The 111,965-nt window shown below is 71.3% G+C and carries 106 protein-coding genes and 2 pseudogenes (1 of these 108 running past the window's edge); 62 read left to right on the plus strand and 46 right to left on the minus strand.

What is annotated here, in order from left to right; translation table 11 throughout:
* Nucleotides 1-330 precede the first annotated feature (330 nt).
* Nucleotides 331-1,131, plus strand: a complete 801-nt coding sequence (locus LHJ74_RS29090; RefSeq protein WP_260221212.1) for an eCIS core domain-containing protein — start codon at nt 331-333, stop codon at nt 1,129-1,131.
* A 26-nt stretch (nt 1,132-1,157) separates the two neighbouring features.
* On the opposite strand, the gene LHJ74_RS29095 is transcribed toward LHJ74_RS29090, so the two are convergent.
* Nucleotides 1,158-2,516 carry a COG1470 family protein gene (locus tag LHJ74_RS29095; protein WP_260221213.1) on the minus strand — a complete coding sequence of 453 codons (1,359 nt, stop codon included), beginning with the start codon at nt 2,514-2,516 and terminating at the stop codon, nt 1,158-1,160.
* A gap of 188 nt (nt 2,517-2,704) precedes the next feature.
* Here LHJ74_RS29095 and LHJ74_RS29100 point away from each other — a divergent pair, with 188 nt between their 5' ends.
* The 4 genes from LHJ74_RS29100 (at nt 2,705) to LHJ74_RS29115 (ending at nt 8,649) form a co-directional block, all read left to right on the plus strand.
* A complete protein-coding gene (locus LHJ74_RS29100; protein ID WP_260221214.1) occupies nt 2,705-3,343 on the plus strand; it encodes a helix-turn-helix transcriptional regulator in 639 nt (212 codons plus the stop codon).
* 219 nt (nt 3,344-3,562) lie between these two features.
* A complete protein-coding gene (locus LHJ74_RS29105; protein ID WP_260221215.1) occupies nt 3,563-5,701 on the plus strand; it encodes a VWA domain-containing protein in 2,139 nt (712 codons plus the stop codon).
* A 51-nt stretch (nt 5,702-5,752) separates the two neighbouring features.
* Entirely contained in the window at nt 5,753-6,559 is an 807-nt protein-coding gene (locus LHJ74_RS29110; RefSeq protein ID WP_260221216.1) for a Pvc16 family protein, read from the plus strand.
* On the plus strand, nt 6,556-8,649 hold the full coding sequence (locus LHJ74_RS29115) for an ATP-binding protein (RefSeq protein ID WP_260221217.1): 2,094 nt from the start codon (nt 6,556-6,558) through the stop codon (nt 8,647-8,649). The genes LHJ74_RS29110 and LHJ74_RS29115 overlap by 4 nt, the downstream gene beginning before the upstream one ends.
* Nucleotides 8,650-8,710: 61 nt before the next feature.
* On the opposite strand, the gene LHJ74_RS29120 is transcribed toward LHJ74_RS29115, so the two are convergent.
* The 4 genes from LHJ74_RS29120 to LHJ74_RS29135 all read right to left on the minus strand — a co-directional run bounded on the left by LHJ74_RS29120 (nt 8,711) and on the right by LHJ74_RS29135 (nt 13,219).
* The gene (locus LHJ74_RS29120) at nt 8,711-9,952 is read right to left on the minus strand and encodes a vWA domain-containing protein (protein ID WP_260221218.1); all 1,242 of its coding nucleotides are present in this window, start codon (nt 9,950-9,952) and stop codon (nt 8,711-8,713) included.
* Nucleotides 9,949-11,205: an AAA family ATPase gene (locus LHJ74_RS29125; RefSeq protein ID WP_260221219.1), complete on the minus strand. Its 1,257-nt coding sequence runs from the start codon at nt 11,203-11,205 to the stop codon at nt 9,949-9,951. Before LHJ74_RS29125 ends, LHJ74_RS29120 begins: the two co-directional genes overlap by 4 nt.
* Nucleotides 11,206-11,287: 82 nt before the next feature.
* A complete protein-coding gene (locus LHJ74_RS29130) occupies nt 11,288-12,727 on the minus strand; it encodes a hypothetical protein (RefSeq protein ID WP_260221220.1) in 1,440 nt (479 codons plus the stop codon).
* Between the two features lie 150 nt (nt 12,728-12,877).
* Nucleotides 12,878-13,219: a DUF5713 family protein gene (locus LHJ74_RS29135; protein WP_260221221.1), complete on the minus strand. Its 342-nt coding sequence runs from the start codon at nt 13,217-13,219 to the stop codon at nt 12,878-12,880.
* A 175-nt stretch (nt 13,220-13,394) separates the two neighbouring features.
* On the opposite strand from LHJ74_RS29135, the gene LHJ74_RS29140 reads away from it, so the two are divergent.
* Entirely contained in the window at nt 13,395-13,922 is a 528-nt protein-coding gene (locus tag LHJ74_RS29140; protein ID WP_260221222.1) for a GNAT family N-acetyltransferase, read from the plus strand.
* 33 nt (nt 13,923-13,955) lie between these two features.
* Here the strand turns inward: LHJ74_RS29140 and LHJ74_RS29145 are convergent, their stop codons facing one another.
* The 4 genes from LHJ74_RS29145 to LHJ74_RS29160 all read right to left on the minus strand — a co-directional run bounded on the left by LHJ74_RS29145 (nt 13,956) and on the right by LHJ74_RS29160 (nt 15,453).
* Entirely contained in the window at nt 13,956-14,369 is a 414-nt protein-coding gene (locus LHJ74_RS29145) for a cytidine/deoxycytidylate deaminase family protein (protein ID WP_260221223.1), read from the minus strand.
* Between the two features lie 190 nt (nt 14,370-14,559).
* Complete coding sequence (locus LHJ74_RS29150) at nt 14,560-14,751, minus strand: DUF397 domain-containing protein (RefSeq protein WP_260221224.1); 192 nt, start codon at nt 14,749-14,751, stop codon at nt 14,560-14,562.
* 73 nt (nt 14,752-14,824) lie between these two features.
* On the minus strand, nt 14,825-15,217 hold the full coding sequence (locus tag LHJ74_RS29155) for a DUF5753 domain-containing protein (RefSeq protein WP_311203364.1): 393 nt from the start codon (nt 15,215-15,217) through the stop codon (nt 14,825-14,827).
* Nucleotides 15,118-15,453: a helix-turn-helix domain-containing protein gene (locus tag LHJ74_RS29160; protein ID WP_260221226.1), complete on the minus strand. Its 336-nt coding sequence runs from the start codon at nt 15,451-15,453 to the stop codon at nt 15,118-15,120. The genes LHJ74_RS29155 and LHJ74_RS29160 overlap by 100 nt, the downstream gene beginning before the upstream one ends.
* Before the next feature lie 233 nt (nt 15,454-15,686).
* Here LHJ74_RS29160 and LHJ74_RS34275 point away from each other — a divergent pair.
* Nucleotides 15,687-15,959: pseudogene (locus LHJ74_RS34275) on the plus strand (ATP-binding protein); the annotation flags it as partial.
* A 221-nt stretch (nt 15,960-16,180) separates the two neighbouring features.
* Here the strand turns inward: LHJ74_RS34275 and LHJ74_RS29170 are convergent.
* Nucleotides 16,181-16,672 (minus strand): hypothetical protein, encoded by a 492-nt coding sequence (locus LHJ74_RS29170; protein WP_260221227.1) that lies wholly within the window; start codon nt 16,670-16,672, stop codon nt 16,181-16,183.
* A gap of 149 nt (nt 16,673-16,821) precedes the next feature.
* The gene (locus LHJ74_RS29175) at nt 16,822-20,238 is read right to left on the minus strand and encodes a hypothetical protein (protein ID WP_260221228.1); all 3,417 of its coding nucleotides are present in this window, start codon (nt 20,236-20,238) and stop codon (nt 16,822-16,824) included.
* 273 nt (nt 20,239-20,511) lie between these two features.
* Between LHJ74_RS29175 and LHJ74_RS29180 the strand changes: the two genes are divergently transcribed.
* The 15 genes from LHJ74_RS29180 to LHJ74_RS29250 all read left to right on the plus strand — a co-directional run bounded on the left by LHJ74_RS29180 (nt 20,512) and on the right by LHJ74_RS29250 (nt 34,888).
* Complete coding sequence (locus LHJ74_RS29180; RefSeq protein WP_260221229.1) at nt 20,512-22,062, plus strand: phage tail sheath family protein; 1,551 nt, start codon at nt 20,512-20,514, stop codon at nt 22,060-22,062.
* A gap of 41 nt (nt 22,063-22,103) precedes the next feature.
* A complete protein-coding gene (locus LHJ74_RS29185; protein WP_260221230.1) occupies nt 22,104-22,547 on the plus strand; it encodes a contractile injection system inner tube protein in 444 nt (147 codons plus the stop codon).
* Nucleotides 22,547-23,014 (plus strand): hypothetical protein, encoded by a 468-nt coding sequence (locus tag LHJ74_RS29190; RefSeq protein WP_260221231.1) that lies wholly within the window; start codon nt 22,547-22,549, stop codon nt 23,012-23,014. The genes LHJ74_RS29185 and LHJ74_RS29190 overlap by 1 nt, the downstream gene beginning before the upstream one ends.
* Nucleotides 23,011-23,154 carry a DUF6760 family protein gene (locus LHJ74_RS29195; RefSeq protein WP_260221232.1) on the plus strand — a complete coding sequence of 48 codons (144 nt, stop codon included), beginning with the start codon at nt 23,011-23,013 and terminating at the stop codon, nt 23,152-23,154. Before LHJ74_RS29190 ends, LHJ74_RS29195 begins: the two co-directional genes overlap by 4 nt.
* Before the next feature lie 34 nt (nt 23,155-23,188).
* Nucleotides 23,189-25,030, plus strand: coding sequence for a hypothetical protein (locus LHJ74_RS29200; protein ID WP_260221233.1), 1,842 nt, complete (start codon nt 23,189-23,191; stop codon nt 25,028-25,030).
* Between the two features lie 46 nt (nt 25,031-25,076).
* Nucleotides 25,077-25,508, plus strand: a complete 432-nt coding sequence (locus LHJ74_RS29205; protein ID WP_260221234.1) for a phage tail protein — start codon at nt 25,077-25,079, stop codon at nt 25,506-25,508.
* Between the two features lie 3 nt (nt 25,509-25,511).
* Nucleotides 25,512-26,351: a CIS tube protein gene (locus tag LHJ74_RS29210; RefSeq protein WP_260221235.1), complete on the plus strand. Its 840-nt coding sequence runs from the start codon at nt 25,512-25,514 to the stop codon at nt 26,349-26,351.
* 8 nt (nt 26,352-26,359) lie between these two features.
* Nucleotides 26,360-28,318, plus strand: coding sequence for a VgrG-related protein (locus LHJ74_RS29215; RefSeq protein WP_260221236.1), 1,959 nt, complete (start codon nt 26,360-26,362; stop codon nt 28,316-28,318).
* Nucleotides 28,319-28,373: 55 nt separating this feature from the next.
* Nucleotides 28,374-28,649: a PAAR domain-containing contractile injection system baseplate protein gene (locus LHJ74_RS29220; protein WP_260221237.1), complete on the plus strand. Its 276-nt coding sequence runs from the start codon at nt 28,374-28,376 to the stop codon at nt 28,647-28,649.
* A 2-nt stretch (nt 28,650-28,651) separates the two neighbouring features.
* Nucleotides 28,652-29,059, plus strand: coding sequence for a gp25 family contractile injection system sheath assembly initiator (locus tag LHJ74_RS29225; RefSeq protein WP_260221238.1), 408 nt, complete (start codon nt 28,652-28,654; stop codon nt 29,057-29,059).
* A complete protein-coding gene (locus LHJ74_RS29230; protein WP_260221239.1) occupies nt 29,056-31,098 on the plus strand; it encodes a putative baseplate assembly protein in 2,043 nt (680 codons plus the stop codon). Before LHJ74_RS29225 ends, LHJ74_RS29230 begins: the two co-directional genes overlap by 4 nt.
* 1 nt (nt 31,099) lies before the next feature.
* Nucleotides 31,100-31,669, plus strand: coding sequence for a phage tail protein (locus LHJ74_RS29235; RefSeq protein ID WP_260221240.1), 570 nt, complete (start codon nt 31,100-31,102; stop codon nt 31,667-31,669).
* Nucleotides 31,670-31,896: 227 nt separating this feature from the next.
* Nucleotides 31,897-32,862 carry an NADase-type glycan-binding domain-containing protein gene (locus tag LHJ74_RS29240; RefSeq protein ID WP_260221241.1) on the plus strand — a complete coding sequence of 322 codons (966 nt, stop codon included), beginning with the start codon at nt 31,897-31,899 and terminating at the stop codon, nt 32,860-32,862.
* A 173-nt stretch (nt 32,863-33,035) separates the two neighbouring features.
* Nucleotides 33,036-33,725 (plus strand): leucine-rich repeat domain-containing protein, encoded by a 690-nt coding sequence (locus LHJ74_RS29245; RefSeq protein WP_260221242.1) that lies wholly within the window; start codon nt 33,036-33,038, stop codon nt 33,723-33,725.
* A 602-nt stretch (nt 33,726-34,327) separates the two neighbouring features.
* Nucleotides 34,328-34,888 carry a hypothetical protein gene (locus LHJ74_RS29250; protein ID WP_260221243.1) on the plus strand — a complete coding sequence of 187 codons (561 nt, stop codon included), beginning with the start codon at nt 34,328-34,330 and terminating at the stop codon, nt 34,886-34,888.
* A gap of 120 nt (nt 34,889-35,008) precedes the next feature.
* Here LHJ74_RS29250 and LHJ74_RS29255 read toward each other — a convergent pair whose 3' ends face one another.
* The 3 genes from LHJ74_RS29255 to LHJ74_RS29265 all read right to left on the minus strand — a co-directional run bounded on the left by LHJ74_RS29255 (nt 35,009) and on the right by LHJ74_RS29265 (nt 38,354).
* Nucleotides 35,009-35,956, minus strand: coding sequence for a Sco1979 family transcriptional regulator (locus tag LHJ74_RS29255; RefSeq protein ID WP_511262224.1), 948 nt, complete (start codon nt 35,954-35,956; stop codon nt 35,009-35,011).
* A gap of 341 nt (nt 35,957-36,297) precedes the next feature.
* A complete protein-coding gene (locus LHJ74_RS29260; RefSeq protein WP_260221245.1) occupies nt 36,298-37,047 on the minus strand; it encodes a hypothetical protein in 750 nt (249 codons plus the stop codon).
* A gap of 80 nt (nt 37,048-37,127) precedes the next feature.
* Nucleotides 37,128-38,354 carry an acyl-CoA dehydrogenase family protein gene (locus LHJ74_RS29265; protein ID WP_260221246.1) on the minus strand — a complete coding sequence of 409 codons (1,227 nt, stop codon included), beginning with the start codon at nt 38,352-38,354 and terminating at the stop codon, nt 37,128-37,130.
* A gap of 153 nt (nt 38,355-38,507) precedes the next feature.
* Here LHJ74_RS29265 and LHJ74_RS29270 point away from each other — a divergent pair, with 153 nt between their 5' ends.
* Complete coding sequence (locus LHJ74_RS29270; RefSeq protein ID WP_260221247.1) at nt 38,508-39,149, plus strand: TetR/AcrR family transcriptional regulator; 642 nt, start codon at nt 38,508-38,510, stop codon at nt 39,147-39,149.
* Between the two features lie 313 nt (nt 39,150-39,462).
* Here the strand turns inward: LHJ74_RS29270 and def are convergent, their stop codons facing one another.
* Nucleotides 39,463-39,999, minus strand: coding sequence for a peptide deformylase (def, locus tag LHJ74_RS29275; protein ID WP_260221248.1), 537 nt, complete (start codon nt 39,997-39,999; stop codon nt 39,463-39,465).
* Between the two features lie 109 nt (nt 40,000-40,108).
* Between def and LHJ74_RS29280 the strand changes: the two genes are divergently transcribed.
* The 8 genes from LHJ74_RS29280 (at nt 40,109) to LHJ74_RS29315 (ending at nt 47,975) form a co-directional block, all read left to right on the plus strand.
* Complete coding sequence (locus LHJ74_RS29280; protein WP_260221249.1) at nt 40,109-41,347, plus strand: MurT ligase domain-containing protein; 1,239 nt, start codon at nt 40,109-40,111, stop codon at nt 41,345-41,347.
* A gap of 32 nt (nt 41,348-41,379) precedes the next feature.
* Nucleotides 41,380-42,108, plus strand: a complete 729-nt coding sequence (locus tag LHJ74_RS29285) for a type 1 glutamine amidotransferase (protein WP_260221250.1) — start codon at nt 41,380-41,382, stop codon at nt 42,106-42,108.
* Between the two features lie 125 nt (nt 42,109-42,233).
* Nucleotides 42,234-43,184: a cytochrome c oxidase assembly protein gene (locus LHJ74_RS29290; RefSeq protein WP_260221251.1), complete on the plus strand. Its 951-nt coding sequence runs from the start codon at nt 42,234-42,236 to the stop codon at nt 43,182-43,184.
* Nucleotides 43,185-43,296: 112 nt separating this feature from the next.
* Nucleotides 43,297-43,452, plus strand: coding sequence for a hypothetical protein (locus LHJ74_RS29295; protein ID WP_260221252.1), 156 nt, complete (start codon nt 43,297-43,299; stop codon nt 43,450-43,452).
* A gap of 143 nt (nt 43,453-43,595) precedes the next feature.
* On the plus strand, nt 43,596-44,444 hold the full coding sequence (locus LHJ74_RS29300; protein ID WP_260221348.1) for a TIGR02452 family protein: 849 nt from the start codon (nt 43,596-43,598) through the stop codon (nt 44,442-44,444).
* 195 nt (nt 44,445-44,639) lie between these two features.
* The gene (locus LHJ74_RS29305; protein ID WP_260221253.1) at nt 44,640-45,590 is read left to right on the plus strand and encodes a M28 family metallopeptidase; all 951 of its coding nucleotides are present in this window, start codon (nt 44,640-44,642) and stop codon (nt 45,588-45,590) included.
* Nucleotides 45,591-45,760: 170 nt separating this feature from the next.
* A complete protein-coding gene (locus tag LHJ74_RS29310) occupies nt 45,761-46,276 on the plus strand; it encodes a DUF6328 family protein (RefSeq protein WP_260221254.1) in 516 nt (171 codons plus the stop codon).
* Between the two features lie 277 nt (nt 46,277-46,553).
* The gene (locus tag LHJ74_RS29315) at nt 46,554-47,975 is read left to right on the plus strand and encodes a family 43 glycosylhydrolase (RefSeq protein ID WP_260221350.1); all 1,422 of its coding nucleotides are present in this window, start codon (nt 46,554-46,556) and stop codon (nt 47,973-47,975) included.
* 47 nt (nt 47,976-48,022) lie between these two features.
* Here LHJ74_RS29315 and LHJ74_RS29320 read toward each other — a convergent pair whose 3' ends face one another.
* Nucleotides 48,023-49,189 (minus strand): 8-amino-7-oxononanoate synthase, encoded by a 1,167-nt coding sequence (locus LHJ74_RS29320; protein ID WP_260221255.1) that lies wholly within the window; start codon nt 49,187-49,189, stop codon nt 48,023-48,025.
* A gap of 200 nt (nt 49,190-49,389) precedes the next feature.
* On the opposite strand from LHJ74_RS29320, the gene bioB reads away from it, so the two are divergent.
* The 3 genes from bioB to bioD all read left to right on the plus strand — a co-directional run bounded on the left by bioB (nt 49,390) and on the right by bioD (nt 52,556).
* Nucleotides 49,390-50,454, plus strand: coding sequence for a biotin synthase BioB (gene bioB / locus LHJ74_RS29325; protein WP_260221256.1), 1,065 nt, complete (start codon nt 49,390-49,392; stop codon nt 50,452-50,454).
* Between the two features lies 1 nt (nt 50,455).
* Nucleotides 50,456-51,775 carry an adenosylmethionine--8-amino-7-oxononanoate transaminase gene (locus LHJ74_RS29330; protein ID WP_375546862.1) on the plus strand — a complete coding sequence of 440 codons (1,320 nt, stop codon included), beginning with the start codon at nt 50,456-50,458 and terminating at the stop codon, nt 51,773-51,775.
* 67 nt (nt 51,776-51,842) lie between these two features.
* Nucleotides 51,843-52,556 (plus strand): dethiobiotin synthase, encoded by a 714-nt coding sequence (gene bioD, locus LHJ74_RS29335; RefSeq protein ID WP_260221258.1) that lies wholly within the window; start codon nt 51,843-51,845, stop codon nt 52,554-52,556.
* A gap of 36 nt (nt 52,557-52,592) precedes the next feature.
* Here bioD and thrS read toward each other — a convergent pair whose 3' ends face one another.
* Nucleotides 52,593-53,918: a threonine--tRNA ligase gene (thrS, locus tag LHJ74_RS29340; RefSeq protein ID WP_260221259.1), complete on the minus strand. Its 1,326-nt coding sequence runs from the start codon at nt 53,916-53,918 to the stop codon at nt 52,593-52,595.
* Between the two features lie 142 nt (nt 53,919-54,060).
* On the opposite strand from thrS, the gene LHJ74_RS29345 reads away from it, so the two are divergent.
* The 7 genes from LHJ74_RS29345 to LHJ74_RS29375 all read left to right on the plus strand — a co-directional run bounded on the left by LHJ74_RS29345 (nt 54,061) and on the right by LHJ74_RS29375 (nt 60,658).
* A complete protein-coding gene (locus tag LHJ74_RS29345; RefSeq protein ID WP_260221260.1) occupies nt 54,061-54,483 on the plus strand; it encodes a GNAT family N-acetyltransferase in 423 nt (140 codons plus the stop codon).
* A 203-nt stretch (nt 54,484-54,686) separates the two neighbouring features.
* Nucleotides 54,687-56,033: a hemolysin family protein gene (locus tag LHJ74_RS29350; RefSeq protein WP_260221261.1), complete on the plus strand. Its 1,347-nt coding sequence runs from the start codon at nt 54,687-54,689 to the stop codon at nt 56,031-56,033.
* Entirely contained in the window at nt 56,030-57,049 is a 1,020-nt protein-coding gene (locus tag LHJ74_RS29355) for a hemolysin family protein (protein WP_260221262.1), read from the plus strand. The genes LHJ74_RS29350 and LHJ74_RS29355 overlap by 4 nt, the downstream gene beginning before the upstream one ends.
* 30 nt (nt 57,050-57,079) lie before the next feature.
* Nucleotides 57,080-57,853 carry an SGNH/GDSL hydrolase family protein gene (locus LHJ74_RS29360; RefSeq protein ID WP_260221263.1) on the plus strand — a complete coding sequence of 258 codons (774 nt, stop codon included), beginning with the start codon at nt 57,080-57,082 and terminating at the stop codon, nt 57,851-57,853.
* A gap of 79 nt (nt 57,854-57,932) precedes the next feature.
* Nucleotides 57,933-59,363: an adenylosuccinate lyase gene (gene purB / locus LHJ74_RS29365; RefSeq protein WP_260221264.1), complete on the plus strand. Its 1,431-nt coding sequence runs from the start codon at nt 57,933-57,935 to the stop codon at nt 59,361-59,363.
* 89 nt (nt 59,364-59,452) lie between these two features.
* Entirely contained in the window at nt 59,453-59,992 is a 540-nt protein-coding gene (gene mug / locus LHJ74_RS29370; protein WP_260221265.1) for a G/U mismatch-specific DNA glycosylase, read from the plus strand.
* A 222-nt stretch (nt 59,993-60,214) separates the two neighbouring features.
* Nucleotides 60,215-60,658, plus strand: coding sequence for a pyridoxamine 5'-phosphate oxidase family protein (locus tag LHJ74_RS29375; protein WP_260221266.1), 444 nt, complete (start codon nt 60,215-60,217; stop codon nt 60,656-60,658).
* On the opposite strand, the gene LHJ74_RS29380 is transcribed toward LHJ74_RS29375, so the two are convergent.
* The 3 genes and pseudogenes from LHJ74_RS29380 to LHJ74_RS29390 all read right to left on the minus strand — a co-directional run.
* Nucleotides 60,630-61,058: a hypothetical protein gene (locus tag LHJ74_RS29380; RefSeq protein ID WP_260221267.1), complete on the minus strand. Its 429-nt coding sequence runs from the start codon at nt 61,056-61,058 to the stop codon at nt 60,630-60,632. The genes LHJ74_RS29375 and LHJ74_RS29380 overlap by 29 nt on opposite strands.
* A 65-nt stretch (nt 61,059-61,123) precedes the next feature.
* Complete coding sequence (locus tag LHJ74_RS29385) at nt 61,124-61,861, minus strand: ABC transporter permease (RefSeq protein ID WP_260221268.1); 738 nt, start codon at nt 61,859-61,861, stop codon at nt 61,124-61,126.
* A gap of 36 nt (nt 61,862-61,897) precedes the next feature.
* A pseudogene (locus LHJ74_RS29390) lies at nt 61,898-62,632 on the minus strand (ABC transporter ATP-binding protein); the annotation flags it as partial.
* Nucleotides 62,633-62,749: 117 nt separating this feature from the next.
* On the opposite strand from LHJ74_RS29390, the gene LHJ74_RS29395 reads away from it, so the two are divergent.
* The 3 genes from LHJ74_RS29395 to LHJ74_RS29405 all read left to right on the plus strand — a co-directional run bounded on the left by LHJ74_RS29395 (nt 62,750) and on the right by LHJ74_RS29405 (nt 65,886).
* A complete protein-coding gene (locus tag LHJ74_RS29395) occupies nt 62,750-64,009 on the plus strand; it encodes a sensor histidine kinase (RefSeq protein WP_260221351.1) in 1,260 nt (419 codons plus the stop codon).
* Nucleotides 64,006-64,656 carry a response regulator gene (locus LHJ74_RS29400; protein WP_260221270.1) on the plus strand — a complete coding sequence of 217 codons (651 nt, stop codon included), beginning with the start codon at nt 64,006-64,008 and terminating at the stop codon, nt 64,654-64,656. The genes LHJ74_RS29395 and LHJ74_RS29400 overlap by 4 nt, the downstream gene beginning before the upstream one ends.
* Before the next feature lie 72 nt (nt 64,657-64,728).
* Nucleotides 64,729-65,886, plus strand: coding sequence for an ROK family protein (locus tag LHJ74_RS29405; RefSeq protein WP_260221271.1), 1,158 nt, complete (start codon nt 64,729-64,731; stop codon nt 65,884-65,886).
* 115 nt (nt 65,887-66,001) lie between these two features.
* Here the strand turns inward: LHJ74_RS29405 and LHJ74_RS29410 are convergent, their stop codons facing one another.
* Nucleotides 66,002-66,751, minus strand: a complete 750-nt coding sequence (locus tag LHJ74_RS29410; protein WP_260221272.1) for a GntR family transcriptional regulator — start codon at nt 66,749-66,751, stop codon at nt 66,002-66,004.
* 198 nt (nt 66,752-66,949) lie between these two features.
* On the opposite strand from LHJ74_RS29410, the gene LHJ74_RS29415 reads away from it, so the two are divergent.
* Together LHJ74_RS29415 and LHJ74_RS29420 are read left to right on the plus strand one after the other, a co-directional pair.
* On the plus strand, nt 66,950-67,720 hold the full coding sequence (locus tag LHJ74_RS29415) for an SDR family oxidoreductase (protein WP_260221273.1): 771 nt from the start codon (nt 66,950-66,952) through the stop codon (nt 67,718-67,720).
* A 129-nt stretch (nt 67,721-67,849) separates the two neighbouring features.
* A complete protein-coding gene (locus LHJ74_RS29420) occupies nt 67,850-68,731 on the plus strand; it encodes an alpha/beta fold hydrolase (protein ID WP_260221274.1) in 882 nt (293 codons plus the stop codon).
* A gap of 32 nt (nt 68,732-68,763) precedes the next feature.
* On the opposite strand, the gene LHJ74_RS29425 is transcribed toward LHJ74_RS29420, so the two are convergent.
* Both LHJ74_RS29425 and LHJ74_RS29430 read right to left on the minus strand, forming a co-directional pair.
* On the minus strand, nt 68,764-71,829 hold the full coding sequence (locus LHJ74_RS29425; RefSeq protein ID WP_260221275.1) for a tetratricopeptide repeat protein: 3,066 nt from the start codon (nt 71,827-71,829) through the stop codon (nt 68,764-68,766).
* Nucleotides 71,826-73,640, minus strand: coding sequence for an HSP90 family protein (locus tag LHJ74_RS29430; RefSeq protein ID WP_260221276.1), 1,815 nt, complete (start codon nt 73,638-73,640; stop codon nt 71,826-71,828). Before LHJ74_RS29430 ends, LHJ74_RS29425 begins: the two co-directional genes overlap by 4 nt.
* A 143-nt stretch (nt 73,641-73,783) precedes the next feature.
* Here LHJ74_RS29430 and LHJ74_RS29435 point away from each other — a divergent pair, with 143 nt between their 5' ends.
* Nucleotides 73,784-75,388, plus strand: a complete 1,605-nt coding sequence (locus LHJ74_RS29435) for an alkaline phosphatase D family protein (protein WP_260221277.1) — start codon at nt 73,784-73,786, stop codon at nt 75,386-75,388.
* 160 nt (nt 75,389-75,548) lie between these two features.
* Nucleotides 75,549-76,817 (plus strand): GNAT family N-acetyltransferase, encoded by a 1,269-nt coding sequence (locus LHJ74_RS29440; RefSeq protein WP_260221278.1) that lies wholly within the window; start codon nt 75,549-75,551, stop codon nt 76,815-76,817.
* Here LHJ74_RS29440 and LHJ74_RS29445 read toward each other — a convergent pair.
* Nucleotides 76,771-77,985 carry a trans-sulfuration enzyme family protein gene (locus tag LHJ74_RS29445; RefSeq protein ID WP_260221279.1) on the minus strand — a complete coding sequence of 405 codons (1,215 nt, stop codon included), beginning with the start codon at nt 77,983-77,985 and terminating at the stop codon, nt 76,771-76,773. The genes LHJ74_RS29440 and LHJ74_RS29445 overlap by 47 nt on opposite strands.
* A 59-nt stretch (nt 77,986-78,044) precedes the next feature.
* On the opposite strand from LHJ74_RS29445, the gene LHJ74_RS29450 reads away from it, so the two are divergent.
* Both LHJ74_RS29450 and LHJ74_RS29455 read left to right on the plus strand, forming a co-directional pair.
* Nucleotides 78,045-78,518 carry an Lrp/AsnC family transcriptional regulator gene (locus LHJ74_RS29450; protein WP_260221280.1) on the plus strand — a complete coding sequence of 158 codons (474 nt, stop codon included), beginning with the start codon at nt 78,045-78,047 and terminating at the stop codon, nt 78,516-78,518.
* 33 nt (nt 78,519-78,551) lie between these two features.
* Nucleotides 78,552-80,249, plus strand: coding sequence for a DUF885 domain-containing protein (locus tag LHJ74_RS29455; RefSeq protein ID WP_260221281.1), 1,698 nt, complete (start codon nt 78,552-78,554; stop codon nt 80,247-80,249).
* A gap of 341 nt (nt 80,250-80,590) precedes the next feature.
* Here LHJ74_RS29455 and LHJ74_RS29465 read toward each other — a convergent pair whose 3' ends face one another.
* Both LHJ74_RS29465 and LHJ74_RS29470 read right to left on the minus strand, forming a co-directional pair.
* Nucleotides 80,591-81,466 (minus strand): response regulator, encoded by an 876-nt coding sequence (locus tag LHJ74_RS29465; RefSeq protein ID WP_260221282.1) that lies wholly within the window; start codon nt 81,464-81,466, stop codon nt 80,591-80,593.
* A complete protein-coding gene (locus LHJ74_RS29470; RefSeq protein ID WP_260221352.1) occupies nt 81,463-83,133 on the minus strand; it encodes a sensor histidine kinase in 1,671 nt (556 codons plus the stop codon). The genes LHJ74_RS29465 and LHJ74_RS29470 overlap by 4 nt, the downstream gene beginning before the upstream one ends.
* A gap of 254 nt (nt 83,134-83,387) precedes the next feature.
* On the opposite strand from LHJ74_RS29470, the gene LHJ74_RS29475 reads away from it, so the two are divergent.
* Genes LHJ74_RS29475 through LHJ74_RS29485 form a run of 3 tightly spaced genes read left to right on the plus strand, consistent with a single transcriptional unit; the run spans nt 83,388 to nt 86,411 of the window.
* A complete protein-coding gene (locus tag LHJ74_RS29475; RefSeq protein WP_260221353.1) occupies nt 83,388-84,374 on the plus strand; it encodes a Bug family tripartite tricarboxylate transporter substrate binding protein in 987 nt (328 codons plus the stop codon).
* Nucleotides 84,371-84,910, plus strand: a complete 540-nt coding sequence (locus LHJ74_RS29480) for a tripartite tricarboxylate transporter TctB family protein (protein WP_260221283.1) — start codon at nt 84,371-84,373, stop codon at nt 84,908-84,910. The genes LHJ74_RS29475 and LHJ74_RS29480 overlap by 4 nt, the downstream gene beginning before the upstream one ends.
* A gap of 1 nt (nt 84,911) precedes the next feature.
* Nucleotides 84,912-86,411, plus strand: coding sequence for a tripartite tricarboxylate transporter permease (locus LHJ74_RS29485; RefSeq protein ID WP_260221284.1), 1,500 nt, complete (start codon nt 84,912-84,914; stop codon nt 86,409-86,411).
* Between the two features lie 351 nt (nt 86,412-86,762).
* Here the strand turns inward: LHJ74_RS29485 and LHJ74_RS29490 are convergent, their stop codons facing one another.
* The 3 genes from LHJ74_RS29490 to LHJ74_RS29500 all read right to left on the minus strand — a co-directional run bounded on the left by LHJ74_RS29490 (nt 86,763) and on the right by LHJ74_RS29500 (nt 91,915).
* Nucleotides 86,763-89,987, minus strand: coding sequence for an AAA family ATPase (locus tag LHJ74_RS29490; RefSeq protein ID WP_260221285.1), 3,225 nt, complete (start codon nt 89,985-89,987; stop codon nt 86,763-86,765).
* Nucleotides 89,984-91,141 carry an exonuclease SbcCD subunit D gene (locus LHJ74_RS29495; protein WP_260221286.1) on the minus strand — a complete coding sequence of 386 codons (1,158 nt, stop codon included), beginning with the start codon at nt 91,139-91,141 and terminating at the stop codon, nt 89,984-89,986. Before LHJ74_RS29495 ends, LHJ74_RS29490 begins: the two co-directional genes overlap by 4 nt.
* A gap of 138 nt (nt 91,142-91,279) precedes the next feature.
* Nucleotides 91,280-91,915 (minus strand): YigZ family protein, encoded by a 636-nt coding sequence (locus LHJ74_RS29500; RefSeq protein ID WP_260221287.1) that lies wholly within the window; start codon nt 91,913-91,915, stop codon nt 91,280-91,282.
* Between the two features lie 79 nt (nt 91,916-91,994).
* Here LHJ74_RS29500 and LHJ74_RS29505 point away from each other — a divergent pair, with 79 nt between their 5' ends.
* Together LHJ74_RS29505 and LHJ74_RS29510 are read left to right on the plus strand one after the other, a co-directional pair.
* Nucleotides 91,995-92,417, plus strand: a complete 423-nt coding sequence (locus LHJ74_RS29505; protein WP_260221288.1) for a CoA-binding protein — start codon at nt 91,995-91,997, stop codon at nt 92,415-92,417.
* Between the two features lie 9 nt (nt 92,418-92,426).
* On the plus strand, nt 92,427-92,909 hold the full coding sequence (locus LHJ74_RS29510; RefSeq protein ID WP_260221289.1) for a GNAT family N-acetyltransferase: 483 nt from the start codon (nt 92,427-92,429) through the stop codon (nt 92,907-92,909).
* Between the two features lie 30 nt (nt 92,910-92,939).
* Here LHJ74_RS29510 and LHJ74_RS29515 read toward each other — a convergent pair whose 3' ends face one another.
* Nucleotides 92,940-93,494 (minus strand): YbaK/EbsC family protein, encoded by a 555-nt coding sequence (locus tag LHJ74_RS29515; protein ID WP_260221290.1) that lies wholly within the window; start codon nt 93,492-93,494, stop codon nt 92,940-92,942.
* Nucleotides 93,495-93,526: 32 nt separating this feature from the next.
* Nucleotides 93,527-94,099, minus strand: a complete 573-nt coding sequence (locus tag LHJ74_RS29520) for a helix-turn-helix domain-containing protein (protein WP_260221291.1) — start codon at nt 94,097-94,099, stop codon at nt 93,527-93,529.
* Nucleotides 94,100-94,202: 103 nt separating this feature from the next.
* Between LHJ74_RS29520 and LHJ74_RS29525 the strand changes: the two genes are divergently transcribed.
* On the plus strand, nt 94,203-95,066 hold the full coding sequence (locus LHJ74_RS29525; RefSeq protein ID WP_260221292.1) for a DMT family transporter: 864 nt from the start codon (nt 94,203-94,205) through the stop codon (nt 95,064-95,066).
* A 184-nt stretch (nt 95,067-95,250) separates the two neighbouring features.
* Here the strand turns inward: LHJ74_RS29525 and LHJ74_RS34280 are convergent, their stop codons facing one another.
* Both LHJ74_RS34280 and LHJ74_RS29540 read right to left on the minus strand, forming a co-directional pair.
* Nucleotides 95,251-96,003, minus strand: coding sequence for an acyltransferase (locus LHJ74_RS34280; protein ID WP_311203365.1), 753 nt, complete (start codon nt 96,001-96,003; stop codon nt 95,251-95,253).
* Nucleotides 96,004-96,094: 91 nt separating this feature from the next.
* A complete protein-coding gene (locus LHJ74_RS29540; protein WP_260221293.1) occupies nt 96,095-96,631 on the minus strand; it encodes a gamma carbonic anhydrase family protein in 537 nt (178 codons plus the stop codon).
* A gap of 119 nt (nt 96,632-96,750) precedes the next feature.
* Between LHJ74_RS29540 and LHJ74_RS29545 the strand changes: the two genes are divergently transcribed.
* Nucleotides 96,751-97,593, plus strand: coding sequence for a spermidine synthase (locus tag LHJ74_RS29545; RefSeq protein WP_260221294.1), 843 nt, complete (start codon nt 96,751-96,753; stop codon nt 97,591-97,593).
* Between the two features lie 33 nt (nt 97,594-97,626).
* On the opposite strand, the gene LHJ74_RS29550 is transcribed toward LHJ74_RS29545, so the two are convergent.
* Nucleotides 97,627-98,700 carry a DUF8017 domain-containing protein gene (locus tag LHJ74_RS29550; RefSeq protein ID WP_260221295.1) on the minus strand — a complete coding sequence of 358 codons (1,074 nt, stop codon included), beginning with the start codon at nt 98,698-98,700 and terminating at the stop codon, nt 97,627-97,629.
* A 127-nt stretch (nt 98,701-98,827) separates the two neighbouring features.
* Here LHJ74_RS29550 and LHJ74_RS29555 point away from each other — a divergent pair, with 127 nt between their 5' ends.
* On the plus strand, nt 98,828-99,292 hold the full coding sequence (locus LHJ74_RS29555; RefSeq protein WP_260221296.1) for a DUF4442 domain-containing protein: 465 nt from the start codon (nt 98,828-98,830) through the stop codon (nt 99,290-99,292).
* Nucleotides 99,293-99,364: 72 nt separating this feature from the next.
* Nucleotides 99,365-100,078, plus strand: coding sequence for a TVP38/TMEM64 family protein (locus tag LHJ74_RS29560; RefSeq protein ID WP_260221297.1), 714 nt, complete (start codon nt 99,365-99,367; stop codon nt 100,076-100,078).
* A 24-nt stretch (nt 100,079-100,102) separates the two neighbouring features.
* Here the strand turns inward: LHJ74_RS29560 and LHJ74_RS29565 are convergent, their stop codons facing one another.
* The 3 genes from LHJ74_RS29565 to LHJ74_RS29575 all read right to left on the minus strand — a co-directional run bounded on the left by LHJ74_RS29565 (nt 100,103) and on the right by LHJ74_RS29575 (nt 101,822).
* Nucleotides 100,103-100,660, minus strand: coding sequence for a TIGR03086 family metal-binding protein (locus LHJ74_RS29565; protein ID WP_260221298.1), 558 nt, complete (start codon nt 100,658-100,660; stop codon nt 100,103-100,105).
* Between the two features lie 67 nt (nt 100,661-100,727).
* Complete coding sequence (locus tag LHJ74_RS29570) at nt 100,728-101,387, minus strand: class I SAM-dependent methyltransferase (RefSeq protein WP_260221299.1); 660 nt, start codon at nt 101,385-101,387, stop codon at nt 100,728-100,730.
* A gap of 63 nt (nt 101,388-101,450) precedes the next feature.
* Entirely contained in the window at nt 101,451-101,822 is a 372-nt protein-coding gene (locus LHJ74_RS29575) for a DUF4180 domain-containing protein (protein WP_260221300.1), read from the minus strand.
* Between the two features lie 358 nt (nt 101,823-102,180).
* Between LHJ74_RS29575 and LHJ74_RS29580 the strand changes: the two genes are divergently transcribed.
* Complete coding sequence (locus LHJ74_RS29580; protein ID WP_260221301.1) at nt 102,181-103,053, plus strand: undecaprenyl-diphosphate phosphatase; 873 nt, start codon at nt 102,181-102,183, stop codon at nt 103,051-103,053.
* A gap of 59 nt (nt 103,054-103,112) precedes the next feature.
* On the opposite strand, the gene LHJ74_RS29585 is transcribed toward LHJ74_RS29580, so the two are convergent.
* Nucleotides 103,113-104,291, minus strand: coding sequence for a CapA family protein (locus tag LHJ74_RS29585; RefSeq protein ID WP_260221302.1), 1,179 nt, complete (start codon nt 104,289-104,291; stop codon nt 103,113-103,115).
* A gap of 375 nt (nt 104,292-104,666) precedes the next feature.
* Between LHJ74_RS29585 and LHJ74_RS29590 the strand changes: the two genes are divergently transcribed.
* Nucleotides 104,667-105,749 (plus strand): DMT family transporter, encoded by a 1,083-nt coding sequence (locus tag LHJ74_RS29590; protein WP_260221303.1) that lies wholly within the window; start codon nt 104,667-104,669, stop codon nt 105,747-105,749.
* Between the two features lie 16 nt (nt 105,750-105,765).
* Here LHJ74_RS29590 and LHJ74_RS29595 read toward each other — a convergent pair whose 3' ends face one another.
* Nucleotides 105,766-106,671: a Gfo/Idh/MocA family protein gene (locus LHJ74_RS29595; RefSeq protein WP_260221304.1), complete on the minus strand. Its 906-nt coding sequence runs from the start codon at nt 106,669-106,671 to the stop codon at nt 105,766-105,768.
* 127 nt (nt 106,672-106,798) lie between these two features.
* On the opposite strand from LHJ74_RS29595, the gene LHJ74_RS29600 reads away from it, so the two are divergent.
* Complete coding sequence (locus LHJ74_RS29600) at nt 106,799-107,311, plus strand: hypothetical protein (RefSeq protein WP_260221360.1); 513 nt, start codon at nt 106,799-106,801, stop codon at nt 107,309-107,311.
* On the opposite strand, the gene LHJ74_RS29605 is transcribed toward LHJ74_RS29600, so the two are convergent.
* The 7 genes from LHJ74_RS29605 to LHJ74_RS29635 form a co-directional block, all read right to left on the minus strand.
* A complete protein-coding gene (locus tag LHJ74_RS29605) occupies nt 107,299-107,799 on the minus strand; it encodes a hypothetical protein (RefSeq protein ID WP_260221305.1) in 501 nt (166 codons plus the stop codon). The two genes, LHJ74_RS29600 and LHJ74_RS29605, sit on opposite strands and share 13 nt — an antisense overlap.
* A gap of 158 nt (nt 107,800-107,957) precedes the next feature.
* Entirely contained in the window at nt 107,958-108,629 is a 672-nt protein-coding gene (gene ung / locus LHJ74_RS29610; protein ID WP_260221355.1) for a uracil-DNA glycosylase, read from the minus strand.
* Nucleotides 108,630-108,737: 108 nt separating this feature from the next.
* Nucleotides 108,738-109,493, minus strand: a complete 756-nt coding sequence (locus LHJ74_RS29615) for an SDR family oxidoreductase (protein WP_260221306.1) — start codon at nt 109,491-109,493, stop codon at nt 108,738-108,740.
* A 13-nt stretch (nt 109,494-109,506) separates the two neighbouring features.
* On the minus strand, nt 109,507-110,268 hold the full coding sequence (fabG, locus tag LHJ74_RS29620) for a 3-oxoacyl-ACP reductase FabG (RefSeq protein WP_260221307.1): 762 nt from the start codon (nt 110,266-110,268) through the stop codon (nt 109,507-109,509).
* 108 nt (nt 110,269-110,376) lie between these two features.
* Nucleotides 110,377-110,769: a DUF3037 domain-containing protein gene (locus tag LHJ74_RS29625; protein WP_260221308.1), complete on the minus strand. Its 393-nt coding sequence runs from the start codon at nt 110,767-110,769 to the stop codon at nt 110,377-110,379.
* A complete protein-coding gene (locus LHJ74_RS29630) occupies nt 110,766-111,611 on the minus strand; it encodes a HipA family kinase (protein ID WP_260221309.1) in 846 nt (281 codons plus the stop codon). The genes LHJ74_RS29625 and LHJ74_RS29630 overlap by 4 nt, the downstream gene beginning before the upstream one ends.
* Nucleotides 111,612-111,828: 217 nt before the next feature.
* Nucleotides 111,829-111,965 carry the final stretch of a winged helix-turn-helix transcriptional regulator gene (locus tag LHJ74_RS29635; protein WP_260221310.1) on the minus strand. 298 nt of this gene lie beyond the right edge of the window, so only the last 137 of its 435 coding nucleotides appear in the window; its start codon lies beyond the right edge, outside the window — the gene reads right to left on this strand; the stop codon is at nt 111,829-111,831.

A 111,965-nucleotide genomic window follows, 5' to 3' on the forward strand; every position in this document is an offset into this window, starting at 1 on the left:
CACCGACATCCTCCCCATCACCTGCGGACTCACCGCTATCGCCCACCACCAGACCGGTGACTACCGGCAATACATCACCATCACCCTCGACGGCCTGAAACCCCAACAACCCACAACAAACTAAACACCTGGCACAAACCGGGAGGTGCGAGGCCCCAGCCTCAGCCCCAGCCCGCCGTGACAGCGCCGGTCCGCCGGTCTGCCCGAAGGGGAAGACTGTGCTGCCCCGCCCTGCGTGAACCGGACCTGGTGCCCACACCACCGTCCCGGAAGACTTGCTGCGGAGGAGGACCACCGGCGGGAGGGCACAGCGCCCGATGGGGAGCCAGGATGCAGGCACACGAGCACCAGCACGGCCAGGAGTACGAGCACGAGTTCGACGAGCGGGCCAGATCGCAGGAGTCGGCGGACGCCACCGCCCCCGCAGCGCTCCCCCATCTCTTCCATGCCGCGTCGACGGGCCGCACCGACGTAGTCGGCCCCACCGGTATGGGCACCTTGCAGCGCACCGTCGGCAACAGCGCCGTGCGTTCCATGCTTCAGCGGGAGCCGGAGGAGGAGCAGCCCCGGCAGCGGTCCTCGGTCCATGACGTGGTGTCGTCCGGCGGGGTTCCCCTGGACGCGGAGACGCGTACCGACATGGAGGGCAGGCTGGGCGCCGACTTCTCCGATGTGCACGTGCACACCGACTCGGCTGCGCACGATTCCGCCCGGGAAGTGGGCGCTCGGGCCTACACGGTGGGCAGCGACATCGTCTTTCAGCGCGACGCCTACGACCCCTCCTCGCACGACGGCCGCACCACGCTCGCGCATGAGCTCACCCATGTGGTGCAGCAGCGCAGCGGCCCTGTCGAGGGTACGGAGGCTCCGGGCGGGATCAGGGTGAGCGATCCGTCCGACCGCTTCGAGCAGGAGGCGTCCGCCCGCGCCGAGCAGGTGATGTCGCAGCCTTCCCCCGCCTCACCGGCTCAACCGGCCACCCCGACCGCCGTCTCCACCACCACCGCCGCCGTGCAGCGCCAGGCGGAGGAGGGCGAGGACGAGGAACCTGCCGACGTGCAGGGCGCGTTCGTGCAGCGAGCTGCCAAGGGCGGTGAAGAGGAAGAGGAGGAGCAGCCCCCGCCGGAGTAGCGGACGGAGTAGCGGGCGGGCTCGGCTCAGCCGTCTTCGGGCTCCTCCACCTGCATCGTCCCGCCGAGGAACACCGACTCGGCGCACTCCGAGGGGGTCGCCGCCTTGACCGGCTTCCCCACCTCCCGGCAGCTCACCGCGACGGTGATCTCGTCACCGGCGGCCACCTCGATCGGCGTGACGAAGTGGTAGTCGGAGTCGCGGAAGTTCTCCAGCGCAAGGCTGAGTATCTGCCCGCCCTCGCTGGAGATGACCAGCGTGCCCGCGTCGCCCTGGGGATTCTGGGTGACGATGTCGGTGAGCTGGAAGGTCGACCCGTCGGGAACCTCGATCGCGGAGGTCTGCTCGGGCCCGCCACCCACCGCGTCCTCGACCTTGACGCGGGCGCTCTTGGCCGCGGCCGGGCCTCCCGGTTCCCCTGCCTTGGGCCTGTCCTGCTCCTGTTGCTGCTGTTCGCGGTCGTTCTCGGTGCCGTCCGCGCCCGAGGGCCCGGAGGGTCCGGAGGTGCCTGCGTTGTCGCCGCCCGAGGATTCGCCCAGCCTGCCCTTCTTTCCGCCGTCCTCGTTCGCCTCCTTCGCGGCCTCCTCGACCGCTTCCGGTGTGACCGCCTCGCGCGCGGCAGAACGCACCGTGGGTCGTAGTACCGCGAACCACAGGCCGGTCAGTACGGCGGCGATCAGTACCAGCGCTACGAGTGCGCGGGGCAGCCAACTGGGCGAGATGGCCTGTTGCTCGTAGGAGCCGTCCAGCACCACCGGCTCGTGCGGGGCGCTGCCCTCCGGCGGTTTGGGCGTCACCACCGCCTGGAAGGGGTGGGTGACCGAGGCTCCTCGCCATACCCGTTGGGCGGGGCGCACCCGCAGTGCGACGAACTTCGCCTGCCCGGGCGGGATGGTCACCTCGGCTTCGGCGAAGACCAGCCGGGCCCGCTCCGTGCCGCTCTGCTCGGTCAGCTGCACGGTCACGGGTGTGTTGCCGCGGCTGTCCACCGCCACCTTGTGCCGTCCGCGCCAGGCGCCATGCGTGGTACGGGGGACCAGCTCCGCGGTCACCTCGGTGTACGGCAGCACGGTGACGTTGTTCTCGGGGACGACGGCGCTGTGCGGCTCGCTCGTCGGCACGACGCGCAGGCCCAGAGGTGTGCGGCCCGGCGCGATAGCGGAGCTGCGCGGGGGGCGGAGTTTGAGTGTCGCGGTATCCGAGGTGCCCGGGTAGAGCGAGAGGCTCGCTGGTTCCACGCTGGTCCAGTCGGCGCAGGGGCCGACGACTTCGAAGCGGCACTCTTCCACGGTGCTGCCCGAGTTGAGTACGCGTACGGAAAGGTTCGCCTCGCCTCCGGGCTCCAGCGTGACAGAGGACTCGTCGAGGCTCGCCGAAACACTCATGGGCGGCACCGTATGGTCCGGCCCTCCGGGCGGCAGGGGCCTCACAGCTCCACTTTCGGGCACCTTCGGTGCACGCTGAAGCAGTGTCAGGTGCCCTTGTGGGTGGTGAACTCACTGTGGAACCGTAGTAGCACGGAGGGTAATGATCTCAGGGAGCATCGACCGTCACTTGAGGGCGAGGATATGTCATGCACCAGACACACTCAGACCGCATCCTGGTGGATCTGAGAGCCCAGGATCCGATTTCCGAAGCCGGACTCGCGAGCCATCTGCGCCCCCGCCCCGAAGTGCGGCTGATCGACCGCACGGGTCCCGAGACCGCACACGTCGTGGTCGTCGTCGTGGACGTGGTCGATGACGTCGTCCTGCGCGTCCTGCGCCAGATCCAGCGCACGGGCGGCGCCCGCGGGGTCCTGATCACCACTCGCATAGACGAGCAGCAGCTGGTGAGCGCCGCCGAGTGCGGATTCGTCGGCGTGGTGCGGCGCGCCGAGGCCACCCCGGATCGGGTGGTGCAGGTCATAGACGCCGTGGCGAGAGGTGAAGGGCATGTTCCCGCCGACCTGTTAGGAAGCCTGCTGGAGCGGGTCGGGCGCTTGCAGGGGGAGGTGCTCGCGCCGCGCGGCCTCAATCTGACGGGCTTATCCACCCGCGAGATCGAGGTGCTGCAGCTCGTGGCCGAAGGTCACGACACCGCCGACATCGCACGGAAGCTCGCCTACTCCGAGCGGACCGTCAAGAACGTGATCCATGCGGTGATGACGCGGCTCAATCTGCGCAACCGCTCACACGCCGTGGCGTACGCGCTCCGCCGGGGACTGATCTGAAGCCCGCAGCGCCGAGCGGCCTGAGAGGCACACGAGGGGCCTGAGAGACCTGCCGGGCCTGAGGCGCCCGAGCGACCGCATGCTCGTCCGCGCCGGCCATGTCCCATCGGGCACCACCGGCTTCCCGATGGGTTGGCTCCCGCTCCGCTGCGGCAGCCGGACGGCTGGGCGACGGTAGGACCCTCGACACTGCGGCACCGATCTCGAATGGGGCGTTCTGTGCGGGGGGTTCTTCAGCACCTTCTCCAGCGGGCCGGCAGCTACGCGAAGGCCGTACGAGCCCCCGCGCTCACGCGCAGACGGGTCGCCGCGTTCCGTACCACGGCACTGACGGGTGCTCTGCTCCTGATGACCAGCGCGGTGCCCGGCGCCGCGGTCGACCGGAGTCTCGCCGTACCCGTGCCCGTGCCGACCGTCACGCCGGCCGAAGTCTCCGAAGCGCTCGACCCCGGCGGCTCGCTGACAGTGGACAAGACAGTCACCACCCCGTCGGTGCCGCCCAAGCCGGATGTGGTGCTGATGGTCGACGGCACCTTCAGCATGGACACCACGATCGTGCCGCTGAAGGAGAACCTCAAGACGATCACCGACGAGGTGCGGGAGGCACAGCCCGACTCCCGCTTCGGGGTCGTCTCGTACGGAGACCGCACCGACGGGGACCGGGCCTTCATCGTGCGGCAGGAACTGACGCACGATCTGGCCGCGGTGGACAGAGGCGTGCAGGCTCTGCGCTCCGATCTCGGCCTGAACAGCCCGGGTCCGGCCGAGGACTGGATCAACGCACTGTGGCAGACGGCCGACGGGGCCGGCGGCCGGACGGTCTTCCGGGAGGGCGCCAGCCCCATCATCGTTCTGGTCGGAGACGCCTCCAGCCACGACCCCAGCCTCGGTCACTCCCTCACCGACGCGATCAACGCGCTCCGGGGCGCGGGAGTCCGGGTGCTCGGCGTCGACATCGCGACCGTCCTGGGCGACGGGCTCAACGGCAACGGCGACAACGGCCCCGACCCCGGCGAGAACGACGAGCCGACACACGAGCCGAACCAGGCCACCAAGATCGTCGAAGCCACCGGCGGCAGCCTCCTCCAAGGCGTGGACCCGCCGGAAGTCGTCGAGAAGATCGTGGAGGGGCTCACGAACCTGCCCACCACCGTCACCCACCGGACCGGCGAATGCGACCCCTACCTCTCCGTCACCCTGGCGCCCCAGTCCCGGACGGTGACCAGCGGCAATCCCGCCCGGTTCACCGAGACGATCTCCGTGGCGAAGGACGCGCCGCAGGGGACCACACTGCAGTGCACCGTCCAGTTCCCCCTCAACGGCGACGTCCCCGAGGGAAATCCGGACGAACCGGTGCCGGATTACCACGAGCAGATCAGCATCGACGTCAATGACGTGGGCAAGCCGCAGGTCATCGTGGACGACCGCACCGTCGAAGCCACCGGCGAGGACGGCGCGGAGGTCGAGCTCACGGTGACCGCCACCGACGAGGTCGACGGCGAACTGCCCGTCACCTGCGATCCCGTCTCGGGGTCCCTCTTCCCCGTCGGCCGGACCACGGTCGTCTGCGCCGCGGCCGATTCGGCGGGCAACACGGGCAGTGACACGGCGGCCGTCACCGTGTCCCCGTATCCGGAGCCCGATCCCCCGGATCCGCCGGACGAACCGGAACCGCCTGACCCGCCCGATGAGCCGGATCAGCCGGAGCCCCCCGACGAGGCGAATCTCGCGGTCACGGCGAGTGCCGCCCCGGCCCGCAACTACACCGGCGAGAAGACCGAGGCCCGCTTCACCCTGTCCAACGCCGGCCCCGACGCGGCCCAGAATGTCGTGGTCACCACCCGGTGGCCGGGAGCGGAGAAGCGCAGCATCGCCGACCTCTCCTCGTGCACGCGCAGCAGGCCGTGCACGATTCCGGCGGGCGGCCGCCGGACGGTGACCCAGTCGGCCGTCTACCACGCGGCGCTGACGGGCGAAGTGAGTGTCTCCGTGGACAGCAGCCTGCCCGACCCTCAGCAGGCCAACAACACCGACACCGCCCGTATCCGCTTCCTGCAACCGAAGCTCACCGTGACACCCGAGGTCGGGAAGCCGGGCCAGGTGGTGCACGCGCGGGGCAAGGACTTCCCGCCACGCTCCACCGTCCGGCTCACCTGGAAGCCGGGCATCACCGCCGCACGCTCTCCCGTACGGGTCGGCGCCGACGGCACCTTCGAGGCGCAGGTGCTGGTGCTGCGTAAGGACCGGCTGGGCCCGCGCGAACTGCGGGCGAAGGTCGCGGGCCTGAAGCAGCTGAAAAAGAAGTTCCTGGTGGTCCAGCGCCACCTGTCACCGCCGGACTTCACCGGCCGCAGCTGACGGAACGGATGAGGCCGAGCGGGCGAGCGCGACGGAGCAGGGAGAACGCAAGTGATCCATGAAGTCGACGAGTCGCTGCGCGTGCTCTTCCGCGACGACGCGCTGGAGGGCTCCCAGATCGCCGTGGCCTTCGACGCGCCCAGCCGCGACTGGGCGGGGAAGGTCAACGCGCCCACGGTCAACGTCTATCTGTACGACATCCGGGAGGACATGCTCCGCAGAGAGCGCGGGCTGCACAACGAGTACGACGCACAGGGCATCGTCATCGCCCGGCATCGCCCTCCCCGCTACTTCAAGCTCTCGTATCTGATCACCGCCTGGACCAAGCGCCCCGAAGACGAACACCGTTTGCTGTCGTCTCTGTTGACCTGTCTCATGCGCCATGAAGCACTGCCGCCGCAGCAGTTGAGCGGCAGCCTCGCCGAGATCGGCGCGGGCGTCCTGCTGACGGTTGGTCTGCCGCCGCCGCAGGACCGGTCGTTCGCCGACGTGTGGAGCGCACTGGGCGGCGAGCTCAAGCCGTCGCTCGACCTGGTGGTCAGCGTGCCGGTGACCTCCTCGCCCACCTACGAGGCGGGGCCGCCGACCGGAGAGGACGCGCTGCGGTTGGGCTTCTCGGGGAAGGGCCCCTCCGGTACGGGTACCCGTACCGGCTCCGGCTCCGGCTCGGGTTCCGGGCAGTCCGACAGCCGCCAGAGGATGCCGGGCGGCGCCACTCTTCCGGTGTACGGCACGCGGCCCCACGCCGTGCGGCAGGCCCCGGCCGCCCCGGGCAGCGACACCACAGCCCGCCGCGGCGGGATCGCCTCCCGTGTCGCGGAAGAGCCCCCCAGCACGACGGCGGAAGAGGACGAATGACCGGCGGGACCAACCAAGCCGACGTCGGCCACGACCGGGCATACGAGGCGAGCCTGCGCCACCTCCTGGACCGCGCCGTCCTCATCGAACACCGCGTACGGCGGGCGGTCGAGGCCCGGCAGCGCACGGACCCCGACCCGGACGACGCGTTCCGCGGCCTGTATCTGAGCGACGAGACCGTACAGCGGCTGCTCGATGCGGGACGCTCCCTCGCCGCACCGGACGAGACCGACTCCGGGCGTCTCCACGAGGCCGAAGCCCGCGCGAGCGCGGCCGGACAACCGACCCGTCTCCACCGCCTCGCCGAGGAGTTCGGGCTCACCGCACTCGACGTCGAACTGCTGCTGATCGCCCTGATCCCCGATCTGGACGACCGTTTCGAATCCTTCTACGGCTACCTCAACGACGACGTCACCCGCCGTCGCCCCACCCTCGGGCTGGCACTCGGCCTGTGCGGCTCCTCCCCCGCCGACGCCGGCGCGCGAGCCCGGCTGGCGCCGCTCTCACCCCTGCGCGCCACGGGCCTGTTGCTGGTGGAGGAGCAAGAACGCCCCTTCCTGGGGCGGTCGTTGCGCGTCCCAGACCGGGTCGCCGCACATCTGCTGGGCGACGACACCCACGACCCCCGCCTGACCGACCTGCTCGCACCGTGGCATGACATACCGGGCGTCGGCGACCCGGCGCCGCTCGCCCGCTCCCTCGACGCCGGCGTCCACCTGGCGTACCTGCGGGAGGACCAGGGCGGCGCCGGCACCGCCCTCGCCGCCTCCGCGCTCGCCCAGGCAGGGCACGGTGTGCTGGGCCTGGACCTCGAACGCCTCGCCCGTGACCCGCAGCCGGGCGAGGCCCTGCGCATCCTGGCCCGCGAGGCCCGGCTGACCGGCTCCGGACTGGTGTGCGGGCCGGTCGACGCGCTCGTGCGGGAGAAGCAGCAGCTCATCCGCCTGATCGCGGACATCCCGCTCCCCGTGATCCTGGTCGGCCGCGCCCCCTGGGACGCCTCATGGTCGGCGCGTCCACCCCTTCTGCTGCACGCGCCACGCGTCGAACCGGACGCGCGCGGCACACTCTGGACAGCCGCCTGCACCACCCTTGTACCGCCCGGACTGGACATCACCGGAGTACTGTCCCCCTTCCTCCTGACCCCCGACCAGATCGTGCGCGCCGCGCGCGGTGCCGCCCAGTCCGCGCACCTGGACGACGACACGCTGAGCGCCGCACACGTACGGGCCGGTGCCCGCGCTCAGAACGCCGCCGGGCTCGACCGGCTGGCCCGCCGCATCGAACCGGCAGTCGGCTGGCCGGACTTGGTGCTCCCGCCCGACTCCCTGGCCCAACTCCGCGAACTCACCGCCCGCGCCCGCCACCGTGACCGGGTACTCGGCGAATGGGGAATGCGTCCGGGCGGCGGCCGGGGCCGGGGCGTGGCCGCCCTCTTCGCGGGCGACTCCGGGACGGGTAAGACGATGTCGGCGGAGGTCATCGCGGCCGATCTCGGCCTGGACGTCTACACCGTCGACCTGTCCACCGTCATCGACAAGTACATCGGCGAGACGGAGAAGAACCTGGAGCGCATCTTCTCCGAGGCCGCCGGGATCAACGGGGTCCTCCTCTTCGACGAAGCCGACGCGATCTTCGGCAAACGCTCGGAGGTCAAGGACGCCCACGACCGCTACGCCAACGTGGAGAGCGCCTACCTGCTCCAGCGCATGGAGTCCTTCGACGGCCTGGCCATCCTCGCCACCAATCTCCGCGCCAATCTCGACGACGCCTTCACCCGCCGCCTCGACCTCGTCATCGACTTCCCGCTGCCGGACGCGGAGCAGCGGCGCGTCCTGTGGGAACGCTGCCTCGGCCCGGTCCTGCCGCGCTCCACCGGGCTGGACCTGGACTTCTGCGCGCATTCCTTCGAACTGGCGGGCGGCAACATCCGCTCGGTCGCGGTGACGGCCGCCTACCTGGCCGCCGATTCCGGCGGCTCGGTCTCCATGGCTGATCTCATCCACGCGGTCCAGCGCGAATACCAGAAACTGGGCCGCCTCACCCTGGCCTCGGAGTTCGGCCCGTACGTGGATCTGCTGTCCACCTGAGCAGCACCCTTCTCCGTGGGCCGGCTCGATCCAGGTCGGGCCCCTCCGGTGCAGCGTCGGCCTACCCGATGTCCACCACGCGTGCCCAATCGGGCGGCCCGTCCGGAACGTACTCGGGATTGTCCTCGTCCCACGACCGCGCCGCATGCTGCCGGGGGAAGAGGCCCACCACCGTCCGGCACGGTGGCTGCGTGACCGGCCAGGACGTCTGCCCGTCGGTGAGGACCACGAGGACATCCGGCCGGGGCCGCGCGCGGAGCGCCTTGGCGAAGCCGGTGCGCAGATCCGTACCCCCACCGCCCACCAGCGGTATTCCCTCGGCACGGCACAGCGGGTGCGCGATCCGGGCCGCCGCGTCGCACGGCAGTACGGTCACCAGGTCGCGACGGCCGCCCACGGCACGGGAGATCGCGGCAACCTCGAGGAGGGCGCTGCCCAGTTCGGTGTCGCTGACCGAGCCGGAGGTGTCGATGACCACGGAGACCCGAGGCGGCCTGCGCCGCAGACTCGGCAGAACGGCGCCGGGCACACCGGCCGAGCGCCGCGACGGCCGGCCGTACGTGTAATCCTCGCCCGCGCCGGAGCCGGAAGCCGCCGAGCGGACCGCTGCTCGCAGCAACGCCCGCCACGGCTGCGGCGGATGGAACGCCTCCTCCGCCCACCGCTTCCACCCCTTCGGGGTGCTCCCCGGACGGGCCGTGATGCCCTGCGCCACGCGGAACCGGACCGCGTCCCGTTCCTGCTCGCTGAGTCCGTGCGCGCCGTCCGGCCCCAGGTCCCACTCCCGTTCCAGCCCGTCGGCGCCACTGCCGCAGTCCAGCCAGGCCGCGCTCTGCGTGAGCGGCCCGAGCCGGAACTGGCGCAGGTAGTCCTCCATCAGCTCCCCCTGCGGCAGCCCCAGGGACACCGGCTCGACAGCGCCTTCGGGCCGGACCAGTCCGTCGCCGAACGCGTCGTCGTTGATCTCGCAGTCTGCGGCGATGTTCATCCGCAGCCGTTCCCCCGGGCCGGTCAGCCCGCGCTCCCGCGCGACCAGGTCACCGCGGCCGTGGTGGTCGCGCAGCAGGTGCGACACCTCGTGCACCCATACGCCCGCCAGGTCCTCCACCGGCGTCCGGTCCACGAACCCCGGCGAGACGTAGCAGCGCCAGTGCCGGTCGACCGCCATCGTCGGTACCCGCCTCGACTCGACGGTGTGCAAGGCGAACAGGGCAGTCGCCAAGAAGGGCCGGGCACGAGCGGCGTGCAGCCGGGCCGCGAAGAGCTTGTCGAGGTCCAGTGCCCCCGGTGCGTCGGGCATCATCGTCCGGCCTTCACGGGGACCGCGCTCCGGGCCGCCGCGTCGTCTGCTCGCCGGGACAGCGAAACCGCCCTGGCGAGTCCCTCGATCGAGGCCGGAACGTCCCAGTCCTCACGGCGCAGCGCGGCGAGGGTGGAGGCGGGCACGACCACCAGGTCCGGGGCTCCCGTCTCCACCGCCTGGACCAGCAGCGCCCACGCCGCGTCCCAGCGCGACTTCTCCGGACGATTGCGGACCGCCTCCACCACACCGTCGAGCACGGCCTGGCGCAGATCCCCCCGCCCAGGAAGGACGGCACCCTCCGGATCGGCGAGAAGCATTTCGGGGTCCGGGAGGTCCATGCGGTCCAGGCTGGCCAGCAGCTCCAGCCCCGGACCGTCTCCCACGGTGCCCCTGACCAGCAGCGACAGTACGTCCCGGGAGGAGCCGGCCGCGGTCGCGAAGGCGATCAGGCACAGTGTCATCTCCCAGCTGCGGGGTGACGGCCAGGGGCCACCCCGGCGTGTCTCGTTGCCGGGCAGCTGGTGCACGAGCTTGGGGCGGGCGGAGAGGAGCCCGCATACGGCGCGGCGGGCGTAGTCCACGGCCTCTGGCAGCCTCGCAGGAGCGAGACGGGGCAGTGTGGCCCGGGGCCAGGTCCCGCCGAGGCCGCGTACGACGACCTCGTGGTCATGGGTCCACTGAAGGTGCACGAACCGGTTGGCCAGCGGCGGGCTCAGTTCCCAGCCGTCGGCAGCCGAGGACCGCGGATTGGCGGCAGCCACGATCCGTACTCCCGGAGGCAGTTGCAGGGCACCGATCCGCCGCTCGAGCACGAGGCGCAGGAGAGCCGCTTGAACGGCCGGCGGCGCGGTGGACAGCTCATCCAGGAACAGCAGCCCTCGTCCGGCCTTCACCAGACGCACCGCCCAGTCGGGCGGGGCCATCGGGACGCCCTTTTCCGCGGGATCGTCACCGACGATGGGCAGGCCCGAGAAGTCGGACGGCTCGTGGACGCTTGCGATGACCGTGGTCAGCGGAAGGTCCAGCGAGGCGGCGAGCTGTGTCAGGGCCGCGGTCTTGCCGATCCCCGGCTCACCCCACAGGAGCACGGGCAGGTCGGCGGCCACGGCCAGGGTCAGGGCCTCCAGTTGTGTGTCGGGGCGCGGTTCGGTGGTCGTGTCGCGCAGCAGGGTCAGCAGCTCGCCGGCGACGCTGATCTGGGAGGCGTCGGCTGGGTCGGTGTCGGTAGCGGCGAACGGGGTGCATGTGGGCATATGTGATCACCTATGGGTTCGTAGCGAACAGAGTGAGGCGCCGAGGTGGGCAGGGTGGCGCAACAGGGCGGGTGGGGCGGGGTCAGCGAGAAGAAACCGCGTGGCGGGGGTGCGAGCCGCGGCCACGGGTACCGCGACGATCCGGGCGGACGCGGTCAGGGCGGGTACGGTCCGGTCCGGCTCCGACCAGACCCGCCCTGTACAGCCCGTAGGTGAGCCGCCGCAGCGCGGCCGTCTCCAACTCGTCCCGCAGAGCGCCGGTACGCAGCACCGCTTCGGGGCCCAGCAGGCCCTCGACGACGGCCAGCGCACCGGCCGTATCACCATGGTCCAGGCGCTCGCGGACGCCGGTGAGGCAGTCCGGACGGCGGTGCGCCTCATCGATCGCCCGCAGGCAGGGAAGCGGAGCACCGGTCAGTGCGACCAGCAGTTCCTCCCGCCGGATCTCGGCCCGCTCGTGGTCCAGCGGGACCAGTACGCCGTTGACCAGGCCGATCCGGTGCTGAGCTCCCCTGCACTCCACGAGCCGCGGTTGTCCTGCCCGGTCCTCGATGCGGGGCGGACCGGGCGGCGAATGATCCGGCACCAGCGCCGAGGCGACGAGCGGGTGCAGCCGGTCGGCCTCGACCGAACCGGTGCGGATCAGCTCCAGGTCGGGCAGCACCCAGGTCGCAGCGTCGGGCAGAACGGGCAGCTCGGAGGCGGTCCTCTCGGTGGGCGCCGCCGCGACCCGCACTGTGGGCGGCGCTGTCCCCTCCCCGTCCCCGTCCCCGTCCACGTCCGCGACGAGGTCCAGGGCCAGCCGGTGCCGGGCCCCGCACCGCACGGTGAAGGTACCGGTGGACCGCTCTTCGGCGCGGAGCAGAATCCCCGCCTCGGCCGCCCATCGGTCAACGGCACAGCGGTGCCCCTCCGGCACCCTCTCCCGCACGTCGGGGTGCGTCACAGGTCGGCCGTCGGGGAGCGGTTGGTCGGCCCCGGACCTGATCCGCAGCTCGTCGGTCCTCCGTGCGTCCCACAGATGGCGGTGCAGATCGAGGCGGAACCGCCGGTTGGGATGGGGATGCGGATGGCGGCAGGCGCTGGCGTCGGGCGGCGATCCGTCCCAGAGCGCGAGACTGATCCGCTGACCGGCGTCCGCCCAGGCCGGTGGAGTCCGGACGACCAGATGCAACGGGCCCGGCCCGTCACGCTCGGCGGAGCCGTACCGGGCCAGGGCGATGGTCAGTCCTGGGCGCAGCAGTCCGTTGGGAGCGATCCTCGGCATATGCCAGCGCAACAGGTCAGGCGCCAGATGACGGAGATCGGCCCGGATGCGGGCTGCGAGTTCCCGGCCACGCGTACGCGCCAGGGAACGAAGGTTGAGATCGACGTCGATGCCTGCGGCGGCGCACGCCCCAGCCCAGTCCCCGGCACGACGGCGGGCGGTCGCAGTCTCGATCATGGACGGTGGCACGGCGAACTCGCGCACGCGCAACCAGAAGGAAAGGCGGGAATCCCTGTTCGCGATCTGAGTGAGCATCAGCACTCACCTTGCGCGGACGGGGCCCCCATTCTGATACCAGAGGAAGTCATCATCGCTGGGAAGCATAGCCCTCCTGATCTCGCTCCGCCAGGGGGCCCTGACAGGAGCACGGTCCGCTGCTTCCGGACGGGCTGGTGAGGACGCCACTCACCAATCCCGGGCGGCGATCAGCTCTTCCCCGTCCGCCTCCGTGAACCCGTACGCCGAGGCCACGAACCAGAAGTCCTCACCTATAGCCTCCCGCGCGATGGTCTCGATCTCGCTCCCGGCCTCGTCGAACTCCTCCTCCAGCGCGTTGAACTCCTCCGTCGCCACCCTCGTCAGGGCGTAGAGCGCCACCAGGTCCGAGGGCTGCTCGGCCTCGATCCGCTCGCAGAGCCGCAGCAGGATCTGCTTCCCCTTACCGACGACATGCGCGGGGTAGTACTCGTCCTCCGACATCTCTCGCAGAAACTCGTGCGCTGCCACCTGCTGGTTCGTGATCGACACGCTGATACCCATCCCTTCGACAAGCTGACGACCCGATCCTGCACCACGCCACTGACAAACGCCGCGCGGTCAGCCGCGCTCCGGATATGCGGTTGAGGACCCAGTTCCGGGCGTGCTACCACTGGCGGACCGACGCCTGCTGATCACGGCGCCCAGATCCGAAAGGCTGACCGACATGGTGCTCGGAGAACTGGTCAAGCTGCGATCGCTGGAACCGTCGGAGGCCGAGGCGCTGTGGCGGTGGAACCACGACCCGGACGTCATGCGCTGGATGCACGACGGCTACGGACAGTCGCTCGCTCAGGTCAAGAAGACCCTGGAGGAGCACCCCCGCAACACGTACAGCGATGTGCTCTACGGCATCGAGGTACTCGCCGATGGCCAGCTCATCGGCCTGGTCCGGCTGCGCGACACCGAGCCGGAACTCGGCATCGCCGAACTCGACGTCTACCTCGGCGAGAAGGAGTACTGGGGCCGTGGCTACGCCACGGACGCCATGCGCACCATCTGCCGCTACGGCTTCCAGAAGATGCGCCTCCACAAGATCACGCTGACCGTCGCCACGGAGAACCACGCCGCGCACCACATCTACCGCAAGGTCGGCTTCATCGAGGAGGGCCGCCTCCGCGAAACCCTCCGCCGCGACGGCAAGTGGCACGACATGTTCACCATGGGCCTCTTGGAGGGCGAACTTCGCGGGTAACCGGCAGTGCCCGCCTGTGCTGAGTGGCGTGGTTTACTCGGCGTCGAGCTGGTGGTCGGCCCAGACGTAGCTTTCGGGCAGCAAGTCGGTGATGAGGAGGGTCCGGACGCGGTCGCCCCCTCCGACGATGACCTTCAGCGCGGGAAAGTAGTCGAGCAGGACCTGACGGCACCGGCCGCACGGGGAGACGACTCCCCGGTCGCGGTCGCCCACGGCGACGATCGTGTCCAGCTCGTAGACGCCCTGCCCGGCTGCCGCGCCGATGAGCACCAGCTCGGCGCAGGGGCCTCCGGTGAAGTGGTAGGCGTTCACCGCCGTGACGATCCGCCCGTCCTGCGCGCGGGCCGCGGCTGCCATGGTGTGGTTGTCGCCCCGGCAGCGCGTACGCGCGACGTGGGCCGCGGCCTCGATGAGTTCGTGGTCGACGGGGTGGGTCTGCGTGGTCATCTGCATCTGCCTTCCTCAGGTCTCAGCCGAGGTTGACCCAAGTGACGCAGGTGTACAACCGAGTATCGGCGGCCTACGGGTTCCGCCAGAGGCGGCGAACCGGCAGCAATCTTGCTCGGTCGACGCTTTGGACACGATTCCAGCCTGGAGCCGTTCATTCCGTCGACCGAACAAGATCACGCCCGGATGCTCACGGGTGATCGCCAGCCGCGACAGCCGCGAGGAAGCCGCTCCATGCGTCGGCCGGTATGGAGAGTATCGGACCGTACGGTTCCTTCGAGTCACGCACGTCCAACCCGACTGCGGTGCGCCGGACTTCCAGGCATTCGCCGTTCTGTCCGCTGTGCGTGCTCTTGGACCACTCGGTATCGGTGCTAGGCATGTGCGAGTTCTCTTCTAGGAGTTGGGCAGCTTCATCGCGGTGTCCATGATCAGCGCCTCCGACTCCAGCGCACTCAGTGCCGTCGCACGCAGGTGATCGAAGGTTGCGCCGTAGTACGTGGTGTCTTCCGGGCCCTCAGATGCAGAAGCTGCTCGCGCAGTACCGCAGGGCCGCCGACTTGTTGCCGCAACGCCGCTTCTCCCAGCACCATCCAGACGGAGAGCGCCTCGCCACCGTCGCGAGTGACTGCCTTCTGCCGCTCAAGGCGCACGCGCACCTTGGTCTGCTCGTCGTCGGACAAGGGGCCGGTTGCTCCACCCTGGATCACGGCCGTGGCGTACGCCTCAGTCTGAAAGAGCCCGGGGATCAAACCTGGCTGGAAGCCGCGACACTCAGATACCTCATTCTCCAGTCCGACCAGATCCAGGAGTCTTGTGGGAGTTGGTCCTCCAGGACTCGACACCACTGCTGCTTGCGTGACTCGCGAGCGAGTACGAGCCAACCCTCACGCTCCGAGGCGTCCTTGATCTCGTAAAGGTCCAGCAACGCCTTGAGGTCCAGCGCCCGGATGCCACTTCTCCCCGTTTCGATCCGACTGACCTTGCCCGGATGGCAGCTGAGCTGCAGTGCCGCGTCCTCCAGCAACAGGTCCCGCTCTTCTCGCAGTCGACGAAGATTCGTACCCAGCACGCGTCGACGCACAGTCGGATGCTGCTCTACTCCCACGCTGAACCCCTCGCTCTCGGTGAGCTGCATCGCACTCAGCGCTCCAATAGTACCGGTGGGACACAGTGCGTGACTTGCACCGTGATTGCCATGCGAGGCAGCTACTGAGTGCGACGCCGGAAGCACCTTGTGCAACTCGACGTCGGGGGCCGTCATGGCCACGCCCGCATCCCACTGCGCTCGGAAGGGGGCGAGTTGTGTCTGGACAGGTGTCAACCAGAGCAGGAAAGCCAGCGGCGAGTTGGCGGTTCCCACGCCATCCGCGAAGCGTTGGACGTGCACGAGCGAGGCTGCGCGAGCAGTTCGCGGAGTATCAACTGACAGACGAAGTGGCAGAGACGGCCGAACTGCTGCTGTCAGAGCTCGTCACGAACGCGGTGCGGCACGCAAACGTTCCGCCGGGTCGTGAGATCGGCGTGCGCTGCGAGCTGTCAGACAGTCAGCTCCGCGTCGAGGTCGCCGACGCGTCCGACACGCTGCCGCAGTTGCGCGAAGCGGAGGACGATGACGAACGAGGACGCGGGCTCCTGCTCATGGAAACCTCGCGGACAAGTGGGGCGTCAGCCGACGCGACGGGGTCGGCAAGACCGTGTGGTTCTTCCTGTCCATGTGACCGCGGGCCGACTGGCACGCACTGTGTGCCATGCCGTGGGCGGGCCAGTCGAAGCCCGAGTCGGCCGCAGGTCGGCGTGGATGACCACGTTCACCAGTCCGGCTCCTTCCAGTTCGTGCGGAGGCCCTGCTCGCGGCATCGTGCGAGCACTCCGTCGATCAGCGGTACGTCGTCAGGGAATTCGAGCAACCCCAGGTCGAGGGCGACCATGCCCTCGAAGATGCTGGTATCCACCGAAAGGACGCCTTCAGCGAGCACCAGCGGCGCCAAGTCAACCCTTGGTCCATACGCCGTGCCCGCGATGACCAGCACCCGCTCGCGGATCCGCTCCCAGTCCTCGTCCTCGTCCTCGAAGGTGGCATCGTAGGCGTGACTGCCATGCGGGCCGGGGGCGTGTGTGCCAGCGTCCTCCGGGTCGGCGTCACTGTCGATTTCGATCTGGACGGCCCACGTCAGCGCCAGCCTGTCCTCCCACGTATCGCTCTCGGGAGAGTCGGAAAGGAACGTCGTCCGATAGCGTTCGCTCGACCAAGCGATGTTCCTCGCCTCTGGTTGGCCAAGTTCGGCGAGGAACTGGGTCATACACTCCGCCGTTCCTTCATTGATCTGGGTCAGGCCCGCTGTGGTCACCTGGAATCGGCAGCGTAGGAGGCCGTTGTGAAAGTTCCAACGAGGAAACCAGAGTTTGAAGTTGAGTGGCCCGGTGTCAGGGACGCTGTCCACATGGCCGGTCACGGCGGATCTCCCGGTCCCCGGAAATTGGGTCCCACGTCGAGCTCGAAGCCGGGACCACCCTTACTTCCATTGCAACTGGTGCACATCGTCACGTGGTTGGAGATGTTGTTGTACCACGTCTCTCGTGGCGGATGCGGAGTATTATGTCCTTCTGTATTCCAGTGACTGGAGACTTCCTGATTATGGTCAATAGCGGCTAGACCCGTGGAAGTCGACTTGTCGGCAAGGTGTGGGGATCGGGTGCCGTTGCCGGGACATATATACCAGTTCGATCCCGTATGCGTGCCGTTTGGGTCCCACGTGGCTCTCTCTGCGATCAGGCGGTTAGTGTGCTCCTTGAGCTGCCTGCGCTTCTCGTTCTGGGCGGCCGAGTTCCAGCCAGGATAGAAGGTCGCGCGGATTGCAGTGCCGTTGCGGTAATCATCCAACAGCTGTCCGTTGGCAGTGTACTTGCTCTTGGTAAAGTCGCGGAGGTCCTTCATCCCGAAGGCATGGCCGAGAAGATTCAGAGCTCGGGTTATCTCGATCAGCTGTCTTTCGATCCTGTCCTTCTTGGTTTGCGTCAACTGACCGGCCCCCGTCCTCTTCATCGCCTTCACCTGGGTATCCATTCCATTGAGGTACTCCAGTAGATCCGACCGCTTCTGCCCGGCCTCCTCATGCTCCAGCGCCGAGGTGATGAGGGACCCGATCCACTCCCGCCGCTGCGAGGCCATCTCGATATGGACCCTGCGCTGCTTGACCTCCACGTACACCGTGTGACCCTCGCCGGCCATGTCCGTGCTCTGACTGAGCGACAGGTCACCGACGACCGTGGCCTTCTCATCCTTGTCTTTGTTGTCCTTGTCTTTGTTGTCCTTGTCGTCGCCCTTCTTCTTGTCTTTGTCCTTCCCCTTGAGCTTGCGCCAGAGCTTCTTGCCCTTTTGGGCGATCTTGGTGATGATTTTGTCGATGGCGCGGCCGACGGGTTTGGAGACCTTCTGGATGACGGACTTGACCTTGCTGGCGAGGCCGCCGACGCCCAGGAGGGCCGCGAGGAAGCCGATGAGGAGGGGGATGCTGGCGGCGAGGGCCGTTTCGACCATAGGTGGGACGCCGGCTGTGCCGCCGTTGGCGATGGCGACCACCGCGTCGAGGACCGCGTTGACGAACGCGATGATCTGGGCGCCCTGTTGGACGATGAAGGTGACGATTTCGATGATGCCCTTGACCGCACGGACGAACGCGGAGGCGGGGTTGAGGAGAGAGACGATCCAGGTGATGCCCGCGATGATGACCGTGGGGATCAGATAGGACTTCAGCTCGTCGAGGATCGACTTCTTGACGTCGCCCGTCTCGGCGGAGATCTGCTCGGTGAGGCCGGACGGGCCTTCCTTCGCCAGGGCTTGGGCCGCGGGGACCGACTCCTCGACCTTCGACATGGCCTTTTCCGGGACGCCCTTGCGGATGATCTTTTCGCGGACGTTGTCCCAGGTGAGGCCGAGCATGGAGCCGATGAGCTGGATGACGCCCTTGAGGTCGAACTTGTCCGGTATCTCGATGCCCGACTTGACCGCCGTGCCGAGGAGCCAGGAGACGAGGCCCTTCTTCAGGTGTTCCTCGATGTTCTTGGTGAAGAGATCGAGGCCGCCGCCGACCGCCGTGACCAGGTTCTTCAGGAAGCCGATCGGGTCCTTGATGATCTTCGTGATGGCCCCGGCGGCTTTCGCCAGGATGCCCATCAGAAGGTCCTTGAGCTCCATGATCGTCTGGATCGCGCCGACGATCGCGTCCTTGGCCTTGGCGATCCAGCCCTTGTTCGCCTCCTGGAGCTTCTTGATCTCCTCATCGATCTTGTTGAGTGCCTGCGTGTACTTCGTGGCCAGGGTCTGGACAAGTTCCTGGGACTTGGCGTTGACGTCCGCTTCCAGGTCGTCGAACTTCCCAGCGAAGTCCTTCACCGCCTCCTGGCCGTACTTCTTCAAGTCGTCCGGGAGCTTTTCGACCTCTGCCTTCAGTTCTGTACGGCCCTTGGCGATACGGGTCTTGGCCTTGCCCAGTTCCCGGCCGATGGTGTCCGCGATGGACGAGATGACCTGCTGCATCTTGTTGACATAGAGCTTGCGGGAGATCTGGTAGAGCTCGTTGGCCTCCTCCGGCAGTCCCTTGAACTTGTCCTTGACCCAGCGCATCTTTCCCGTGAAGCCCGAGTAGCGCTTGTCCTTGTACTTGTCGATGCGCTTCTTCTGGTCGGCGGTGAAGGCATCATGGGCCGCCTTCTCGCCCTTGGTGAACTGGTCGTCGACCTTCTTGTCCAGGCCGTCCAGGGTGGATTCGACGTCCTTTTTCGTGGCGTCGAAGACCTTCTGGAGCTTGGCGGTGACCTTCTCTCGCTGCTTCTCGTCCTTGGTCTTCGCCTCGCCCTTCCCGCTGTCCACCTTCTTTCCCGCCGCATCGCGGGTGGTGGTCAGCGCCTCCATCGCCTGGGTGCCGGAGGCCGCCGCGTGGGACTTCGCGTCGGCGAGCTGGGCCGATTCGGCGGTCTTGCCCTGTGCCGGGGCCTTCTTGGAGTGGTCCTCGGCCTTCTTCTTCTCCGACAGCGCCTCGTCGAACTGCGGCTCGTTGCCCTTGGCCAACTGCTCCTCGGTGATCTCGGCGTCCGCCATCGCCTGGTCGTTCTGCTTCGGTCCCTCAGTGAAGTCCGTGACCTCGGGGGGCTGTTTGTCCGGGATCGCGTCATCGGCACTGGGCGCGCCCGGGTTCGCCGGCGGCTGGTCCGGCGTCATGGGGGTTACTTGTTTCTCCTTGGCCGCCGAGGTGTCCGGAGCGGCTTTGGTCTCGGTGTCGATGTCCTCGGCCGAGGTCTTCTTGCCGTCCGAGACCTTGCCGTCCACCGATTCCTTGACCTGCTCGGCCTTCCCCGACTCGGAGAACTTCTCCGCCTCTTCGAGGTTCTTCGGTGCCTGGTCGGCGATTGCCTTGTTCACCGCGTCGATGAAGCTCTGTTTGTCGAACTCCCCCGGTTTGGCGGCGTTCATCTTCTCCGCGTTGGCGACCTTGCCCTGCGCCTCCTTGTCGTCGGACGGGGCCAGCGCGGCGTCCTGGGCGGCCTTTGACTCCCCGGTCGCGGGCGGGTGGTGCGCCAGTTTGCTGCGCTTGGCCGAGACATCGGAGCGGACCGCTCGGAAGCCCGGTGCTTCGGCGGGTGAGGGTTTGACGGGCTCGGTGTAGCGCTGCGCGACGAGACGGACGACTGCCGCGTTCCCGGCCGCGCCCTGGAGGCGCTGCAGGCTGCGGAGGTCCGGGGGCCGCTTGCCTGACACCGGTGCCGGGGCGGAGGTGCGGGCCGCCGCGGGTCCGTCCGCGGAGGGGGTGCGCTGCGCGGGCGGTGCGCCGCGTTCCCCGGCGGGTGACTTCTCCGCGGCGGACTTCACCGCCGCGCTCCGGTGTCCCGACCGCGTCGCGTGCCGGGCCGAACCGCGTCGTGCCGCAACGCGCGTTGGGACACTGTGCCGTGGGTCGCCGACATGCCGTTCAGGGTGGGGGCGGCGCCCGCCCCGGAACAGCAGACGGACACGGAAGGCGGACAGCGCCGCGTGCACCTTCGGGCAGCCGGGTCTGTACGGCGGTGCGGCCGAAAGGCTTTCCGCTGGTCCGGGCGGCGGGCAAAGAATCACACTCGTTTCCCCCCGGCCAAGGAGAGTGGTATGCCGTCGTACCTGTCCCCGGGTGTCTATGTCGAAGAGGTGGAATCCGGGTCACGGCCGATCGAGGGGGTGGGTACCTCCGTCGCCGCCTTTGTGGGTTTCGCTCAGAAGGGGCCCTGCAACGAACCGACGCTCATCACCAACTGGACTCAGTTCGTTTCGCAGTTCGGTGAGTTCGTCGAAGGCACTTACCTGGCCAACTCCGTCTACGGCTTCTTCGCCAACGGTGGCGGCATCTGCTACGTGGTACGGATCGGAGCCCATCCCGCGGAGCGGGGTGCGGCGGGGAAGCGGGAGGTCACCGAGGGAGCCCAGGCCCCGCTCGGCGCGTACCTCGTGCGGACGCTGCCCGGCGTCACCGGGCAGATCACCGTCGAGGTGGCGGACCCGGAGGGCGAGGATCCGCCTCAGGGTGTCTTCGCCCTGGTGGTCAAGCGGAACGGCGAGGTCGTGGAGACCTTCCCGGCCGTCACCACCAAGCGCAGCAAGGAGAACGTGGCTACCCAGGTCAAGTCCCGCTCCCGGTTCATCGCCCTGGAGGAGCCCGGCAAAGGTGCCGCGCCCGCCCGTCCCGTCGCGCAGACCGTCACCTTGAGCGTGGGGGGTCCGGCCGGAGAGAGCGTGCCGTCGGCGCCGGAGTCGGTGACGGCGGAGTCGTATGTGGGCGACGCTGATCTGCGTACCGGGTTCGGCGGTCTGGAGGCGGTCGAGGACGTCACGATGGTGGCGGCGCCCGACCTGATGAGCGCCTACGAACGGGGCATCCTGGACCTGGAGTCGGTGGTCTCGGTGCAGCAGGGGCTGATCACCCACTGCGAGGCGATGGGCGACCGGATCGCCATTCTCGATCCGCCGCCGGGCCTGAGCCCGCAGCAGGCGAGGTCGTGGCGGATGGAGGGCACCGGCTTCGACTCGAAGTACGCCACCATGTACTACCCCTGGCTGAAGGTGTTCGATCCTGGCGCGGGCCGGAACGCGTTCGTGCCCCCCAGCGGTCATATCGCCGGGGTGTGGGCCCGCAACGACGATTCGCGCGGCGTGCACAAGGCACCCGCGAACGAGGTGGTGCGCGGCGCCGTCGCGCTCCAGACGCAGATCACCAAGGGTGAGCACGATCTGCTCAATCCGGTCGGGCTCAACTGCGTGCGCGCCTTCCCCGGTCGCGGTATCCGGGTGTGGGGTGCGCGTACGCTCGCCGCCGACCACGCCTGGCGCTATCTGAACGTGCGGCGGCTCTTCAACTATCTGGAGGAGTCGATTCTGGCGGGCACCCAGTGGGTGGTGTTCGAGCCCAATGACGACGCGCTGTGGGCCCGGGTGCGGCGCACCGTATCGGCGTTCCTTGTCAACGAGTGGCGGAAGGGCGCGCTGTTCGGGCTCACTCCGGACGAGGCGTTCTATGTGAAGTGTGACCGCGAGACGAATCCGCCGGAGGCCATCGAGGCGGGCCAGGTCATCTGCGAGGTCGGAGTGGCGCCCGTCAAACCGGCGGAGTTCGTGGTGTTCCGGCTCGCGCAGCTCTCCAGCGGGACCGGCGCGGTCGACGAGTGACCGCGATCCGTGCAGGACGGACTGACTTCTAGGAGGCCGGCGTGCCGCTCCCCGATCTCGACAGCTCGGTAGGGCATTCCTTCGGGCTGGAATTCGACAGTGTCCTCATCCGGCAGATCACCGAAGTCAGCGGTCTGAAAATGGAGCAGGACGTCATCGAGCTGAAGCAGAACACGACCGACGGCAAGTACGCGATCAAGAAACTCCCCGGGCGGCCCAAGGCCGGTGAGGTGACGGTGACCCGGGGGCTGACGGAGGACAGCAGTTTCGAACGGTGGATCAAGGATTCACGGTTCGGGAAGATGAACGACGCCCGCCGCAACGGCTCGATCATCGTCTACGACTACGAGGGCATTCCGATCAAGCGCTACAAGCTGATCAACGCCTGGCCCAAGTCCCTGGAGATCAGCGCCCTCAAGGCGGGTGACACCTCCGTGCTCACCGAGAAGCTGGCGATCACCTTCGAGAGCCTGGACGTCGAGTGATGCGCCGTGGCATCACGGCGACCGCGCGCGCACAGGAGGCGGAGGGAGCGGTCGGCGGTGACGGCGCGCGGGAGAGCGGTGCTGCTGCGGACCGGCTGCGGACGGAGTTCCCGTTCGAGCTGCCGCGCGGCTATGTGGACGGCGCGGGGACCGTGCACCGTACGGGGGTGATGCGGCTGGCCACAGCGCGGGACGAGTTGGTCCCGTTGCGGGACGACCGGGTGCGGGAGAACTCCGCGTATCTGTCGGTGGTGCTCATCTCGCGGGTACTCACCCGGCTCGGCACGGTCGAGGAGGTCCATCCGGGCATAGTGGAGGACCTGTTCGCCTCGGATCTGGCGTTCCTGCAGGACTTCTACCGCCGTATCAACGCCGAGGGCCACACCCGCGCCGCCGTCACCTGCCCTGCCTGCCAGGAGAGCTTCGCGGTGGACCTGGCCGGTGGTGGTCGCCTGGGGGAATCGTGACGTACGCGGCGGAGCGCATCCACGAAGAAGTCGCGTACGTCGCCTACCACTTCCACTGGTCGCTGGATCAGATCCTCGACCTCGAGCACGCGGACCGCCGACGGTACGTGAAGCAGATCGCCCGGCTCAACAGCCGGTGAGGCACCAGGCGCTGAAGGAGGGGAACGGGAACCGATGGGACTGCGCTCCTGGCTTCGGGGAGGCGGGGACCGGCATGCCTCCGCCGGACCGGCCGAGACCCCGGCGCGATCGGAGGCGAGCGAACCCGCTCCGGGGCCCGCATGGCGGGAACTTCCGCCGTTGCAGCGGACGGTGGGCGGAGCCGGGCTGGTTTCCGATCCGGACGGGTTCCGCGGCTCCTTGGGCACCTGGCACGACGTCTCCTTCCATGCGCCGCTCGGCCATCTGGTCAGCCCGGACGCGCCGTCGGGGCTGGGTCATGGACTCACCCGGGCCGAGGGTCCGGCCGTCAGCCGCGAGACGGTGGCCGAAGCACCCGCCGGAATTGGCGGCGGCGGTGCGGCGCGGACGGAGTTTGCGGTCGTACCGCTCCAGCGGGAGGCGGCGGACGGGCCGACGCTGCTCGCGGCAGCCCGGCCGCCAGGCAGTCCGGTACGGCCGCTGACGCCGTCGCAGATTCTCGCTTCGGAACCGGCAGCGACAGCAGCAGAGGTTGCACCGAAGGCAGCGGAGGCATCGGCGGCACTGACGGCGCCAGAAGTGGAAGCGGAAGCGGAAGCAGAACCGGAGGCAGCTCGCCGGGAAGACGCAGGGCCGACGACCGCCGAGGGGCCGCTCTCCCCGCCGGTCCAGCGGTCCCTGGCCGAGCCGCTGCTCCCGCCCTCGCCGCCGCCGCGCGGATTCGGACTGGGCGTGCCGCTGGAATCGCTGCCGCCCACCGCTCAGCGCTCGGGTGCCGCCAGTACGGGTCAGCGCCCCGAGTTTGCCGTCTCTCCTCCGGCGCAGGCGCCCGCACCGCAGCCGGAGCCGCAGCCGCCGACGTCACCGGTGGCGCCCTCCGCAGCATCGGGAGCGGAGTCTCCGCCGGAATCCGGTGGCAATCCGCCGCATCCGGCCTCCGAGATGCCGCACCCCGTCCAGCCGCTGCTGGGCGGCGACTCCCCGACGGTGGCCCGCACGGGCGCCTACGAGGAGGCCGCCACGCCTGTGCCGCTCTCCCACCCGGTGGCAGGCGGGCCGCACGTCCTCCACGCACCGGTTCCCCTGCAGCGTGCCGCCCCGGACGGCGCACCGGTTCGGGGTTCCGAGGCGCCACCGGATGCGGATCCGGCCCCGTATCCGGTGGCGCCGTTGCTCGCCCAGCGGTCCTTGCCGCTCTTCTCCGGTACGCCGCTGAACCGGTCGCCCGAGCCGCCCGGCGCTGACAGTGGCCCGGCCTCGCTCCCGTCTGCGGTACGGGAGGAGTCGGTGGTTCCGCTGCGATGGACCGAGGACTCCTCCTCTGCCGCCCCGCCGCATCCCACCTCGCGTCCTTCCCCTACGGCCCCGGCGGCGCCTCCCGTCCAGCGGTCCGTCACCAGCCGCGCCGTCCCCCGGCCGACGGCGGCCCGCCCCGTGGTCGCGGGGACCGGCAGTGCGGGCTCCAGGGGGCCGGTCTCCGTGGACGCCGGTGCGGTGGCGGTGGCGGCGGGAGTGGCGCAGCGTGCGGCGGACGGGTCCGTCGTCTTCCGGCGCCCCACCGTGCAGCGCGACGACGACGGCACAGGTGAGGTCCCCGACTCCGAGCCGCCCTACGATCCGCCACCGGAACCCGGAGAAGAACCGGGCCTGGAGGGAGAACCGGATGCGAATGCGGAGGTGCATCCGGAATCAGAATCTGACGCCGGCACTCCGTCCGGCACGGCCACCGGTGCGGGCGACAGCGAGGGCGGGGGCGCTCCGGCCGTCACCGACGAGCTGGTACGGGCGCTGTTCGCCCCGCTCAGCAGGCTGCTGCGGGCAGAACTGCGGCTGGAGCGCGAACGGTCCGGTTTCCTGATCGACACCAGGCACTGACCGGTGGCGGCTGCTGCTGAGCCAGGGAGAAGGAGAGGCAACTCGCGTGTCCATAACCGATGACCCGGCGGTCAGTGTCTGTTTCGTCGTCACCATCGACGGTATCGAGCTCGGTTCGTTCAACACCTGTGAGGGGCTGGGCTGCGAGGTGGTGCTGGAGCAGCGCGAGGAGGGCGGCAACAACGGCCACGTGTGGCAGCTGCCCACCCGGCTGAAGTACCGCAACGTGAAGCTGTCCCGGCCGCTGACGCGGGAGACGGAGAAGGTGGCGAAGTGGTTCGCGAGCATGACCACGGGCTTCCGCCGCCGCACCGCGCATATCGAGGCAAGGGCCGGGGACGGAAGCAGGGTCGCCCAGTGGGGGCTGCTGGAGGTGGTGCCGGTGCGCTGGACGGGGCCGACGCTCAATCCGGAGTCGCCCAAGGTGGCCGTCGAGACCATCGAGATCGCCCACCACGGCTACGTGATGGAGGGCTGAGGCATGGGCACCCCCGTGGCGTTCAGTGCCGCCGGTTCCGGCAGCGCCCCCTCCCCCGGTGGTGGCGGTGCGCGGCCCAAACTGGAGCACGCCTACCTGGAGTTACGTACGCCACCGCCCGGTGGCAGCCTCACGCCGGGCGGGCCGTGCGGGCGTATCGACTTCCAGTTCAACCCCAAGGAGCTGCAGCTCACCAAAGGGGCGGTGTGGAAGCGTACGCCCGCCAAGGGGGCGAAGAGCGCGGGGCCGCCCGAGTTTCAGGGTCCGCAGCCCAGCAAGCTGATCGCCGAGATGTTCTTCGACGCGAGCGACACCCAGGACAACAGCGTCGTGAAGGCCGTGGAGCAGTTGCTCGCCTGCTGTGTGCCGACCAGCGAGACGCGGCAGCAGCAGCGGTCGTCGCCGCCCTGGGTGGTGTTCCACTGGGGCGGGCTCACGGGCTTCCCCGGCTATGTGAGCAAGGTGAACGCCAAGTACACCCTGTTCACCACCGCGGGGGTGCCGATCCGCGCGGTGTGCAAGGTGACGATGGAGGAGATCAGCGGGGACACCCCGGGCCAGAACCCGACTTCGGGCGCGCTGCACGCTCGCCGGGTGCACCGGGTGCAGGCGGGAGACACGCTGGCGCAGCTGGCGTGGCGGGAGTACGGCGACCCGACGGTGTGGCGGGTGATCGCCGAGGCGAACCAGATCGACGATCCGATGCGGCTTTCCGACGGCCGGGAGCTGCTCCTTCCCGGGCTGGACGAGCTGGACCGGCTCCGGGGCCCGCGCGACGGCCGTCGGGAAGTGTCCGGGGGCGGGCCGCCGACCCCTCCCGCCCGCACGGTCCGTGAGGGGTGAGGCGCGGCATGGTGGAGCAGAGCGTCGCCAAGGCCCTGGTGGTGGAGTTCGCGGGCAGCCCGCTTCCGGCTGCCTTGGCGAACTCCATGGTCGAGGGCTATGTGGATGACAGCCGTACGCTGCCCGATCTGTTCGTGCTGCGCTTCCGCGACCCGAGCCGTGTGCTGCTGGAGAAGGCCGGGATCAAGATCGGGACGGAGGTGCGGCTCGGGGCGAAGGCAGGGGGAGACTCCTCTCCGCAGCCGTTGCTGACGGGCAGCGTCACCGCGTTGGAGATGGAGCTGGACGACACGGGCACCTTCACCGTGGTGCGCGGCATGGACGAATCCTACCGCCTCTTCCGGGGCCGCCGGGTGGCCAGCTACCAGAACATGACGCTCGCCGACATCTGTGCCCGGGTCGCCCAGCGGGCCGGGCTGCGCGCCGGGAAGGTCGATGTGTCCGGTCCGGTGCTGGAGCATGTGGCCCAGCCCAATGTCACCGACTGGGAGTTCCTGCGCTCGCTCGCGGAGGAGGCCGGGGCGCAGGTGTACGTGGCCGAGGGCGAGCTGTGTGTCACCAAGCCGACCGAGGCGGGAGGGGCGCCGGACGTTTCGGCGCGCGCCGGTCAGAATCCGCTGGTGCTGGAGGCGGGCGACAATCTGCTGCGCTGCCGGGCCGGGATCTCCGCCGCGGAGCAGGTCTCCGAAGTCGAGGTGCGCGGCTGGGATGTGCAGGCCAAGAAGCCGCTGGTGGGTCACGCTGAGGCGGGGCGTACGAAGACGCTGGATCTGGGGGTGACGGCCGCCGAGGTGACCGAGCCGTTCGGCGAGGCCGGTTTCGTGGTCACCGACGCGCCGTACGGCACGCAGGCGGAGGTGGATCAGGCGGCCGGGGCGCTGGCCGAGCGGATCGCCGGTTCGTTCGCCGAGCTGGACGCGGTGATCCGCGGTAACCCCGAGGTGCGGGCGGGGGGCGCGGTGACGCTGGCCGGGGTGGGGGCACCGTTCGAGGGCCGTTACACCGTCACCTCCTCGCGGCATGTCTTCGACTCGGCGCGCGGTTACGAGACATGGGTGACGGTCTCCGGGCAGCAGGAGCGTTCGCTGTTCGGGCTGAGCGGCGGAGGCCGGGGCGGCGGGCAGGGGCCGGGCGGCGGATCGCGTTGCGCCGGGCTGGTCAACGGCACGGTCACGGACACCAAGGACCCCGACGGGCTGGGCCGGGTCAAGGTGCGCTTCCCCTGGCTTTCGGACGAGTACGCGAGCGACTGGGCACGCACCGCGCAGGCGGGCGGCACTGGCGGCGGCGCGGCGTTCATCCCGGAGGTCGGGGACGAGGTGCTGGTCGGGTTCGAGCAGGGGCATCTGGACCGGCCCTATGTGCTCGCGGCGCTCTACAACGGGCAGGACAAGCCGGGCGGTGGCGCCGGCAGCGGGTCGGGCGGCGGCGCGGGCAGTACGGGCGGCGGCGCCGGTGCCTCTGGCCCAGCCGGTGGCGCCGGTGCCGCCGGCGACGACGAGGCGGAGGCCGTGGACCCCACCAGTGGCGCCGTCAACAAGCGGGCGCTCGGCTCCCGCGCGGGCGACAAGCTGGAGCTGCTGGACGCGGCGAACGGCCCGCAGGGCGTACGCCTGGCCACGGGCGACGGCAAGCTCAGGATCGCGCTGGACCGCAAGGGCACCACCATCCTGCTGCACAGCGACGGCACGGTGGAGATCGACGCCAAGGACAAGGTGACCGTCACGGCGGGCAGCGGCGTGTCGCTGGACGCGGGCAGCGGCGCACTCGAACTCGCGGGCGGCTCGGTGAAGATGACGGCACGCAGCGGCGTCGAGGTGGACGGTGGCAGCGGCCGGGTGAAGCTGGCCACCGGCGGCGCGGTGGAGGTGCGGGGCAACCAGGTGGCGGTCAACGGGACGTCGCGCACCGAGGTCAAGGGCGGCCAGACGGTGTCCGTCGAGGCGCCCATGGTCCGGATCAACTGAGCGGCCACCGACAGCGGCCACCAACAGCGGCCACCGACAGACGGGGAGAGAGCTCATGCCAGCAGCCGCACGTGTCGGCGATCCCACCGGTCACCCGGGCACGGTCGGGCCGCCGGGGGAAGCCACGGTGCTGATCGGCGGCCGCCCCGCGGCCACCGTGGGCACCGCGCACCAGTGCGGGTCCCCGGCCGCGCACGCGCCGTCCGCGATCGCCGCGCCGGGCAGTTCCAGCGTGCTCATCGGCGGGCGGCCCGCCGCCCGCGTCGGCGACAAGGCGGGCTGCGGCTCGCCGGTCACCGGCGGATGCCCGACCGTGCTGATCGGAGGGTGAGCGTGGCGCAGCAGTTCATCGGCGCGGGCTGGGCGTTCCCGCCCCGGACCGATGCCACCGGCAGTGTGGCGCTGGTGCGCGGGGAGGGGGAGATCGCGGAGGCGATCCGGCTGATCCTGAGTACCTCGCCCGGCGAGCGTCCGATGCGTCCGGAGTTCGGCTGTGCCCTGGCCGAGTACGTCTTCGCCCCCGCGGACGCGGGTACGGCGGGGCAGCTGGCGTACGAGGTGCGGCTCGCGCTGGAGAGGTGGGAGCCGCGCGTGGAGGTGGCCGATGTGACCGTGCGCTTCGACGACGCGGACGACGGAGTGCTCTACATCGACATCAGCTACGCGATACGCGGCACGAACGACCCGCGCAACCTCGTCTTCCCGTTCTATGTGATCCCGCAGCATGAGGAGGGCGCATGACGCTGCCCAGCCCCAACCTGGATGACCGGCACTTCCAGGCGCTGGTCGACGAGGCGAAGCGGCTGGTGCAGCAGCGCTGCCCGGAGTGGACCGACCACAACGTCTCCGATCCGGGTGTGACCCTCATCGAAGCCTTCGCCACCATGGTCGACCAGCTCGTCTACCGGCTCAACCGGGTGCCGGACAAGAACTATCTGGCGTTTCTCGACCTGATCGGGGTGCGCCTGTATCCGCCGACGGCGGCGCGTACCGAGGTGACGTTCTGGCTGTCGGCTCCGCAGCCGGAGCCGGTGCGCATCAGGGCCGGTACGGAGGTCGCCACCGTACGGACCGAGACGGAGGAGGCGGTGGTCTTCACCACCGGCCGGGACCTGTCGGTGGTGCCGTGCTCGCTCGCGCATCTGGCGGGGTGGCCCGCCGCCGGTCAGGCGACGGACCGGTCGGGGGAGTTGGCGCTCGGCCGTGATGTGCCCTGCTTCACGCCGGCGCCGGTGCCGGGTGACTGCCTCTATCTGGGACTGTCCAACCCCGTGCCCGGCTGTGTGCTGGTGCTGCGGCTGGACTGCCGGGTCGAGGGGGTGGGCGTCGATCCGCGCAACCCCCCGCTCCTGTGGGAGGCGTGGGACGGAAACGCCTGGGTGGCCTGCGAGGTCGAGAAGGACGACACGGGCGGCTTCAACCGGGCCGGTGAGGTGATCCTGCATCTGCCGGACGCGCACGCGGGCTCCGTGGTGGCCGGGCACTTCGGCGGGTGGCTGCGCTGCCGGCTGCTGGAGGCCGTCGAGGGCCAGTCCACGTATCTCGCCTCGCCGACCGTACGCAAGGTCACCGCGTTCACCATCGGCGGCACGGTGGAGGCGGCGCACGCCGAGAGGGTCACCGAGGAACTGCTGGGTCTCTCCGAGGGCGTCCCGGGCCAGGGCTTCCGGGTCGCACGGGCGCCGGTGGTGGCGGGCACGGAAGGGTTCGCCGTCGAGGTCGCGGAGGGCGGCGGCTGGGTGGAGTGGACGCGTGTGGACGACTTCGCGCACTCCAGCGCGACCGACCGGCACTTCACCCTGGACCCCAACTCCGGACAGGTGGACTTCGGCCCGGCGGTGCGGGAGGCCGACGGCGGCCTCCGGCTGTACGGCGGCGTCCCGCCGAAGGGCGCCGCCCTTCGGGTGCCCGGCTACCGCACGGGCGGCGGGCACCGGGGCAATGTGGCGCGGGGCGCGCTGCGCGTGCTGCGCAGCTCGCTGCCGTATGCGGCACGGGTGGAGAACCGGCGGCCTGCGCTGGGCGGTGTCGACGGCGAGAGCGTGGAAAACGCCCGGGTACGCGGCCCCATGACGCTGCGTACGCTGCACAGGGCCGTCGTACCGCACGACTACGAGCAGCTCGCCCGCGAGGTCGCACCGGACGCCGTCCGGGTGAAGTGCGTACCCGCGCGGGAGGTGCGGGCGCAGGGGACCGAGCGGGTGGGCAGCACAGGGCAGGGTGGCGCCGGGCAGGGTGGCGCCGGGCAGGGTGGCGCCGGGCAGGACGACCAGACGGGCGGCGTACGGCTGCTGATCGTGCCGGCAGGGCGGAGCGACGCCCAGGGCCGCATCCGCTTCGACGAGCTGAAGCCGCCGCCGGACACGCTGGCAATGATCTCCTCCTATCTGGAGGAGCGCCGTCCGATCGGCACCCGGCTGACCGTCGAGCCGCCGTACTACCAGGGGGTCACCGTCGTCGCGTCGGTCATCCGCACGGAGGGCGGGTCGGTCGCCACCGACCGGCTGCGGGACTCCGCGCTGACCGCCCTGTACAGCTACTTCAATCCGCTCACCGGCGGCCCGGCAGGGGAAGGCTGGCCGTTCGGGCGGCCTGTCCACTCCGGTGAGGTGTTCGGAGTGCTCCAGCAGGTGCCCGGCATCGACCTGGTGGAGGACGTACGGCTCTTCCCCGCCGATCCGGTGACCGGAGAGCGCTCCGAGGCCACCACCAGGGTCACCCTCGACCGGCACGCCCTGGTGTTCAGCTACGAACACCAGCTCCGGGTACGGGAGGCATGAGATGCGGGCCATGGTCCCCGGGCTGCCGACGGCCCATCCGCTGCTGCACCAACTGCCGGGTGTCTACCACGACGGCGACTTCCTGCGGCGGTTCCTGGAAGCGCTGGACGAGGTGCTGGCGCCGCTGCTGCTCACGCTCGACAACCTGCCCGCGCATCTGCGCCCGGAGACCGCCCCTGAGGACTTCCTCGACTGGCTGGCCGGCTGGGTGGCGGTGGAGGCCGGCGAGGAACTCGGCGTCGGCCAGCGGCGCGCCGTGGTCGCCGACGCCGTCCGCCGTCACCGGCAGCGCGGGACACGGCGCGGACTGGCCGAAGCCGTAAGGGTGGAGACGGGGGTCGAGCCGGAGATCAGCGAGAGCGGCGCCACCGCCTGGTCGTCCGTGGCAGGGGTCGCGCTGCCGGGGTCGCCGGAGGCGCGGGTGACCATCCGTCTCCGAGTACCCGATCCGGAGGAGTACCGGCGGAAACGGCTGGGGCAGCTGGAGAAGCTCGTCGCCGCCGAGGTGCCCGCGCACGTCGCACACCGGATCGAGATCCTGCCGACGGCGGAGGGGGCGAGGACGCTGTGACCTGTCCGGACTGCGGGCACCGCAACGCCGCGGGCAGCCAGTTCTGCGGCTCGTGCGGGGCGTTCCTGGACTGGGAGGGCAGCGGGCCGGACGGACCGCCGGCAACGCCGCACCCGCCCCAGGCCCCGGTACCGGCAGCGCCTCCACCTCCAGCCACACCCACACCAGCCGTGCGTCCACCCACACCCGCAACGCCACCGGCCGTACGTCCGCCCACACCCGCACCGGTGCCCCCGCCGCGCTCCCCCAGCGCACCACCGCCCCCAGCCGCACCGCCTCCCCCGCACGGGCCGCCGCCCGCCGCGACGGCACCGCTGCCGCCCGAGCAGCGCCCCGCCGCTCCCCGGCGCCCCGGCGACGCTCCCGACGAGCACGGCCCGGGGCCGGACCACCGGCCGGACGGAACGGACACCCCGCCCGCCGCGCCGCACCGCGCGGTGGTCTCCCCGCATGTGGGGCGGCCGCCCTGCTCTCGGTGCGGCACCGACAACACCCACGACCGCCGTCTTTGCCGGAGCTGCGGGACGCTCCTCGACACGCCTTTGCCCTCGCCGGTGCCCACCCGCCTGCCCTGGTGGCGGCGCCTCTTCGGCCGCTCCGACCGGCCGCTGGCCGCAGGGAGCCGCCCCCGGCACCGGATCTGGCGCAGACCCCACCTGGCGCTGCCGCTCCTCCTGCTGATCCTGGTGGCCGCCGTGTGGTTCGGCCGCGACCGGCTGCCGGAGGCCCTCGACTTCGCCAAGGACACCACCAGCAAGCCGGAGGCGCTGCGGCCGCAGGAGGTCCGGGCCTCCAGCCAGGCGCCCCGCCACGGGCCGGGCAAGGCGTTCGACGGGTTCAACAACCGGTACTGGGCGCCCTCGGAGGCCGGGCCCGGAGACGGCGAGTATCTGGAGGCCGACTTCGCGAAGCCGGTGCGGCTGCGGAAGGTGCTGATCACTCCGGGGCGTTCGGTGAATCAGGACGAGTTCCTCACCCAGACACGTCCCTCCAGGATCACGGTGACCCTGGTGAACGGTGACGGGGAAAGCCGCACCAGGACCCTCAGGCTCAAGGACCAGTCGGGCCAGCAGACCTTCAACGTGCCCGGGTCCGACGTGGTCCGGGTGCGTCTGACGACCGAAGCTGCCTTCGGGGTGCGCCCCGACCGCCGACTCGCCGTCGCCGAGGTGGAGTTCTTCGGGCGACGGTGAACGTCGCGCAGGACGACCGTCTGACACGCTGCCTCCATCACGCTCCGCGAGGCGAGGACGATGCCGTCAGCCGGGCAAGCTGACGGTGCCCCGCCCTCTCCGATATGGTCGGCGTCCCGGCCCGTCCTTGAATGCCGATCCGGAACCCACCACACGTGATATGAGAAGACTCCATGAGCTCTGATATGGACGCTGCGCTCCGCAAGTCACTGATACGCGCCATCGGACATGATGGGCCTTTCACCGACGCAGAGTACATGGATGTCACAGATCTTCATATCCGAAACTCCCGGAACCTCTTCGGACTGGAAGAATGTCGAGCTCTTGAACTCCTCACCCTGGTCGCGTGTGATCCGGTGGACCTGGGACCGGCAGCCGGACTGCAGGCGCTGGACAGCCTGACCGTCAGGGACAGTGGACTGAGATCGCTCACAGATGTTTCCGCTCTCCCTCTCCTCAGTTGCTACGCGCCCCGGAACTTCATCACCGATATCACACCGCTCATGGGTGCGGCACGGCTCGGAAATCTGGACGTCACAGGGAATCCGCTGTCCGAACACTCCTACCGGGACCTGGTCCCCCGACTGGCCGAACAAAGGTGCCGCGTACTCGTATCAGACGAACTCGAATGGAAGCTGACCCATCACCTGCACGCCCAGGGAGTTCCTGTTTCCTGCTACAGAAAGAACAAGGAATACCGCCTGTGCCGCCCCGGTCTGGGTCTGACGGATTCGCCGGAGTACGCACACCCAGTCATCCAGGAGAGCGACGTGACCTCGCTGCTCACCGGAGACCCGCACAGGGTTCACGTATATTTCGAGGACGCAGGAAGGCCCCTTGAGTGGACGATGACCGCGCAGTGACCCGGAATTCTGCTGACAAAGCGTGTTCCGCGCCGAACCAGTCCACCTCGTCGACAGGAAAGCTGTCGAAGGTTGGCGATACCGAGGGCAGCTACATGGAGCTTGCCTAAGGGCTGTCCCGTAATCCCTGGCGGGCGCACGGCGACAGCTACGGCACCTCGCTGCGTTGCCGGAACGCCCGGAGACGCCCAGTATGAGGACGCCCTCCGCCTTGCGAAGCACCGCATCTGACGCCGCGCGCTGATCCACCAGGGATCACGGGACAGCCCTTACATTGGCCCACTGGAAGGTGCTGGCAGATGGAATAACCTCGGGTAAATCGAGGATCCTTGGTACGAGTACGCCAGCTACACACATTACGGATAAATTCACTTCAAAGGGCCATTCGGTTCCACCTGAGCGGGAGCCTGGCCGCAACAACGGAACGGACCAGGCCTGTCGGGCGGCCGAGCACGCCGAGCACGGCCTGCTCTGCGGGTACGATGTGACCGACCGATCGGACTGTACCCCGGCCGCCCGCGCGAGCCGCCTGTGGGCCCAGACGCGGGCACCCTTGGCCTTACGGAAGAGCATGTCATGACTTCGACCAGGAGTACGCACCAGTGAACAATATCGATGGTGCGGTTGAATTCTTCAAATCCTACTTGGAGATCGAGCACGCAGGAAATATGGCTACCTACTCGGAGTCGGACGAGACGGTGGAGGAACTCCGTGCCGAATCCATGCAATTCTGGCACGCGCTTCCAGGGATCGCGCTTTCGCCCAGTTTCGGGCGGCCTATGGGGATGCAACCCGAACGGCTTTCTCAGCTGGCACAGAAGGCCAATCTGGAACGTCGGGCACTCTTCCTTGTTGCTGAATACCGTGATCCTGCCTGGGGCACCCTCTACGCCGGTTTCGTGGGCGGAGACAGGGCTAGCACCGCCGGGTCGTACGGGGGCCTGCTGTACGCGGCCGAGATCGAGGGCGGACTCAAGGTCGTCGCATCTTACAGGGAAGACTTCGACAAGGCGGCCCCGCCGGTCCAGTGGCGTCACTCGCAGGGCGCCGAGCCCGACCTACCCGGCGCTCCGGTAGCGGTTCGTGCACTGCAAGGGCCGACTGGGCGAGCTGAGCACCGGGAGGACTGGGAGATTCTGCGGGGCTCCGCGCCTGACCGCTGAATAACGCGAGGACCGGCGAGCCCAGCCGCCGAGCGAGAGTACACCGTACGCCTGAAATGCTGTGGCCCGCCCGCCACGCTGCCGCTGGCGGGATCGCACGGGACAGTGGAGACCGAGGCGTCAGGGCGTGGATATCTCCGTGTTCTCCTCCGGACCGCGCGCCTCGCTCTCCGCGAGGATGCCGCGCAGTATGCCCTGCGTCCTGGTGGGCGGCTCGGCCCGGGTCACCAGCCCGTCGATGACCTGCCGGTAGTGCTCGATGTCCTCGGGGTTGTCCGGGTAGTGCGCGCTGAGGAGCTGCTCCAGATACACCACGTCCGGCAGCCCCTGCTCGGGCAGGCGCAGCAGGATGACCGGGCCTCCCGCTGCCGCATGGCCTCCGGCGGCGAAGGGCAGTATCTGCACCGTCACATGCGGCAGTTCGCACATCGCGATCAGGTGGCGCACCTGAGCCCGCATCGTCGCGGCACCGCCGACCGGGCGCCGCAGCGCCGCCTCGTCTATCACCGCCCACAGATGCGGCGGACCGGGTGCGTAGAGGATCTGCTGCCGGATCATGCGCAGCTCGACCCGGCGCCTCAGTTCCTCCGCCGAAGCCGTGACATGGCCGAGGGCGATCACGGCACGCGCGTAGCTGCGAGTCTGCAACAGCCCTGGCACGAACTGCACTTCGTAGCCCCGGATCACCTCGGCCGACTGCTCCAGCCCGAGATAGGTCTGCAGCCAGCCGGGCACCACGTCCTCGTAGGCATGCCACCAGCCGGGGACGTTGGCCTGACCTGCCAGGGTCAGCATGGTCTGCCGCTCGGTGTCGTCGGTGACACCGTAAATGGTGAGCAGGTCGGCGACGTCACGCAGACGGCAGCCGCTGCGCCCCAGTTCAAGCCGGTTGAGCTGCGCCGAGGTCGCGCGTATGGCTTCGGCCGCCTCCCCCTGCGATATGTACTCGTCCTCCCGCAGCTTCCGCAACCGCGCGCCCAGAACCATGCGCGCCACCCCAGGGCCAGCCTGTGAGGGTGTCACGGCCCCGCCTGCGGGCTCGCTTCCGGTGACCTGAGTGAAATGCATCTTCTCGCTTTCCGTCCTGCGCACGTCTGCGATGCTCGCCGCGTCCGGGCTTGCGCCCCACGCGACCAAGTGCGTTCACTTCCATGGAGCCGCTGAAGAGGCTGGATTCAGGCCGCCACCCGAGCAGCGTAACCACGGCGGTGCCGACCAGACGCATCCCACCCCGGAGGCTTGGATTCCGCTCAGGGGGAGGGCGAACGGCAGGCGGCGGGCGGACGTTACATCTGTCACACGCATATCTCCGTTCTGTGGTCTCCCAGGCGTCGACAACCAATCTAAAAGACTCCTGAGCGTCTGTCAGCAAGCAGTTGCCGACGGGTTTTCCCAGCGCACACCGTCGGTCACCCCCGGCGGGGTGCCTGTGGTGAGACGACGAGATACGGGCGGCGACGGGCGCCGAGGTAGCGTTCCGTGTCCCAGCCGCAGGCGGTCAGCCGCCGGGCGCAGGCCGCCAGTTGCTCCTGTGTGTCCGCCTCGTCGTCGGCGCCCTCCGCTGCCGCACCCGCCGCCGTCCGCCACTCCACTCGTACGGTTGCCGTCTCCTCGCCGGGGCTCACCCGGTATCCGGTGCGCACGCGGCGCCCCGAACCGTCCATGGCGGAGGCGGGAATCCCCGCGGCCTCCAGCGCCAGGGCCACCGCGTGCACCGGGCGCGCCCGCTCCCAGGGAGCCGGGACGGAAGGGGAGGCCGGGCCCGAGCCGGGCTGCGTCAGCCTGCGGATCTCCAGCAGTGCTTCCCATCCGCGCGCAGCCGAGGCGGCGTGCGCGGAGCGGGAGGCGGCGGACGGCCCGCGCTCCGATTCGTCCCCGGTCAGCGGGGCGAAGCCACCGCCGGAGCTCTCCCCGGAGCTCTCCCCGGCGGGCGCGGGTGCGGCGGCCCGGTCGCGCTCCTGGATCCGTGCGCGGACGGCGCGCCCCTCGTCGGTGAGGTAGTGCGCGCCCAGTCGGCCGTGCGGGCGGGCGAGGCCGAGCCGTTCGAGTCTCTGCCGGGTGGGGGCGCCCGCGCGCACCTCGCCGCTGTCCGGGTCCGCGCCCGTCACCGCCCGCTCCTGGGCCTGCGTCAGTCCCGCTTCCGGCGGCTTCCCGGCCATCGCACGATCACCAGCCCGAGGATTGTGAGCTCAAAGCACCTGCTCCACCGTATCCGGACGAAGGTGCCGCGCCGGAGGGATTACCGTACGGCGACTCCCGAGACCGTGCGGGCGATGACGAGGCGCTGGATCTCGCTGGTGCCCTCGAAGACGGTGTAGATCGCCGCGTCGCGGTGCATGCGCTCGACCGGGTACTCCCGCGTGTAGCCGTTGCCGCCCAGGATCTGCATGGCCTGGGCGGTGACGGTCTGCGCCGTCTCACCGGCGAAGAGCTTGGACATCGAGCCCTCCGCCGCTTCGAAGGGCTTGCCCGCGGCGGCCATCCAGGAGGCCCGCCAGACCAGCAGCCGGGCGGCGTCGACACGGGTGGCCATGTCGGCGAGCTGGAAGGCGATGCCCTGGTTGTCGATGATCGGGCGGCCGAACTGCACGCGGGTCTTCGCGTATTCGAGCGCGACCTCGTACGCCGCGCGGGCGATGCCGACCGCCTGGGCGGCCACGGCGGGACGGGATGCCTCGAAGGTGGCCATCGCGGCGTTCTTCACGCGTTCGCCGCCGGTACGGACGCGCTCACGGGCCCGTGCCAGGCGCTCGTCCAGCTTCTCCTTTCCGCCCAGCAGGCAGTGCCCCGGGATCCGTACGTCATCCAGGACGACCTCGGCGGTGTGCGAGGCGCGGATGCCGTGCTTCTTGAACTTCTGGCCCTGGGAGAGGCCGGGCGTGCCGGGCGGGACGATGAAGGAGGCGTGTCCCTTGGAGCCGAGTTCGGGGTCGACGACGGCGACCACGACGTGCACGTTGGCGATGCCGCCGTTGGTGGCCCAGGTCTTGGTGCCGGTGAGCACCCATTCGTCCCTGGCCTCGTCGTAGACGGCGCGGGTGCGCATCGCGGCGACGTCCGAGCCCGCGTCTGGTTCGGAGGAGCAGAAGGCGGCGAGCTTCACGTCGGCGGCGTCACCGTACATCTGCGGGATCCAGGTGCCGATCTGCTCCTCGGTGCCGTTCGCGAGGACTCCGACGGCGGCCAGTCCGGTGCCGACGAGGGAGAGGGCGATCCCGGCATCGCCCCAGAAGAGCTCCTCCATGGCCATGGGGATGCCGAGACCGGTGGGGTCGAAGAACTGCTGCGCGTAGAAGTCGAGCGAGTAGAGTCCTATCTTCGCCGCCTCCTGGATGATCGGCCACGGCGTCTCTTCCCGCTCGTCCCATTCAGCTGCCGCGGGACGGATGACGTCGGCGGCGAAGCCGTGGATCCACTCGCGGACCGCCTTCTGGTCGTCGTTGAGATCGAGTGCGAATTCCGGCATGGCAGACCTTCCCCATACGCTTGTTACTATCGGTAACAAGCAGTCTGTTACTAGCCGGTAAGCTATGTCAACCCGGCTGCGCACCGACCCCCCGGAGAACCCCGGGTGTTACGTTGCCCGAGGCACGGACCGTACCGGCCGGGGAGGCACATCATGGGGACCGCACAGCGCGATGACCAGCGCAGCGCTACGGAGCGTCGCCGCAAGGAGCTGCTGGAAGCGGCCGACCGGGTGGTGCTCCGCGACGGGCCCGACGCCACCATGAACGCCATCGCGGCCGAGGCCGGGATCACCAAGCCGATCCTCTACCGGCACTTCGGCGACAAGGGCGGGCTCTACCGCGCCCTGGCCGTACGGCACACTGACGCGCTCCTCGACGCGCTGCGCGCCGCCCTGGACGCGCCCGCGGACCGGCGCAGACGGGTGGAGGCCACGCTCGACACCTATCTGTACGCGATCGAGGCCCGGCCGCAGGTCTACCGCTTTCTCATGCATCCCGCCGAAGGCGGCCCGGGAGAGCGCGGGTTCGATGTCGGCCACCACTCCGCCCCGCTGCTGCGGCGGCTCGGCGAGGAACTGGCGAAGGTGATAGCCGAACGGGTCGATCTGGGCGAGGGATCAGAGGAGCTGGCGCGGGTCTGGGGACACGGCATAGTCGGGATGATGCACGCGGCCGGGGACTGGTGGTTGCGTGAACGTCCCTGCTCGCGCACTCAGTTGGTGCACCATCTGGCGGACCTGCTGTGGGGCCGGCTGGCCACCGCGGGAGACCGCAAGGGCGGCCCCGCCTTCTGACGGGCCGACGGCCCTCGCCGGTCACGGGGAGTTCTTCTTCCCCTGACCTGGCCCCTTCCTGAAACCGGGGCTCCGCCCCGGCCCCGATCGGCTCCGGGCCAAGAGAGCGGATCTGCTGCGTCGTCGCCGTCTCGAGTCACGGGCATTGCGCCGTCCCGGGCCGCGCCCGCGGCTCGTGTCACCGCGCCGCCGCAGGCGGGGGACGCCTCGCCCGACGACGCGGCGAGGAGGCGAGGAGGCGCCCCAGGCCGGCAGGGCCGAGAGGATGCGCAGCTGACGCCCCGCGCGCCCTCCCGGGATGACGAGAACGCCCTCAGGCCCAGCTCGCCCGGCGCGCGGCCCGCATCAGCCGGGCCCGCCGCACGCCGCTCAGCCGGTCGCAGTAGAGGCCGCCCTCCAGATGGTCGTACTCGTGCTGCAGACAGCGGGCGAAGTAGCCGGACCCCCGGATGCGCAGCGGACGGCCCCGCAGATCCACCCCTTCGATCTCCGCCTCGTCGTGGCGCTCGGTCGCCGCTTCCAGCCCGGGCAGCGACAAGCACCCCTCCGGGCCGCGTACCATCACCCCGGCAGTGCTGAGGAGACGAGGATTGATCACATGACCGCGATACCGGCGGTCCTCGTCGTCCGGGCAGTCGAAGACGAACACCCGCAGCGGCACGCCGATCTGATTGGCGGCGAGGCCGACTCCCCGGGCGGCGTACATCGTGGCGTACATGTCCTCCACGAGCTGGTCCAGGGGTCCGTCGGCGGGCCCGGCCTCACGGCACGGGGCCTGCAGCGCGGGGTCGCCGAACAGTCGCAGTGGTATGGGGGATCCGGAGCTGCCCGGGATGGTGGCACGTGCCATGGGAGAAGCGTACGAGGCGCGTGGTGTCCGCTGCGGCGGCACCCGTGCGGGGGCCGGGCCTGATCTCGATAGGCTGGCCTCCACCAAGGGGCAAGGAGGGTCAAGGACGATGGCAGGCAACGTGGAGCCGCTGTCGCCGCGGGCGAAGCTGGCCGTGACGGCGGGCAGGGCTGCGGCAGCGGTGTCGCGAGTCGCCGGCCGCGGCAGCGGATCGGTGATCGGCGGCAAGGTGGCACTCAGACTCGACCCCGATCTGCTTGCCCGGCTGGCCCGGCATCTGGACGTGGTCCTGGTGTCGGCGACGAACGGCAAGACCACGACGACCCGGCTGATCGCCGAGGCGTTGCGCGCCAACGGCGGGGTGGTGTCCAACGCGCTCGGCGCCAACATGCCCGCGGGGATCACCTCCGCGCTGGCCGGGGGGTCCGAATCGCAGTACGGCGTGATCGAGGTGGACGAGAAGTACCTCGCCGGGGTCGCGGTCGACGTGGCCCCGAAGGCCATCGCGCTGCTGAACCTCTCCCGCGACCAGCTCGACCGGGCCGGGGAGACCCGCATGCTGGCGGAGAAGTGGCGGGAGGGCCTCAGCGGATCGAAGGCGATCATCATCGCCAACGCCGACGACCCGCTGGTGGTGTGGGCGGCCTCCGGCTCCCCCAATGTGGTCTGGGTGGCCGCCGGCCAGGAGTGGAAGGACGACGCCTGGTCGTGCCCGTCCTGCGGCGGTGTGATGCAGCGCCCCGGCGACGACTGGTTCTGCGCCGAGTGCGGGTTCCGCCGTCCCACTCCCAGCTGGGCGCTCTCCGGTGACCACGTGCTCGACCCGAACGGCACGGCGTGGCCCATCCACCTCCAGCTTCCGGGGCGTGCGAACAAGGCGAACGCGACGTCGTCGGCGGCCGTGGCCGCCGCGTTCGGGGTGTCGCCGCAGGTGGCGCTGGAGCGGATGTACTCGGTGGCCGCCGTGGCGGGCCGGTACGACGTCGTGTCGTATCAGGGTCGCGACATCCGGCTGCTGCTGGCGAAGAACCCGGCCGGCTGGCTGGAGACGTTCTCGCTGATCGATCCGCCCCCCGGGCCGGTGATCCTCGCGGTGAACGCGCGCGGCGCCGACGGCACGGACACCTCGTGGCTGTGGGACGTGGACTTCTCACGGCTGGCCGGGCACCCGATCGCACTGATCGGTGACCGCCGCCTGGACCTGGCGGTGCGGCTGGAAGTCGCCGGTGTCGACTTCCAGGTGTACGAAAGTGCCGAGGAGGCCGTACGGATGTGTCCGCCCGGCAGGATCGAGGCGATCGCGAACTACACCTCGTTCCAGGACCTGCGCCGCGTTGTCGGCAACTGACCCGCTGACTGAACCGCTGGAGGATGGCGAGCATGGCTGACGCGAATCTGCGCGTGGTGTGGATCTACCCTGATCTGCTGAGCACGTACGGCGACCAGGGGAACGTACTGGTGGTGGAGCGGCGCGCGCGGCAGCGCGGGCTCGAGGTGCAGCGGATGGACGTACGGTCCGACCAGCAGCTGCCCACCTCGGGGGACATCTATCTGATCGGAGGCGGCGAGGACCGGCCGCAGCGGCTGGCCGCCGAGCGCCTCTACCGGGACGGCGGACTGAACCGGGCGGTGGCCAACGGCGCCATCGTCTTCTCCGTCTGCGCGGGCTACCAGATCCTGGGCCACGAGTTCGTGAACGACCAGGGGGCGCGGCAGGCCGGCCTCGGACTGCTGGACGTGACGAGCACCCGGGGCACCGATCAGCGGTGTGTCGGTGACGTCCTGGGTGACATGGACAGCCGGCTGGGTCTGCCCCAGCTGACGGGGTTCGAGAACCACCAGGGCATCACCCATCTGGGCCCGACGGCACGTCCGCTGGCCCAGGTGCGGCTCGGCCAGGGCAACGGGACGGGCGACGGCACCGAGGGCGCCTGGAACGACACGGTTTTCGGCACCTACATGCACGGTCCGGTGCTGGCCCGTAACCCCCAGATCGCCGATGTGCTGCTCAAGCTCGCACTGGACGTGAACGCGCTGCCGAACGTGGACGACCGGTGGTACGAGGCGCTGCGCGGGGAGCGGATCACGGCGGCGACCCAGCCGGGCTGACGGGGCTGACGGAGGGCGGCTCGCCAGGGACCGACCAGGGCGGCTGACGGGCCCCCGCCGGTGGCCGTCACGGGGGACGGTTCTACTCTGGTGCGGGCAGATCGGCACGAACCGGGAGCGTACGGATGGATCACGGCGGACACGGCACCACGATGGACCTGCCGCCGTTCACCCTGGGACGCGGCCTGGAGTTCACCGGCGATCCGTTCTTCCTGACCGGCGCCCTGCTCGCGCTGGCCCTGTACGGCTGGGGTGTGCTGCGGCTGCGGGGGCGGGGCGACGCCTGGCCGGTGGGCCGGGTGATCGCCTTCACTCTGGGTGTGCTCAGCGTCGCACTGGTGATGTGCACCGCGCTGAACGAGTACGGCATGGTGCTCTTCAGCGTGCACATGGTGCAGCACATGGTGATCAGCATGCTGTCGCCGATCCTGCTGCTGCTGGGCGCGCCGGTGACGCTGGCGCTGCGGGCGCTGCCCGCGACGGGCCGGGGCCGCAAGGGGCCTCGGGGACTGCTGGTGGCCGTGCTCCAGAGCCGCTACGCGAAGATCGTGACGCACGCCGCGTTCACCATCCCGCTGTTCATCGCGAGCCTCTACGGGCTGTACTTCACCCCCATCTTCGACTTCCTGATGGAGTCGAAGACCGGGCACACCGCGATGATGGTGCACTTCCTGCTGGTGGGGCTCCTCTTCTTCTGGCCGATCATGGGCGTGGACCCGGGACCGCACCGGCCGGGCTATGTGATGCGGATGCTGGAGCTGTTCGCGGGCATGCCCTTCCACGCCTTCTTCGGCATCGCGCTGATGATGGGGTCCGAGCCGATGGTGGAGACGTACGCGAATCCGCCCGCCTCGCTGGGCGTGACGGGGCTGGACGACCAGATGTGGGCGGGCGGCATCGCCTGGGCGTTCAGCGAGATCCCGTCGGTGCTGGTGCTGATCGCCCTCGTCTACCAGTGGTACTTCAGCGAGCAGCGCCAGGCGCGCCAGAGCGACCGGGCGGCGGACCGGGACGGTGACCAGGAGCTGAAGGCGTACAACGCCTATCTGGCGTCACTGCAGACACGTAGGCAGTAGCGTTCCGCGCGCCCTCCGGTGACGATGGTGGTCTGGCAGCGGTCCTGACGGCGGCCTCCCGTCACTGGTCCGGGCCGCCGAGGAGGGTGCTGTGATGTCTGGGATGACCAGGATGACTGGATCTGCGAAGACGATGACGGCGTGCACGCTGACCGGCCTGGTGGTGGTCACCGCCTATTCGGTGACGCTGGGCGGCAGCGGCTGGCTCTGGTTCGCCTGGGTGGTGCTGGGGCTGGTCACGCTGGGGGTCATCTCGGCGCAGGGGTAGCCGGAACGGCACGGTTCCCCGCCGAGTGGCGGCCATCACGGGGCCGGCTCCGGTCCCCGTGCGGGAAAAGCGGTGTCGCGCGGGCATCCGTGATGCGTAACGTGCCAGGCATGAGGAGCCACGGGGGGACGGGGGCGGCGGCGATGAGCGCACGGCTGCGGGGGCTCGCGCAGCATACGGAGCGGATCGTCGCCGCGGGTTGGTACACGGCGCCGGGCAGTGGTCGTACGGTGCGGATCGCCGAGGCGGTGGGCCGGGCACGCGCGCAGACACGGATGTACGGGCCCGAGGCGCTGCCCGGCGGGGCGGGTGCGCCGGTGCCGTCCGGCGAGGCGCCCGTGTGCGAGGTGAGCGGGGAGAGCAGCCTGGACGCGGCGCGTCGGCTGCATCTGGCGGGCGGCGGCCGGGTGGCGGTGCTGAACTTCGCCTCCGCCCGCAATCCGGGCGGCGGCTATCTGAACGGCGCGCAGGCCCAGGAAGAGGCGCTGTGCCGGGCATCCGCCCTGTACACGTGTCTGCGGGAGGCGCCGGAGTTCTACGCCGCCCATCGGGCGGACCGCAGCCCGCTCTACAGCGACAGGCTCATCCACTCCCCCGGCGTCCCGGTGTTCCGTGACGAGCGCGGCGGGCTGCTGGACGTACCGTTCCGGGCGGACTTTCTGACGGCCGCGGCGCCCAACGCCGGGGTGATCGCACGCCGGTACCCGGATGAGGTGCCGGCGATCGGCCCGGCGCTGCGGAGCCGTGCAGGCCAGGTACTGGCGGTGGCGGCGGCGCACGGCAACCGTCGGCTGGTGCTCGGCGCCTGGGGCTGCGGTGTCTTCCAGAACGATCCGGCCCAGGTGGCGGCAGCCTTCCGTGCGCATCTGCTGAACGGCGACCGGTTCGCAGGTGCGTTCGATCAAGTGGTCTTCGGCGTGCTGGACCGCCGGGACCCGTCCCCGGTGCGGGCGGCATTCGCCCGCGAGTTCGGGGCGGCGGGTCTGCGCTGACCCGGGGGCGGATTCCGCCCTGGTTCATCCCGCTACGGCACTCAGGTAGGTCCGTTCCTCGCAACGTGCTGTTCGGTAACCGGCCTTGACGGGCGACGCCCGGACACACAATCATCATGCCCGCGTCAACATCATCGACGCGCAGCTCCGCACCACCTCCCCCCACACGACATCGGAGCCCATGTGATAGCCAGAATGAGCCGGCGCGCCGCCCTCGCCGCCGCCACCGGGACGGCACTGGCCGCTTCCCTGCTGACCGTCGCCGGAGCACAGGCCAGCTCACCCGAGACCTCCGCGGCGGGTGCCGTCGCCGCGCCCGACATCCCCGTGGAGAACGTGCAGCGGCATCTGGAAGAGCTCCAGGCGGTCGCCGAGGCGAACGGCGGCAACCGCGCCCACGGACAGCCCGGTTACCGGGCTTCCCTCGACCACATCAAGGAAAAGCTGGACGCGGCGGGCTTCGAGACCACCGTGGAGGAATTCGACCAGGCCGGCACCACCGGCTACAACCTCATCGCCGACTGGCCCGGCGGAGACGCCGACGACGTGGTGATGGCAGGCGCCCATCTGGACTCGGTGCGCAGCGGCGCAGGGATGAATGACAACGGCACCGGCTCCGCGGCAATCCTGGAGGTAGCGCTGGCCGTCGCCGCCGGCGACCTCCAGCCCGCCAAGCACCTGCGCTTCGCCTGGTGGGGGGCGGAGGAGCTCGGCCTGGTCGGCTCACGGAACCATGTCGCCGGTCTCTCCGAAGCCGAGCGCGGGCAGATCGGCGCGTATCTGAACTTCGACATGATCGGTTCACCCAACCCGGGCTACTTCGTCTACGACGACGACGCGCCGCTCGAGAAGGTCTTCACCGAGTGGTTCGCCGCCAAGGGCGTCGAAACGGCTCCCGCCACCGAGTCGGACGGGCGAAGCGACCATGCGTCCTTCCAGGAGGCCGGCATCCCGGTCGGCGGGCTCTTCACCGGGGCCGGAGAGACCATGACGCAGGCGCAGGCGGACAAGTGGGGCGGCACGGCCGGGGAACCCTTCGACAAGTGCTACCACACGGCATGTGACGACATGTCAAACATCAACAGCACGGCACTCGACCTCAACACCGACGCGCTCGCCCACGCGGTCTGGGAACTCAGCTCCTGACGCTTCGACCCACCCGAGGTGCGCCACCTCACCCGCGGCCCGGCCCCCGGTATCCGGTGGCCGGGCCGCCGTGTCCGGCCGCGATGCCGAAGCGGCGCGGTCCGGAGCTGGCACGCGAGGTGGGACGGACCCGCAAGCGTGAAGACGGCAGTCCCGGCTACCCGGGAGCCATGGTCGTGCGCAATGAGACGCCGGTGGAGAGGGCTGACCGCAACTTCCTGGAGCTGCTCCAGGAGCTGCGGGTAATTCAGACGGGCGTGCAGATCCTGTTCGCCTTCCTGCTCACGCTGGCCTTCACGCCCCGCTTCCCCGAGCTCGACTCGTTCCAGCGCGGCACTTATGTGGTCACTCTGCTGCTGTCGGTGCTCGCCGCCATGCTGTTCACCGCGCCCGCCGCACTGCACCGGGCGCTCTTCCGGCGGGGGGCGAAGCGGCTGATCGTCGACGTCTCGTCACGGTTCGCGGGAGCCGGGCTGACGGTACTCGCCCTGGCTCTGAGCGGCGCGGTGCTGCTGGTCGTCGATGTGGTGCTGGGACGGGCGGCGGGCCTCGGCATCGGCGCGGGCGCACTGACGGTGTGCGCCGGGCTGTGGGCCGTGCTGCCCTGGGTGCTGCGACGCCGGCTCAGCCGAGCAGCGTCTCCACCGTCAGACCAGCCCCGAGAATCAGCAGAGCCGCCCCGGTGAACGCCTGCACCAGCCGGGCGGCCCCCGGCCGCGCGCACCCTTGCCGCCTTCTGCGGGGCAGCTTCGCCCGCCCCTGGCAGTGAGAGGCCCCGCCCGCCCCGCCCGCCGCCGTCACGGGAACCGGTGTGACAGAAGCGTTGACGTGGTCATGTGCACGCCTTATCTTCTGTCCGAATATACGAACCATGTTCGAAATACCGACACTTCCTGGTCGGTGTCTCTCCGCCCCAGAGGAGAAGCCTTGAGCCCCGCTCTCACCCGTCGGACGGTCCTCGGCATGGCCGCCGGATCGGCGGCGGTCACCGTCACCGGTGTCTCCGCCGGTAGCGCCCACGCCGCCGTCCCCGCCTCGCCCGGCGTGTCGTTCACCAACCCGATCGCCGAGCAGCGGGCCGACCCGCACATCTGGAAACACACCGACGGCTACTACTACTTCACCGCCACGGTGCCCGCGTACGACCGGATCGTCCTGCGCCGTGCCACCACGATCCAGGGCCTGTCCTCGGCCACCGAGACGACCCTCTGGACCAAGCACGCCAGCGGTGAGATGGGGGCCCACATCTGGGCTCCGGAGATCCACTTCATCGACGGCAAGTGGTACATCCACTTCGCCGCCGGCGAAGCCCACGACATCTGGAAGATCCGCCCCTACGTGCTGGAGTGCGGCGCCGCGAACCCGTTGACCGGCACCTGGAGGGAGAAGGGCCGCATCGCGCTGCCGCTGGACACCTTCTCCCTGGACGCGACGACCTTCGTCGTGGGCGGGGTCCGCTACCTGAGCTGGGCGCAGAACGACCCGGCCGTCGGCAGCGGCACCAACCTGTACCTCGCGAGGATGTCCAACCCCTGGACCATCAGCGGCGCTCCGGTCAGGATCTCCACGCCGACCGCCCCGTGGGAGACCGCCGGCCACCGGGTCAACGAGGGCCCGGCCGTGATCCAGCGCGGCGGCAAGGTCTTCATGACCTTCTCCGCCAGCGCCACGGACGCCAACTACTGCATGGGCCTGCTGACCGCCTCCGCCTCGGCCGACCTGCTGTCCGCTTCGTCGTGGAGCAAGACCGCGAACCCGGTCCTGCGGAGCAACGACGCCACCGGGCAGTACGGTCCGGGGCACAACTCGTTCACGTTCTCCGAGGACGGAAAGTCCGACATCGTCGTCTACCACGACCGCGACTACAAGAACATCAGCGGCGACCCGCTCAACGACCCCAACCGCCGCACCCGCGTCCAGAAGCTGTACTGGAAGTCCGACGGCACACCCGACTTCGGCATCCCGGTGGCCGACGGCGTCACCCCGCGGCGGCTGTCCTCCTACAACTACCCCGACCGCTTCGTCCGGCACTGGGAGTACCGCGCCCGCATCGAGGCGGACGTCTCCCCGCTCGCCGACTCGCAGTTCCGCACCGTCACCGGTCTCGCCGGCGGCGGCACCGTCTCCCTCGAATCGGCCAACTTCCCCGGCTACTTCCTCCGCCACAAGAACTTCGAGGTCCGGGTGGAACCGGACGACGGGACGGCGCGGTTCAGGAGCGACGCCTCCTTCCACGCCCGGGCGGGTCTCGCGGACTCCGCCGGGGTGTCGTACGAGTCGTCCGGCTTCCCTGGCCGCTACCTCCGCCACTACGACTACCTGCTGCACGTCCAGGCCCTCAGCACGGCGACCGACCGGGCGGACGCCACGTTCCACACCCGGTGAAGCGAGCTCGGTGAAGCGAGCGCAGTGCGAAGTACCCGGGCCGCGCGTCACCTCTGCTGCGTGCGTGCCCCCGGGGCGGTGCGGGTGATTGCCTTGAGGGTGTGGGTGACGTCGGCGTCGGTGAGGTCGGCGCGGGCGGTCAGTCGGAGCCGGGAGACGCCGTCGGGGACCGAGGGTGGCCGGAAGCAGCCCGTCAGGATGCCCTCCGCGCGGCAGTCGGCGGCCCATCGCACGGCCGCCGAGGCCGACGGCGCGCGGACGGAGACCACGGCGGCATCGGGCCGGGCGGCGTCCAGCCCGGCGTCGGTGAGCCCTGCGTACAGTCCGGCGGCCACGGTGCGGACCCGGCGGGCGCGGTCGGGCTCGCGGCGCAGCAGCCGCAGGGCGGCAAGCGCGGCGGCGGTCGCGGCGGGGGCGAGGCCGGTGTCGAAGATGAAGGTGCGGGCGGTGTTGACCAGGTGCTCGATGACGCGTGCCGGACCGAGTACCGCTCCGCCTTGGCTGCCGAGTGACTTGGAGAGGGTGACGGTCACCACCGTGTCGGCGGCTCCGGCGAGACCGGCGGCGTACGGGGCGCCGCGTCCGCCCTCGCCCAGCACGCCGAAGCCGTGGGCGTCGTCGATCAGCAGGGCGGCACCGTGCGCACGGCAGGCGGCGGACAGGCCGGACAGCGGTGCGGCGTCGCCGTCGACGGAGAAGACCGAGTCGGTGACGGCCATCGCCCGGCCCGCGTGGCCCGCGAGGGCCTGACGTACCGCGTCGGGGTCGGCGTGCGGCACCACGGCGGTCCGGGCCCGGGAGAGGCGGCAGCCGTCGATGAGGGAGGCATGGTTGGCGGCGTCGGAGACGACCAGGGAGCCGTCGCCGGTGAGGGCGGTGACGGCGGCGAGGTTCGCGGCGTAGCCGGAGGAGAGCACGAGGGCGGACTCGACGCCGCAGAAACGGGCGAGTTCCGCCTCCAGCTCGGCGTGCAGGGCGGTGGAGCCGGTGACCAGCCGGGAGCCGGTGGCGCCCGCTCCCCAGCGGTGCGCCGCCGCGGCGGCGGCGGCGGTCACCTCGGGGTGCCGGGAGAGCCCGAGGTAGTCGTTGCCGGCCAGGTCCAGCAGCGGGGAGACGGCGTCGCGCGGGCGGAGAGTGCGGACGAGTCCGGCGTCGCGGCGCCTGTCCGCCGCCTCGTCGAGCCAGCCGAAGGGGTCCCGGGGCGCTTCGGTCATGGGCGGGACGTCCTTCGTGTCAGGCGGCCGTGGGCCAAGGGGCGGGCGGTGGGCGGATTTTGTCCGCAGTGGACAGTCCGCAGGGAGAACGTAGCCCCGTCCGGGGCCTGACGGGGTGTGGTGATGCCCACACATGAATCGGATGATCCTGTAGGTTCCCGCCTTGGCCCGGACCACGGCAGTAGGCGAGTATCGGCGCCATGGACCTGCTGAACACTCTGGTGGACAAGGGGCTGCGCCGTGAGCTGCCGACTCGCGACGAAGCGCTCGCCGTACTGGCGACTTCCGACGACGAACTGCTCGACGTGGTGGCCGCGGCGGGGAAGGTGCGCCGTCACTGGTTCGGACGCCGGGTCAAGCTGAACTATCTCGTGAATCTCAAGTCGGGTCTGTGCCCCGAGGACTGCTCCTACTGCTCTCAGCGGCTGGGTTCGAAGGCCGAGATCCTCAAGTACACCTGGCTGAAGCCGGAGGAGGCCGCGAGTTCCGCACGGGCGGGGGTGGCGGGCGGCGCGAAGCGCGTGTGCCTGGTCGCCAGCGGGCGCGGGCCGACGGACCGGGACGTGGCCCGGGTGTCGGAGACGATCTCGGCGATCAAGCAGGAGAACGAGGGCGTCGAGGTCTGCGCGTGTCTGGGGCTGCTGTCGGACGGTCAGGCCGGGCGGCTGCGGGAGGCAGGCGCGGACGCCTACAACCACAACCTCAACACCTCCGAGTCGACGTACAAGGACATCTGCACCACACATGACTTCGCCGACCGGGTGGAGACCGTGCGCCAGGCGCAGGGCGCCGGGCTGTCGGCGTGCTCCGGGCTGATCGCGGGCATGGGCGAGGCGGACGCCGACCTCGTCGATGTGGCCTTCGCCCTGCGCGAACTGGACCCGGATTCGGTGCCGGTGAACTTCCTCATCCCCTTCGAGGGCACTCCGCTGGCGGATGAGTGGAATCTGACGCCGCAGCGCTGTCTGCGGATCCTGGCGATGGTGCGGTTCGTCTGCCCGGACGCGGAGGTGCGGCTCGCGGGCGGCCGTGAGGTGCAGCTGCGCTCGATGCAGCCGCTGGCGCTGCACCTGGTCAACTCGATCTTCCTCGGGGACTACCTGACCAGCGAGGGCCAGGCGGGCCAGGCCGACCTGGAAATGATCGCGGACGCGGGCTTCGAGGTGGAGGGCACCGACACCACCACCCTGCCCGGCCACCGCACGGACGACCTGGTCAGCGTGCGCCGCCGTGGCCCGGGAACCGAGCTGCCGCCCAATGCCTGAGATGTCCGAGGTGGGCCCGGAGGAGCTGCTGGCGCTCGACCGGCAGCACGTCTGGCATCCCTACGGCCCGATGCCGGGACTGGACGAACCGCTGCTGATCGAGTCGGCCGCCGGGGTGCGGCTGCGGCTGGCCCGCCCGGTGGCGGGACAGCGGGAGCTGATCGACGGGATGTCCTCGTGGTGGTCGGCCATTCACGGTTACAACCACCCGGTGCTCAACGAGGCGGTCACCGGCCAGCTTTCACGGATGAGCCATGTGATGTTCGGCGGGCTCACGCACGAGCCGGCGATCCGGCTGGCGAAGCGGCTTGTCGACATCACGCCGGAGGGCCTGGAGCACGTCTTCCTTGCCGACTCCGGTTCGGTGTCGGTCGAGGTCGCGGTCAAGATGTGTTTGCAGTACTGGCGTTCGACGGGCAACAGCCGCAAGCAGCGGCTGCTCACCTGGCGGGGCGGCTACCACGGCGACACCTGGAACCCGATGTCGGTGTGCGATCCCGAGGGCGGAATGCACCAGCTGTGGTCGGGCGTCCTGCCGGAGCAGATCTTCGCGGACGCGCCGCCGCCCGGCTTCGACGCGGAGCCGGACGAGGCGTACGCGGCGCACCTGCGGGAGCTGATCGCCAGGCACGCCGAGGAGCTGGCCGCCGTGATCGTCGAGCCCGTGGTGCAGGGCGCCGGCGGCATGCGGTTCCACTCCCCCGGCTATCTGCGCGTGCTGCGCGAGGCGTGCGACGAACACGGCGTGCTGCTGGTGCTGGACGAGATCGCGACCGGCTTCGGCCGCACAGGCACGATGTTCGCCGCCGAGCACGCGGGGATCACCCCGGACGTGCTGTGCTTGGGCAAGGCGCTGACCGGCGGATATCTCACCATGGCGGCGACGCTGTGCACCTCCCGGGTGGCGGACGGCATATCCAGTGGCGAGGTGCCGCTGCTCGCGCACGGACCGACGTTCATGGGCAATCCGCTCGCCTCCGCGGTCGCCGAGGCGTCGATCGGGCTGCTGCTCGGAGGGGACTGGGCGGGCGAGGTCAAGCGCATCGAGTCCGGACTGCGGGCGGGGCTGGAGCCGGCCCGGGAGCTTCCCTGCGTGCGGGACGTACGGGTGCTGGGCGCGATCGGCGTCGTGCAACTGGAGGCGGGGGCGGACCTCGCGGCGGCCGGGCGCGCAGCGGTGCGGGAGGGCGTGTGGCTCCGTCCCTTCCGCGACATGGTCTACACGATGCCCCCGTACCCCACGGGCGACGAGGATCTGGCCCGGATCTGCGCCGCCGTGTGCGCGGCGGCCACGGCGGGCGCTCCCGCGAGTGCGGCGTGAGCGCCGTGCAGGGCTCTGAGCAGCCCGAGCAGCCCGAGCGGCATCGCGGGAGACGGCGGGCGTTGCGATGACCGTGCTGGCCGTGACCGGCACGGGCACCGAAGTGGGCAAGACCGTGACCACGGCGGCGCTGGCCGCCGTGGCGGTCGCGGCCGGACGCTCGGTGGCGGTGCTCAAGCCCGCGCAGACCGGCTTCGCACCCGGTGAGCCGGGCGACACAGCGGAGGTCGTACGCCTCGCCGGCGAGGCGGTGACCACGCTCGAACTGGCGCGCTACCCGGAGCCGCTCGCCCCCGCGACGGCCGCCCGGCGTGCAGGGCTGCCCACCCTGTCGGCCGAGGACATCGCGGAGGCAGCCGAGAAGCTGGCCGCCAGCCATGACCTGGTGCTCGTGGAGGGGGCCGGCGGGCTGCTCGTACGCTTCGACGCGGCCGGTGCCACCCTGGCCGGCGCGGCCCGGCTGCTCGCCGCCCCCGCCCTGGTGGTGGCCACCGCGGGGCTGGGCACGCTCAACGCGACGGAACTCACGGCGGAGGCGCTGCGGGCACGCGGGGTGGCCTGCGCGGGAGTGGTGATCGGCTCCTGGCCCGCCGCGCCCGATCTGGCCTGTGCGTGCAATCTGCGGGAGCTGCCGGAGGTGGCGGGCGCGCCGCTGGCCGGAGTCCTGCCGGAAGGCGCCGGCGCACTGGCCCCGGCCCGCTTCCGGGCCGCCGCTCCCGGCTGGCTCACCTCCGCACTGGGCGGTACCTGGAAGGGCCCGGACGCGCCCCTCCACGCATGACCTGCGCGCCGTCGTGACTCCCGTGGCGAATGTGCGCTATGAGGCGGCGCCGTCCCACAGATCGGTGCTGTGGGCATTGATGAGAGCGGTGATGCGGGTGAGGACGCCGCTGACCGGCTGCGGGTCGAGTCGGCGTCCGTCCCGCAGGCGCAGCGCGACGTGGTCGACGGCGGCTTCCCTGGCACCGATGACGGCTTGGTAGGGAACCAGACGTGCCTCCCGGATGCGGGCGCCCAGACTGCCGCGTTCCGGCCCGGCGATTTCTGCACGCAGTCCGAGGTCGGTGCAGTGCCGGGCGAGCGCCTCGGCGTTCGGCATCTCGGCGTCGGAGATCGGGAGGACCACCAGCTGGGTGGGGGCGAGCCAGGCGGGGAACGCGCCGCCGTGCTGTTCGATGAGATGGGCGACGGCTCGCTCCACGCTGCCGATGATGCTGCGGTGGACCATGACCGGGCGGTGCCTGCCGCCGTCGGCGCCGATATAACTCAGGTCGAATTGCCCGGGCTGGTAGAAGTCGACCTGGACGGTGGAGAGGGTGGACTCCCGCCCGGCGCCGTCGGTGACCTGGACGTCGATCTTGGGGCCGTAGAAGGCGGCCTCCCCTTCGGCCGCCTGGTAGGGAAGGCCGGAGCGGTCGAGGACATCGGTCAGCAGGGCGGTGGACCGCTGCCACATCTCGGGGGCGGCGACGTACTTGCCGCCCGGTCCCGGGAGGGAGAGCCGGTAGCGGGCAGGGCTGATGCCGAGCGCCGCGTACGCCTGGCGGATCATCTCCAGTGCCGCCCGCGCCTCCTCTGCTACCTGGTCCAGGGTGCAGAAGACGTGCGCGTCGTTGAGCTGGATGGCACGTACGCGGGTCAGCCCGCCCAGTACGCCCGAGAATTCGGAGCGGTACATGCCGCCGAGCTCCGCCATGCGCAGCGGCAGCTCGCGGTAGCTGCGGGAGCGGGAGCGGTAGATCACCGCGTGGTGCGGGCACAGGCTCGGCCGCAGTACGACCTGCTCGCCGCCGAGGTCCATCGGGGGAAACATGTCCGCGCTGTAGTGCGCCCAGTGGCCGGAGAGTTCGTACAGTTCCCGCTTGCCGAGCACCGGCGAGTACACGTGCCGGTACCCCGCGCGCCGCTCGGCGACTCGGATGTACTCCTCCAGGGTGTGCCGTACGGTCGCGCCGTCGGGCAGCCAGTACGGAAGTCCCGCACCGATCAGCGGGTCGGTGTCGAACAGGCCCAGTTCACGGCCGAGTTTGCGGTGGTCATGCATGGCGGTCTCCTCACGGGCCGGCGGGTGACCGCAAGGCGAAGCCCCGGGGCACTCGCCCCGGGGCTTCGGACTAGGACATCTGTCAGCGCGCCGGGACACTCTCCGGCGTCGTCGTCACAGCAGCGCGCTTCATGCCGGAAACGTTAGCAGGCCGTAGCGAGGCACACACGGTCATTTCTCGTCGGCGGCCGGAACGGAAACCGGTTCGCCAGGGCGGCTGGCGCTTTGCTTGGCTTGCCCCATGAGTGATCTCCATATTCGCTGCGCCGCCCCCTCGGACATCGACACCGTGCTGCGGTTCTGGCGCGAAGCCGCAGAGGGAACGAGCATCAGTGACGACCACGACGGCCTCGCCCGGCTCATCACAAGGGACCCCGAAGCACTGCTCCTCGCAGAGCGTGACGACCTGCTGAGGGGCACCGTGATAGCCGGCTTCGACGGATGGCGATGTTCCGCCTACCGGCTGGCCGTACACCCCGACTGCCGTCGGCAAGGTATCGCCGGCGCCCTGATGGAGGCGGCAGAGCAACGATTCGCCACCCTCGGCGGGCGGCGGGTGGACGCCATGGTCCTGGAAGCCAACGAGCAGGCACACCACACGTGGGCAGCGACTGGCTACCACCGGGAGGACCACTGGCGACGCTGGGTCAAGCCGCTGCGCTGACGGCACCGGGCCCCGACCGGGAATCCGAGCGCGGAACTGCCGGACTCCCGTGATTCCGGACTTTTTGCGGCTCCTTTACCATGGATCTCGTCTGTCACCCGTCCGGCCGAAAGGTGTGTACGTCCGCCCATGGGCGAGCCTCCCAGTACCAGTCATCGAGCGATCCTCCGCGCCCTGCCCGACCATGGGACGGAGGTGACCCGATGATCGAAGTGCTGCTGCTGTTCGTGGCACTCCTGCTCTCCCTGGCGTGCGGCGGTTTCGTCGCGGCGGAGTTCTCGCTGACCACCGTGGAGCGCAGCGAGCTGGAGAAGGCCGCGGAGAGCGGCGACCGCGGGGCCGCCAGCGCCCTGAAGGCGGTCACCTCCCTCACCTTCCAGCTCTCCGGCGCCCAGCTCGGCATCACCGTGACCAACCTGGTCGTCGGCATGCTGGCCGAGCCCTCGATCGCCAAGCTCATCGCCGGGCCGGTGGAGTCCCTCGGGGTGGGGAAACCGGCCGCGTCCTCCGTCGCTCTCGTCATCGGCACCGGGATCTCGACCGTTGTCGTGATCGTCATCGGTGAACTGGTGCCGAAGAACTGGGCGATCTCCCGGCCGCTGCCGGTCGCCCGGCGGGTCGCCACGGCGCAGCGCGTCTTCTCGGCCTCGTTCCGCCCGCTGATCCGGCACCTCAACAACAGCGCCAACCGGATCCTGCTGCGGCTCGGCATGGAGCCCACCGAGGAGCTGGCGTCCGCCCGTTCCCCGCAGGAGCTGGTGGCACTGGCCCGGCACTCCGCCAAGGAGGGCGCCCTGGAGGCGGACACCGCCGATCTCTTCGTGCGTACGCTGCATCTGGCCGAGCTGACGGCGGAGAACGTGATGACCCCGCGTGTGCAGGTCACCGCGCTGGAAGCGCAGACGACCGCCGAGGACGTGGCCAACGCGACGCGCGCCACCGGTCTGTCCCGCTTCCCCGTCTACCAGGGCAGCCTGGACACGGTCGTCGGCATCGTACGGATCAAGGACGTGCTCGCGATTCCCGCCGCGCAGCGCCTGCGCCACCCGGTGACCGAGCTGATGCGCGAACCGCTGCTGGTACCGGAGTCACTCACGGTGGACCGGCTGCTGGACCGCATGCCGGGCGGCGACCGCAGCATCGCCGTCGTCATCGACGAGTACGGCGGCACCGCGGGCGTGGTCACCCTGGAGGACATCGTCGAGGAGGTCGTCGGCGAGGTGCGCGACGAGCACGATCCGGCGGAGACGCCGGATCTGGCCCCCGCCGGGGAGGACCCGGAGGGCCGCAGGCTGACCGACGCGGACGGCGCCGCCCGCACCGACCACCTGGAACGGATCGGACTGCGCGTGCCGGAGGGCCCCTACGAGACACTGGCCGGACTGGTGGCGGCCGAACTGGGCCGGATCCCCTCCAAGGGTGATGTGGTGCAGGTCGGGGGCTGGCGGATCGAGGTCGTGGACGCCACCGGGCGGCGCGCCGCCCGGATCCGGCTGACGGCCCCACTGGCCGCCGAGCAGGCCGGTAAGGACGAGGAGGCATGGCGATGAGCATGATCCAGGCGCTGATCGGCGTCCTCACACTTGTCGTCAACGCCTTCTTCGTGGGCGCCGAATTCGCGATGATCTCGGTACGGCGCAGCCAGATCGAGCCGCACGCCGAATCCGGCGACCGGCGGGCTCGCAGCGTGCTGTGGGGGCTGGAGCACGTCTCGGCGCTCCTCGCCACGGCACAGCTGGGCATCACCCTGTGCAACCTGGTCCTGGGCGTGGTCGCGGAGCCGCTCATCGCGCACCTGCTGGAGCCGGTCTTCCACTCGGCCGGCGTGCCGGACGGGCTGACCCATCCGATCTCCTTCGCGATCGCCCTGGCCCTGGCGACCTACCTGCACATGCTCTTCGGCGAGATGGTGCCGAAGAACATCGCGCTGGCCGAGCCGCAGCGCACCGCCCTGCGGCTCGGGCCGCCGCTGGTCGCGCTCTCGCGCGGTCTGCGCCCCATCGTCTTCACGGTCAACGCCTTCGCGAACGTGCTGCTCAAGCTGCTGCGGGTGGAGCCGAAGGACGAGGTCGAGTCGACGTTCTCGGACGACGAGCTGGCCCGGATGGTCGCCGACTCCTCCGAGGCCGGGCTGCTGGACGAACGGTCCACCGAGCGCCTGCGGGACGCCCTGGACCTGGGCCGCAGGCCGGTCTCGGACGTCGCCCGGCCGCTGGACCGCGCGGTGACGGCGCCCATGGGAGTGACCCCCGAGGAGCTGGAGCAGCTGTCGGCCCGCTCGGGCTTCTCCCGCTTCCCCGTCGTCGACTCCGGCGGCCGGGCACTGGGCTACGTCCACGTCAAGGACGCCCTGGACGCCACCCCGCGCGACGAACCGTTCCCGCTCACGGCGATGCGCCCGATCGCGCTCGTACGGGAGGCGATGCCGCTCGACGACGTGCTGGGGGCGATGCGGGGCAGCGGCACGCATCTCGCCGCCGTGATCGGCCCGGACGGGCGCGCGGCCGGACTGGTCACCATGGAGGACGTGCTGCGCGAACTGGTGGGGAGGCCACTGACGGGCTGAGGGTCGCCGCGCGGCTATCCTGTTCCGGCCATGAACAGCAATTCGACCGCACCCCGGATCAGCAGCTTCGTCGCCCTGGGCGACTCGTTCACCGAAGGCATGTCGGACGCCCTCCCGGACGGCACGTACCGGGGGTGGGCCGACCTCCTCGCCGCCCGGCTGGGCGCCCGTACCCCGGACTTCCGGTACGCCAACCTCGCCGTACGCGGGAAGCTGATCCAGCAGATAGCCGACGACCAGGTGGCTGCGGCCGCGGCGATGGACGCCGACCTGGTCACACTCGTCGGCGGCCTCAACGACACGCTGCGCCCCAAGTGCGACATGGGGCGGGTGTGCGGGCTGCTGGAGGAGTCGGTCGCCACGCTGGCGCCCCGGTGCGGGCAGCTGGTCCTGATGCGCAGCCCCGGCCGCCGCGGACCAGTGATGGAGCGCTACCGGTACCGGATGGAGCAGCTCTTCGACCGCATCGACGGTCTGGCGCGGGAGCACGGCGCGCTGGTGGTGGATCTGTACGCTTCCGAGGCACTGGGCGACCCGCGGATGTGGGCGGACGACCGGCTGCATCTGACCGAGGAGGGCCACCGCCGGGTCGCCGAGGCCGTGTGGCAGCGGCTGGGGCACGCGGCCGAGTCGGACTGGGAGGGGCCGCTGCCCCGCGACGAGCCGCCGGGCTGGGCGGTGCGGCGCCGTTCTGATCTGCGCTTCACCCGGCAGTATCTGCTGCCCTGGGTGGGCCGCCGGCTCACCGGGCGCTCCTCGGGGGACGGCCGCGGGCCCAAACGTCCGGAGCTGGGCCCGGTCTGAGGGCGACGGGGCGGGCGGTGCCTCCGGGGCGACGGGCGGGCGCGGCTGGCCTGCGGCGACACCCCGTAGAATCCCTCGGGTGACAGACAAGCCCCGCATCCCGAACGTACTGGCCGGCCGCTACGCCTCCGCGCAGCTGGCACTCCTGTGGTCCCCCGAGTTCAAGGTGACGCTGGAGCGGCGGCTGTGGCTCGCCGTGCTGCGCGCGCAGAAGGATCTGGGCATCGAGGTGCCGGACGCCGCGCTCGCCGACTACGAACGGGTGCTGGAGGACGTCGACCTCGCCTCGATCGCGGAGCGCGAGAAGGTCACCCGGCACGACGTGAAGGCGCGGATCGAGGAGTTCAACGCCCTCGCCGGGCACGAGCAGATCCACAAGGGCATGACCTCCCGGGACTTGACCGAGAACGTCGAGCAGCTGCAGATCCGGCTCTCCCTGGAGCACGTACGGGACCGCACGGTCGCCCTGCTGACCCGCCTGGGGCGGCTGGCCGCCGATCACGCCGAGCTGGTGATGGCCGGGCGCTCGCACAACGTCGCCGCGCAGGCGACGACGCTGGGCAAGCGCTTCGCGTCGGCCGCGGACGAGCTGCTCGCCGGGTACGAGCGGCTGGAGGACCTGCTGGGCCGCTACCCGCTGCGCGGTGTCAAGGGGCCGGTCGGCACCTCTCAGGACATGCTGGACCTGCTGGACGGCGACGCCGCGAAACTGGCCGAGCTGGAGCGCCGGATCGCCGCGCACCTGGGCTTCCCGCGGACTCTCACCTCCGTCGGGCAGGTCTATCCGCGTTCGCTCGACTACGAGGTGGTCACCGCCCTGGTGCAGCTGGCCGCCTCCCCCTCCTCGCTCGCCCGGACCATCCGGCTGATGGCGGGGCAGGAGCTGGTCACCGAGGGTTTCCAGGAGGGCCAGGTCGGCTCGTCCGCGATGCCGCACAAGATGAACACGCGTTCGTGCGAACGTGTCAACGGGCTGGCGGTGATTCTGCGCGGCTACGCCTCCATGACGGGCGAGCTGGCGGGCGACCAGTGGAACGAGGGCGACGTCTCCTGCTCGGTGGTCCGCCGGGTTGCCCTGCCGGATGCCTTCTTCGCCTTCGACGGGCTGGTGGAGACCTTCCTGACCGTGCTCGACGAGTTCGGCGTCTTCCCGGCGGTGGTCGCCCGGGAGCTGGACCGCTTTCTGCCGTTCCTGGCCACCACCAAGGTGCTGATGGGCGCGGTGCGCGCGGGCGTCGGACGCGAGTCGGCGTACGCCGCCATCAAGGAGCACGCCGTCGCCGCCGCGCTGGAGCTGCGGCAGGGCGCCGAACGCAACGAACTGCTGGACAAGCTGGCGGCCGACGGGCGGATCCCGTTGGACCGCGGGCAGCTGGACGCGCTGATGGCCGACCGGCTGTCGTTCACCGGGGCGGCGGCGGACCAGGTGGCCGCGGTGGCGGCCCGGATCGAAGAGGTCGCCAAGCGTCACCCGGAGGCCGCCGCGTACACGCCCGGGTCGATCCTCTGACTCCGGCCGACCGGCCCGGGCCGCCGCCCGACAAGTCCGCGCGGCCCCCGCGGCCGACCCGCGACGAGCGGGAGGCGGCCCGCGACCGGATGGTGCCCGATGTGGCCTCGGCCGGACTGCGGGTGCTCTTCTGCGGGATCAACCCCGGCCTGTGGTCGGCCGCGACCGGACACCACTTCGCGCGCCCCGGCAACCGCTTCTGGCCCGTGCTGCACGCGGCGGGCTTCACGCCGAGGCGGCTGGAGCCGTGGGAGGAGAGCGAGCTGCTCTCCCTCGGCCTGGGCATCACCAACGTCGTAGAGCGGGCCAGCGCGCGGGCGGACGAACTCAGCGGCCAGGAGTACCGGGAGGGCGCCCGGACACTGGAGCGAAAGGTGCGGCGCTGGCGCCCGTCCTGGCTCGCGGTGGTCGGAGTGACCGCCTACCGGACGGCGTTCGAGGAGCGGCGGGCGCGGATCGGCCCCCAGGAGCGGACGATCGGCGGGACGCGGATCTGGGTGCTCCCCAACCCCAGCGGGCTCAACGCCCACTGGTCGCTTCAGGAGATGGCCGAGGAGTACGGGCGGCTGCGCCACGCGGCGGATCAGCCACGGCAGGCCCCAGGGGAAGCGGCGGGGCCTGGAGACTAGGGCCTGTCTGACAAATGGCGCCGTCCGCCCGGAGGGCGGTGCTGGCGGCAGCTGGCGCGTGCGGCTGCAAGGCGGAGGAGCGTCCTCGTAGTGGGCTACTCGGACGCTGCGACAACGCAGCAGATGCGCGTGCCAGCCGCCGCCAGCAAGGCGGGATGTGTCAGACAGGCCCTAGGTCCGGCGACCGATGACAGCGTCGGCCGGTGCGGCCATGATCGACAGATGTCCGAGCACGCCTTCGATGTCGACACCTTCCTCGCCGCGCCGCTGACGGCGCGGGTCGCGACGCGGGGTCCCACCGTCCGGCCGACGTGGTACCTGTGGGAGGACGGCGCCTTCTGGATACTGACCGGCCCCTGGGCGCGGCTGCCCGGCCATGTCCGCGCGGACCCGGCCCTCGCCCTGGTCGTCGACGTGTGCGAACCGGCAACGGGCCTCGTGCGGCAAGTGATCGCGAAGGGCCGGGCCGAGCTGCGGCCGTTCGACATCCCGCGCGGGCGGCGCAAGCTCAGCCGCTATCTGGGACCGGACGAGGGCCGCTGGGACCGTCGCTTCCGGGACTATCTGCACGACGATCCCGGCACGCGGGGCACACTCTGGCTCCGGCTGCGCCCGGACACGCTCTCCGCCGTCGACCTCAGCTATCAGGTCGCGGATCTGGCGTGAACGGGGCTGATGCGGCGTCACCAGTGGCCGCCACCAGCTGTATCGGCTGCTCCTGACCGTGCCGCCCGATGCCCACTCCAAGCCAGCGGCCACCCGGGCCGGTGCGCCAGAGGTGCAGAAGACGCACATGGCCGCAGATTCCGGCCAGCGGCTCAGGCACGGGATCGCCGTCCAGCAGGCGCAGCAGGTGGCCGGTGAGGTCGAGCGGGGCGGGCTCGCCCCAGCGCTCGGACAGCCAAGTCACCAGTGCTTCGCAGTCGGCCGCGAAGGCCGCCTCCGCCTCCGGCCGTGCCGTCCCGTCGTCCTCCCAGAACGCCTCGCTGGTAAGCAGATCGACCGCGCGTGGCCCGGGGTGGGCCAGCAGCCCGTCTATCGCCGCCAGATGCTCCGCCAGATGCATGTGTCCAGTAAACCGCGCACCGCTGACAGTTGACGCCCGCTCAGTCGAGTGCAGGTCAGGACGGTTCAGGCGTCTCGGCGCTGTAGAGCCGTCCCGCCCGCTCCCACGGCCAGGGCCGCCCATCCGGCCATCACCGCGAGCCCCGTCCAGGCGCCGAGGGTGCCGTCCGGCTGCGGGTGCAGGATCTGCTGACCGGCCTGGTCCGGCAGGAACTGGATCACCTGGCTCTCGGTACCGACCACCGGGGCGAGCAGGAACAGCAGCGGGACGAGGATGCCCAGCGCGGCGACGGGACCGCGCACCAGTACGGCGGTACCGGCGGCCAGCAGCGTCAGCAGCATCAGGTAGAGCCCGCAGCCGAGTGCCGCCCGCAGCGCTCCGGGGGCGGCCAGGTCCGTACCGTGTTCGCCCAGCAGCGCCTGGCCGCCGCCGACCGAGACAAGCCCGGTGAACAGCCCGGCAGTCAGCGCGAGTCCGCCGGTGACGGCGAGCTTGCCGAGCAGGAGCAGCCCGCGCCGGGGCACGGCCGCGAGTGAGAGGCGGACACCGCCGTGGCTGTACTCGGAGGTCACCACGAGCACGCCGAAGCAGACGGCGGCGATCTGACCGAAGGGAAGCCCGTAGAAGGAGCGGAGGACCGGTTCGAAGTCCTCCGCCGCACCGCCCGGACCGTCGTACAGTCCGCAGGCGAGCAGGCTGATGCCCGTGCTGCCCAGCAGTAGTGCCAGCAGGGCGGCTTGCAGCGCGCGCACGGAGCGGATCTTCGCCCATTCGGAGCGGAGGACGGGCGCGAGGGGTCTCATGACGGACTGCGTGGCAGACACGGCTCAGGCTCCCTTCGCACGGTAGGTCGTCGCTTCTTCGGTCAGCCGCAGGTAGGCCCGTTCCAGGGACGGCTCCTCACCCGCGCCGGCGTGCTCGGCTACGAACTCCTCCAGTGACGCGTCGGCCAGCAGACGGCCGCGGCCGAGCACCACGAGGTGATCGGCGAAGCGCGCCGTCTCCCCCATCTGGTGGCTGGAGACGAGCACGGCGCGGCCCTCCGCCGCGAGCCGCCGCAGCAGTTCGCGGATCCAGGCGATGCCCTCCGGATCCAGTCCGTTGCCCGGTTCGTCGAGCATCAGTACGGGCGGGTCGCCGAGCAGCGCGGCGGCGATGCCCAGCCGCTGGCGCATGCCGAGCGAGAAGGTGTGCACGCGCCGCCGTGCGGCGGTTTCGAGCCCCGTACGGGCCAGCACCTCGCCGATCCGGCGCTCCGGTATGCGGTTGCTGAGGGCCAGCGTCAGCAGGTGCTGGTGGGCGGTCCGCGCGGGGTGGGCGGCGGTGGCGTCCAGCAGGGCGCCGACCCGGCGCATCGGCTCGGGGTAGGAGACGTAGGGGCGCCCGCCGATCAGGGCGTTGCCCGAGGTGGGCCGGTCCAGTCCGAGCACCAGCCGCATGGTGGTGGACTTTCCGCTGCCGTTGGGTCCGAGGAAACCGGTCACCCGTCCGGGAGCCACTGAGAAGCTGAGCCCTTCGACGGCGGGCACCGCGCCGTAGCGCTTGGTGAGTTCGTTGATCTCGATCGAGGTCATGGTCCGAGGCTGCCGCGCACGGGCGGCCGGACGCTCCCCCCACGCGCGGGTGTCACCTCCCCCGGCCGGGGGAGGTGACACCGGTACGAGGGCTGGCAGGATGAGCGCGTGCCCGTGATCCGTGCCCTGCTCAGTCCGCTGACGCGTGCTGTCACCTACACCCGCTGGCTGCATCTGATCCTGGGCGGTACGGCCGCCGTCATCTGCGGGATGGTCTTCCCCGGGCTGGACTACCTGTGGGAACTCCAGACGCTCTGGGCACTCGCGGTGCCGGTGCCGCTCGCCTTCCTCGCGGCGATGGTGCCCGGCATGCGGCTGGCCGAGGGCCTCCAGGCGAGGCTGATGCTGCTGCCGGGGCCGCATGCCCGGCATCCGGGCGGTGGCGGCGCCGCGATCTCCGCGGCGCCGTCCAGCTCCTGGCAGGACCGCTGGCGCACCGCGGGATGGCTGGTGGTGCGGATCGAGGCGGGCGCCTGTGTCATGACGCTCAGCATTGTGCTGCCGTCCCTGTCGCTGTCGCTGCTGAACGCCGCACTCGGCGGCGGCCGGGACTTGGGGAGCGCGGTGCCCGTCACGGGCGACCACTGGTGGTACGCGCCCCTCGCCGTGCTGCCACTGGCCGTCCTGGCTGCCCTGGTGGTGGGTGCGGGCGCCGGGCTGACCACCGCGGCGCGCCACCTGCTCGGGCCCTCGGCGGCGGAACGGCTGGCCGAGCTGGAGGAGCGCAACGAGCGCCTGCTGGAGCGCGGGCGTCTCGCCCGGGAGCTGCACGACTCGATCGGCCACGCCCTGACCGCCGCGGTCGTGCAGTCGGGCGCCGCGCGTGCCTCCGGGTCCCCGGAGTTCACCGGCCGGGCGCTCGTCGCCATCGAGGAGACCGCACGGGACGCCCTGGAGGATCTGGAGCGGGTGCTGCGTCTGCTGCGTGAGGGCACTCCGGGGCCGGGCAGCAGGCCGGGGCTGGCGGACACCGGGCGGCTGCTGGACTCGGCACGCGCGGCCGGGGCCACCGTCCGGCCCGAGGTGACCGCGGATCTGGCGGCGCTGCCGGGCCCGGTGTCGCGGGAGGGCTACCGGATCGTCCAGGAGGCGCTGACCAACGTGCTGCGGCATGCGGGCCCGGTGGCGGTGTCGCTCCGTATCACCGCGCGGGACGGCGCTCTGGAGCTGGACATACGCAACGCGCTGCCCTGCCCGGCGGCCCCCTCCGGGGTGCCCGGCAGCGGACTGCGCGGCATCCGGGAACGTGCGGCGCTGCTCGGCGGCGAGGCCGAGAGCGGGCCCTGGGGCGACCGCTGGCGGGTGTACGCCCGGCTGCCCCTGGGCGTCGCGGCTGCGGATGCCAGGGCGGCAGCACGAGCGGAGGCGGGGGGATGACGGTCTCGGTGCTGCTGGTGGACGACGAGGAGCTGGTACGCACCGGGATCCGCGCGATCCTGGAGGCCCAGCCCGGTATCCGGGTGGCCGGCGAGGCCGCGGACGGCGCGGCCGTGGTGCCGCTGGTGCGCAGGCTGTGCCCGGATGTGGTGGCGATGGACGTGCGGATGCCGCTGATGGACGGCATCGAGGCCACCCGCGCCGTGCTGGCGTCCGTACCGGATCCGCCGAAGATCCTGGTGGTGACGACGTTCGAGCAGGACGAGTACGTCTACCGGGCGCTGCGGGCGGGCGCCGACGGCTTTCTGCTGAAGCGCGCACGCCCCGCCGAGATCGTGCACGCCGTGCGGCTGATCGCCGAGGGCGAGTCGCTGCTGTTCCCCGCCGCCGTACGGGAGCTGGCCGCCGCGCACGGTAACCAGGAGGCGCGGGCCGCCATGGAACGCGCCAGGCTCACCGAGCGCGAGCGGGAGGTGCTGCTGCTGATCACCCGGGGGCTGGCCAACGCAGAGATCGCGCGGCAGCTCTTCCTCGGCACCGAGACCGTCAAGTCGCACGTCAGCTCGGTGCTCGCGAAACTCGGCGCCCGCGACCGGGTGCAAGCGGTGATCACTGCCTACGAATCGGGCTTCGTCGCACCCGGCTGATGTCCCGGCACTCGTCGTGACCCGCCGTTCCGGATACGATCCGCCACACATGAACAGCCAGGGAGGCGGACGTTGGGGAGGCTCACCGGCGGGGATCCGTCCCTGCTGCGCAGGATCAACTCCGCCGTCGTGCTGCGCGCGCTGCGCGGCACCGACCGGCCGCCGACGCTGACGTACACCGACCTGGTGCAGGCCACCGGCCTGTCCCGGCCGACGGTGGAGGGCGTCGTGGAGGGGCTTGCCGAGTCGGGGCTGGTCGCGGAGGCCGTCGACGAGGGCGGCGACGCGAGGCGCGGACGGCCCGCGCGCCGCTTCCGCTTCCGGGCGGAGGCCGGTCATCTGCTGGGCATCGAGATCGGCGCGCACCGGGTCGCTGCGGTCCTGTCCGATCTGACCGGCCGGATCTGCGGTACGGTCGCCCGCAGAATCGATGAGACGGCCACGGCCGACGAGCGTCTGGAACGGGTGCGCGGGGCGGTCGCCGACCTGCTGCGCCGATCCGAGGTGGCCCGCGATTCGCTGCGGGCGGTCGGTGTGGGCAGCCCGGGGATCGTCCAGGCGGACGGCAGCGTACGGCTGGGCACCGCGCTGCCCGGCTGGACGGGGCTGCCGCTGGGCGAGCGGCTGCGCCGTTCGTTCCGCTGCCCGGTGCTTGTCGAGAACGACGCCAATGCCGCCGCGCTCGCCGAGCACTGGAAGGGCGCCGCCGCCGAGTCCGATGATGTGGTCTTCGTGCTGGCCGGGCTCAGCCCCGGCGCCGGATCACTGATCGGCGGGCGGTTGCACCGGGGGTTCGGAGGCGCGGCGGGCGAGATCGGTGCGCTGCATCTGCTGGGCCGGGAGGCGAGACCGGAGCATCTGCTCTCCACGACCGGGGAACCGCTGCATCCCCTGGACGAGGAGGCGGTGGCGCACGTGTTCGCGCTCGCGCGCGAGGGCGACGCACGGGCCCGGGAGGCTGAGGACCGCTTCGTCCGGCGGCTGGTGCACGATGTCGCGGCACTGGTGCTGGCGCTGGACCCGGAGCTGGTGGTGGTCGGCGGCTGGGCGTCCGGGCTGGACAGCGTACTTCAGCCGCTGCGTGCCGAGCTGGAGCGCTCCTGCCTGCGGCCGCCTCGGGTGACGCTGTCGCTCCTCGGGGAGACCGCCGTCGCGACGGGGGCCCTGCGGGTGGCCCTCGATCACGCCGAAGCGGAGCTGTTCGCAGTGGAGGGCACGGCGAACAGCTAGGCGAACAGCTGGGGCGTGTCCTGTAGGAAGGGCCGGGGCGCGCGTGAGCGGTGCAGTCCACCGGGCCGCCATGCGGCCCGGTGGGCTGGTGGGCGAAGGCCGGAATCAGCTGCGGTCAGCCCGCCATCAGGGTGACCGGTTCGGTGTCCCCGAAGGTGAGCCGGCAGGTGTCGGCGCGGTAGGTGGAGACGGAGACCGCGGCGGTGCGGCCCGCCACGAAATACCGGGTGGTGACCACCAGCACCGGCGCACCGGGCAGCCGGTCGAGCTGGCGCGCGTCGTCGGTGTGGGCGGAGCCGAGCTCCACCGCGCGGTCCTGGCCCTCCAGCTCCAGCCGGTGCAGGGCGCGCAGGAGGTGCTCGGCGCGCACGGAGCTGCTGTCCGTGTCGGCCGGGGCCTCCGGAACGGAGGGTGCGGACGCCGCCGGTATGTAGAGCAGCTCGGTGGCGACGGGCTGGCCCTGGCTCATCCTCGTCCGCCGGACGGCGTGCACCACGGCGTCGGGGGCGGTGGCCAGCAGCTGGACCACGGCGGCGGGCGGCGTGACGTCCTCACAGCCCTCGGTCTGCCAGTCTCCACCGGGAGGGCCGGGCCAGCTGTCCCGCACCGGGCCCACGTCGACGCCGACCCGGGGCGGGGCGACGGTGGTGCCGACTCCGCGGCGGCGCTGCAGCCGCCCTTCGAGCTCCAGCTGCTCCAGTGCCTGGCGCAGTGTCGCGCGGGCGACACCGAAGCGGGCGGCGAGCTCCCGCTCGTTCGGCAGGACCTCTCCGACGGCGAACTCGGAGTCGAGCGCGTCGGTCAACACGGTCCGCAGGTGCCAGTACTTCGGCTCCGGCGCTTTCTCCAGCTGCGTGGTCCCCACCCTTGCCTCCGCAATCGCCGCGTGTCCAGCGGGGGTTGCCGCTGGATTTACTTCTGGTTCTTTATTAAAGGTTCTTTCTTATGCCTGTGACTTTATGGTGGCCCCCAGGCTTGGTCAATACCAATCGGGACGTGACGTCCTTGCCGATCTCCCTTTGTGGGTGTGATGATCGATCATCGTTCATTCTGGAGGGTTTCCATGGCACAGCGGCCACGGCAGGACCAACAGCAGGTCACCATCGTCACCGGCGGCAGCCGGGGCATCGGCGCGGCGACGGCGGTGCGTCTGGCACGGGAGGGCCACCACATCGGCATCGGCTACGAACGGGCCCGCGAGGCCGCGGAGGCCACGGCCGCGGCCGTGCGCGCGGAGGGCGGCGAGGCGCTGCCCGTCCAGCTGGACACCAGTGACGAGGCACAGGTGGACGCCTTCTTCGACGCCGTCCAGGACACCCTGGGCCCGGTCACCGGTCTGGTCGCCAACGCCGGCATCACCGGGCCGCTGGGCCGCTTCACCGAGACCTCCACCGAGGTGATGCGCCGGGTCGTCGACGTGAACGTGACGGGCACGCTGCTGTGCCTGCGCCGCGCGGCGCAGGCCATGTCGGTTCGGCACGGCGGGACGGGCGGCGCCATCGTCAGCATCTCCTCCGGGGCGGCGACGCTGGGCAGCCCCGGCGAGTACGTGCACTACGCCGCCACCAAAGCGGCCGTGGACGCCATGACCGTCGGCCTGGCCAAGGAGCTGGGGCCGGACGGCGTGCGGGTGAACTCCGTACAGCCCGGCGCGGTGCTCACCGAGATGCACGCGGCCATGGGCGACCCTGACCGGGCCTGGAAGAAGGCGGAGTCGATCCCCCTGCGGCGACCCGGCGAGCCGGAGGAGATCGCGCACGCGGTGGCCTGGCTGCTCTCGGCGGAGGCGTCCTTCACCACCGGCGCGGTACTGCGGGTCTCCGGCGGGATCTGACCCCACACGCCACACGACACGTCCGCAGGAGCGGCCGGTCACGCATCTTCCCGCGGACGTCCGCCGCTGACATCGTGGCCGCAGTCCTCGTCCGGCCCTCTGCGGCGTCGTTCTCCATGAGGAGTCCCTGTGTCCGTCAGCTCCGCGTACGCTCCCGTGCCGCACTCCGCGTCCGTCGTCCGCGTCTCGCCGTCGGACGGCTCGCCGTTCGAGATCGCCTACGAGCGGCGCGGCAGCGGCGAACCGATCGTCCTGCTGCACGGTATCGGCCACCACTGGCAGGCGTGGGAGCCGGTGCTGACCCTCCTCGCCGCCTCGCACGAGGTCTTCGCCCCCGACCTGCCGGGCTTCGGCGCCTCCCCCGGTCTGCTTCCGGACCGCTCCTACGGTCTGCCGGACGTGCGGTCGCTGCTGGCCGCGGCCCTGGATGCGCTGGGCCTGAACCGGCCGCATGTGGTGGGCAATTCGCTGGGCGGGCGGCTGGCGCTGGAGCTCGGACTGCACGGGCAGGCGAGTTCGGTGACCGCCTTCTCCCCCGCGGGCTTCTGGAATGAAGCCGAGCGGCGCTACGCCTTCGGCGTGCTCACCGCAATGCGGCTGGGCGCCCGCACGATGCCGGAGGCTCTGGTGCGGCGGCTGTCCCGTACCGCCGCCGGGCGGACCGCCCTGACCAGTTCCATCTACGCTCGCCCCGGCCGCCGTTCACCCGAGGCGGTCGTCGCCGAGATCCGGGCGCTGCGGGACGCTCCGGGCTTCACCCCGACGCTGGCGGCCGGGCAGCACCCTGCGGCTGTGTTCACGGGGACGATCGGCACGGTGCCGGACATCCCCGTGACGATCGGCTGGGGCGACCGGGACCGGCTGCTGGTCCGCAGGCAGGGCCTACGAGCCAAACGGGCTCTCCCGGACGCCCGGCTGGTGCGGCTGCGAGGGTGCGGGCATGTCCCGATGAACGACGCTCCCGCGCTGGTGGCCCGGATCGTGCTGGACACGGTGCGGAGGGTGCCCTGAGCGCCGCTGCCACCCGGGCGGCCCGCACCGGTTCACCCGGTCGGACTCACGTCCTCGCGCAGCGCCGCACCGAGCAGCGCGGCCGCCTCCTCGCGGCGGCCCGCGAGCGTGCCGTCCGGATCGCCGGCACCCTCGGGACAGGCGCCGAGCACACTCCGCGCACGGTCCGCCGCGGCCGTGCGGCGGCCGAGGTCGGCCTCCAGCCAGCCCGCCATGAGCGCGGTGCCGGTATGCGCGGCCAAGCCGGTCCCGCCGCAGGCGGCGAAGGCGGTCAGGGCATGGTCGGCGAAGATGACGGCCTCCTCGTAGGCCGCGAGGTTGATCTCGTACTGGTGGCGGGCGTTGCGCTCCTCGTCCGGCGGTCCGTCGGTGGCCTGCAGCAGCAGTTCGGCCGTCTGCCGGTATCCGTGGCCGAGCTCCATGCGCAGGGCTGTGCGCTCCTGTTCGTCGGAGGCGGTGCGGATACCGGACTCGGCCTCGTTCAGCGCCGCGCCCATCATCTCGATGGCCCCGGGGACGTCCTGGCGGCTCATCGCGATCCACGCGCGTGAGCGCAGCGACCGGATGACGGCGTGGGTCTCGCCCAGCGGGCGCCACAGCTTCTCGGCGCGTTCGTACGCCTGAAGGGCCTCGTCGGGCAACTCGGCGCTCTTGAGCGCGTCGGCCGCGAGATGCGCGAGCATCGCGTGGTCGTGCTGGTCCTCCCATGCCTGGGCGGTGTCGGCGGCCAACAGGAACTGCTCGGCCGCCGCGCGCTGTTCACCCGCTCCGCTGCGGGTCAGGGCCTGGCCCAGCCACCAGCGTGCCTGGACGACCTCGCCCTCGTCGTGGCCGGCCAGCAGATCGGGCAGTACGCCCTCCAGCACGGTCGCGGCCTCCTCCCAGCGGTCGAGGTCCAGGAGCCGGCCGCCGAGCCGGAGCCGGGCCACGGCGCCGAGCCCGGCGCCCTCGTCTGCCGCGTCGGCCCAGTGTGCGGCCTCCAGGAGGCAGGCCGCCTCCTCGTCCGGGCGCTCCTGCGCGCCGAGCGCGTCGGCGAGTACGAGGTGCAGCCGGGCGCTCTCCCAGGGGCTCAGCGTCCGGGTGTCCCCGTCCGCCCTCCTGTCCGCTCCCCCGGTCGCTCCCCCGTCGGTGTTCCGGCCGGTGTCCGCCGCGGTGGCGCGCAGCACCGCCTCGGCCCCGGCCGGGTCTCCTGCGGCCAGGAGCGCCCGTGCGTGGGCGAGTTCGGCCTCGGTGGCCTGCCAGGGGCGGCGGGCGGCGTGGAAGGTGCGGGCGGCCTCGTCCAGCAGCCGGGCGGCGGCTGCTGGATCGCCGCGCTGTCCGGCGAGGCGCCCACGTGATTCGGTGGCCTCGGCGATGCGGGCGAGCACGCCCGGCTCGACGCGGCGGGGTCCGGCGAAGGCGAGGAGTTCGGCCAGCTCGCGATCCAGTGCGTCCGCGGCCTGGTGCGGGTCGTCGGCGGTGGCCAGCAGTCCGGTGCGGATCCGGGCGCGGGAGAGCAGCACGGCGGTGGTGTGGCGGGTGCTGGCCCGGCCCTCGGCGTGCAGGGAGACCGCTTCGGCGCACAGCGGTTCCAGGGCGGCGAGGGCTTCGGCGGGACGGCCCGCGAAGGCGGTGGCCAAGGAGGCGCGGGCGCGGCAGGCCAGGGCGTCGCCGGGCTGTTCCGCGGCGCTGAACAGCGCGGCGGCTTCGGTGAAGAGTGCGGCACCGGTGGCCGGGTCGGTGCGGGCGATCTCCATGGCGCGGTGGTCGAGCAGTTCGGCGCGCTCGCCGCCCAGCAGCAGGGTGCCCTCGCGTTCGACCACCGCCGCCAGTTCGCGCCAGCGGTCCAGGGCGGCGGGGTGTCCCCGTTCGCTGAGGGTTCGCGCTTCGGCGAGGAGGGTCCGGGGGTCGCTTCGGCCGCTGGAGGCGGCGGCCGGAGCCGGCGCGTTCCCGCCGGGAGCGGTGGCCGGTACGGCGGCCGGGCCCCGTGCGCCCTCCTCGCCCAGCGGTGCCGGGCGCAGCCCCAGCGGCAGCCGCTCCACCAGCGGGGCTCCGGCCATCCGGGCGCGGGCGGCGTCGCTGACGGCCGTGGACCCGTTGCGCCGGTCGAAGCGGGCGGCGACGGCCAGCGCCTCGTCCGCGGCGTGTTCGAGGAGGGTGACTGCCGTCCACTCGCGCTCCGGCGGGCCGGGCACGGGCTGCCCGGAGTGGCCCAGTTCGGTCATTCTGCGCATCAGCAGGGCGGTGCTGACCATCCAGTCGAGGTAGGTGTCCGGATCCCCGGCGGGCTCCCAGTGCCCGGTCTGCTCGGCCAGGATCTCCAGTCCGCGCGGTTCGTTGCCGGTGCGGGCGCAGAACTCGACGTGGGCGGCAACCGCGTACCGCATGCTCGCCATGGAGCGTGCCATGCGGTAGCCGCGCAGGTGGTGGGCGCGGGCCCGGTCGGTGTGGCCGAGGCGGACGAGCGGCAGCAGCGAGGAGGCCAGCACGGCGTGCGGCTCGTGCAGGCAGCTGTGGTCGCCGCCGAGTACGGGTGTCCACAGCCGCAGCGCCTTCTCGTCGTCCCCCTGCCGCTCCTGCCAGCTGCCCTGTTCGTGGAGTTCGCAGGCGTGGCAGTCGCTCATCTCGTCGCGGTCTGCGGACAGCCAGGCGGCGTAGGCGCGGGCCGCACGGGGCCGGTCGCCGATGTGCCGGGCGATGTTGAACTCGCTCTGCCGTACGGCGCGTTCCGAGTGGCCCGCCAGACGGTAGCGGTGGGCCATCTCGGCCTGCCAGGTCTCGATGGACTCCAGTGGGATGTGCGGCTGGTCGAGCATGCCGCTGGAGACCCACTTGAAGATCCAGTGCAGCCGGTGGGTGGCGGCCTCGTCGAAGTCGGCGGGCGCCTCGTCCCACATCCGCAGGAGCCGCGAGAACGGCACGAAGGTCTTGTCGGACTCCGCGCTGAAGTTGTAGGCGCCGATGAGGTTGAGCAGCGCGTCGACCGTCAGCGGGCGGTCTCCGGTGGCCTCCGCTTCGGCGAGCAGCCCCTCGGCCCGTGCGTTGCGCGCGGGGCCTTCGGGTTCCTCGGCGCTCTCGGCCAGTGCGGCCCGGATCCGGTCGGGAGCGGGGGTGTTCATCGGCCCTCCTCGGGCTGGTTCGGCTGGACGGCCCGGTCGAGCAGGCCCAGGAAGGTGCGGTTGAGCAGGGCGGAGTCGGCCGGTCGCAGCGGGCGCTGGGCTCGCAGGAGCGCCTGGCCGTAGAGGGCTTCGACGGCGGTTCCGGTCAGCTGCGGGTCGTCCAGGGCGGCCATCCGGCGCACCAGCGGGTTGAGGTGGTTCAGGATGAGGCGGGTGCGTGAGGGGGAGCCGCCGCGCAGTGAGCCGAGGATTCCCGCCCACAGGCTGTCTGCCTGGTCCTCTTCGCGGGCCCGTGCCGCCTCGTGCCGGGCCGCGCGGTCGTCCAGGTGCAGCGCGGGGACGGTGACGGGGTGGAAGGCCCGCAGGACGGCGTCGCAGCCCAGCGGTTCCAGGGTGGCGCGGGCGGTGGCGAGGAACGGGGCCAGGGCGAGTTCCTCGTCCGGGCCGACGTCGTCGAGGTGGGCGGTGACGGTGTCGCTGTCCAGTTCCGCGACGGCGGTGCCGGGCCGGGCGGCGGGCAGCTTCTCGACAAGGTCGCTGTCGTAGGTGTAGCCGCCGTTGACCACGCCGACGCCCTGTGCGGAGGCGATGGCGGCGACCTGCCGGAACTCCTCCACGGTGCGGGTGAAGTGCACGACGGGGTGCCGCCGGGCGAACTCCTCCAGCGACAGCTGCCCGTCGGTGGTCTCGAAGGGCAGCCACGGGAGCATCAGCCGGAGCATCCCGGTGTCGTGCCGGGCCAGGGACTTGACGCCGAGATGGTGGACGGCGAGGAACTGCGCAAGCCGGTCCTGGTCGTCGGAGGCGAGCTGGGCGAGCCAGTCGCGCACCCGGGTGCCGAGCGCCTCACGTACGGCCTCCAGGGTCTCGTCGGCGTAGAGGCTCTCGCGGGAGGCGGTGGGGCGCAGGGTGTCGGTGTCGATGACGCACCGCACGAAGAACGCCCAGTCCGGCAGCAGTTCGTCGGACCGGTCGGTGAGCAGCATGCCCTTGAGGTGGACGCGGTGGGCGCCGCGTTGGGCGGGGCTGACCGCCGAGGGCAGCACATGGGCGACGCCGCGCACGCCGGCCAGCGGGACGTCCAGCTCGAAGGAGTCCAGTGGCGAGAAGCCGAAGGTGTCGTGGCAGTGCGCGGCGAGCGCGACCCGGCGGGCGGCCGGGCTGGGGTGGCGGCGGTCCCACACGGGCGGCCGTTCGCAGATCGGCTCGTCGCCGACGCGCACGTCGTAGGGCAGCAGGGAGCCGAAGTGCCGGGCCAGCTCCCGTACGCGGCCGGGTGCCAGCCATTCGGCGGCGCCGGCCCGTGCGGTGAGGTAGACGGTGGTGCCCGCTTCGGTGCGCGCCTCGGCGGGGAGCGTACGGACGGTGTACGAGCCGTCGTCGCGGGCCCGCCACTCGACGGGAGGGGCGCTGGTGTCGACGGCGCTGCGGGAGACGACGCGGATCTCCTCGGCGACAACGAAGCAGGCGAGCAGGCCGATGCCGAACTGGCCGAGGAACTCGGCGCGTGCCGACTCCAGTCCGTCGCGCTTCGAGCTGCGGCCGATCGTCGCCAGCAGGCTGTGCAGGTCCGCCTCGGTCAGGCCGATGCCGCTGTCCTCGACGCGCAGCGCGCCGGCCGAAGCGTGCAGCCGTACGGTCGCGGGCGCGTCGGGCTGCACGGCGCGGCGGGCGGTGAGCGCGTCGACGGCGTTCTGGAGGAGTTCGCGCAGATAGACGCGGGGACTGGAGTAGAGGTGGTGGGAGAGCAGATCCACCAGACCGCGCAGATCGACCTGGAAGGTGTGCGGCGGTATCTCTTCGGCAGTCATCGCTGCGAATCCTATGGCGGACTTCCGGCTGTTCACCACGTGGACAGGGTGTGTCCCTTCTTCCCCGCCCAGCTGGGACCTACGATCCTGCTCTCGCACACCCGCTGACACTGAGCGGACAGCCCCGACCCGGGAGGCCCTCCATGACACGCCCCGACGCGAACTCCGCTCCCGGCCCCGCCCGGCGGGCGGTGCTGCGCGGCTCACTGGCCACCGCCGCGGCGGCCGTACCCCTGGCGGCGGTGTCCGGGCTCGCGCTGCCCGGCGGGGCGCCCGCGCAGGCGCTGTCCGGGCGCCCGCGGGCGCGGTGGGGTGTGCAGACCGGTGACGTGACCACCTCCTCCGGCCTGGTGTGGGTGCGGTCGGACCGCCGTGCGCGCATGGTCGTCGAGACCTCCGCGACCGACTCGTTCCGCAAGGTCCGGCGCTGGCGGGGGCCGCTGCTGGGTCCGGGGACGGACTACACCGGTACGACGCAGCTGCACGGCCTGCCCGCCGGTGAACAGGTGTACTACCGGGTGGTGCTGGCCGATCCGGACGATCCGCGGCGGTCCGGGGAGCCGGTGCGCGGCACCTTCCGCACCGCCTCGGACAGCCGGCGCGCCGGGGTGCGCTTCCTGTGGTCAGGTGATCTGGCCGGGCAGGGCTGGGGCATCAATCCGGACCGGGGCGGCTATCCGGTGTTCGAGGAGATGGGCGGGCTCGACCCGGACTTCTTCCTCAACAGCGGGGACACCATCTACGCGGACTCGCCGATCCCGGCGCGCGTGGACCTGCCGGACGGCGGGGTGTGGCGCAACGTGACGACCGAGGAGAAGTCGAAGGTCGCCGAGACGCTCGCCGAGTTCCGGGGCAACTTCCGCTACAACCTGCTCGACGACAAGCTGCGGGCGTTCAACGCGCGGGTGCCGTCACTGGTGCAGTGGGACGACCACGAGGTGCACAACAACTGGTATCCCGGCGAGATCCTGGAGGACGAGCGGTACACCGTCCGGGACGCCGACGTGCTCGCCGGGCGGGCGCTGCGCGCCTTCGGCGAGTACTTTCCGGTGCGCACACTGCCCTCCGGCGACCGCGACGGGCGGGTGTACCGGGTGGTGCGGCACGGCCCGCTGCTGGATGTCTTCGTGCTCGACATGCGGTCCTACCGGAACGCCAACTCGCCAGGGCGGCAGCCCCATGAGCGCCAGGGCATCCTCGGGGCGGAGCAGCTGCGCTGGCTCAAGCGGGAGCTCTCCCGTTCGCGTGCCATGTGGAAGGTGATCGCCTCGGACATGCCGCTCGGCCTGACCGTCAAGGACGGGGCGACCGACTACGAGGCGGTGGCCCAGGGCGACCCGGGCGTGCCGCTGGGCCGCGAGCTGCAGATCGCCGAGCTGCTGCGGCACGTCAAGCACCGGCGCATCACCGGCACCGTATGGCTGACCACGGACGTCCACTACACCTCGGCGCAGCACTACGCGCCGTCCCGGGCGGCCTTCCAGGACTTCGCGCCCTTCTGGGAGTTCGTCTCCGGTCCGCTCAACGCGGGCGGCTTCCCGGCGCTGGAGCTGGACGGCACCTTCGGGCCCCGTCAGGACTTCGTGAAAGCGCCGACGACGGCGAACGTACCGCCGACGGAAGGCGGTCAGTACTTCGGGCAGGTCGACATCGACGGCGCGAGCGGCGATCTGACGGTACGCCTGCGGGAGTTGGGCGGCGGCGTGCTCTACACCAGGGTGCTGCGGGCGGGGCGCACCGGGCAGTGACGGCCCGCGGGCAAGGTGGCGCGGCAGCGCTGTGCGGGGCGCGGTTGCGACGGATCTCACAGAAGGGCGGAAACGGCCACCAACCCTGAAGGATGCAGCCTTTACTCAGCTGTCACAGGACGTTGGTGACCGTGCAACACCAGAGGGTGAAGGTGTCCTTATGACCGATTTTCCAGCGTACTCGCAGCATTCACAGGGCGGTCGGCCCTCATGGCGGCCGCGTGTCCCGTTCGCCCTGCGCCCGCGTTGGACACGCCGCCGGGGCTATCCGCCGCCCACCGGCACCGGCGCCGCGCCGCCGGAACTGCTGGCCCAGCCGGAACTACCGTCCCGGGGCGGCCCGTTGTCGCTGTGGCGGATGCGCACGACCGTACGGGACGAGCCGGGGGCGCTCGCCGCGCTGTGCACCGCGCTGGCCGGGCGCGGCGTGGACATCCTGACGCTGCAGACCTTCCCGCTGGGCCCCCGCCACGGCGAGGAACGGCCTGCGGAGGTCCCGTCACCGCACGGGTGGACGGTGGACGAACTGCTGCTGCGGGCTCCCGAGGAGCTGACGAGCGGCGACCTGGCCGGGCTGGTGGCGGCGGCGGGCTGCACGGACACCTGGCTGGGGCGTGCCGTTCCGCACGAACTGGTGGACGAGACGGCACAGGCGCTCGAACTTGCCGGCCGTACAGCACAGGACAGCGCCGAACTGCCCCTCGCGCTGCGGCAGCTGCTGGGCCGCTGCACCATCCGCTCGGCGTCCGCCCCGGTGCCGCCGGAGGCCGTGTTCGAGGAGCACACGCTGCGGTTCCCCGACCCGGCGGGCGGCGCACTCCTCATCGAACGGCACGAACCGCCCTTCACCCCCACCGAGTTCGCCCGCGCCCGAGCTCTGGTCGCGCTGGACGAGCGGCTGGGCCGCCGGATGCCCCGGCAGCAGGACGCGCTCGCCCTCCCGCGGGGGCAGCAGATCACCGTACGGCGTGCGGACACCCGTGATCTCGACGCGGCCCGCGCGATGCACGAGCGCTGCTCCGATGACACTCTGTCGAGGCGCTATCACGGCCCGGTCGGTGACGCGGACACGTATCTCGGCCATCTGCTCTCCCCCCGCTTCGGCCGCACCCTCGCCGCCGAGACCGCCGCCGGGCGGCTGGTGGCGCTGGGGCACCTTTTGTGGGACGGGGACGAGACGGAGGTGGCCCTCCTCGTGGAGGACGGCTGGCAGCGGCACGGCGTGGGCGGCGAGCTGCTGCGGCGGCTGGCCGCGATGGCCGCCGAGGCCGGCTGCGCGCACGTGTACGCCGTCACCCAGGCGTCGAACGCGGGCATGGTCGCCCTGATGCGCGGGCTGGAACTGCCGCTGGACCACCAGATCGAGGAGGGCACCCTGGTGATCACCGCCGAGCTGGCTCCGGAGCGGGAGACCGCCCGCCCGGCCTAGGGGTCTCTTCCAAGTCCCGCGTGGCAGAGCGGCGCGCGCTGAGCGCGGTGTCCAGGTCGTACCACAGGTCCTCGGCGTCCTCCAGACCTACCGACATCCGCAGCAGCCTGTCACTGATGCCGCCGGTGCGCCGGTCGTCTTCGGCCACGATGCGGTGGCTTATGGAACCGGGGTGCTGGATGAGGGTGTCGACGCTCCCGAGGCTGACGGCGGGGGTGATCAGCCGCACCCCGGCGATCACCTCGTGCGGATCGCCCGCCACCTCGAATGCGACCATGGCACCGCCCAGCTTCGGATAGTGGACGCGGGTGACACGCGGGTCGTCGGCGAGCCGTCGCGCCAGTACGGCGGCGGTGGCCGACTGGGCACGCACCCGCACAGGCAGGGTGGAGAGCCCGCGCAGCAGCAGATACCCGGCGAGCGGATGCAGCACGCCGCCGGTGGCGAAGCGGATCTGGCGCAGCTGCCGGGCGAACTCCTCGTCGCAGGCGATCACGCCGCCCAGGACGTCACCGTGGCCGCCGAGGTACTTGGTCGCGCTGTGCAGCACGATCCGGGCACCGCTCTCGTGCGGGCGCTGGAGCACGGGGGTGGCGAAGGTGTTGTCGACCATCAGCGGCACGGTGCCGCAGGAGTGGGCGAGGGCCCGCAGATCCAGCTCCGCGAGCGTCGGGTTCGCCGGGCTCTCGACGATGACCAGGCCGGTCTCGGGGCGGATGGCCTCGGCGATCCCCGCGGGATCGACCCAGGTCACCTCGGTGCCCAGCAGGCCGCTGGAGAGCAGGTGGTCACTGCATCCGTACAGCGGCCGTACGGCGACGACATGCCGCAGCCCCGCCGCCGTCCTGGCCAGCAGCGTCGCGGTGAGGGCGGCCATGCCGCTGGCGAAGGCGACCGCCGTCTCGGTGCCCTCCAGCCGGGCGAGCGCCTGCTCGAACCGGGCGACGGTCGGGTTGTCGAGCCGGGCGTAGACGGGCGGGCCGGTCAGCTGGGCCCCGGTGGCGGCGAACTCGTCGAGCCGGGCGGCCTCCGCCCGGCTGTCGTGGGACGGATAGGTGGTGGACAGGTCCAGCGGTGCGGCGTGCAGGCCGAGGGCGGCGAGGTCTTCGCGTCCGGCGTGCACCGCCTCGGTGGCGAGCGAGCGGGTCGTCGCGGGTGTCGTCTCCATGCGGCGATCCTGAACACCGGACGGGCTGTGGGGGCGGAAGGCCGTGTTACGTTCGACTCATGTCCGATTCTGTCGTGCTGGACCCGGTCGACCTGGAGATTCTGCGGCTGCTGCAGAACGACGCCCGGACGACGTACCGGGATCTGGCCACCGCCGTGGGCATCGCGCCCTCCACCTGTCTGGACCGGGTGGGCAGGCTGCGCCGCAGCGGCGTGATCCTCGGCCACGAGCTGCGGCTCGATCCCGCGCGGCTGGGCCGGTCGCTGGAGGCACTGCTGTCGGTGCAGGTGCGGCCGCACCGGCGGGAACTGATCGGCCCGTTCGTGGAGCGGGTCCGCGCGCTGCCCGAATCGCGGGCGCTGTTCCACCTCACCGGCCCGGACGACTATCTCGTGCATGTGGCGGTGACGGGGACGGCGGACCTGCAGCGGCTGGTGCTGGACGAATTCACCTCCCGCCGGGAGGTGGCACGGGTGGAGACCCGGCTGATCTTCCAGCAGTGGGTCTGCGGCCCACTTCTGCCACCCACCTGACGAAGCCGTTCCACACGTACGAGGATGGAGCACATGTCCGATACGAAGAACAGCGCTCCCCTCCCCCGCCAGGTGGCCGACAGCTATGTCGACGCCCTCGTCGAACTCGATCCCATCGCCGGCACCTATCTCGGTGTGCCCGAGAGCTACGGCCGTCTGCCCGACCTCTCCCCCGCCGGACAGGAGGAGCTGGCGGAGCTCGGGCGCGACACGCTGCGGCAGCTGACCGCCGCCGAGGCACGGGCAGGTGCCGAAAGCGACGCGGAGCGGCGCTGCGCCCGGCTGCTGCGCGAGCGGCTGACCGCCGAACTGGCCGTGCACGAAGCGCACGAGGGGCTGCGCGCGGTCAGCAACTTGAACAGTCCGGTGCACGCCGTGCGCGGCATCCTCACCGTTATGCCGTCCGACACCGAGGAGGACTGGGGGCGGATCGCGCAGCGGCTTCGGGCGACGCCCGCGGCGCTGGAGGGCTACCGCGCCTCCCTGGGGGCCGGGCTGGCCAAGCAGCTGCCCGGCGGGCCCCGGCAGGTGGCCACGATGATCGGGCAGCTGAGCGAGTGGATCGGCGAGGACACGGGAGAGGAGAGCTGGTTCGCGACCTTCGCGGGGCAGGGCCCCGACGCCCTGCGGGCGGAGCTGGCCGAGGCCGCCGAGGCGGCCACCGGCGCCATCCGCGCGGTCCGCGACTGGCTGCGCGACGTCTACGCCCCAAAAATCGCGGGAGCGCCGGAGACCGTGGGCCGTGAGCGGTATCTGCGGTGGGCCCGCTACTGGAACGGCGCCGACCTGGATGTGGAGGAGGCCTACACGTACGGCTGGGCCGAGTTCCACCGGCTGCTGGCCGAGATGCGCACCGAGGCGGAGAAGGTGCTGCCCGGCGCCGCCACCCCCTGGGAGGCGCTGCGCCACCTGGACACGCACGGGCAGGCCGTCGAGGGCGTCGACGAGGTGCGCGACTGGCTCCAGTCCCTGATGGACGAGGCGATCGAGAAGCTGGACGGCACCCACTTCGAACTAGCCGAGCAGGTCAAGCGGGTGGAGTCGCGGATCGCGCCGCCCGGCAGCGCGGCGGCGCCGTACTACACCCAGCCGTCGATGGACTTCACGCGGCCGGGGCGCACCTGGCTGCCGACGATGGGCGAAACCCGGTTCCCCGTCTACGACCTGGTGTCGACCTGGTACCACGAGGGGGTGCCGGGCCACCATCTGCAGCTGGCGCAGTGGACCCTTGTCGCGGACGACCTGTCGCGGTATCAGACCTCGGTGGGCATGGTGAGCGCCAACGCGGAGGGCTGGGCCCTGTACGCGGAGCGTCTGATGGACGAACTGGGCTTCCTGGCCGACGCCGAGCAGCGGCTGGGCTATCTGGACGCGCAGATGATGCGGGCGGTCCGGGTGATCGTGGACATCGGCATGCATCTGGGCATGGAGATCCCCGCCGACTCGCCCTTCCACCCGGGCGAGCGGTGGACTCCGGAGCTGGGGCAGGAGTTCTTCGGGATGCACTCCGGCCGCCCGGCGGACTTCGTGGAGAGCGAGCTGGTGCGCTATCTGGGCATGCCGGGCCAGGCAATCGGCTACAAGCTGGGCGAGCGCGCCTGGCTGACCGGGCGGGAGAACGCGCGCGCCGCCCACGGCGACGCCTTCGACGCCAAGCGGTGGCACATGGCCGCCCTGTCCCAGGGCTCGCTGGGTCTCGACGACCTGGTCGAGGAGCTCTCGGCCCTGTAGGGTCCGCCGGCCCCACGGCCTGTCCGATGGGTCTTCTCGGGCCCGCGACGCCCCGGCACGCGTCCCCTCGGCCCTTCGGGCCGGGGGTGGCCCCATGCTCGCTGCGTTGTCGGAGTCGTCCGAGTACGCTCAGCACGAGGACGATCCTCCGCCTTGCGAGCGCACGCACAACGCCGCGGGCTGACCCTCGGGACTCACCAACAGGCCCTGGCTGTATTGATCACGAGCGTTGCTGCAGTCGCCGGGCTTGATCATGGCGAAGACTTCCGTCATCGGCGGTCTCGGGCAGGTCGATCCCCGTGAGGACTGGCGGCCGCGAGTCGCACGGCTCCTGGACTTCGTCATGGGCGGGCCGCGGGCGGGAGCGCCGGGCCGGTGACCGCGCCCCGGAAGCGGTAGCGGCGTTCGGGGCGACCCGCGACGCCGTAGCGCAGGGAGACGTCCGCGCTGCCGACGGTCTGGAAGTACTCCAGGTAGCGGCGGGCGCTGACCCGGGAGACGCCGGTCAACGCCGCGCACTCGCTGGCGGACAGGGTGCCGTCGGCCTCACGCAGGGTGCGTTCGACCAGCTCGGCGGTCTCCACGCTCACGCCCTTGGGCAACGCCGGGACCGCGGCGGCCGGCGTCCCCGCTCCGGCCAGTACGCGGTCGACGTCGGCCTGGCTGCGGACCACCGTGCCGAGCAGCCGGCCCCGCTGGACGGCATAGCGCTCCAGCCTCACCCGCAGGTCCTCGAACTCGAACGGTTTCAGCAGGTAGTCGACCACGCCGTGCCGTACCGCACCCCGCACCGCGTCCGCCTCCCGGGCCGCGCTGATGACCATGACGTCGCAGTCGTGGCCGGCTGCGCGCAGCCGGGGAATGACGTCGAGGCCGAAGACGTCCGGCAGGTACAGGTCGAGCAGGACGAGGTCGGGGCGCAGTTCCCCGACGGCGGCGAGCGCCTGCTCCCCGGTGCCGACGACCCCGACGACCCGGAAGGGCTCGACGCGTTCGACGAAGGCGCGGTGCACCCGGGCCACCATGAAGTCGTCGTCGACCACGAGCACGCCAATCGGGTCGCCGGCGCGGGACGCGTCGGCCCTACCGGCCGCAGTGGCGGCCGGGTGCGCCGTACCGGTCCCGGCGTCGGGGTGGGCTGTGCCGGGCGCAGTCGTCGTCGGATGGGCCGTACCGTTCGTAGCGATCGCGCCGGTCGGGCCGCTCCTACCCGTCATGGTGCTGCTCCTTCCGCCACCGCGTCGGTGAGGTGGCTGACGGTCATGCGTGCGGCGAACATAGCCCCCTCGGGGGTGTTGGTCACCGAGATCTCGCCGCCGTGACGTTCACAGACCAGCCGGGTCAGCGCCAGGCCGATGCCGCGCTCGCCTTGTCGGGCGGCCTTGGTGGTGAAGCCGTGGGAGAAGACCTCGCGGGCCAGTTCGGGCGCCACACCGGGCCCGGAGTCGCGGACCACGATCTCGACGCTGGAGGCGTCCTGCCTCAGCTCGACCTCGACCCAGGCCTCGTGGCCGGCGCCGGGCGCCGCGGCGGCGTCCACGGCGTTGTCGACGAGGTTGCCGACCACGGTCGCCACGTCGGCGGCGTCCTCCGGGGCCAGCCGGTCGAGCGCCGTGCGGTCCGAGACGCGCAGGGCGACCCTGCGCTCGGCCGCGAGGGACGCCTTCGCCGTCAGCAGCGCGGCGACGGCGGTGTCGCGGACCCGGCGGCTGAGGGCAACATCCAGGGACTGGCGCCGCTGGTTGAGCGCGCGGATGTAGCGCACCACCTCGTCCGACTCGCCGATCTGGATAAGCCCGGAGATGGTGTGCAGCTGGTTGGCGAACTCGTGGGCCTGGGCGCGCAGCAGCTCGGAGGTGCTGCGAAAGGAGCCGATCTCCCTTTCCAGGCGGGCCAGTTCGGTGCGGTCGCGCAGGGTCGTGACCGAGCCGAGCGGGCGCCCGTCCTTGGTGACCGTCATCCGGTTCATGACCAGGACCCGCCCGTGACGGACGACGACCTCGTCACGCCTACCGGCCCCGCCTGTTACCTCCCCGGTGTCCGCCCCTGCCCCCGTACCGGCCAGGACGTCGCGCAGCCGCCCGTCGACGCCGAGGCCGTCCAGGCTCTGGCCCACACAGTCCGAGGGCAGGTCGAGCAGACGCCGGCCCATCTCGTTGACCAGGGTGAGCCGGTGCTGCGGATCGAGGGCGACCACGCCCTCGGCGATGCCGTACAGCATCGCCTCCCGGTGCTCGGCGAGCCCGGCGATCTCGCGCGGCTCCAGACCGAGGGTCTGCCGTTTGACACGCCGCGCGAGCAGCCAGGAGCCCGCCACACCGAGGCCGCTGGCGATACTGAGGTAGGCGAGGAGGTAGGAGGAGGCGCCACCGAGGCGCTGCCACACCCTCGGGTCGGCCTCACCGACCATCACGGTGCCGAGGTGCCGGCCGAGGGTCTCCCGGGTGACGCCGAGCACCGGAACCTGCGCGACGCGTTCACGGCTGCCGTGCAGTGTCAGTGGTCCCGACCAGCCGCGCCCCTCGGCGGCGCCCTCGCTGCGCGGCAGTCGGCTGCCGATCATCGTGGGGTCGGTGGAGCTGACGACGCGGCCGTCGGCGTCGGCCACGGTGACCGAGGTGACCCCGGACTGGGTCTGCGTGGAGTTCACCAACGGGGCGAGGGCCTCCTGCGGCACGGGGCGCAGCAGCTGGCTGCGGACCAGTGGTGTGGTGGCCAGCTGTTCGGCCAGGGCGGTGACCCGGCGGCCCTCGACGCGGTTGAAGGTGGCCCTGGACTGGGCGAGCGAGACGGCGGCGACCGCAAGCAGGACCACGACGACGATGGCGAGCTGGAGGACCAGCATCTCGCCCGCGAGGGTCTGACGGCGGAAGGTGAGTGCCACGGCGGACTCGATCTCAGCTGACGGAGGCGGGAGGGTGTGCCGGGTCGCCATCATGGTGCCCACCTGCGGCGAAGGAAAGAGATGTGCTGTGTTCGCAACGAACCAGCGATCCGCCGGAGACCGCAAAGACCACAACCTCCCTTGGTTGCGCAAGGCAGACAGGCCGTCGGTGCACGGGCACCATGTGGCCCAGTCGCCCTCCCCCACAGGGCTCTCCCCCGTACCGATCTACCAACCGACAGGTGGTGTCATTCGTGCGCCTGCGCACCCCCCTCGCCCTAGTAGGGGCCGCCGTGCTCGTGCTCGCGGGACCGCCGTTGCTCTCCACGGGCAGCGACTCCGGGACCGGCACGCAGATCCCCGGCCTGCGCTTCATGGTTCCCAACACGCCCGGCGGCGGCTACGACATCACCGCCCGCACAGCCGCCAAGAACGCCGAGGACGTCGGGCTCACGCACAACATCGAGGTGTTCAATCTGCCGGGCGCGGGCGGCACCGTGGGCCTGAGCCGGCTGGTGAGCGAGCACGGCAACGGCAAGCTCGCCATGTCCATGGGTCTCGGTGTCGTGGGCGCCGTCCGCTCCAACCACGCGCCCAATACCCTCGCCGACACCACGCCGATCGCGCGGCTCACCGAGGAGCAGGACGTCGTCGTGGTCGGCAAGGACTCGCCGTACAGGACGATCGACGAGCTGATCGCCGCCTGGAAGAAGGACCCCGGCAAGATCCCCGTCGGGGGTGGCTCGTCGCCGGGCGGACCCGACCATCTCGCGCCGATGCTGATGGCACAGGCCGCCGGGATCTCGCCCAAGTCGGTCAACTACGTCCCCTTCGACGGCGGCGGCGAGCTGCTCGCCTCCATCCTCGGCAACAAGGTCGGCTTCGGGGTCTCCGGCGTCGGCGAGTACCTGGACCAGATCAAGGCGGGCGAGCTGAGGGTGCTCGCGGTGACCGGCCCGGAACGGGTCGACGACCTGAAGGACGCACCGACACTCAAGGAGTCCGGCTACGACGTGGAATTCACCAACTGGCGCGGCATCGTCGCCCCGCCCGGGCTGTCGGACGCGGAGCGGAACAAGCTGATTCGCCTGGCCGAGGAGCTGCACGACTCGCCCGAGTGGCAGGAGTCGATGGACAAGAACGGCTGGGACGACGCCTTCCTGACCGGTGAGAAGTTCGGCACGTTCCTGGAGGCCCAGGACAAGCGTGTGGTGTCGGTGCTGAAGGAGCTGGGGCTGTGACGACGACGCGGACCGACTCTTCCCCGGCCCCGGCGGCCGGGCGGCGCTCGTGGCTGCGCGAGCACTCCGAGCTGGGCGTGTGCGTGATGCTGCTCGCGCTCGGCGCGCTCGTCCTGACCGACGCGCTCACCATGGACGTCGACATCACCCAGCGCGGGCCGGTCGGCCCGAAGACGGTTCCGATCGTCGTCGGGATCGGGCTGCTGGTGATCGCCGCGCTGCTCGCCGTCGACGTGCTGCGCGGCGGCCGGGGCGAGGCCGAGGGCGGCGAGGACGTAGACCTGTCCGAACCGGCCGACTGGCGCACGGTGCTGCTGCTCGTCGGGATCTTCCTGGGCGCGGCCGCGCTGATCGAGCCGGCCGGCTTCCCCGTCGCGGGCGCGGTGTTGTTCTGGGGTGCCGCCTTCGCCCTCGGCAGCCGCCGCGTGGACCGCGACCCTCTGATCGCCGCGGTGCTGTCCCTGATCACCTACGTCGTCTTCGACAAGCTGCTCGGAGTGCCGCTGCCCGGCGGTCCGCTGATGGGAGTGCTCTGACATGGACGCCTTCAACTCCCTCATGGGCGGTTTCGGTACGGCACTCACCCCGCTCAATCTCCTGTGGGCCGCCCTCGGTGTGCTGCTCGGCACGGCCATCGGCGTCCTGCCGGGCATCGGCCCGGCGATGGCGGTCGCGCTGCTGCTGCCGGTGACGTACGGGCTGGACCCGGTTGCCGCGTTCATCATGTTCGCCGGCATCTACTACGGCGCGATGTTCGGCGGTTCGACCACCTCCATCCTGCTCAACACCCCCGGCGAGAGCGCCGCCGTGGTCGCGGCCATGGAGGGCAACCCCATGGCCAAGGCGGGGCGCGGCTCCCAGGCGCTGGCGGCCGCCGCCATCGGGCACTTCGCGGGCGGCATGATCGGCACGATCCTTCTGGTGATACTGGCGCCGACGGTCGCCGACCTTGCGGTGGACATCGGTGCTCCGGACTACTTCGCCATCATGGTGCTGGCGTTCATCGCCGTGACGTCGGTGCTGGGTTCGTCACGGATCAGAGGCCTGGCCTCCCTGCTGATCGGACTGACGATCGGCCTGGTGGGCCTGGACCAGATGACGGGCCAGCAGCGGCTGACCTTCGGTTCGCTGCAACTCGCCGACGGCATCGACGTGGTGATCGTCGCGGTCGGTCTGTTCGCCATCGGCGAGGCGCTGTGGGTGGCGGCGCATCTGCGGCGCGGGGGGGCCGAGCCGATCCCGGTGGGCCGTCCCTGGCTCGGTCGCGATGATGTGAAACGGACCTGGAAGTCCTGGCTGCGCGGCCCGCTCATCGGCTTCCCGTTCGGCGCGATCCCGGCGGGCGGCGCGGAAATCCCCACGTTCCTGTCGTACGTCACGGAGAAGCGCCTGTCCAAGAACAAGGACGAGTGGGGCAAGGGCGCCATCGAGGGCGTGGCCGGCCCGGAGTCGGCGGCGTCGGCCTCGGCGGCGGGAACGCTGGTGTCCATGCTGACCCTGGGGCTGCCGACGACGGCGGTCGCGGCCGTCATGCTGGCCGCCTTCCAGCAGTACGGCATCCAGCCCGGCCCGCTGCTCTTCGACCGCGAACCCGAGCTGGTGTGGGGCCTGATCGCGTCGCTCTTCGTCGGCATGGTGCTGCTGCTCGCGCTCAACCTGCCGCTGGCGCCGGTGTGGGCCAAGCTGCTGCGGATCCCGCGGCCGTACCTCTACGCGGGGATCATGTTCTTCGCGGCGGTCGGCGCGTACGCGGTCGGCGGCGAGGTCATCGACCTGGTGACCCTGCTGGTCATCGGCCTGATCGGCTTCGGCATGCGGCGCTACGGCCTGCCCATCCTGCCCGCCGTGATCGGCGTCATCCTCGGCCCGAACGCCGAGCAGCAGTTGCGCCGCGCCCTGCAGATCAGCGACGGCAGCGTGACCGGGCTGGTCAACACGCCGTTCGCGGTGACGGTGTACGCGGTGATCGTGCTGCTGCTGGCGTGGCCGCTGCTGAAGCTGCTGGTGAGCCGGAGGCGGCCACGGGCCGACGCCTGATCCTCAGTCCGGGAAGCTCAGCCGGACCTGGCCGTCGGGGTTGTCCTTGCCGGTATCCGCCAACCTCCGCCAGGCCAACCCCAGGCGGCCGGATTGCCACGCGCCCCGGCCGGTGCCGTGGTCATCCCCTCCCGGGATGACCACGGCGACTGGAGCGCCCGTGCGGTGCGCAGAAATCGGCCGTGGCTGGTCCCGTCGCGCTGGCAGCCCGATGCGTGCCGAACAGCCGATCAGGAGTCGTCGCGCATGATTCCACGACCGCCGTCCCTGCGAGCGTCGTCCCCACCGGTGTCCCGGCCCACCGAGCAAGCAGCAGCGGCTTCTCGTCCGCGAGCGCGACCCGCCGCCCGTTCAGCCGCTGACCCGATGCGCGCCGGCACTCTCCGCGTGGTGCCGCAGTGACGAGCCGGTGCGGGTCTTGACGACCTCCAACTGGGCCGGGATACGCCGCCGCAGGTCGGCGACGTGGCTGACGATGCCCACGCTGCGGTCCCGCTCCCGCAGGGAGTCGAGCACATCCAGGACTTCGTCCAGCGTCTCCTCGTCCAGGCTGCCGAAGCCCTCGTCGATGAAGAGGGTGTCCAGCGGGATGCCGCCCGCCTCGTCCGTGACGACGTCGGCGAGGCCCAGTGCCAGCGCGAGCGAGGCGAAGAACGTCTCACCCCCGGAGAGCGAGGCGGTGTCGCGTTCGACGCCCGTCCAGGAGTCGATGACATGGAGGCCCAGGCCCGAACGGCCGCGCCCGGACGCCCGCTCCGCCGAGTGCACCAGCGTGTAGCGCCCGGCCGACATCCGGGCCAGCCGGGCGCTGGCGGCGGCGGCCACCTGCTCGAGCCGGGCCGCCAGCACATAGGTCTCCAGCCGCATCTTCCGTTCGTTCGAAGCCGAGGTGCCCGCGGCGAGCCCCGCGAGCCCGGACAGCCGCCGGTGGGTCTCGCGCAGCGGAGCGGCCCTGCGGACGTCGGCGGAGGCGCGGGTGCTCAGCCGGTCGAGTTCGGCGCAGCGGTGGAGGGCGGCGTCCTGGACCGCGGAGGCGTCTCGCAGCCGGCGGGTGGCTGCTTCGACCTCCGTCTGCGCCGCAGCCGGATCGGGGGCGGGCAGGCGAGCCGCTTCGGCGAGACCGGGGTCGGCCAGCTCCGCCGCCACCGCACGCTCCTCCGCCTGCCAGGTCTCCAGTCGCTCGCGCAGGGCACCCTGTTCGGCTTCGCCGAGGACGGCCGCGAGGGCCTCGTCCACCGTCTCGAACCGGGCACGCCGCGCGGCGTCGGCCGCCCCGGCGCCGGCGTCGGCCAAGCGCCGAGCCGCCGCCCGTGCCGTCCCGGCGGCTTCCGCCGCGGCGGCCAGCAGCCCCGCCGTGCGTTCCAGCAGCGTGGCACGCTCGGCCACCCCGGAGGCGTCGCCGCTGGCCTCGCGCACCTCTTCGAGCAGGGCCGTCCGCTCGCGCTGGAGGGCTTCGCGGTGGGAGGTGCGGGCGGCGAGGCGGCGTTCGGCGTCCCGCCGGACCGCGAGCCGCCGCAGCTGTTCCTGCTCGGCACGGGCCAGGCTCTCCCGTGCCTCGTGGGCGCCGGACGCCTCGGTGTACGCGGCGGCGTGGCCGGCCTCCAGCTCAGCGACCGCGGCGGCCAGTTCACCGACGCTTCGGTGGTGGTCGCCTCCCTTTCCGTCACCCGGCACGTCGGGCCCGCCGTGCTCCTCCTGCTCGTCCTGCTCGTCCTGCTCGTCCGATTCGGTGCGGGCGGCGGCCAGTTGCCCTTCCAGCGCCCGCAACTGCGCGCCCGCCTCCTCTCGTACGCCGTCGGCCCGGCGGTACGCCTCCAGCGCCGCGTCCTCGGCGCTTTGGTCGACATGCCCGTCGTCCAGCGGCGCCGGGGCGGGGTGCTCCGGACTGCCGCAGACGGCGCAGGCCGCGCCGGGGCGCAGCGCGGCGGCGAGCTCGGCGGCGATGCCGCGCAGGCGGCGGTCCCTGAGGTCCAGCCAGTGCTGGTGTGCGTCGGCGGACCGCTCGCGGGCGGTCAGCAGTGCGGCGTGGGCGGTCTGCAGCTCCGTCTCCAGCCGGTCGCGGCGGCGGGCGGCGGCGAGGCGGCGGCGGGCGGGGCCGAGCTGCCCGGCCAGATGCTCGGCACGGGTGGCGGCGTCCTGCGCGCCCTCGACACGCTGCTGGAAGACGGGTCGTGCCGTCTCCCACTCCGCGAGCCACTCCTCGGCCTCCCGCAGTGCCTCCTCGTCGGTGCGGGACTCGCTCTCCAGCGCGGCCAGTTCGGCCGCCAGGTCATCGCTGCGCTGTTCGGCGCGGCGGGCGGAAGCCAGGGTGCCCAGTTCCTGCCGGGCCTCGTGTTCGCGCGCGATCAGTGCGGCAGGTTCGGCCTCGGCGAACTCCGGGGGCAGCGCCGCACGGAGGCCGCTCTCCGCCCTGGCGGCCTCGGTCTCCTCGGCGGCTGCCGTGGCCCGCAGGGTGACGGCCGGGACGACGGCCTCGGCGGCGCGGGCGGCTGCCAGCCGTTCCGTGATCCGCTCTCGCTCCTCCGCGTCGGCGCGGAGTTGACCGGCCCGCTGGCGGGCCGCGTCGTACCGCTTCTGGCGGCGGGCCAGCTCCCGGGCGTCCTCCAGACGTACGAGCGCGCGGGTGTGCGCTTCCTCCGCGCTGCGGACCGCGAGTGCGGCGCTGTCGGTGCGCTCCCGTGCGGCCGAGCGGGCGAGAGCGGCCCACTCCAGGACGGATTCGGCCGGTGCCGGCTCCTCGGCCGCCGTCTCCGTCTTCCCCTCGGCACCGGCCGTCCGGCCCCGTGCCGCGCCGCGCGTGCCGCCGGTGGCGCGCTGGCCAGGGACGCCGCCGGGCTGGGCCTGCTGCCTGGCGGGCGACGGCAGCCATTCGGCGGCGAGGTCGCTGCCCAGGTCGGTGCCCGCGGCCTGCCGCATGCGGTGGGCGAGTGCCAGCAGCGCGTCGTCCGCGCCGCGCACCTCCTCCTGCGTCTCCCGGCGCATCCGGACGAGTTCGTCCTCCACCGCGACGAACCGGCCGGTGTCGAAGAGCCGCCCGAGCAGTTTTGCCCGGTCCTCCGCGCCGGACCGCAGGAAGCGGGCGAAGTCGCCCTGCGGGAGGAGCGCCACCTGGCAGAACTGGTCACGGCTCATGCCGAGCAGGGTGCCGATCTCCTCGCCGATCTCCAGGTGCGAACGGCTGAGCGCCTTCCACTCCCCGGCTCCGGAGTTGTACTCGCGCAGCGCGGCGTGGGCCCGCTCCCGCGTCAGGCCGCCACGGCCCGACTTCTTGGGACGGAGCTGTTCGGGGCGGCGGGTGATCTCCAGGCGGCGCCCGCCGAGGGACAGTTCGAGCACCACCTCGGTCAGGGTGTGCGCGTCGGCGTGGTCGCTGCGCAGGCCCCCGCCGGGCTGCTGCCTGGCCCCGGGCACACCGCCGTACAAGGCGAAGCACACCGCGTCCAGCAGCGAGGTCTTGCCCGCGCCGGTGGCGCCGTGCAGGAGGAACAGGCCGTCGGCGCAGAGCCCGTCGAAGTCGACGTGCTGGGTGCCGCCGAAGGGGCCGAAGGCCGTCACGGTGAGCCGGTGCGGCCTCACCGGGCGACGCTCTCGGCGGCGCGGACGGCGTCGAAGGCGTCACTCAGCACGCGCCGCTCCTCCGTGTCGGCCTCCCTGCCGTGCCGTACGTGCCCCACGAAGTCCTCGGCGATCTGCTGTTCGCTGCGGCCGCGCAGCCGCTCGGCGTACGAGAGGTGTGCGTCCCCCTCGGTGCGGTCCGGGTCGAAGACGAGGCTGAGGACGTGCGGGAAGCGGGCGGCCAGCCGCGCCATCGGCTCGGTGGGGCGGTGCGGATCGGTGAGGGTGGCCTCGACCCAGGAGTCTGTGTGCCGCTCGTTCTCCGGTGCCTCCAGGAGCTCTTCGAGTGTGCCGCGGATCCGGGCCAGTGGGCGCGGCACCGGGCAGTCCAGCCGCTCGGCCTGGACCGTGCCGCGGGCATCGAGATCCACCAGCCACATCGACTTGCGCTGCCGTGTCTCGGAGAAGGAGTAGGCAAGCGGGGAGCCGGAGTAGCGGACCCGCTCGGTGATCGTCTGGCAGCCGTGCAGGTGGCCGAGTGCCGCGTAGTCGACACCGTCGAAGACGGCGGCGGGGACGGCGGCCACCCCGCCGACCGTGATGTCACGCTCGCTGTCGGAGACCTCGCCGCCGGTGACGAAGGCGTGGGCGAGGACGACGGAGCGGGTGCCCTCCGGGCGCGCGGCGAGGTCGGCGCGCACCCGGCCCATGGCGGCCTCCAGTACCGCGATATGGCTGCGCTGCTCGGCCGCCAGCACCGGCTGTACCAGGGCTGGTTCCAGATAGGGCAGTCCGTAGACGGCGACGTCGCCGTGCGCGTCGGAGAGAACCACCGGGCTGCCGCAGCCCTCCGGGGCCGTACGGAGGTGGACCCCGGCCTTCTCGATCAACCCGGAGGCGACGCCGAGCCGTCTGGCGGAGTCGTGGTTGCCGGAGATCATGACCGTCGGGACGCCGAGAGCGGCGAGCCGGTGCAGCGCGTCGTCGAACAGCTCGACGGCGGCGAGCGGCGGCACCGCCCGATCATGGATGTCGCCCGCGACGAGCACGGCGTCCACCCGCTGCTCCTCGGCGGTCGCCACGAGGTGCTCCAGGAAGACCCGCTGGGCGTCCAGCAGGCTGACCCGGTGGAAGCTCCGGCCCAGGTGCCAGTCGGATGTGTGCAGAATTCTCAAGACGCCGCTCCGACCTGCATGTCTTCCCCTCCCACGCCCCTGGACCCAGCACTGAGCCAGCGGTGAATCAGCACGGGCTCGCCGTCGGCACCCGCCACGCTAGCGCCTGCGAGCCCCTGCTCCACCACGGCCCTCGGCTCAGGCGCCGGCGGGCGCGCCGAAGGACTCCGCGCCCAGGTCGAGGCGGGCGTCGCCGGAGGTGGCGTCGGCCAGCCGCTGCCGGAAGGCATCCAGGTCCGCTTCGCGGATCTCCACCTCGATGCACACCTCGGTGCCGTACCGCACCTCGCGCACCCGGGTGCCGCCGGAGCGCAGTTCGTTCTCCAGACGGCCGGCGCGCTGGTGGTCGACGGTGACGGTGGCGAGCCGGATGCGCTGCCGGGTGACCGTGCCGAGCGCGTCCAGTGCCTCGCCGACGGCCCCGCCGTAGGCGCGGATGAGCCCGCCCGCGCCGAGCTTGGTGCCGCCGAACCACCGGGTGACCACGGCCACCACGCAGCGGGTCTCGCGGCGGGTCAGCATCTGCAGCATGGGCGCTCCGGCGGTGCCGCCGGGCTCCCCGTCGTCCCCCGCACGCTGGATGCCGCCGTCCGCACCGATCACATAGGCCCAGCAGTGGTGGCCGGCGGTCGGGTGCTCCTCGCGCACGCGTGCGATGAAGGCCCGCGCCTCGGCCTCGGTGGCGGCGGGGGCCAGCGCGCAGCGGAACCGGGAACGGTTCACCTCGGTCTCGTGCACACCCTCGCCGGGGACGGTCAGATACTGCTGCTGCATGCCGAACAGCCTAGGGCCTGCCACGTAATCCCTGGCGGGCGCGGGAATGCGCGAGGGCGGTGTGCCGGTTGTGGCGGACATGTACGCAGACACGGAGACGGTGCGCAGGATTCTCACCTCGTCCGGCGACACCTGGGCGGTGGTCGGACTGTCGAACAACCAGGAGCGGGCGGCCTACGGCGTGGCCGGGGTGCTGCGCCGGTTCGGCAAACGTGTGGTGCCCGTGCACCCCAAGGCCGAGACGGTGCACGGCGAGCAGGGTTACGCGACGCTGGCGGACATCCCGTTCCCGGTGGACGTGGTGGACGTCTTCGTCAATTCCGAGCTTGCCGGCCCGGTCGCCGACGAGGCCGTCGCGATGGGTGCCAAGGCCGTCTGGTTCCAGCTCGGCGTGATCGACGAGGACGCCTGCGCGCGCACCCGCGCCGCCGGTCTGGACATGGTGATGGACCGCTGCCCGGCGATCGAGATTCCCCGCCTGCCCTCGCGGGCCACCCCGTAACATCCGCTCATGGCAGAGATACGGGCCGCACGCCCTTATGACGCTCCGGAGATCGTCCGGCTCAGACGGCTGATGTTCGTCGCGATGTACGGCCGTGATGAGCCCGGGGCGTGGCAGGGCGACGCCGAGGAGGCGGCCCGGCGGCAGTTGACCGGACCGAGGGCGCGGCTCGTCGGTTTCGTCGTCGACGGGGACGGCGCGGGCGAGCCGCACCTGGCAGCCTGTGCGATGGGCCGCATCGAGGAGCGGCTGCCCTCGCCGCGCCATCCGGCCGGGCGCGTCGGTTTCCTCTTCAATGTGTGCACCGATCCGCGTTACCGGGGCCGGGGCCACGCTCGGGCGACGACGGAGGCCCTGCTGGACTGGTTCGGCGCGCAGGGCGTCACCCGGGTCGATCTGCACACGACCGACGAGGCCGAAGCGCTCTACCGGAGCCTCGGATTCGCCGAGCACGCGACGGCGCTCTCGCTCGATCTCTCCCGGCGGGCCTGAGAACCTGCCGGGCTCTGAGCCTGCGCACCCTCAGATGCCGAGTCCCTCGACGACGACCGCGCCCGGCAGCTCCGCCAGCGCCTTCCCCGGCACGATGAGCTTTCCGCGCCTGCTGCCACTGCCGACGAGCACCCAGGGCATTCCGGCCGCCACCGAGTCGACGAGCACCGGCCATCCGGCGGGGAGGCCGAACGGCGTGATGCCGCCGTACTCCATGCCCGTCTCGCCGACGGCGGTGTCCCGCGGAGCGAACGACGCCTTACGGGCGCCGAGCTGCAGGCGTACGGCACCGTTGACGTCGACCCGGGTGCTGGAGGGGACCAGGCAGGCGGCCAGGGTCCGCTCCCCCGCACGCTTCGCGGCGACCACGACGCAGTTGGCGGAGGTCTCCAGCAGATCCGCGCCGTACGCCTCCACGAAGACCGCAGTGTCGGCGAGATCCGGGTCGGTGTCGACGTAGAGCAGTTGTTCCGCGGGCACCGCGCCGGGCCAGGTCCGCACCGCGGAGGCGACCGGCGGGACGAGCAGGTCCAGGCAGTCGGGAGCCGGGCGGGCGTGGTCGAAGTCTCCGATGGGCGCGTGCATGGAACGCATGCTAGCGACCTCCCCCGCCGGACTCATCGAGGGGCCGGGACGGATACCGCCATGGTCATCTCGACGGGGTCGGTGCCGTCGTTGCGGTAACCGTGCGGGACGTGGGATTCGAAGGTGGCGGAGGTCCCAGCGGGCACCCGGTGCTCCGTACCGTCGGCGGTCAGCGTCAGCTCCCCCGCGGAGACATGGACGAGTTCCGTGGTGCCCTGGGGATGCGGATCGGAGTCGCTGCCCTCACCGGGCATCAGCCGCCAGGACCACAGCTCCAGCGGCCCGGGGGCCTCGGTACCGGCCAGCAGGGTGCTGTGGCTGCCCGCCTCGGTGGACCAGAGCCGGATCGCCTGTTCGGCCGGCACGAGCCGGACCTGGGGTTCCTGGTCGTAGTCGAGCAGCGTGGTGATGCTCGCCCCCAGCGCGTCGGCGATCTTGACGACGGTGCCGACGCTCGGATTCGTGCGCGCCTGCTCGATCTGGATCAGCATGCCGCGGCTGACACCCGCGCGGGCTGCGAGCGCGTCGAGGGTGAAGCCGCGCTCGTGGCGCCAGCGTTTCAGATTGCGGGCGAGGGACTGCGTGAGGTGGTCGAGGTCCGTCACGGGCTTCCCTACCGTCCAATATTTTAGATGACATCGTGCAATGTACTCAACTACGGTGTGCTGGACTACAGCATCCACCACACTGTACTGCGAGGCACATCCGATGAGCGCAGCCCTGGCCCTGGCCACCAGTCTCCTGTGGGGGCTGGCCGACTTCGGCGGCGGCCTGCTCACGCGGCGCATACCGGCGGCCACCGTGGTCGTCGTCTCGCAGGCCCTCGCCATGGCCGTGCTCGGCGCGATCGTCATCGCCACCGGCGGCTGGAGCGAGTGGGGGCCGCAGCTGTGGTTCGCCGTGGCCGCCGGAGTGGTCGGCCCGATCGCGATGTTCTCCTTCTACCGGGCTCTGGCCCAGGGGCCGATGGGCGTGGTCTCCCCGCTCGCCTCGCTCGCGGTGCTGGTGCCCGTCGGGGCGGGCCTGGCTCTGGGCGAGCGGCCCGGCTGGCTGCAGGCGGCGGGCCTGGTGGTCGCCCTGAGCGGCGTGGTCATGGCGGGCGGGCCCGAGCTGCGAGGCGCACCCGTACAGCGGCAGACGGTGCTGCTGACGCTGGTTGCCGCCTTCGGTTTCGGCGCGGTCCTGGCACTGATCGAGCACGCCTCGGCGACGATGACGGCACTGTTCCTCGCCCTCTTCGTGCAGCGGGTCTGCAACGTGGCGGTCGGCGGTGCGGCGCTGCTGGCGCAGACCCGGCGGGGCGTGCCCGCGCTGCCCGGAGGCGGACGGCCGATGGTTTTCGCCGCGCTACCCGCGCTCGCGTTCGTCGGACTGGCCGACGTCGCGGCGAACGGCACGTACATGGTGGCCACCCAGACCGGCCCGGTCACCGTCGCGGCGGTGCTCGCCTCGCTGTACCCGCTCGTCACCGCGCTGGCGGCGCGCGGGGTGCTGCGCGAGCAGTTGCGGACGGTGCAGGCCACGGGGGCCGTGCTGGCACTGGCCGGCACGGTGCTGCTGGCGACGGGCTGAGCCGGCCCGGCCGGGCTCACAGCCTGCGCAGGCCGTAGAGCAGCAGTGCCAGCGCCTGGAGGGCGACCGCGACCGCGAGCAGGATGCGCAGGGTGCGGTCCTTCATGTCCCACCTCCGCCCGTTTGTCCCGCCGGTGCCGGGTATGCCGCCGCTGACGCACCCGCTCACGGCAGTTCTACCGCCTCAGTCCAGGCTGCCCGGGTTCGCCTCGCCCGCTTCGGTGAGCACGTCCAGTCGTCCGAGCGCGTGCAGTTGTCCGGAGGTGACCCCCTCGGGGATGGGTACCGGCGCCGGGGTGCGCAGCGGCGGCTGCCATCCGGCCTCCTCGTCCCAGCGGCGCACGACGCGTGCCGGCGCGCCCGCCACCACCGCATGGTCCGGCACCTCACCCCGTACGACGGCTCCCGCCGCGACCACCACGTTCCTGCCCAGCCGCGCGCCCGGCAGGATCACCGCTCCGGCGCCGAGCCAGCTGCCGGTGCCGATCTCGACGGGGGCGGTGCGCGGCCACTGCCTGCCGACGGGCTGGTGCGGGTCGTCGTAGGAGTGGTTTGTCGAGGTGATGTAGACGTACGGGCCGCAGAAGACGTCGTCGCCCACGGTCACCGCCGTGTCGGCGATGACATGGCTGCCCCGCCCCAGCACCACGCCGTTGCCCAGCCGCAGCACGGTGTCCGGGCCGAGGTCCAGATCGGGCATCATGCCCGCGGTCAGCGTCACGTCCTGACCGATGACGCAGTGGTCACCGATCTCGATCCAGGGCGCCCCGAAGATCGTCCCCTGCGGGAAGGCCAGCCGGGTCCCGGCGCCGAGGGCACGGAAGTCGTACGAGCCCCGGCGCTCGGCGGTCACCGCGCCCAGCCACTGCGCCCGGCGCCAGGCGCCGTGTACCGCGCGGGCCGCCAGCGAGGAGAACGTGTTCCTGATCGAGGCCACCCGCTCACCGTAGCCGCCAGGACCGGAGCCGGGCCGGCACCGGGCCTGTGATCTTTCTTCCAACCCCCGCCGCGGCCCTCCGTTCCACCTCTCACTCCGCGTCGCGCAGCGCCTCCTGGTGGGACTGGGCCAGCTCCAGGTACATCGCGGCGTTGAGCTGGATGCCCTCGCGTTCCTCCGCCGTCAGTTCGCGCTTGACCTTCGCGGGCACCCCGGCGACCAGCGAACCGGGCGGCACCCGCATCCCCTGCGGGACCAGTGCCTGCGCCGCGACGAGCGAGCCGGCACCGATGTGCGCGCCGTTCAGCACCGTGGCCCCCATGCCGACCAGAACGTCATCCTCCACCGTGCAGCCGTGCAGCACCGTGTTGTGCCCGACGGAGACCCGCGCGCCGACCGAGACCGAGAAGCCCGGATCGACGTGCACGGTGCAGTTGTCCTGTATGTTGCTGTCCGCCCCGACAGCGATGGAACCGCAGTCGGCCCGCAGTACGGCGTGGTACCAGACGCTCGATCCCGCCGCCATCGTCACGTCGCCGATCACGACGGACGTGGGTGCGGTGAACGCTCCGGGAGCGATGGCCGGCTTCTTTCCGCCCACCCCTGAGATCCATGCCCGTCCCGTCATCGTTCTCTCCTCTTCCTCACCACTGTGCCGCGCTTGCTGCACGGTAGACGACAGGAACCCCGCCCGCCTCCGGACGGCCGGCGGGCACGCGGCCCGTACCCGGCACGCACAATGGAGGCGTGCACGAGCCCATACCGGTGAGCCGTCCCGTAGCGGGCGGGACCGCCAAGCTGATGCCGGACGTCGACCGCGAACGTGCCTGGCTGCTCACCGTCGACGGCGCGCCCCAGTCCTATGTGGACCTGGACGACCCCGGCCATCTCGAATTCGAATACACCCGCCGCCTCGCCCACACACTCGACCTGGCCCGGCCCGCCGGCCCGCTCGACGTCCTCCACCTCGGCGGCGGCGGTCTCACCCTGCCGCGCTATCTCGCCGCCGCCCGCCCCGGCTCCCGGCAGCGTGTCGTCGACAACGACCGGGCGCTGCTCGATCTGGTCACCGAGTACCTGCCGCTGCCGCCCGGCAGCGGGATCACCCTGCGGGCCGAGGACGCACTCGCGGAGCTGGAGCGGGCAGCACCGGCCTCCGCCGACGCGGTGGTCGCCGATGTGTTCGGCGGCTCCCGGATCCCGGCCCACCTGACGACGCTCTCCTGCGTACGGGCCGCCGCACGGTTGCTGCGCCCGCACGGTGTCTACGCCGCGAACGTGGCCGACGGGGCGCCGTTCGACTTCTTGCGCTCGCAGGTGGCGACGTTCACCGCCGTCTTCCGGGAAGTGTGCCTCATCGCGGAGCCCGCGGTGCTGCGCGGCCGCCGGTTCGGCAACGCCGTACTCCTCGGCTCCGCCGAGGAGCTGCCGGTCACCGCGCTGGGCCGGCGCGTCGCCGCGGACGCCTTCCCCGCGCGGGTCGAGTACGGGGCGGCGTTGCGGCGGTTCACCGCAGGCGCCGGCCCCGTACTCAACGGGGAGGCCGTGCCCTCACCTGAGCCGCCGGGCGGCGCGTTCAGCATCGGCTGACAGTGGAGCGGGGCCGCACACTCAGCCGCACACTCAGCCGCGCGGCTGGCCTTCCTCGCCCGGTTCACCGTACGAGCGCAGGCTGTTCATCATCTTCTTGATGGTGGCGTCCGGAACTTCGTCCTTGACTCCCGCGTCGGTGAGGAAGACCCAGATCGCCAGGTCGTCGTTCGCGTTGATCCAGGAGATGGTGACGACCTTGGCGGCCGAGGCACCGCACTTGCCGTTCTTGGGCGCACCGGTGAGCGTCGCGGTTGCCGTGTGCCCCTTGATCCCGTGCTCGTTGCTGAACGACTTGCCCCCGGTCTCCTTGAGGGTGCCCTTCTGCTTCTGGTCGTAGGCGGCGATTGCCCAGTTGGACGCCGCGATCTCAGCGGCCTCCTTGGTGTTCTTGGAACCCTGGCCGCCCTTGGTGCCGACGATCGCCCGGTTGCTGCTCTTGCACCAGTCCTCCTTGAAGTAGGCCGGCGCGGACATGGCAACCAGGAGGTCCTCGGGCTTCTTGTCGTCGGTGAAGCCGGTGATCGTGCCCTGTGAGGCGACGTTCCAGTCCTCTGTCTCCGGGACGTCGAACGCCGAGTAGTGCTTGGGATTGATCACGCTCTGCCAGCCGGGCACGACCGGGTCACCGGGGTCCTTGGACTCCTCCGGCGACGGCTTCGGGTCGGGTTTGGCGCTCTTCCCAGGACTCTCTTTCGCCGACGGCGACTTGGCGGGGTCGTCCGCCTTGTCCTCCTTCTTGTCGTCCTGAAGCAGGAACACGCCGGTGACGACCGCCGCGATGATCACCGCGAGCGCCGAGACGATGGCGATGACCGTTGTCCGCGACTTGCCGCCGCCACCCTGCGGGGGCTGCGGCCCGCCCGGCATGGTGGTGGCGCCCCACTGCTGCGCTCCCGGGCCCGGCTGCTGGTACGCACCCTGGTCCGGCACGGGCTGCTGGTACGGGTTGGGCTGTTCCGGGCCGGCTTGCGGCGGGTATCCGTATGACGGTTGCTGATACGGATTGGGCTGCTGGTAGCCCGGTTGCTGATAACCGGGCTGCTGGTACGGGTTGGGCTGCTGCGGGTTCTGCTCGCCCCCGGACTGCTGGTCTCCTGGCCACATGGCCGGTAACTCTATGGTGCGTCCCCGGCGCGGGCCACGCCCGCCCTCGTATCGGTACGGACCCGGTACACGGACAGGGTCGGTCACATCCTCCGGCCTTCCTATTACCAGGTGGTAACCTGACGGCATGTCTGCAGCCTCCCTGCCGTCCGTCGGCGAGTTGATGACGGCCTCCGTGCCGATGGTCCGCACCCTCAACCTCGAATTCCCCGAGGTCACCGGAGAGCGTGCCGTCGTGCGGCTTCCCGATCAGACGGACTTCCACAACCACGTCGGCGGCCCGCACGCCGGGGCGATGTTCACCCTTGCCGAGTCGGCGAGCGGGGCGGTCGTCATGGCCGCATTCGGCGACCAGCTCTCCCGCGCCGTACCCCTGGCGGTGCGGGCGGAGATCAACTACAGGAAGCTGGCCATGGGGACGGTGACCGCCACCGCCGAACTCGGCCGCCCCGCCGCCGAGGTGGTCGCCGAACTCGACGAAGGAGGGCGGCCGGAGTTCCCCGTCGAGATTTCGCTGGCCCGCGAAGACGGCACGGAAACCGGCCAGATGAGCATCGTGTGGACGCTGCGTCCGCACGCTCCGGCGTCCTGAGCCGCGAGTCTTCGGCCACTTCACCGCCACCGGCCGGACGGAACGCGGCATTCGTCGGTTAGTCTCGCCAGAATGTCCGTCTCCGCCGCGCAGCGCGAGGGTCTGCCCGCACGTCTCCTCCGGACGCTGCTCTCCCCGTGGTCCCGCTTCGGCCTGCTGGTGATTCTGCTCGCCGCAGCGGCCGCGGCGGTGCTGCTCTTCGAACCGCAGCGGCTCCTCGCGCACGGCTGGCCCGCACAGTTGTCCGGTGCTCTGGCGATCGCGCTGTTCGCCCTGGCCTACGGCTCGTGCACGACAGCCTTCGTGCCCCGTCCGTTCCTCAATCTGGCGGCAGGCGCCGTCTTCGGTGCCCAGAGCGGTACGGTCGCCGCGCTCGCGGGCACGGTACTCGGCTCGGCCATGGCCTTCGGGCTCGGCCGCCTGCTGGGGCAGGACGCGCTGAGACCCCTGCTGCGGGCCCGGATGCTGACCGCACTGGACCGGCAGCTGAGCACGCACGGATTCCGCTCGATGCTGGTGATCCGGCTGATGCCGGGTGTCCCCTTCGTGGCGTCCAACTACGGTGCCGCGGTCTCCCGGATGAGCTGGACCGCCTTCCTCACGGCGACAGCGCTGGGCTCGATTCCCAACACCGCCGCCTACGTGCTGGCGGGAAGCCGGGCCACCTCGCCGACGTCCCCCGTCTTCCTCGCCGCCTTCGGTTTCATCGCCCTCTCCGGCCTCGCCGGGGCGGCCGTCGCCTGGCGCAAGCGCGCCAGACTGCGGGAGGCCGCCGCCCGCGCCTGACGCGACGGCCCGCCCCTCACAGCACTAGCCTGGGTCGCGGCCGGTCTCCGCCAGCAGCTTCTCGAAGTCCGTCGCCCCTTCACCCACCGGCACCGGCTCCCCGAACATCCCCATCTGCCGAGCGATCGGTGCCTGCTTCGCTACCAGCGGCGTCAGCCACGCGACGGCGCGTCCGTCGGGGGTGAAGTCCTGACCGGTGGCGCGAGCCAGATCCCAGCCGTGCACCGTGAGGTCGAGCAGCACCAGGCCGCCGACGGTACGGGCCGGCATCCGCATCGCGCCCGTCTCGCCCTCCTCCGCCCCCGGCGCGCCCCACGCCTCGACGAGCCGCGCGGCGTCCGCGGCGAAGTCGGCTCGCCAGTCACCGCTGAGGCGGTCGGGCGTCGTGCTGAAATCCGACTCCTCCTTGGCCGCGAGGGCACGGAAGTTCACCATCACCAGGAACAGGTGATTGAGCAGGTCCTTCACCTGGTAGTCGGCACACGGCGTGGCCGCGCGCAGTTGAGCGTCGCCGATCTTGTGCACGACGGGAACGGTCCTGGCCGCCGCCGCGTCGAGCAGTTCGCTGATCTTGTCCGTCATACCGCCGACAGTAGGCCGGGCCAGGCGCTCCGCACACCCCTCATGAACCTCGTCTTCCAGCGCTCGGCTATGCGCCCGGCGCTGCGCCTCGCTCCGCCGGGCGCACCGCGGCGCCGAGGAGGTGGGTGGCGGTGGGCGAGGGGACGCGGGTGCGGGGGAAGGAGAGCCTCTCGCAGGCAGTGAGGGTGAATCCGGCGGCGGCGAGGGCCGATCCGGTGTCACGGCCGGTGTGGCACCCGCCCATCAGCAGCGGCCAGCAGGTCGCGTCCAGCCCCCGCTGGACCCGGCGCATCGCGGGCGAGTCGGCCCGCACGTGCTCGAAGAACCGCAGCTCCCCCTCCGGCCGCAGGATCCGGGACAGCTCGGCGAGGGCGGCGTGCGGGTCGGCCACCGAGCACAGGGTGAGGCAGGCCACTGCCGCGTCGAAGGAGGCGTCGGGGAACGGAAGCCGCTCCGCACGGCCTCCGACCACCTCCACCGGGACGGAGGCGGCACGGATGTTCCGCTCGGCCATGCCGCGCAGGTGCGGCTCCGGCTCCACGGCGAGAAGGCGCTCCACCCCGGCGGGATAGTGCGGGAAGTTCAGCCCGTTTCCCGCACCGATCTCGACGACCTCGCCGGACAGCCCGGCGAGCAGGCGCCGACGGTGCTCCGTGATGCCCGCCTTCGCGAGCCCGGGGCCGGCGAACTTCGCGTAGAAGCGGGCGAAGACCGGATGTGTTTTCATCGGCCGCCTCTCCCTGGGCCATCGCCACCGTCTCCCGCACCATAGGGCACCCGACGGCGCTCCTCAGGGCGTGTCGCCCTTCAGGCGCTCCCGCAGTTCCTCGAGATCGGCGAGGAACCAGGTCTGCCGCCCCCGATTGCATTCACGGACGAAGTCCTGCAAGGCCGAACCTTCCGCCATATGGCTGGATATGTCACCGAGGACGGCCAAGCCCAGACGGTAGGTGACGAACTTCTGGATGATGTCGCCCGCGACACGAGTACGCAACTGGAAGAACGCCTCGTCGAACCGCCCGGCGGGGAGGGCGACCCACTGGGCGCCCTGGTATCCGGCGTCGCCTATGCAGTCCAGGGCTTCGCGTTCGCCGCGGATCGTCTCGCCCTCGGCGGCGCAGATCAGGACGGGCACGTCGTGGATCGTCTGGAGGGTGTTCATGGAGGTCGAGGCTACTTCCGGAGGCGCTCGGGGGCGACGTGTTTCTTCCGGCGATGCGGGCGGTGGGGGCCGTGTGCACCGCGGGCAAGAGGAAGGGGGCCCCGCCCCACCGTGCCCCTGGGGCCGCTACGCTTCCTCGCGACGGAGGCACGAACACCTCGCTGCCGCCCTGCGCAGGCCCTCCCGTGGTACTGACGTGCCGTCAGCCAAGTTTGCCAAGCCAGCAAAGGGTCAGCATGAGTACGGCGACAACCCCCTCCACATGATCAGACGCGCACCTAGCCTGTCAGTCCACACTGGGCCACTGACCTGCAAATTCGCAGATCAGCCCTTGATCATCTGGATGGCGTAGTTATCCATGTCTTGGTTCGAAGCATTCATCCTCGGAATCGTCCAGGGGATGACCGAGTTTCTCCCCATCTCATCGAGCGCGCATCTGCGGCTGACGGCGGCCTTCGCGGGCTGGGAGGACCCGGGCGCCGCCTTCACGGCGGTCACCCAGATCGGCACCGAGGCGGCAGTGCTGATCTACTTCCGCAAGGACATCGCCCGCATCATCTCCGCGTGGTGCCGCTCGCTCGTCAGCAAGGAGATGCGGCGTGATCATGACGCCCAGTTGGGCTGGCTGGTGATCGTGGGCTCCATCCCCATCGGTGTTCTCGGCCTCACCTTCAAGGAGCAGATCGAGGGGCCGTTCCGTGATCTGCGGCTGATCGCCACCACGCTGATCGGGCTGGGCATCGTCCTGGGCATCGCCGACCGGCTGGCCGCGCGCGACTCCCAGGGCCGACGGCACCGCGCGGCCCGGCAGGGCAAGACGCTCGAGTCGCTGACGGTGCGGGACGGCCTGCTGTACGGGATGGCGCAGTCGCTCGCACTGGTTCCGGGGGTGTCCCGCTCGGGCGCCACGATCAGCGGCGGCCTCTTCATGGGTTACACCCGTGAGGCCGCCGCCCGCTACTCCTTCCTGCTGGCCATTCCCGCCGTGCTGGCCTCCGGACTGTTCGAGCTGACGGAGATCGGCGAAGGGCACGTCTCCTGGGGGCCGACGGTCTTCGCCACGGTGCTCGCGTTCCTCATCGCATACGCCGTGATCTCGTGGTTCATGAAGTTCATCTCAACCCGCAGCTTCATGCCCTTCGTGATCTACCGGATCCTGCTGGGGATCCTCATCTTCGCCCTGATCGGGGCGGGGGTGCTCTCACCGCACGAGGCCGAGTCGGCGGGCTGAACAGCGCTGTCGCCGTCGTGGCCGGGGGCGGCACACGCCGGGCGGTTGAGCGTTCCGGTTCAGCGGCCCATTCTCAGGCCGTCCGAGGCTGCGCCCCTGCTCAGCACCGCGTCCCGTACGGTCTCGCGGTCCTGGTCAAGCTGCCCGGTACCGCTCGCGCCCTCCCGGTCCGGCGCCCTGTTCAGAGGAGTGAGGCGGTAGGGCGGCTGGGGCTCCATCCGGAACGGAACGAACTCGGCCTTGCGTACCGCCCACCTCTTCTCGCCCTCGGTCGGCGGCGCGAAGGTGAAACGGGCGGCCGAGCCCAGCTGCCCGCGCGGGTCGTTCATCACCCCGGCGACCTGGTCGCCGAGCCCGTAGACCACCCAGGTGCCGTTCACCTTCTCGTACGGCTGCGGCACATGGTTGTGTGTGCCCAGGATCAGGTCGATGTCCCGGTGACCGGCACTGCGGGAGCGGGTGAGCTTCTTGGCCAGTGACAGCTGCTGCGCGTTGGGCTTCTGCTGCCACTCGTCACCCCAGTGCAGGCTGACCACGACCACGTCCGCTCCGGCACGGCGTGCCGTGCGCGCGTCCGCGATGATGCGCTCCTGGTCGATGAGGTTGACCAGCCAGGGGCTTTCCTCCGGGACCTCGATCCCGTTGGTGCCGTAGGTGTACGCCAGTTGCGCGACGGTGGCGCCACCCGCCTTCAGGATGGCGGGCTCGTTCCGTTCTCCGGCGGAGCGTGCCGATCCCGCGTGCCGCAGACCGGCCTCGTCCATCGCCCGCAGCGTCCGCTCGACGCCCTTCGCTCCCGCGTCCAGCGTGTGGTTGGAGGCGGTGGAACAGCTGTCATATCCGGTGTCCTTGATCGCCTGCGCCACCTGGGGCGGCGTCCAGAAGGCGGGGTAGCCGGTGAACGGGCCGCCCTTGGCGCCGTACACCGTCTCCATGTGGCAGATCGCCAGGTCCGCGGCGGACGCCAGCGGCTTCGCACCCGCCAGCATGGGGCGGAAGTCATAGCCGGAGCCGTCCGCGTCCGCGCGCGCCTGTCGGATGATTGAATCGTGGACGAGGACGTCACCGGTGGCGACCAGCGTGAACGCGCTGCGGTTCACCTCGTCGGCGCGGTGGGAGGTGTCATGGCCCTTCCCCGCACCGGTCTTCTCGGAGGATTCACCGCTGCTGCAGGCAGCCGTCACAGCCAGCAGTGCCGCGACGGCAAGCAGTGCGCCGGATCGTGTGTGTGTAGTCATTGAGCCGCTCTCCATGCTCGGAAAACATTGGATAAGCCCAATAACGGATGAATTCATCGTATTATCAGTGCGCAATGCCGCCGGTTAGGGCGAACGGTCCAAGTTCTCCATCCCATCGGGGCGGCGCGGCACCCCCATCACCCCGCACTCGCCGGTTCCGCCGACTGGCACCAGCCAAGTGTGTGCACTCGCGAATCCTGGGCGGTGTGCTGGGATGAGCACGGCATGTACGCATCCACTGACAGGTGTAGTGCGCGCGGGCCGTGTACTCCGCTGGCTGTACGCCAAGACTCCCCTGTCAGACGACGACATGGCGCCCGCTATGGGCAATGGTGGTGTGATGAACGGGAAGCGCTCACCCCAACGGGACCGCCCATGAGTGCCCTGATGTCCTCGATCCTGCTCTCCGTCGTGTCGGCCGTGTGTTATGCGGCCGCCGCGATCGTTCAGGAGAGGCTGGCGGCGACCACGGCACCGAGCCGCTACGCCCTGCTGCGCAGCGGCCGATGGTGGGTCGCCGTGGTACTCAACGGCATCGGTGCGCTGCTCCATGTGGCCGCTCTCGGCCTGGGGCCGCTGACCGTGGTGCAGCCGCTCGGCGTGCTGACCATCGTGATCGCCGCACCCATGGCCGCCGTGATGGTGAAGCGGCCGGTGACCGCCGCCGCCTGGCGGGGAATCGCGCTGGTCTCGATCGGCCTGGCCGGAATCCTGATGTTCACGGGAGCACACCAGTCAAGGCCGCTGAGCGAGACCGAGCAGTACCTGGTTGCCGCCGTCGCGGCCACCACCATCGCGGGCTTGCTCGGCATCGCGAAGATGGCCAGCGGTCTGCGGCGCCCGGGCGCCAGGAGCGTGGCGCTGGCGATGGCGGCCGGGGTTGCCTTCGGTACGGCCTCCGTGTGTGTGAAGACGGTGGCCGAGGGCTGGGCACTGACCTCGATCGCGGAGGCGCTGCCGGTACTGCTCCTGGTCGCGGTGTTCGCCGTCACCGGGCTGGCGACGGCACAGGCGTCCTACCGTGGCGGCGGGCTCGCCGCGCCGCTGGCGACGGCGACCGTGGTCAATCCGGTGGTGGCCGCAGCCGTCGGACTCGCCCTGCTCGAGGAGGGCTTCCGCTTCGGTGTACCCGGGGCGCTGACGGCTCTCGCCGCCGCCGTGGTCACCGGCTGGGGCCTGACGATCCTCACCGGTGACAGCGTGGCCCGCCGCCACACGCCGGACGGCGGACAGCCCCCGGCCGTGGTGATCCCCGCGCCCACGACACACACCGGCGGCACGGCCGTGTCGGCACCTCGCCCGGCGCCCCAGTCGTCGTCCCTGCCAGCATCACCGCCGGCATCACCGCCGGCGCAGTCGCTGGCACACCCGCCGCCACGGGCCGCTCCCGGGTCCGCGTCCGAAGCGCTGCGGGAGTCGACGCGGCACCGGATACCGGTGCCGACCAGGCCCTGCTGAAGTTTCCGCCCGTCCGTCAGGCCGCCTGTTCCTGAACGGCGCTGACGATGCGCTCGCAGAGTTCGTGAGTGCGCAGGGCGTCCTGGGCCAAGAGCGTCTCCCCCGCGCGCACGGCGTCGAGGAAGGCGAGCACGGTCTGCTCGATGCCGCGCTGGCGGGCGACGGGCACCCAGTCGCCGCGGCGTCGGATGCTGGGCTGCCCCTTGTGGTCGACGATCGCGGCGAGGTCACGGACCTCCCGCTTGGCGTCCTGGCCGGACACCTCGAGAATCTCCTCGTTCGAACCGGAGAGGCGGTTCATCGCACCGATGGCGGTGAAGCCGTCACCGGCGAGCTGAAGGACCACATGGTGCAGCAGCCCGTCCCGCACCCTTGCCCGTACGCCGACGTCGTCGATCGTGCCCGGGGCGAGGAAGCGGAGGGTGTCCACGACATGGATGAAGTCGTCGTAGATCATGCGCCGCGGGTCCTCGGGCAGCCCGACCCGGTGCTTCTGGAGCAGGATCAGATCCCTCGGGTGCTCGGCGCACTGAGCGTAGGCGGGTGCGAAGCGGCGGTTGAAGCCGACGGCGAGACTCACCTGCCGCTCCTCGGCCAGGCGCACCAGCCGTTCCGCGTCGGCGAGTTCGTAGGCAAGCGGTTTGTCCACGAAGGTGGGGACCCCGGCTTCGAGCAGCTCGCCGACAAGGGCGGGGTGCGCCGCCGTCGCGGCGTGCACGAACGCGGCGTCGGGCCGGGTCTCCAGCAGGCTGCCCAGGGAGCCGTGCCGGTCCCCGCTCGGGATGCGGTACGTCTCGCCGAGCCGTTCGAGCGTGGCGGGATCACGGGTGACCAGCTGGGGCTTCAGGCCCGGCTGGGCGGTGAGTACGGGCAGATACGCCTTCTCGGCGATGCTGCCGAGCCCGATGATGCCGACCTTCACGCTGGCTCCTCTGCACCTCAAGGACACTGCTCTGGACTGTCCGGCAGCATACGTGTGCGGTCGGAGCCGTCGCGTTCACCCCTCTGGGGGCTATCCGCCGCGCCATTCGGCCAGCAGAGTTGCCGGAATGCGACGTGTGACAGAAGCAGTGCTGCTCATGGGGGCCACCGTCTCGGCGCTCTCCGGCTGTGTGACCGTGCCCGGCTCATCGACACCGGGCGGCGCCGACGCTCCCCGCTCCGCATCGGAGTCAGCGGGCGGGCCGACGGCCACACCGCGCGCGGCCAAGCCCTCCGCCCGGGTGGGGATGTCCCATCCGGACGCCGAGCGGTCCCGGTCCGAGCGGCGGGAGAAGGGCGCGGCGCCCGGCACACCGCGCGCGGATCCTCCGCCGAGGCGGCCCGCCGTGCCCATCCCGGTGCCCCTGGGGCCGGAGGCGCTGCGGCGGCAGGGCGCCGCGCCGCCCCAGTTGCAGGTGCCGGCGCAAGGCGGGGCCGGCGGGGCTGGTGGGGTCGACGGGCCCGGGGGGACGGGTGGGACGGGTGGTGCCGACGGTGTGTGCGGTCTCGGGCAGCAGTACGGCCGCTGGGACCCGAACGGCCCCGCGGCGAACATCTGCCGCGAGAACTACGGCAACTGATCCATACCGGCGATCCGCGTCCCCATCCGGTCGATGGCGGCTCTGATCCCGCTGCCGTAGTCGTCCTCCTCCAGCACCCCCGCTGCTCCGCGCGCCCGGCTCAGCTCTGCCCGCGCGGCAGGGGCGTCGCCCAGCTTGAAGTAGTCCGCCGCGAGGTTGAGGTGGAGCGAGGGGTAGAGCGCCCGCACCGCCAGCTCGTGCTGCCCCCAGGAGACGCGCTCCCCGGCGAGCGCGTCGGCGGCGGCCAGCGCACGGCGGTCCCACTCCAGCTCGTCCGCCGGGTCGTCCTGGGTGTCCGCCATGTAATGGGCGATGGTGCAGCGGTGAAAGAGGACTTCGCTCTTGGGGGCGGCTCCGCCCGCCTCCTCCCACAGCACGGCGAAGCGGTGCCGGGCCTCTTCCCGGTCACCGCCCCGGTGCAGCATCACCGCTTGGCCGATGCGGGTCATCAGGGCGTCCTGGAACGCCTGCTCCTGTGGGTCGGCCACCGGGTGCCTCCTGCTGTGCGCGTCGCGGACTGGTGTCTCTCCGACGCTAACCGGCACCACTGACAACACAGCCGACAACGCGGCTGGGCACCCGGCAGGCTCTCGGAAGCTGTTGTCCCACCCCGGTCGGGGGCCGAGCGAGGTAGGACAACAGCTTCTCAGGCGCCCAGATCCGGGATGCGCCAGTCGATGGCCGTATGCCCTTGGGCCGCCACCGCCCCGTCGATCTGGCTGAAGGGCCGGGAGCCGAAGAACTTCTTCGCGGAGAGCGGCGACGGATGCGCCCCCTCCACCACCGAGTGGCGCTCGGTGTCGACGAGCGGGAGCTTCTTGCGCGCGTAGGCCCCCCACAGCACGAACACGGCCGGGTCCGGGCGGTCGGACACGGCGCGGATCACGGCGTCCGTGAACTGCTCCCATCCCTTGCCCTTGTGCGAGTTGGCCTCTCCCCCGCGGACCGTGAGCACCGCGTTGAGCAGCAGCACACCCTGGGCGGCCCAGGGGAGCAGATAGCCGTTGTCGGGCACCGGATGGCCCAGTTCGTCCCGCATCTCCTTGTAGATGTTGCGCAGCGAGGGGGGCGTGCGTACCCCAGGGCGTACGGAGAAGCACAGCCCGTGCCCCTGGCCCTCACCGTGGTACGGGTCCTGGCCGAGCACCAGCACCTTCACCTGGTCGAACGGAGTGGCTTCGAGAGCGGCGAACACCTCCTCGCGCGGCGGGTAGACCGGTCCGTGCTCCCGTTCCTCGTCGACGAATGCGGTGAGCTCCTTGAAATAGGGCTTGTCCAGCTCCTCGCCGAGTACGTCCTGCCAGGATTCGGGCAGCATGCCGTTCACGCCTCAACCTCCGGTATGTGCAGACCTGTTGGTCTCTCCACTGCTGTCCGCAACGTACCGCTCACCACTGACAGTGCCCCGCCTGGCCCTTCTGGGCGCTCAGACGCCCGCGTTGAGGAAGAGCCCGCCGTCCAGGACAAGCGTCTGGCCGGTGATCCAGCCGGAGGCTTCGGAAGTGAGGAAGGCCACCGCCCCGCCGATGTCCGACGGGACGCCGAGCCGCCCCATCGGGTAGCGCGCCGCTGCCTCCTCCTCCCGGCCCTCGTACAGGGCAGCGGCGAACTTCGTCTTCACCACGGCCGGAGCGAGCGCGTTGACCCGGACCACCGGGGCGAACTCGTGGGCCAGCTGCTGCGAGAGGTTGACCATCGCCGCCTTGCTCATCCCGTAGGCACCGATGAAGGGCGAGGCCGAGACGCCGGCGATGGAGGCGATGTTGACGATCGTGCCGCCGTTGTCCCGCTGCCACGCCGCCCAGGTGCGCTGGGCGAAGCCGAGCGCGGAGACCACGTTGGTCTCGAAGACCTTCCGGGCGACCCCCAGGTCCAGCTCAGCCATGGGCCCGAAGACGGGATTCGTCCCGGCGTTGTTCACCAGGTGGTCGACCCGGCCGTAGGCGTCCATGACCCGCTCGACGGCGATCGCCTGGTGCTCCTCGTCGTGCGCCTTGCCCGCCACGTACATGGCGTGCTCGGGGCCGAGCCGGTGCACCGCTTCCTTGAGTGCGTCCTCGTTCCGGCCGGTGACGCAGACCCGGTCGCCCCTGGCGATCAGCGCCTCCGCGACGCCGTATCCGATGCCGCGGCTGCCGCCGGTGATCAGTGCGACCTTGCCCGTTTCCTGTTGCTGTGTCATGCCGCCTCCTGCGTCAGTTGAGCGGGCCGCCGGCCACGTACATGACCTGTCCGGACACGAAACCCGCGGCGTCCGCCGTGAAGAAGGCGATGGCGTTGGCCACATCCTCGGGACGGCCGACCCGGCGCACGGGGATCTGCGAGGCGGCGGCGATCTGGAAGTCCTCGAAGCCCATGCCGACGCGCTCGGCGGTGGCGGCCGTCATGTCGGTGACGATGAAGCCTGGCGCCACGGAGTTGGCGGTGATGCCGAACTTGCCGAGTTCCTTGGCAAGGGTCTTGGTGAAGCCCTGCATCCCGGCCTTGGCCGCCGCGTAGTTGGCCTGGCCGCGGTTGCCGAGCGCTGAGCTGGAGGAGAGGCTGACGATACGGCCGAACTCGGCCTCGACCATGTGGGTCTGGCAGGCGCGGGACATCAGGAACGCACCGCGCAGGTGCACGTTCATCACCGTGTCCCAGTCCGCGTCGCTCATCTTGAACAACAGGTTGTCGCGCAGCACACCGGCGTTGTTGACCAGCACGGTCGGCGCCCCGAGCTCCTCGGCGACCCGTGCGACGGCGGACTCCACCTGCGCCGAGTCGGCGACGTCGCAGCCGACCGCGATCGCCTTCCCGCCCGCGGCCGTGATCGCCTGCACGGTTTCCCCGCAGGCTGCTTCGTCGAGGTCGAGTACGGCGACCGCGCGGCCCTCGGCCGCAAGCCGGACGGCGGTGGCCGCGCCGATACCTCGGGCCGCGCCGGTCACGATCGCGACGCGCTGCTCGGTGGTGGACATGCTGGTTCTCCTCGCCTGTCAGTGGTGAGCAACCGCTTAGTAGCTACGGCAGTCGTGACGCTAGAAGGCCGGACACGCTCTGTCAACGGGTGTCAGCGCGGATGAGATTCAACGCACCAGGAGGTCGAGCAGCCGCTCCGCCTCGGCCGCCGGATCGGCAGTCAGTCCGGTGTGCACGGGACCGGGCTGCACGACGGTGCTGCGAGGTGCGATCAGCCAGCGGAAGCGCCGCCCGGCCTCGTCACCGGCGGCCTGCCCGGCGTCGGGTCCGCCCCGGCAGACCGCCTCGGCGGCACGCAGGGCGGCATGCACTCCGGCGAGGTCGGCCCCGGGGTCCAGGGCGCGCAGCCGCCGCTCGTCCAGGTGGGTGCGGGCGGCCACGAAGGAGTGCGCGCGGCAGTAGAGCACGACCCCCGCGTTGATCCGCTCGCCGCGTTCGATGCGGGGGACGACGTGCAGCAGCGCGTACTCGAACACCGTGCGAGTCACTGGATGAGTCACTGGGCGTCGCCTCCCTTCTGTCCCGGCCGCGTCTGTCCCGGCCGCGCGGTGAGCCAACCGGGGGCCTGCGAGGGCCGGTCCGCGCTGGGCGTGCCGATGGTGACGCGCTCGTGGATCGTACGGGCGCGGTCGGCCAGCACCTCGGTGTAGGCGTCGCGCAGCGCGTCGGGGGTGTCGAACCCCGGCTCGTCCAGGAGCCACGTCTCGGGGACGTCGGCGGCGCAGCGCGCCAGGAGGTCGCGGGTGACGCGGGGGGCGAGGTCGGCGGCGGCGGAGGCGACATCGGGAGCGAAGGGTGCGAGGGCGTGATCCGAGGCGTCGTACGGCTTACCGCTCGCCCCCGCGGCGGTGGGCCAGTTGTGGTGCCAGATCATGGCGGCGCCGTGGTCGATGAGCCACAGGTCGTCGTGCCACACCAGCATGTTGGGGTTGCGCCAGGACCGGTCCACGTTGTTGACGAGGGCGTCGAACCAGACGACGCGGCCCGCCTCCTGCGCACTCACCTCGAAGGCGAGGGGGTCGAAGCCCAGTGAGCCGGGGAGGAAATCCATGCCGAGGTTGAGGCCGCCGCTGGTCTTGAGCAGTTCCTGCACCTCCTCGTCCGGCTCGCTCAGTCCGATCACCGGGTCGAGTTGCACCTGCACCAGCTCCGGCACCCGCAGGCCCAGGTGCTGGGCCAGCCGCCCGCATATCACCTCGGCGACCAGGGTCTTGCGGCCCTGGCCCGCGCCGGTGAACTTGGTGACGTACGTCCCCAGGTCGTCGGCCTCCAGCAGGCCGGGCAGGGAACCGCCCTCGCGCAGGGGCGTCACATAGCGGGTGGCGGTGACTTCTGTGAGCATTTCCCCAGGTTATACGGCCGGCCCAGTTGCCTGGCGCTCCATGGAAGGCGTCCGGACGGCTCGACCCACGTCACACCGGTCTGGTTCGTCTACCCGGGCTCCAGGTGGTGGATCGGTGCGGATGACAGCTCGGTCACGGTAACTGTCGTCGTGCGCCCGCCAGGGATTACCGGGCAGCCCTCAGCAGGAGCCGCGCGTCTCCGCGGCCTTGTCCGCGCTAGGAAGCTCGTGCGTCGTGCTTCTCGCGGTTGGCGAGGACTTGGTCCATGTGGGTCTGCGCCCACTGTCTGAGCCCGCGTGTCAGGTGGTGGAGTGAGAGGCCGAGGTCAGTCAGTTCGTAGGTGACGGTGACGG

The sequence above is a fragment of the Streptomyces gossypii genome, from assembly GCF_025165795.1.
GTDB lineage: Bacteria > Actinomycetota > Actinomycetes > Streptomycetales > Streptomycetaceae > Streptomyces > Streptomyces gossypii.

Bases quoted from the DNA above. Each gene is read 5' to 3' on its own strand.
- LHJ74_RS29090 (WP_260221212.1), top strand. From the start codon at position 331: ATGCAGGCACACGAGCACCAGCACGGCCAGGAGTACGAGCACGAGTTC.
- LHJ74_RS29095 (WP_260221213.1), bottom strand. From the start codon at position 2,516: ATGAGTGTTTCGGCGAGCCTCGACGAGTCCTCTGTCACGCTGGAGCCC.
- LHJ74_RS29100 (WP_260221214.1), top strand. From the start codon at position 2,705: ATGCACCAGACACACTCAGACCGCATCCTGGTGGATCTGAGAGCCCAG.
- LHJ74_RS29115 (WP_260221217.1), top strand. From the start codon at position 6,556: ATGACCGGCGGGACCAACCAAGCCGACGTCGGCCACGACCGGGCATAC.
- LHJ74_RS29120 (WP_260221218.1), bottom strand. From the start codon at position 9,952: ATGATGCCCGACGCACCGGGGGCACTGGACCTCGACAAGCTCTTCGCG.
- LHJ74_RS29125 (WP_260221219.1), bottom strand. From the start codon at position 11,205: ATGCCCACATGCACCCCGTTCGCCGCTACCGACACCGACCCAGCCGAC.
- LHJ74_RS29130 (WP_260221220.1), bottom strand. From the start codon at position 12,727: ATGCTCACTCAGATCGCGAACAGGGATTCCCGCCTTTCCTTCTGGTTG.
- LHJ74_RS29140 (WP_260221222.1), top strand. From the start codon at position 13,395: ATGGTGCTCGGAGAACTGGTCAAGCTGCGATCGCTGGAACCGTCGGAG.
- LHJ74_RS29145 (WP_260221223.1), bottom strand. From the start codon at position 14,369: ATGACCACGCAGACCCACCCCGTCGACCACGAACTCATCGAGGCCGCG.
- LHJ74_RS29150 (WP_260221224.1), bottom strand. From the start codon at position 14,751: ATGCCTAGCACCGATACCGAGTGGTCCAAGAGCACGCACAGCGGACAG.
- LHJ74_RS29170 (WP_260221227.1), bottom strand. From the start codon at position 16,672: ATGACCCAGTTCCTCGCCGAACTTGGCCAACCAGAGGCGAGGAACATC.
- LHJ74_RS29180 (WP_260221229.1), top strand. From the start codon at position 20,512: ATGCCGTCGTACCTGTCCCCGGGTGTCTATGTCGAAGAGGTGGAATCC.
- LHJ74_RS29190 (WP_260221231.1), top strand. From the start codon at position 22,547: ATGCGCCGTGGCATCACGGCGACCGCGCGCGCACAGGAGGCGGAGGGA.
- LHJ74_RS29200 (WP_260221233.1), top strand. From the start codon at position 23,189: ATGGGACTGCGCTCCTGGCTTCGGGGAGGCGGGGACCGGCATGCCTCC.
- LHJ74_RS29210 (WP_260221235.1), top strand. From the start codon at position 25,512: ATGGGCACCCCCGTGGCGTTCAGTGCCGCCGGTTCCGGCAGCGCCCCC.
- LHJ74_RS29215 (WP_260221236.1), top strand. From the start codon at position 26,360: ATGGTGGAGCAGAGCGTCGCCAAGGCCCTGGTGGTGGAGTTCGCGGGC.
- LHJ74_RS29220 (WP_260221237.1), top strand. From the start codon at position 28,374: ATGCCAGCAGCCGCACGTGTCGGCGATCCCACCGGTCACCCGGGCACG.
- LHJ74_RS29230 (WP_260221239.1), top strand. From the start codon at position 29,056: ATGACGCTGCCCAGCCCCAACCTGGATGACCGGCACTTCCAGGCGCTG.
- LHJ74_RS29235 (WP_260221240.1), top strand. From the start codon at position 31,100: ATGCGGGCCATGGTCCCCGGGCTGCCGACGGCCCATCCGCTGCTGCAC.
- LHJ74_RS29245 (WP_260221242.1), top strand. From the start codon at position 33,036: ATGAGCTCTGATATGGACGCTGCGCTCCGCAAGTCACTGATACGCGCC.
- LHJ74_RS29255 (WP_511262224.1), bottom strand. From the start codon at position 35,956: ATGCATTTCACTCAGGTCACCGGAAGCGAGCCCGCAGGCGGGGCCGTG.
- LHJ74_RS29260 (WP_260221245.1), bottom strand. From the start codon at position 37,047: ATGGCCGGGAAGCCGCCGGAAGCGGGACTGACGCAGGCCCAGGAGCGG.
- LHJ74_RS29265 (WP_260221246.1), bottom strand. From the start codon at position 38,354: ATGCCGGAATTCGCACTCGATCTCAACGACGACCAGAAGGCGGTCCGC.
- LHJ74_RS29270 (WP_260221247.1), top strand. From the start codon at position 38,508: ATGGGGACCGCACAGCGCGATGACCAGCGCAGCGCTACGGAGCGTCGC.
- def (WP_260221248.1), bottom strand. From the start codon at position 39,999: ATGGCACGTGCCACCATCCCGGGCAGCTCCGGATCCCCCATACCACTG.
- LHJ74_RS29280 (WP_260221249.1), top strand. From the start codon at position 40,109: ATGGCAGGCAACGTGGAGCCGCTGTCGCCGCGGGCGAAGCTGGCCGTG.
- LHJ74_RS29285 (WP_260221250.1), top strand. From the start codon at position 41,380: ATGGCTGACGCGAATCTGCGCGTGGTGTGGATCTACCCTGATCTGCTG.
- LHJ74_RS29290 (WP_260221251.1), top strand. From the start codon at position 42,234: ATGGATCACGGCGGACACGGCACCACGATGGACCTGCCGCCGTTCACC.
- LHJ74_RS29295 (WP_260221252.1), top strand. From the start codon at position 43,297: ATGACTGGATCTGCGAAGACGATGACGGCGTGCACGCTGACCGGCCTG.
- LHJ74_RS29300 (WP_260221348.1), top strand. From the start codon at position 43,596: ATGAGCGCACGGCTGCGGGGGCTCGCGCAGCATACGGAGCGGATCGTC.
- LHJ74_RS29305 (WP_260221253.1), top strand. From the start codon at position 44,640: ATGAGCCGGCGCGCCGCCCTCGCCGCCGCCACCGGGACGGCACTGGCC.
- LHJ74_RS29310 (WP_260221254.1), top strand. From the start codon at position 45,761: ATGGTCGTGCGCAATGAGACGCCGGTGGAGAGGGCTGACCGCAACTTC.
- LHJ74_RS29315 (WP_260221350.1), top strand. From the start codon at position 46,554: ATGGCCGCCGGATCGGCGGCGGTCACCGTCACCGGTGTCTCCGCCGGT.
- LHJ74_RS29320 (WP_260221255.1), bottom strand. From the start codon at position 49,189: ATGACCGAAGCGCCCCGGGACCCCTTCGGCTGGCTCGACGAGGCGGCG.
- bioB (WP_260221256.1), top strand. From the start codon at position 49,390: ATGGACCTGCTGAACACTCTGGTGGACAAGGGGCTGCGCCGTGAGCTG.
- LHJ74_RS29330 (WP_375546862.1), top strand. From the start codon at position 50,456: ATGTCCGAGGTGGGCCCGGAGGAGCTGCTGGCGCTCGACCGGCAGCAC.
- bioD (WP_260221258.1), top strand. From the start codon at position 51,843: ATGACCGTGCTGGCCGTGACCGGCACGGGCACCGAAGTGGGCAAGACC.
- LHJ74_RS29345 (WP_260221260.1), top strand. From the start codon at position 54,061: ATGAGTGATCTCCATATTCGCTGCGCCGCCCCCTCGGACATCGACACC.
- LHJ74_RS29350 (WP_260221261.1), top strand. From the start codon at position 54,687: ATGATCGAAGTGCTGCTGCTGTTCGTGGCACTCCTGCTCTCCCTGGCG.
- LHJ74_RS29355 (WP_260221262.1), top strand. From the start codon at position 56,030: ATGAGCATGATCCAGGCGCTGATCGGCGTCCTCACACTTGTCGTCAAC.
- LHJ74_RS29360 (WP_260221263.1), top strand. From the start codon at position 57,080: ATGAACAGCAATTCGACCGCACCCCGGATCAGCAGCTTCGTCGCCCTG.
- mug (WP_260221265.1), top strand. From the start codon at position 59,453: ATGGTGCCCGATGTGGCCTCGGCCGGACTGCGGGTGCTCTTCTGCGGG.
- LHJ74_RS29375 (WP_260221266.1), top strand. From the start codon at position 60,215: ATGTCCGAGCACGCCTTCGATGTCGACACCTTCCTCGCCGCGCCGCTG.
- LHJ74_RS29380 (WP_260221267.1), bottom strand. From the start codon at position 61,058: ATGCATCTGGCGGAGCATCTGGCGGCGATAGACGGGCTGCTGGCCCAC.
- LHJ74_RS29385 (WP_260221268.1), bottom strand. From the start codon at position 61,861: ATGAGACCCCTCGCGCCCGTCCTCCGCTCCGAATGGGCGAAGATCCGC.
- LHJ74_RS29400 (WP_260221270.1), top strand. From the start codon at position 64,006: ATGACGGTCTCGGTGCTGCTGGTGGACGACGAGGAGCTGGTACGCACC.
- LHJ74_RS29415 (WP_260221273.1), top strand. From the start codon at position 66,950: ATGGCACAGCGGCCACGGCAGGACCAACAGCAGGTCACCATCGTCACC.
- LHJ74_RS29425 (WP_260221275.1), bottom strand. From the start codon at position 71,829: ATGAACACCCCCGCTCCCGACCGGATCCGGGCCGCACTGGCCGAGAGC.
- LHJ74_RS29430 (WP_260221276.1), bottom strand. From the start codon at position 73,640: ATGACTGCCGAAGAGATACCGCCGCACACCTTCCAGGTCGATCTGCGC.
- LHJ74_RS29435 (WP_260221277.1), top strand. From the start codon at position 73,784: ATGACACGCCCCGACGCGAACTCCGCTCCCGGCCCCGCCCGGCGGGCG.
- LHJ74_RS29440 (WP_260221278.1), top strand. From the start codon at position 75,549: ATGACCGATTTTCCAGCGTACTCGCAGCATTCACAGGGCGGTCGGCCC.
- LHJ74_RS29445 (WP_260221279.1), bottom strand. From the start codon at position 77,985: ATGGAGACGACACCCGCGACGACCCGCTCGCTCGCCACCGAGGCGGTG.
- LHJ74_RS29450 (WP_260221280.1), top strand. From the start codon at position 78,045: ATGTCCGATTCTGTCGTGCTGGACCCGGTCGACCTGGAGATTCTGCGG.
- LHJ74_RS29455 (WP_260221281.1), top strand. From the start codon at position 78,552: ATGTCCGATACGAAGAACAGCGCTCCCCTCCCCCGCCAGGTGGCCGAC.
- LHJ74_RS29465 (WP_260221282.1), bottom strand. From the start codon at position 81,466: ATGACGGGTAGGAGCGGCCCGACCGGCGCGATCGCTACGAACGGTACG.
- LHJ74_RS29485 (WP_260221284.1), top strand. From the start codon at position 84,912: ATGGACGCCTTCAACTCCCTCATGGGCGGTTTCGGTACGGCACTCACC.
- LHJ74_RS29500 (WP_260221287.1), bottom strand. From the start codon at position 91,915: ATGCAGCAGCAGTATCTGACCGTCCCCGGCGAGGGTGTGCACGAGACC.
- LHJ74_RS29505 (WP_260221288.1), top strand. From the start codon at position 91,995: ATGTACGCAGACACGGAGACGGTGCGCAGGATTCTCACCTCGTCCGGC.
- LHJ74_RS29510 (WP_260221289.1), top strand. From the start codon at position 92,427: ATGGCAGAGATACGGGCCGCACGCCCTTATGACGCTCCGGAGATCGTC.
- LHJ74_RS29515 (WP_260221290.1), bottom strand. From the start codon at position 93,494: ATGCACGCGCCCATCGGAGACTTCGACCACGCCCGCCCGGCTCCCGAC.
- LHJ74_RS29525 (WP_260221292.1), top strand. From the start codon at position 94,203: ATGAGCGCAGCCCTGGCCCTGGCCACCAGTCTCCTGTGGGGGCTGGCC.
- LHJ74_RS29540 (WP_260221293.1), bottom strand. From the start codon at position 96,631: ATGACGGGACGGGCATGGATCTCAGGGGTGGGCGGAAAGAAGCCGGCC.
- LHJ74_RS29550 (WP_260221295.1), bottom strand. From the start codon at position 98,700: ATGTGGCCAGGAGACCAGCAGTCCGGGGGCGAGCAGAACCCGCAGCAG.
- LHJ74_RS29555 (WP_260221296.1), top strand. From the start codon at position 98,828: ATGTCTGCAGCCTCCCTGCCGTCCGTCGGCGAGTTGATGACGGCCTCC.
- LHJ74_RS29560 (WP_260221297.1), top strand. From the start codon at position 99,365: ATGTCCGTCTCCGCCGCGCAGCGCGAGGGTCTGCCCGCACGTCTCCTC.
- LHJ74_RS29565 (WP_260221298.1), bottom strand. From the start codon at position 100,660: ATGACGGACAAGATCAGCGAACTGCTCGACGCGGCGGCGGCCAGGACC.
- LHJ74_RS29570 (WP_260221299.1), bottom strand. From the start codon at position 101,387: ATGAAAACACATCCGGTCTTCGCCCGCTTCTACGCGAAGTTCGCCGGC.
- LHJ74_RS29575 (WP_260221300.1), bottom strand. From the start codon at position 101,822: ATGAACACCCTCCAGACGATCCACGACGTGCCCGTCCTGATCTGCGCC.
- LHJ74_RS29580 (WP_260221301.1), top strand. From the start codon at position 102,181: ATGTCTTGGTTCGAAGCATTCATCCTCGGAATCGTCCAGGGGATGACC.
- LHJ74_RS29585 (WP_260221302.1), bottom strand. From the start codon at position 104,291: ATGACTACACACACACGATCCGGCGCACTGCTTGCCGTCGCGGCACTG.
- LHJ74_RS29590 (WP_260221303.1), top strand. From the start codon at position 104,667: ATGAGTGCCCTGATGTCCTCGATCCTGCTCTCCGTCGTGTCGGCCGTG.
- LHJ74_RS29600 (WP_260221360.1), top strand. From the start codon at position 106,799: ATGCGACGTGTGACAGAAGCAGTGCTGCTCATGGGGGCCACCGTCTCG.
- ung (WP_260221355.1), bottom strand. From the start codon at position 108,629: ATGCTGCCCGAATCCTGGCAGGACGTACTCGGCGAGGAGCTGGACAAG.
- LHJ74_RS29615 (WP_260221306.1), bottom strand. From the start codon at position 109,493: ATGACACAGCAACAGGAAACGGGCAAGGTCGCACTGATCACCGGCGGC.
- fabG (WP_260221307.1), bottom strand. From the start codon at position 110,268: ATGTCCACCACCGAGCAGCGCGTCGCGATCGTGACCGGCGCGGCCCGA.
- LHJ74_RS29630 (WP_260221309.1), bottom strand. From the start codon at position 111,611: ATGCTCACAGAAGTCACCGCCACCCGCTATGTGACGCCCCTGCGCGAG.